Here is a 115,343-nt window from a genome sequence, read left to right as displayed (position 1 = left end):
TGGCTGAGGAAGGTGGTGGCATTGCCGGGCCCGCCGCCGGTCAGCACGAAGGGCTCGGTGTAGATCATGAAGCTGTCCATGAAGCGCAGCATCACCGCGATCAGCAGCACGTTCTTCAGCTTGGGCAACTGGATATGGCGGAACACCGCCCAACCCGAGGCGCGGTCGATGCGCGCCGCCTGGTAGTACACATCGGGGATGGCGCGCAGCCCCGAATAGCAGAGCAACGCCACCAGCGATGTCCAGTGCCACACGTCCATCACCAGCACGGTCAGCCAGGCATCGAACGGGTCGCCGGCGTAGTTGTAGCTGACCCCGAGCCTGGCCAGGGTGGCACCGAGCAGGCCGATGTCGGCCCGGCCGAAAATCTGCCAGATGGTACCGACCACGTTCCACGGGATCAGCAACGGGATGGCCATGACGATCAGGCACACCGAGGCCATGCGCCCTTTGGTCGGCATGGTCAGGGCAATGGCGATGCCCAGCGGGATCTCGATCAGCAGCACGCACGCGGAATAGATGAACTGGCGCAGCAGCGCATCGTGCAGCGCCGGGTCGCGTAGCACCTGGCGATACCAGTCGGCGCCGACGAAGTAGCGGTTGGACTGGTCGAAGATGTCCTGCACCGAGTAGTTGACCACCGTCATCATCGGCACCACCGCACTGAAAGCCACCAACAGAAACACCGGCAGCACCAGCCACCAGGCCTTGTTGTTCGGCACCTTGTTCATGGCCCGGCCTCCAGCAGCACATCGTCCAGGTACAGCATCAGCCACTGCGCCGGCAGGCTGACCCAGGCCTGGGCCACCGGCAGCGGGCGGTCCTCGCCCAGGCGCGCTTTGAGCGCGACACCGCCCAGTTCGAGGGTGACGATACGGTAGGTACCCAGGTCTTCGACATCCAGCACCTGTGCCGGGTAGGCGTCATCGAACGGGCTGTCCCACAGCTGCACGAACTCCGGGCGGATGCCCACCTGCAAGCGCCCGCCCGCGTTCGCTGCCAGGCGCTCGCGCAAGCCGTCGGGCAGTTGCAGGTGAATATCGCCGAATACCACCCCGTCCGCTTCGGCGCGCACCTCGATCAGGTTCATCCCCGGGCTGCCGATGAAGTAACCGACGAAGGTATGCCGCGGCCGCTCGAACAGTTCGCGCGGAGTACCGAACTGGACAATGCGCCCGCCGTGCATCACCGCGATCTTGTCGGCGAACGTCGAGGCCTCCAGCTGATCGTGGGTGACGTAGATCATGGTGATGTTGAACTGCTCGTGGATCTGCTTGAGCTTGCGCCGCAGTTTCCACTTCAGGTGCGGGTCGATCACCGTAAGCGGCTCGTCGAACAGGATCGCCGACACGTCATCGCGCACCAGGCCACGCCCCATGGAGACCTTCTGCTTTTCGTCGGCACTGAGGTTGCGCGCTTTCTTGCGCAGCACAGCCGACAGGTCGAGCACCTCGGCAATTTCCTCCACCCGGGCCTGCACCCGGGCTTCGTCCAGCCCTTGGTTGCGCAAGGGAAACGCCAGGTTGTCGAACACCGTCATGGTGTCGTACACCACCGGAAACTGGAACACCTGAGCGATGTTGCGTGCCTGCGGTGACAGCTGATTGACCGGTTTGCCGTCGAACAGCACCTCGCCGTGGGACGGTGTCAGCAGCCCGGAAATGATGTTGAGCAAGGTCGACTTGCCGCAGCCCGACGGCCCGAGCAAAGCGTAGGCACCGCCCTGCTCCCACACATGTTCCAGCGCGTGCAGGGCGTAGTCCGCCTCGCTGGCAGGCTGGCGGCTGTAGCTGTGCGCCAGTTGGCGCAGGCGAATTTCGGCCATCACCCTCTCCTTGCCTGGCGCAGCCCCGGGGCCTGCACCAGCGCCCCGACGCTGTCGAACACGAACAGCTTGTGGGTGGGGATGAACACGCGGATAGGCGTATCCACCTGGTATTCGTGCACCCCCGGCAGGTGCAGGATCATGCGCCAGTGTTCGTTGCGCACATGCAGGAAGGTCTCTGAGCCACTGATCTCGGCCAGTTCCACGAGCACCGACAATTCCAGGTCATCGTCGTGGGCCGGCACCAGGCTGATGTGGCTTGGCCGTACGCCAAAGCGGTAGTCGCCCTCGGCAAGCGCCTGCAAGTCGGCATTGCGGGCAAAGTGCACGGCCTGGGCCAGGCTCACATCGTTGCCACTGATATGGCCAGGCACCAGGTTGATCGGTGGTTCGGAAAACAGCTCGGCAGCCAGCACGCTGCCCGGGCGCTGGTAAACCTCGGCGGTAGGCCCGCTCTGGACGATGCGGCCCTCATGCACGAGGGTGGTAGTGCCGCCCAGTGCAAGCGCCTCGTTGGGCTCGGTGGTGGCATACACGGCAATGCAGTGGCGCGCCGCGAACAGCTCGCGCAGCTCTTGGCGCAGACCCTCGCGCAGCTTGTAGTCGAGGTTGACCAGAGGCTCGTCGAACAGGATCAGGGAGGCATCCTTGACCAGCGCACGGGCCATAGCCGTGCGTTGCTGCTGGCCACCGGACAACTCCAGCGGCAGGCGCTGCAGGTAGGCTTCGATACGCAGCATCTCGGCGGTTTCCTGCACCCTCCGGCGGATCTGCGGCTCGGCCATGCGAGCCTGGCGCAGCGGAGACGCAATATTCTCGTACACGCTGAGGGTCGGGTAATTGATGAACTGCTGATACACCATCGACACATTGCGCTGGCGCACCGGCACGCCAGTCACATCCTGGCCATCCATCAGCACCCGCCCCCGGTCCGGGCGGTCGAGCCCGGCCATCAGGCGCATCAGGCTGGTCTTGCCGGCCAGGGTACGGCCCAGCAGCACGTTGAACGAGCCGGGCTCGAAACGCAGTGAGGCATCGACGATCCAGGCCTGGTTGTCGACGCTGCGGCTGACCTGTTCCAGCACCAGAGACATGGCGTGGCCTTCTTGTGGTTATTTCTGCCAGGTAGAGCCAGTTTCGTGCCAGTTGCACCGCGAGCGTCTGGCCCGGGGCCGGCAGGCAAACTCCGGCCAATCGCAGGTTCACAAGTGAACACAAACACTGAACAACTGAACACTTGCCGGTTTGACATTGAACAACCGTGCACAACACTGAACAGCGGTCGGCTCCATGACAACAATCACACAGGACAGACCCATGGCCGCATCCGCTTCACTGCATGCCCAACTGATCCAGGCCTCCTGGGCCCGCTGCCGCGACTACGGCCTGCAACCCCAGCACGCCCCGGACTTCGACTGCCTGACCCACGCCGAGCTCAGTGCCCTGCTGGAGCGGCGCCAGGCCCTGCTGCGGCTGACCCGCGAAGCGGTGCTGCCGCAATATGCGCACCTGCTGGGCAATGCCAGCTACCTGGTGATGCTGGCCGATGCCAGCGGCTGCCTGCTCGACAGCTGGGGCTCGCGGCGTTTCATCGAGCCGCGCCAGCAGCATGGCTTCAGCGCCGGTGCCCACTGGCACGAGCGCGGCGTCGGCACCAATGCCCTTGGCACCGCGCTGGTCTGCGCCGAGGCGGTCCACGTGGGCCAGGACGAGCACTTCCTGCGCCAGAACCGCTACATGTCCAGCGCCGCCGCGCCGCTGTTCGATGCCGAGCGGCAGCTGGTCGGGGTGCTCGATGTCGCCAGCGACGGCTACCTGCCCGCCAGCCAGACCCTGGGCCTGGTACGCATGATGGGCCAGAGCCTGGAGAACCGCCTGATCCTCGCCGAGCATGCCGACAAGCACGCGCAACTGATCTTCAACAGCGCTTCCGACAACCTCGACAGCCCGTGGGCCGGCCTGCTGGTGTTCGATGAGCGCGGGCAGGTGCTGGCCGCCAATCACCGGGCCGACACCCTGCTCGGTGGCAACCCGCTGCAGCAGAACATCGCGCAACTGTTCCAGTTGCCTCTGCAACAGCTGCTCAGCCATCCGCGCCAGCAGCCCTTCGCCCTGCAAGCCATCGGGCGCAACCGCTTTCATTGCCAGTGGCAGCCACCGCGCGAGGCCCCCGGCCGCCACGCCCCCGGCAGCACCGAACCACGCCTGGAGAAAGCCTTGGCGCAAGCCGGCCTGCTGCTGGAAAAGGACATCCCGGTACTGGTACAGGGTGAAACCGGGGTCGGCAAGGAGGTATTCGTCGATACCTTGCACCGGGCCAGCAGCCGGGCCAGCCAGCCGCTGGTCGCGGTCAACTGCGCGGCGATCCCGGCCGAGCTGGTGGAATCGGAGCTGTTCGGCTACGACAAGGGCGCGTTCACCGGCGCCCACCAGAAGGGCAACCCGGGGCTGATCCGCAAGGCCCATCACGGCATCCTGTTTCTCGATGAAATCGGCGACATGCCGTTGCCCACCCAGGCCCGGCTGCTGCGCGTGCTGCAAACGCGCAGCATCCAGCCATTGGGCAGCGGCGAGCCGGTGGCGGTGGATATCCGCGTGGTGTCGGCAAGCAACCGCGACCTGGCCGAAGAGGTGCGCGCCGGGCGCTTTCGCCAGGACCTGTATTACCGCATCGCCGGGCTGGCAGTGGTGTTGCCGCCGCTGCGCGAGCGCAGCGACCGCCGGCAGCTGATCGAACAGTTGCATGCCCGCTACCGCGAACCCGGGCAGCCCGCGCGGCTGCCTGCGGCGATTATCGAGCTTTTCGATCAACACCCCTGGCCGGGTAATGTGCGCGAACTGGTGAGTGTGCTGCAGGTGGCGCTGGCCTTGGCGGGTAATGGGCCTGTCGGCCTGGAACACCTGCCTGCGGGTTTTCTCGCCGAGTCACAGGTGCCGGCGCCGGTTGCGAGCGAAGAGGCAGACCTGCAGACACTGGTGGAGCAAGCCAACGGCAACCTGTCGGCGGTGGCGCGCGGGCTGGGGATCAGCCGCACCACGCTGTACAAGCGGCTGCGTGAGCGATGATTGTCGTGGCCTGCGCTGGCCTCATCGCCGGCAAGCCAGCTCCCACCCGACCGCGCTGACCTCAAGCCATGCGCAGTACCTGTGGGAGCGGGCAAGCCCGCGAAACAGGCGACGCGGTGGATGGCACGGGCTTCGCCCGTGTTCGCGGCGGTTCGACGCCTCGACACGCCCGCTCCCACAGGTACGGCGTTGCTCTCGAGGCCTGTGATATTCCTGTGGGAGCCGGCTTGCCGGCGATAGGGCCGGTACAGGCACCCACAGCCGATTCGGCTGCCCACGCCGCGAAATCAGCCAAAGCCGCTGCTGCCACAGCCCATTACAGCCATCTTTACCTCCCCACCCGCCGCACAATGAAACCAGAGCCCACTCTGGAAGCGTCGCCGCAGGGAGACCCCCATGACCCGCTACATCGATGTGCAAGACCTGGCCCGCCTGGTGAACCGCAAAGGCCTGCCCACATGCCTGCTGGAAATGGCCGAGTACATCCGCCAGGACTACCAGCGCTGGCCCGCCTTCGAAAAATGCGCCCGGGTGGCCAACCATTCAGCGGACGGCGTAATCGAGCTGATGCCGGTCTCGGACGCCAGCCTTTACGCCTTCAAGTACGTCAACGGCCACCCGAAGAACACCAGCCATGGCCTGCCCACGGTGATGGCCTTCGGCGCCCTGGCAAGCGTCGATACCGGTGCACCGTTGCTGCTCAGCGAAATGACCCTGACCACCGCCATTCGCACCGCGGCCACCTCGGCCCTGGCCGCCTGCTACCTGGCGCGCGAACACAGCCGCAGCATGGCGTTGATCGGCAACGGCTCGCAGAGCGAGTTCCAGGCCATCGCCTTCAATGCCCTGCTGGGAATCGATGAGATCCGCCTGTACGACATCGACCCGGCCGCCTCGGCCAAGCTGGTCGCCAACCTGGCCGATCGCCCCGGTCTTAAAGTGAGCATCGCCAGCTCCGTGGCCGAAGCGGTGCGCGGGGCCGATATCGTCACCACGGTGACCGCCGACAAAGCCTACGCCACCATCCTAACCCCGGAGATGATCGAACCGGGCATGCACCTGAACGCCGTGGGCGGTGACTGCCCGGGCAAGACCGAACTGCACCGGGCGATTGTCGAGCGGGCCCGGGTGATCGTCGAGTACGAGCCGCAGAGCCGGGTGGAGGGCGAGATCCAGCAGATGCCGGCGGACTCGCCGGTGACCGAGTTCTGGCAGGTAGTTGCCGGGCAAGCCAAGGGCCGCGAGAGCGCCGAACAGGTGGACGCTGTTCGACTCGGTGGGGTTTGCCCTGGAGGATTACTCGGCCTTGCGCTATGTGCTGGATAATGCGCAGGCACTGGGTATCGGCACGGACATCGGGCTGGTGCCGGTGCTGGAGGATCCGAAGGATTTGTATGGGTTGTTGCAGCCGCGGGTGGTGGAGCTGCGGGCGGTGTCCACAGCTGGTTCCGTCTGCGCGTGACCCGGCCTATTCGCGGGCGTGCCCGCGAATGAGGCAGATGGAGATTGAGGACGCCCACTCGATAAGCGCCTAACCTGTTCGATGCCCTCACTGAAAGAAGCCCAAGCGCATGGACACCAAGGACGCCAACGCCCACCCCCTCGACCGCATCGACGAAGCGATTATCGACACCCTGCGCCACAATGGCCGCATCACCTTCGAAAAACTCTCCAGCCTCGTCCACCTCACCCCGCGCCCCTGCCTCGAGCGTGTACGCAAGCTGGAGCGCCGTGGCGTGATCCGCGGCTACGGGGCAATCATCGATCTGCAGAAGGTGGCTCCCGGGGTGTCGCTGCTGGTGCTGGTCGCCCTGTCCAACCAAAGCGGGCGTGCCGCGCAGAAAGCCTTCGAAGCCACCCTGCGCAACTGCCCGGAAGTGCACGAATGTCAGCTGATCAGCGGCCATTTCGACTACAGCCTGCGCCTGCGCTGCCGCGACATGGAACACTACCGCCTGCTCAGCGAAAGCTGGATGAACGACGCCACCTTGCACATCGACAAGCTGGTGGCGCACCCGGTGCTGGCCGAGGTCAAGCCAATGGCGCGCTGACGTGCGCTCAAGGGTCGCGCCATTGCGCCGGCTGCCGGTAGGCCTGGGTCCAGGCCTCCACTGCACTGGCCGGCATCGGCCGAGCAATGCAGTAACCCTGCGCCAGCTCGCAACCCAGGCCCATCAGCACCCGGCCGTGCTCGACGCTCTCCAGCCCTTCGGCAATCACCTCCCGGCCAAACGCACGTGCCAGGCCAATCACCGCCCTGGTCAGCGCCAGGTCGTCCTGGTCATGCAGGATGTCACGCACGAACGACTGGTCGATCTTGATCGTCTGGGTCGGCAAGCGCTTCAGGTAGCTCAGCGACGAATAGCCGGTGCCAAAGTCGTCTAGGGAGAAACGCACACCCAGCGCGCGGCAGGCATCGAGGCAGCGGCTGACATGCTGCAGGTTGTCGATGGCCACCGACTCGACAATTTCCAGGTCCAGCCGCGCCGGGTCCACCTCCGGATACGCCGCCAGCAACTGCTGCAAGCGCTCGGCAAAGTCACTGCGCTGCAAGTGCCGTGCGGCGATATTCACACTCAGTGACCACGGCTGCCCCTGGCGCTGCCAGGCCTGCAGCTGGTCCAGCGCCTGGTGGAGCACCCACTCGCCGATTTCCACGATCAGGTCGGTCTGCTCGACCCAGGGCAGGAAATCACCAGGCGGCACCAGGCCACGGCCTGGCCGCTGCCAGCGCAACAAGCCCTCGAAACCCAGCACCTGGCCGCTGCGCAGGTTGACCTTGGGCTGGTAATACAGGCACAGCTCGCCGTTGAGCAGGGCCCGGCGCACCCGCGCCACGGTCTGGTGGGTAGCCTTGAGCTCCTGCTCCTGGGACACGTCGAACAAGTAATAGCGGTTACGCCCACGCTGCTTGGCCACGTACATGGCCTGGTCGGCATGGCGCACCAGGGTGTCGGCGTCTTCGTCATCCTGCGGGTACAGGGTCACGCCGATACTGGCGCTCAGCGACAGGCGGTGCTCGCGCACCACATAGGGCGCCGCCAGTGCGCCCAGCACCCGGCGCAACGCCGCATGCAGCTGGCGGTCTTCGTCGACGTCGCGCAGGATCAGCACGAATTCGTCCCCAGACAGCCGGGCCACCGCGTCACCACCGCGCAGGATGTGCTTGAGCCGCTGCGCCACCTCGACCAGCAGCAGGTCGCCGATGGCATGCCCGTAGCCGTCGTTGACCGCCTTGAAACCATCCAGGTCGAGCATGCACACCGCCAGCGGAATGTCTTCACGGCGCGAGTAGGCCAGGGCCTGGTTCAGCAGGTCGGACAAGTAGGCGCGGTTGGGCAGGCCGGTGAGTACGTCGTGGCCCACCCGCCATTGCAAGGCATGCAGCAGCTGGCGCTTCTCGGTGACGTCGAAACGGATCGACACGTACTTGCGCACCTGGCCGGTAAGCGGGTCGACCAGCGGCACCATGGTGCTATCGACCCAGTACAGCGAGCCGTCCTTGGCGCGGTTGCAGATTTCGCCCTTCCATACCCGGCCGGCGGCCAGCGCCCGCCACATGCCAACGAAGAACTCCGGCTCGTGCAGGCCTGAGTTGAGGATGCGGTGGTTGGCGCCCAGCAGCTCCTCGCGGCTGTAGCCCGAGATGCTGCAGAACTGCTGGTTGACGTAGGTGATGGTCCCACGCAGGTCGGTTTCGGAAAAGATCGCGGCCGCGTCCACGGCCGCACGATAGATGTCATCCATAAAGCATCCTGCCTTAGCGGTTGAAGCGCTCCACAAGGGCGCGCAATCCGGCGCATACCTCTTCCAGTTCGGCGCCGCGCGAGGCGGCAGCGTTGGCGCTGTGGGCGCTGTGCTGGGCAATGCCGGCCACACCGTTGATCTGCCGTGAAACGTCTGCGGCCACTGCCGACTGCTGCTGCGAGGCCGTGGCCATCTGCTGGCTCATGTCGCTGATGCGCTGCACCGCGTCACGAATGCCATGCAGCGCCTGCCGGGTTTCCTGCACCTGGGCAACGCCCTGCTCGGCGCCGTCGATGCCCTGGCTGGCGATCGCCACGGCTTCTTCGGCACCACTGCGCAAGGCATCGATGATGGCCTGGATATGCAAGGTCGACTGGCGGGTCTTGTCGGCAAGTGCCCGCACTTCGTCGGCGACCACGGCAAAGCCGCGGCCCTGTTCACCCGCGCGGGCCGCCTCGATGGCCGCATTGAGCGCCAGCAGGTTGGTTTGCTCGGCAATGCCGCGGATCATCCCGGTGGCCTCGGCGATAGCACCGGTCTGACCAGCCAGGTGGCTGACCGCCTGGTTGATCCCGGCCACGGTGCCGGCCAGGGTGCGAATCGCCGCGCCACTGGCATCGGCCACCTGGCTGCCCTGCTCGGCCAGCAGATGCGCGGTGTGGGCCTCGGCGGCGGTAAGCTGCACATGCCTGGCCACGTCACCGATGGACGCTGCCATCTGGTTCATGGCGGTGGCGCTCAGGTCGGTTTCCGCACGCTGCTCCAGCAAGGCTACCTCGGTACTGTGTGACAACTGCCCGGCATCATGGGCGGCCACGGCCATTTGCGCCGCAAGGTCGCTCAACCGGGTCAGCGCGGTTTTCAACCGTGCCTCTTCACTGATCAGCATCATTTGCAGTTGCCCGGCGGCACCGGGCAGGTCGCTGTAGGTCAAGGCCGCGATGGGGTCGGCGAACGTGCCGGCAGCCCCTTGCACAACCTGCTGCATCTGCCGCCCGAAGGCATTGCGCGCCCACAGGCCGTAGGCCACCAACAGGCCCACGGTCAGCCCCTGCCCCACCAGGCCTGGCCACAGCTGGTTGGCGCCCAGCGCCAGCAGCCCACTCGCCAGCGGCAAGGCCAGGGCCTGCGCCAGCAACCTCAGCCGACGTGGCCACGGCAACACCGCCTGGCCATTGCGCAAGCGCGCATACAGGGCCTCGGCACGGGCCACCTGCTCGCGCGTGGGGCAGACCCGCACCGACTCATAGCCAACCACCCGCCCGGCTTCGAGGATGGGCGTGACATAGGCATTGACCCAGTAGTAGTCGCCGTTGCGGCAGCGGTTCTTGACGATGCCCATCCAGCTCTTGCCGGCTTTCAGGTAACGCCACATCAACGCGTATACCGCCGGCGGCATGTCCGGATGGCGCACCAGGTTGTGCGGGCTGCCGATCAGTTCGGCCTCGCTGTACCCGCTGATGGCGGCGAATTCAGGGTTGCAGTAGGTAATCAGGCTGGCGGTGTCGGTCGCGGAAATCAGCCGTTGATCAGGTGGGAAACGTTGCTCGACCGGGGTGACCGGAAGGTTGAGACGCACAATGAGACTCCATTCATATAAACGCCAGGAGCCTGCTTGCGGGCGATTTTCAGGATGAACACCCCACAATCTGCCCTTTAGTGACTTCCCGGTCGGGCGCGGATTCTACGAGGTCAGCCACATAATGCAAATAAACCTTACGAATCATGGCGTTATCGAAAATATCGACGTCGGCATGGCGCCTGGCAAGCGGCTTGCAGTAATCCCCACGCACTGGCCAAAGCCTGATCTGATTCATGTGTGTAGTCCCTGTGGGAGCGGCGGTTCGCCTGCGAACGGCGTTCCCAGCCCATGCACCGAACTAGAGCTCGGCAGGCCGAATTGCTCCATAACTGGTCAGACCGGTAAGGCCAAAAATCCTTGCATTGTCGATTTTTTCGCGCTTTCATGGCTTCGCGCTGAACAAACCGGTAAGACCACAATAATTAAGTCCTGCGCTCTTTCGCCCCGTGCGGCTACCGAAGCAAGGACACCGATCAGAGATCCCTCCCATGCTCAAATGGTGCTCGCGTTCGATCTTCCTGCAAGTCGTGCTCGGCCTTGCCCTCGGCATCGCCTGCGGTCTCAGCTTCCCTGACCTTTCCCTGCAACTCAAACCCCTTGGCGACGGCTTCATCAAGCTGATCAAGATGCTCATCGGCCTGATCGTGTTCTGCGTGGTGGTCAGCGGCATCTCGGGCGCCGGCGACCTGAAAAAGGTCGGGCGTATCGGCCTGAAGTCGGTGATCTACTTCGAAGTGCTGACCACCCTGGCGCTGGTGATCGGCCTGGTGTTCGCCTTCACCAGCGGTATCGGCAGCGGCGCCAACATCCACCTGGACCAACTGTCCAGCGCCGACGCCAGCAGCCTGGCCGAACGCGGCCAGCACATCCACGGCGCCACGGCGTTCTTCATGGACCTGATCCCCACTTCGGTGATCGGCGCCTTCGCCGACAACAACATCCTCCAGGTGCTGCTGTTCTCGGTACTGTTCGGCAGCGCGCTGAACCTGGTGGGCGACTCCGCAGCCGGCATCTCGCGGCTGATCAACGAACTGAGCCACGTGATTTTCCGCATCATGGGCATGATCGTGCGCCTGGCCCCCATCGGTGTGTTCGGCGCCATCGCCTTCACCACCAGCAAGTACGGCCTGGAATCGCTGCAACACCTGGGTGGGCTGGTGGCGCTGTTCTATCTGACCTGCGCCGGCTTCGTACTGATCGTGCTGGGCACGGTCATGCGCCTGTCAGGCCTGAAGCTGCTGCCACTGATCAAGTACCTGCGTGAAGAACTGACCATCGTGCTGGGCACCGCCTCGTCCGACGCCGTACTGCCACAGATCATGCGCAAGCTGGAGCACCTGGGCATCGGCAGTTCCACCGTCGGCCTGGTGATCCCCACCGGCTATTCGTTCAACCTCGATGGCTTCTCCATCTACCTGACCCTGGCCATCGTGTTCATTGCCAACGCCACCGGCACGCCATTGGCAATGACCGACCTGCTGACCATCCTGCTGGTGTCGCTGGTGACGTCCAAGGGCGCTCACGGCATCCCGGGCTCGGCGCTGGTGATCCTTGCTGCTACCCTGACCGCCGTGCCGGCGATCCCGGTGGTCGGCCTGGTATTGGTACTGGCGGTGGACTGGTTCATGGGCATCGGCCGGGCGCTGACCAACCTGATCGGCAACTGCGTGGCCACCGTGGCCATTGCCCGCTGGGAGAAGGACATCGACCTGGAACGTGCGCACAACGTGCTCGACGGCAAACCCGGCTTCGCCCCCGCGCCACGCAAGCAGCCCAACCCCCATCAACAGGAATTCTGAGCGAACGTGGCCGGCACTGGTGCCGGCCCTTCCAGGAGCGCACCGTGATCAGCTCATCGACCGTCGTCAACTCAGTGGTGGAAAAACTGCGCCAGGCCCTCGCCCGCGGCCAATGGCGTACCGGCGACATGCTGCCAGGCCAGCGCGAGCTGGCCGAACAACTGGGCATCAGCCGCCCCAGCCTGCGCGAAGCGGTGACCGTGCTGGAAACCCTGGGCCTGGTGCGCTCGCTGCCGGGCAAGGGCGTGCTGGTGCTGGATGCCGACGCTGCCGCCCAGGAACCGGGCCTGGACAGCAACACCGCCGCCAGCCTCGCCGACGTGCTGGAGCTGCGCTATACCCTTGAACCTTTCATTGTCGGCCTGGTGGCGCAGTCGGCCAACAGCCAGGACATCGGCCAGCTGCGCCTGACCCTGATGGACATGCGAGAGGCACTGGAAGCCGATGACAGCGAAGCCGGCGTCAGGGCCTACATCGCTTTCCATGAAGCACTGTTCGCCCAGACCACCAATCCGATCTTCCAGAGCGTGGTGCAACAGACCGGCAATGCCCTCAAGCAGAGCGCCGACATGCTGCGCAATTCACCAGAGCACCTGGCCGCTCGGCTGAAGGAAAACGAAGCGGTGGTGCGCGCCATACGTGAGCGCAGCAGCGCCCAGGCCAGTGCCCAGATGCGCCAGCACATCCTGGCCGAAGGGCTGCGCATGGGCATCCCGCTGAACATCCCGGACGAACACCCGCATCCATGACCCAAGGAGAGCGACCATGAACGCCGCCCCCCACCTGCCAGCCCTGCTCGCGGCCGGCGAAACCCGCCTGTCGGCCGAGCAGATCTACCCGCGGCTGTTCGATGCCATCCTCGAACAGCGCCTGCCGCCTGGCAGCCTGTTGCCCGAACAGGCGCTGGGCCAGGCCTTTGGTGTCAGCCGTACAGTGATCCGCCGTGTGCTCGGGCGCCTGTCCGACCAGCAGGTGGTGGTGCAGCGCCCCAGCCACACTGCGCATCTGGCCGCGCCCGACCCGGAGCAGGCACGCCAGGTGCTCAGCGCCCGGCGCCTGGCTGAAACAACGCTGATCACCCTGGCCGCGCAACGCGCTCGGCCGGTGCAGATTCGCCAGCTGCGGCAATTGGTGGAACGTGAGCGCCAGCACCATGAAAACGGCGAGCGTTGCGCGGCGATACGCCTGGGCGGCGAGTTTCACCTGAAACTGGCGCAGGTGGCCGCCAATGCGCCACTGGCGCGTTTTCTCAATGGCCTGGTGCCGATGACCTCGCTGATCATCGCCCGCTACGAAGCGCCATGCTGCGACCACTGCGCGTGGGAGGAACATGCAGCGATCATCGATGCCGTGGAGCATGGCGATGCCGAGGCGGCGCTGGGGCTGATGCACAAGCACCTCGACCGCCTGGAAGAGAAGCTCGACCTGGAATGACCGACTCAAGCTGACGCCCCCTTGTAGGAGCGGCCTTGTGTCGCGATGGGGCGCAAAGCGGCCCCAGGATTTCAGCTGTGCAGCAGAAATTGCCGGGGCCGCTTTGCGGCCCTTTCGCGACACAAGGCCGCTCCTACATGGATCGCGTTGGCCGGGCGATGGCCGATAGGCTGCACGGCAGCCCCCTCAACCCCACCCTATACTCCGAGAACGACCCCAGCCTCTACCAGGGAGGCGGTTGCGTGAGCACTCGAGTCCTCCTGCTGCTGTGCCTGCTGCTGGCCCTGGCCGGCTGCGCAGGCAAGCCACCACCTGTCCCGCCACCACCGGTGGTGCTCACCCCCGCCGTTTGGCAACGCATCGACCAGGAACTGATCGACGCCTCGGTCGGTGCCGCCAGCTCGGCCAATGACTATGCCAGGCGCTCCATGCGGGTGTGGAAGGAACAGGTCCAGCAGCGCACCGAAAGCGACTTCATCCCCTGGTTTACCGGCTACTGGACCCAGCAGTGGCTGACCCTCAAGGTGGCCTGGTACAAGATCGACAGCGGCGAAGGCCGGGAGCCGGCGGAAAAACGCCTGGCACTGTATCTGCAGGAGCAGTACCACAAGAGGGTGATCGAACCAGTGGCCGAGCAGATCAACCCCGAAGGCATCCGCGACCGCGCCTGCGAGCTGTACCTGCAACTGCTCGGCCAGCAACTGCCGGCCATCATCAGCCGCTACAACGCGCCCCCCGAGCAGTTCAGCCAGCGCCTCAACCGCATTCCCGCCATCGCCCTGGGGCCGCCGGATGCGCGCAATGCCAGCCTGTACCAACTGCTGCGGGCAGAGTCTCTGGCCCAGCAACCGGCCTGGCAAGCCATGCGCCAGCACCTCCACCAGCAGGCCAGCAAGGGCCCCGGGAAGACCGATGTCGGGCTGAACTCGGTGGCCAACCAGGCCAGCGAAAAACTCGGCGCCACCCTGGCCCCGCGCGGCATCGCCAGTGCCGTGGCGTCGGCGGTGGGCAAGGTGGCGGGGGCGATGATTTCGATTGCGGCGGCTGGCTACGGGATGATGACCCATGACCGCGAACACCCACAGATGGTCGAGCAGTTGCGGGTGATCCTGAACGTGGCGCTGAACCAGGAATGGCAGGAACTGATGGAGAACCGCCAGAGCGGGGCCATGTCGGGGGTCTACTACCTGTCGGGGCAGGTCGAGGACAGCTTGCTGGCCAGTGCGCCGCGGTCGACTGAACAACCGGTTGAGCAACAGGTGAAGCAACAGCAGGAGCCTTTGATCATTCGCCTGCCGCCTTAGCTAACGTCTGTGTTGGCCTCTTCGCAGCACAAGTATTTCAGGCAGCAGCCAACGCAGAAGTCGGCAAGCCAAAGATCCGGTCGAACGCCCAGTTGTAGGCAAAGGTGTAGCACGGCACCAGCACGATGAACGCCATGTCCACCAGCAACGCTTCCAGCAATGTCATGTCCAGCCACCAGGCAATCAGCGGAATCAGGTACACCACCAGGGTCAGCTGGAAGCCGATGGCATGCGCCACACGCCGCGCCACACTGCGCCCGCGCTTGGCCTGGCGGCTCTCCCACCACTCGAACAGGCTGTTGTAGATCAGGTTCCAGAGCATCGCGATGGTTGTGATCATCACAGCCAAAGGCCCGGTATGCGACGCTTGGGTGTCCGACAGGTAGGCCAGCCCGAGGGTCGACATGCACAGCCCGATCAGCTCATAGAAAGTCACGTAGACCAGTTTGCGTTTGAGTCCCTGCACCCGCGGTTACCTCCAATGACAAAAGCGATAGGGCGCGATCATGCTTCATCGCACTTGACAGCAAAAGTCAGCAGCTGTCAGATCCGCTGACAGGAGGCTGCCATGAACTTTTCCAGCGACAATATCCAGCTGTTTCTCGCCGTGCTTGACCGGGGTTCGTTTTCCGCCGCCGCACGCGCCCTGCAACGGGTGCCTTCGGCAGTGAGCATGGCCATCGGCAACCTCGAAGCCGAACTGGGCTACACCTTGTTCGAACGCGGCCCGCGCGAAGTCCGCCCGACTGCGCAGGCCAGGGCGCTGGAACCCCATGCCCGGCTGATCGCCGAGCAACTGGGGCTGCTGCAGGTGCATGCCCTGGAGCTGTCCCAGGGGCTGGAAAGCAGGCTGACCCTGGCCGTGGTGCCGGACATCGACCACCACCCGCTGCTGGCGGCGATCGCTCGCCTGGGTGAGCGCCACCCGCTGCTGGACATCGCCCTGCTCAGCGCCCCGCAGGAGGAGGCCTTGCACCTGCTGGACAGCGGCCGCGCCGACCTTTGCGTTGCCTTTGCCGGGCTGCAGGTCGATGCCCGTCGCGGCTTCCAGCACATCGGCATGGAGTCGCTGGTTGCCACCTTGTCCCCCACTCACCCGGCCTTGCGCGAAGGACGTATCCGCTACCTCGAAGACCTGACCCGAGTGCGCCAGATTCTGGTGCGCAGCCGCGACCTGCCGCTGGCCGACCCGCGCCCGCTGATAGGCGCCACGCACTGGTCCACCGACAGTTTCGACCTCGCCCAGCAGATGGTGGAAGCCGGCCTGGGCTGGGGTGACTTGCCGCTGTCGCGGGTCGCGCCATTACTGGCCAACGGGCGCCTGGTGCGCCTGGATTTTCGCAACACCCGCAACGAACTGCAGTTGCCGGTACACCTCTTGTGGCGCAAGCAACAGCCGTTGCAGCAGGCTGCCCGCCTATTGATAGAGCAGTTGTGTAGCCTGTGAATACCGTCTGTCGAAACGACTGTAAGAATTTTCTGTAAGAGCATCAATCTTTTAGCCCTTGAGCCGATATCCCGGTCGATAGGTTCCGCAATGCGTCATGAGCGCGCTGCGCCCTCCCCTCACTGGCCCAAGGTCTCGAAACATGAACCTGAAATTTCGCCACAAGATCCTGCTCAGCGCCTGCGGCGTCGTGGTCCTGGCTTTTGCCCTGTTCACGCTCTACAACGACTACCTGCAACGCAACACCATCCGCCAGAACATCGAAGCCTCGGTGCAGCAGTCGGGTGCACTGACCGCCAGCAGTGTGCAGAACTGGATGAGCGGGCGCATTCTGGTTCTGGAAAACCTGGCCCAGGACATCGCCCAGCAAGGCGCTGGCGACACCTTGGCCGGGCTGATCGAGCAGCCGTCCTACACGCGTAATTTCCTGTTCACTTACCTGGGCCAAGGCCAACGGTGCGTTCACCCAGCGCCCCAATGCGCAGATGCCCGCCGGTTACGACCCACGTCAGCGCCCGTGGTACGGTGCCGCTGCCAGCGCCGGGCAGTCCGTGCTGACTGCTCCGTACCAAGGCGCTGTCGGTGGCCTGATGGTAACCATCGCCACGCCTGTGAAAAGCAAGAGCAATGGCGAACTGATGGGTGTGGTCGGCGGTGACGTCACCCTCGACACCCTGGTCGAGATCATCAACTCGGTCGATTTCGGCGGCATCGGCCACGCCTTCCTGGCCGACAGCAATGGCCAGGTAATTGTCAGCCCCGACAAAGACCAGGTGATGAAGAACCTCAAGGACATCTACCCCGGCAGCAATCTGCAGGTCGCTGCTGGCATGCAGGATGTCACCCTCAATGGCCAGGACCGCATCATCTCCTTCGCCCCGGTGGCCGGCCTGCCTTCGGCACAGTGGTACATCGGCCTGTCGATCGACAAGGACAAAGCCTACGCCGCGCTCAGCCAGTTCCGCACCTCGGCGATCATCGCCATGCTGATTGCCGTGGCTGCGATCGCCGGCCTGCTCGGCCTGCTGATCCCGGTGCTGATGAACCCGCTGACCACCATGGGCCGCGCCATGCGCGACATCGCCGAGGGCGAAGGTGACCTTACCCGCCGCCTGACCGTACAGAACAAGGACGAGTTCGGCGAACTGGCCACATCGTTCAACCGCTTTGTCGAGCGCATTCATGCCTCGATCAGCGAAGTGTCGTCAGCCACCCGCCTGGTGCACGACCTGTCGGAGAAGGTGGTCAATGCCTCCAACGCATCGATCATCGGCTCCGAAGAGCAAAGCATGCGCACCAACAGCGTGGCCGCAGCGATCAACGAACTGGGTGCCGCCACCCAGGAAATCGCCCGCAATGCCGCCGATGCCTCGCAGCATGCCAGCGGTGCCAGCGAGCAGGCTCACGGTGGCCGTGAAGTGGTCGAAGAAGCGATCAGCGCAATGACCGCCCTGTCGCAGCGGATCAGCGAGTCCTGCGCGCAAATCGAAACGCTCAACGCCAGCACGGACGAAATCGGCAAGATCCTCGACGTGATCAAGGGCATCTCGCAGCAGACCAACCTGCTGGCGCTGAACGCCGCCATCGAAGCGGCCCGTGCCGGTGAAGCCGGCCGTGGCTTTGCCGTGGTGGCCGACGAGGTCCGCAACCTGGCGCACCGCACCCAGGAATCGGCGGAAGAAATCCACCGCATGATCACCAGCCTGCAGGTGGGCTCGCGCGAAGCGGTGCACACCATGAACACCAGCCAGGTTTCCAGCGAGCAGACCGTGCAGGTGGCCAACCAGGCCGGCGAACGCCTGGCCAGCGTGACCCAGCGCATTGGCGAGATCGATGGCATGAACCAGTCGGTGGCTACCGCTACCGAAGAGCAGACCGCCGTGGTCGAAAGCCTCAACCTGGACATCACCCAGATCAACGCCCTGAACCAGCAAGGGGTAGAGAACCTCAACGAGACCCTGCGCCATTGCGACCAACTGGCCCAGCAGGCCGGGCGCCTGAAGCAGCTGGTAGGCAGCTTCAGGATCTAAACCGGAACCCACACCCGCTGTAGGAGCGGCCTTGTGTCGCGAAAGGGTCGCGCAGCGACCCCGGATTTTCAGCTACACCGCAGAAATCGCCGGGGTCGCTGCGCGACCCTTTCGCGACACAAGGCCGCTCCTTGTATGTTGTGTCTGGCCTAGCGGGAGAGGTTATTCTCGTCGGGCTGAAGAAGCACTTCCGGGGAGGCCGATCGCTCCTGAAGGCAGGTATTGCCCCTGACCTTGTATGTAGAGAGGCCCCCGCCTCATTGCCCACTGCGAAGAGTATCGAGAAGCCGACAAGTCGGACTTCGCATTACAAGGTTGCAGCAGCATGAAGTTCGAGGTCGGGGAACCGGAGGCCATTGTTACCTAACTCGCTTGGGAGAGGGAAGGAATGAGTGTCTGGGTTGGCGTCGATATCGGCTCACGTACTTCGGTCGTTGGGGTGCGTAAAGATGGGCGTCCGGCCGGACAGTGGGATATCGCTCAAACCCCTGCAGGCCGTAAGGCTGCGGTGAAAAAGCTGCTGGCACTCAAACCCAAGTCGATCGTGATGGAGGCGACCGGAATCTATTACCTGGACTTGGCCCTTGAGCTACATGCGGCTGACCTCCCTGTATCCGTGATCAACCCCAAGAGCTTCCACAATTTCGCCAAACTGATGCTGGTGAACAGCAAGACCGATGCAATAGATGCTCAACTGCTGTCCGAGTACGGCGAGCGTATGACACCGCGCTTGTGGACACCTCCAAGCCTTGTGCAGCTTGAACTGAGGGCTCTGGGGCGACACATCAATCGTTTGGTGGGGCATCGTACAAGGGCGAAGAACGAACTGCATGCATTGCAGGCGACCGCTACAACCGTGTCGATGCTGATCGAGGATCAGGAGGAAGCGATTGCTTCACTGGATAATCGAATTGAGCGCTTTCGTAAGGCGGGCCGCGAGCTGGTCGCCCAGTGTCCGACGCTTACTCGGCAGTACAAGCAGCTGCTCGCAGGGCCTGGGATGGGAGAAGTCTCTGCACTTGCGGCATTGGCTGAACTGACCATCCTTCCTCAAATGCTCAAGTCCTCGCAGGTAGCTCGCCACGCGGGTCTCGATGTTCGACAGACCCAATCGGGAACGAGCATTGATAAGCCCGGCAGACTCGGCAAAAGTGGGAATGCTTATCTACGGGCAGCCATGTACATGCCTGCCTTGACCGCAGTGCGCTGCGACCCTTATGCGAAGGCTTTTTACGAGTCGTTGGTCAACAGGGGCAAGAAGAAAATGCAGGCTATCGCTGCTGTCATGCGCAAGTACCTGACAGGCATCTGGGCATGCATGCGCGGGGATGAGCCATTTGATACGGCCAAGCTTTTCAGCTCTGAACACCTCAGAAAAGCTTGACCGCCAACAGAGTATCTACAAGGGATACGCGCCAGCAGCAGATCAAGCAGCATTGGCTACCGTTTTAACCACTTTGCCCCGCCGGACCCAGGCCAGCAGCACCGCCGCCATCAGCACAAAGCCCAGATAGCCGAACAACGGGTACACCTCGCCCACCAGGCTGATGAACCCCACCAGGCTGCAGCCGAACGCCACAATCCCGGTCACCACCGAGCCCCAGCGAAACTTCGCCGTGCCCGCCGGCATCAGCCGAGAAAGGAACGAAAACAACGTCCCCACCGCGGTGTTGACGATCATGCCGAAGATGATCAGGCACATCACCAGCCCCAGCAGCGGTGACACTTCGTTGGCAATCGACAGCATCGGCATCGGCAGGTCAGCCACGCTGTCCAGGCGCGACAACAGCCCGGCACTCATCAACAGCATCACGCCACCCAGTGCTGCACCACCGAGCAGTCCACCCCATACTGCCGTCTTCTCGCCCTTGGCCGAGCCGCCCAGAATGGCCAGGATCGGCGCGCCGGCAACGATGTTGTACGAGACATACAGGAACGCCCCAAGCAACCAGTGACGGGTGCCCGCCTGTTGCTGGCTGGCCAGCTGGTCAAGCTGGGCGAAACTCTGCTCACGGGTGAATACTGCGTACAGCGCAATCGCCGACGCCACCAGGATCAGCAGCGGCGTGATAGCGCCAATGGCGAGGATCACCTTGCGCACGTCCAGGCACACGATGCCCACCACCACCAGCGTCACCAGCACGCTCCCGGTCAGTGCCGGGATGCCGAACTGCTGCTCCAGCAAGGCGCCACCGCCGGCCAGCATGACTACCGTGACGGCGAACATGAAAAAGGTGATCAGCCAGTCGATGAACAGGCCCAGATGGCGACCGCAGATGGCCTGGATAACATCCTTGTGCGAGGTGGCCTGCTGGCGATTGCCCAGCCCCGCCAGGGCCATGCCGAGGAAGGTGAACAAGGCCGCGCCGACCAGCGCACCGACCAGCCCCCACACCCCGAAATCGACAAAGAACAACAACAGTTCCCGCCCCGAAGCGAACCCCGCCCCCACGATCACGCCGACAAACGCGCCGGCAATCTTCAGCTGCTCTTGCATGTGAACCTCTGGATTTATTGTTGTTGTCTCACTGCCACCGCATACTTTTTTGTAGGAGCAGCCTTGCGCTGCGAAGAGGCCAGTAAAGCCCATGCATTTGCAACGGCCATACCGGCCTCTTCGCAGCGCAAGGCTGCTCCTACGAGAGCGCTCAGGCTTCGCCGACAAACGCCTGCACTTCGATCTCCACATCCACCCCCAGCGCCAATGCCGAAGCCACGGTCGATCGCACCGGCAGCGCTGCGCCGAAGAATGCCTTGTACACCTCGTTGAAGCCGGCGAAGTGGCTCATGTCCGACAGCCACACCGTGACCTTGACCACCTGGTCGAAACGCGCACCACAGGCCGCCAGGCTTTCGCCGATGCGCTCACAGGCGGCGCGGGTCTGGGTCTGGATGTCACCGCGTACCACTTCGCCGCTGGCACTCATCGGCACCTGGCCAGAGAGGAACAGGAAGCCGCCGGCTTTCACCGCACGGGAGAACGGGAACGGCAGGCTGCTGGGAAAACGCTGGATATCATTACTCATGGGACGCTCCTTTCAGGGTTGCTCGAAACGGGCCGGGGACAGGCGCTCGGGCACCACCCCCTGGCTGACAAGGCCAGGACACAGGGCCTGGCCCAGCAGCAGGTCGGCGGCCAGGCGCGAGGCGCCCGCAGCCGACTGGATGCCATAACCACCTTGTGCCGCCAGCCAGAAGAATGCTGGCGCATGCGCATCGAAACCGATCACCAGGTCGCCGTCGGCGACGAACGAGCGCAGCCCCGCCCAGGTATGGCTCGGCCGGCGGATCGCCAGGGTGGTCATGGCTTCGATGTTGTAGATGCCCAACGCCACGTCGAACTCCTCGGGTGCGGCGTCCTGGGGTTCGACCGGATCGGCATTGGCCGGCGAACCCAGCAGTTGGCCGGCGTCGGGCCTTGAAGTAGAAGCTTTCGTCAACGCCAATCACCGCCGGCCAGCGGGCGAAGTCCTGGTCTGCCGGGCCGGGGAAGGTAAAGGCACTGCGCCGGCAGGGTTGCAGGCCGATAGGCGCCACACCGCACTGTTCGGCCACGCGATCGGCCCAGGCGCCTGCGGCATTGACCAGCTGACGGGCCTGCACGCGGCTGCCATCGCCCAGCTCCACCAGCCACTGGTCATCCAGGTACCAGGCCTGGATCAACTCGGCGTTGCAGCGCAGCTCACCGCCAGCGGCGCGATAACCGCGCAGGAAGCCCTGGTGCAGGGCATGCACGTCCAGGTCCATGGCACCCGCTTCGAGCACCGCGCCAGCCAGGGTCTCGCCACGCAGGCTCGGCACCAGGGCCAGGGCGGCGTCGCGGTCAAGCAGGCTGACCTCGGTGCCATTGGCGAGGTTTTGTGCATAGGTCTGCTCAAGCAGCGCGCGCTGTTCCAGGCTGGCGACGTACAGGCAGCCGCGCGGTTCCAGCAGCGGGTGCTCGCAGAAGCCTTGCGGTGGTGCTTCGTAAAAGGCCCGGCTGGCGCGGGTCAGCGCCTGGATCTGCGGGGTGCCGTAGGCCTCCATGAACATGGCTGCCGAACGCCCGGTGGAATGGTAGCCAGGCTGTGCCTCACGCTCGAGCATCAGCACTTCCTGCTGGCCGGCCAGGCGATAGCCCAGGGATGCACCGGCAATGCCGGCGCCGATGATCAGGGTGTCGTAGATCGGGGTCATGCACGCTCCTGCCTGGCAAATTATCATTTGTGAGAATTCTAATATATGAGAATTTACGAATACGCAAGGGTCCAAGGTAAGATGCCCGACTTACGCCGCATGCCGAGATGCCCGAATGCCCGCTGCCCTACCCCTGCTGGACCGTGCCGTAGTCGGCCAGCGCCTGCGCCAGGTGCGCAAGACGCGCCAGATGACCCTCAAGCAATTGTCCGAAGCCAGCGGCGTCCCGTTGTCTACCTTGTCGAAGATGGAGCTGGCGCAGGTCTCGGTCAGCTACGAAAAACTCGCCGCCGCCGCCCGTGCGCTGAATGTTGACATTGCCCAGCTGTTGCGCGCCAGCGGCACGGTTACCGCACCTGTGCCGGTGACCGTGGTGGTCGATTCGCTGCCGGCGGCGGCAGGTTACTCGACCGGTACTTATGACTATCACCCCATCGCGGGCGACTTCCCCGAGCGGCGCATGACCCCGGCGTATGCCCGCATCATTGCCCGGGAACGCGGCCAGTTCGACGATTTTATCCGCCACCCCGGGCAAGAGTTCGCGCTGGTGCTGAGCGGGCGCGTGCGGATCGAGTTCGAAACCGGCGAAGCGGTGAGCATCGGCCCGCAGGAGACAGCGTATTTCGACAGCCAGGTGGGGCATATCTACCTGTCGGAAAGTGACGACGGCGCAGATGCGCATGTGATGGTGGTGATGACTGATCGTTGACCGGATGCAGCCTGCCAGGGCCCTATCGCCGGGGCAAGCCAGCTCCCACCCGACCGCATCAACCTCAAGGCCTGCGCAGTACCTGTGGGAGCTGGCTTGCCGGCGATAGGGCCCTGGAAGGCTGCACCCAGTTATAACCTAATAACGAACAAGTCTATTTGGCTATAAAAAAATCTATATGCTGGCTGCATCCGATAACGGGCAAAGTTGGGCAGTCGAGTAGCGTATGGATGTAGGTTCTTTCGGTTTCACCATTGCAGGCTTGATCGTGGGTTTCATCGTCGGCATGACCGGCGTTGGTGGCGGTTCGTTGATGACCCCTATCCTGTTGTGGTTCGGCATCAGCCCGGCAACGGCCGTCGGCACCGACCTGCTCTATGCCGCCATCACCAAGGCCAGTGGCGTCTGGGTGCATGCGCGCAACAAGAACGTCGACTGGAAGATCACTGGCCTGCTCAGCCTGGGCAGCGTGCCCGCGGCGGCGCTGACCCTGTGGTTCCTGAGCAGCCTGCACACCGACACCTCGGCGCTAAACGCCGTCATCAAGCAAGGCCTGGCGGTGGTGCTGATCCTGACCGCGCTGGCCATCCTGTTCAAATCTCGGCTGCAGGCTTTCGCCAGCCGCCATGCCGCTGACCACTACCACCTCAGCGACCGCAGCCTGAACACCCTCACCGTGCTCACCGGCGTGGTGCTGGGGGTGATGGTCACCCTCACCTCCATCGGCGCTGGCGCACTGGGTACCGTGGCGCTGTTCCTGCTTTACCCGTTCCTGGTCACCCGCCGCCTGGTCGGTACCGAAATCGCTCACGCCGTGCCGCTGACCCTGGTGGCGGGCCTGGGCCATGCGGGCATGGGCAACATGGACTGGTCGCTGCTGGGCTACCTGCTACTGGGCTCGCTGCCAGGCATCTACCTGGGTAGCCACCTTACCGGACGGATTTCCGACCGCGTGTTGCGTCCGTGCCTGGCAGCGATGCTGCTGCTGATCGGCTACAAGCTGGCGTTCTGACCTTCAGCCCAGGCGCAGGCGCCACTGCCCGGTAAAGCTCAGCTCCAGGCGCGATAGCGGCAACACGTCGATCCGCTGGCTGGCACTCATCGGGCAGCCAAGCACCTGCACCAGCACGGCGCGCATGACCATCGGGTGGGTAACCGCCAGCCATTCGCCCGGCCTGTCGAAAGCTGCCAGCCAGGTGGCGACGCGCTGGCAAAGTACGGCGAACGACTCGCCGCCGTGCACATCACTGGTCGGGTCCTGCAGCCATTCGGCCAATGCGTGCGGTTGCTCGGCTTGCAATTGCTTCAGCGTAAGCCCCTGCCAACGCCCCAGGTCGCAATCGGCCAACGCCGGCTCGACCTGCACCTGCTCCGCCAACCACGCTGCCGTTTCACAGGCTCGCCGCTCTGGCGCGGTCAGCAGTTGCGCACCGGCAAGATCGGCGAAAGGCTGCTGGGTCAACGGCAGGATGCCGTCGTCCGCACGGTGCAGGCGCCCGGTCTTCTGGGCCTGGGTCAGGGCGTGGCAGATCAGGGTCAGGCGGACGGCTTTCACCGGGTTTATCTCGCAGCGGACTGGGGCGCATGGTTTAGCATGTTGTGGCAAATTCTGCCGCAACAATATGGCACCGGCTGCGCCGGTGTTCGCGGGTATGCCCGCTCCCACAGGGATAGCGCATGGCTTGCCGGCGAACGGGCCGCACAGCGGCCCCGGTGTCAGAAATTGATGTTCAGCGAAGCGAACACCGCCCTGCCCGGCTGGTTATAGGTATTCGCGCCCGAAGTACTGGCGTTGCCACCACGCAGGATCTGTTTGTCGAACACGTTGTTCACCCCCACCCGCACGTCGTAGTTGGCGTTGAACTTGTACCCGGCACTCACATCCACCAGGCCGTAGGCTTCCACATCCTGTTGCGCGGCCTTGTCGTAGTCTTGCTGGGTGCGGTCGTTGAAGGTCGGCGACTTCTGCTTGCCGAAGTAGGTACCCGCCACCTGGAACGACAGCTGGTCGGTGGCGCGCCAGTCGAGGGTGGTGTTGACGGTGTATTCCGGAATCACCGACAGCGGCTCGCCGGTCTCGCGGTTGTCGTTGTCGAGCATCCAGGTCAGGTTGGTGTTCCAGTCCAGGGCTGGGGTCAACTCGATGAACAGGTTGCCTTCGATACCTTCCACCCGCGCCTTGCCGGCGTTGTCCCACTGGGTCACGCGGCTGCCGGTACCGATGGTGTACAGCACATCGGTATCGCCGATGATCTTGTTCTTGTAGTCGTTGCGAAAGTACGTGGCACTTGTGCGCCAGGTACCACGGTCGTACAACAGGCCGATTTCCTTGTTGACGCTGATCTCGGGCTTGAGGTCGGCGTTGCCCTGCAGGTAGCAGCCACCATTGTTGGTCTGCTGCACGCTGCAGCCGTTGCCGCGGCTGTAAAGCAGGTAGTTGGGGTTGGACTGGTACAGGTTCGGGGTTTTGTAGGCGCGCGCGATGCCGCCTTTGACCGACAGTGCTTCGGTCAGCTTGTGCGACAGGTTCAGGCTGGGGCTGAAGTTGTCGCCGAAGGTTTCGTGATGGTCGAAACGCACGCCCGGGGTAATGGTGGTATCGCCGACAATGATGTTGTCCTCGACGAACAATGCATAACTGCGGGCGGTCATCTTCGAGCTGCTGCGGTCGAAACCGACCAGCCCGTCATTACCGTTGGGGTCCGAGCTTTGCGGGCGCAGCGAGCCCTGGTCATTGAGCGTTTCGTACAGGTATTCGCCGCCCAGGGTCAGCACATGCTCGGTGCTGCCCATGGCGAACGGCAGGTTCACTTCACTGCTCAGGCGCGTGTTGCGCAAGCGCGACATGGCGGCGCCTTCGGCGTTGGGCGCACCTTCGGTGCGGCCTGCCAGGCCCTCGTTGAGGCGCCAGTTGCGCATGTACTCGTAGGCCAGCACGGTCTTGCTGGTACCCCAGGTGAAGTCCCCCAGGTGGGTCAGGTCGTAGGTACTGCGCTGCATCACATTGGTTTCGTGGCCGTACAGGCTGGACACGAACCCGACATCGCCACCGCCATTGCTGTTCATGGTGTCACCGGCAAAGATATTGCCCTGGCGGCTGTAGCCGGCGCTGGCCTCGAGGCGGTGTTCGTCGTTCAGCTTCCAGCTCAGCAGGCCATTGATGTCCTTGTTGCGCACCCCTTCACGGCCCGCCACCAGCGCACTGGTGGCATGCCCGGCGTTGATGTCCAGGTCGTCGGCGTCGGTCTTGGCCAGGCCGCCGTACAGCCGGAACCCGAGGTTGTCGGTCAGGCCGCCACCGAGGTTGAAGTTGGCCCGGCGGCTGGCGCCCTCGGCGCTGTCTTGCGGCAACTGGGTGTACAGGCTGACGCTGCCCTTGAGTGCGTCGGTGGGCCGCTTGGTTATGATGTTGACCACCCCGCCCATGGCACCGGAGCCGTAACGTGCGGCCGCCGGGCCACGCAGGATCTCGATGCGCTCGACCGCTTCGGCCGGCACCCAGTTGGTTTCACCGCGGGTGTCGCGGTCGCCGTTCCAGCCGTAGCGCACGGCATTGCGTGCGCTGGATGGCTTGCCGTCGATGAGGATCAGGGTGTTTTCCGGCCCCATGCCGCGCAGGTCGATCTGCCGGTTGTTGCCACGCGCGCCGCTGGCACTGTTGCCAGTCAGGTTCACCCCGGGTTCGCGGCGGATGATGTCGGACAGGTCATTGGCCGGCGGGTGGCGCTTGATGTCTTCGGCGGTAATGATCGAAGTGCCCAGCGCCTGGCGTGCCTCGCGCTCGGCGGTAACCAAGGTGTCCTCGATCACCAGCGCGTTGTCGGCGACCGGTATCTCCAGCACCTCACCCGTGCGCTGTTCTTCGGCCTGGACCACGCTGGTCACCATGACCGGTGATGCCAGCGCGACGAACGCCAGGGCCAGGCTATTGGGTGAAGTCTTGCACTGCATGGGTACATCTCCTGCGATTCATGAGCGAAACGGCACATCCCTGTCGGAAACCGGGAGCCCTCGCCCACCGGCCTCGCAAACACAGTTTGGTGGCCAACAGGGATGGTAAATATAGAGATTCGCAAATGAGTTTAAATCTTATTTACGAAGTTTACATGTTTGTAACGGAACTTTGCTGACACCATGGAGCTGCCGACGCTGCGGTGCAGCCCGACTATGCGCACTGTTGCTTTCGTACAGTTGCCCGATTTGCATCCTGCGTGAGGGCTCCTACAGTTTCGACGTAGCCCCTCTGCCGAGCCCCCTGATGCGCAGCCGCGAAGAAAGCCACGCCACGATCGCTACCAGGCCCTTGTCGAAGATCCCTCGCAGCGTCTGGGCGCTGGGCTTCGTATCGATGTTCATGGACATTTCCTCGGAAATGATTCATGCCCTGCTGCCCCTGTACATGGTCACCGTGCTTGGCACCTCGGTAGTGGCGGTGGGCTTTATCGAAGGTATCGCCGAGGCGACCGCCTCGATCACCAAGGTGTTCTCCGGCGCCCTTAGCGACCGGCTGGGCAAACGCAAGCTGCTCACGGTGCTGGGCTACGGCCTGGGGGCGTTGACCAAGCCGGTGTTCCCCATGGCCTCCGGGCTGGAGTGGCTGACCATGGCACGCTTCGTCGACCGGGTCGGCAAGGGTATTCGTGGGGCGCCGCGCGATGCACTGGTAGCCGACGTCACGCCTGCTGAACTGCGTGGTGCAGCCTTCGGCCTGCGCCAGGCGCTGGATACCGTGGGCGCCTTCCTGGGGCCGTTGCTGGCGATCTTGCTGATGTGGCTGACGGCGAGCCATTTCCAGACGGTGTTCTGGGTGGCGGTGATCCCGGCGTTCGTGGCGGTATACATCCTCATCGCCTTTGTGCGCGAACCTGAAACGCCGGCCACCACCCGGCCGGTGCGCTCACCGTTGGCGCTGCACCAGCTGGCCCGGCTGGGCCCGGCCTATTGGCGGCTGATCGGCCTGGCCACGCTGTTCACCCTCGCCCGCTTCAGCGAGGCGTTTCTGTTGCTGCGCGCCCAGGACATGGGCCTGGCGCCGCTGTGGACGCCAGCAGTGCTTGTGCTCATGGCCCTGGCCTATTCGCTGTCGGCCTACCCCGCCGGGGTGCTATCGGACCGCGTAGGCCGTCGCGGCGTGCTGATGACCGGGCTGGGCCTGCTGGTCGCCGCCGACCTGCTACTGGCCCTGCTGCCAGGCTGGAGCGGGTTGGTCATGGGGGTAGCGGCCTGGGGCCTGCACCTTGGCTTCAGCCAGGGGGTGTTTGCCGCCATGATCGCCGACAGCGCCCCTGCCGACCTGCGCGGCACCGCCTTCGGCCTGTTCAACCTGCTGACCGGCGTGGCGCTGTTGGTAGCCAGCGTGGTGGCCGGGCTGCTGTGGGATGGGGTCGGCTTCAAGGCAACATTCCTGCTTGGCGCAGCGTGTGCCGGCAGCACCCTCGTCGGAGTCGCTTTGCTCAGGTCAGGCCCGATCACCTGCAAGCCGAACTAGGCCAGCGCTGGCTGCTGCTCCAGTAGCGACCAGCCACCATGGCCATTCCACTTCCAGTCGATGGGTATGGAAACCTGCCAGCGTGCTGCGGTGCCCGACACTGACCAGCAACGCCCCTGGCATTTCCGTGCGCAACAGCGAATACAGGGCATGCTCGAGCCCTTCGTCCATGGCCGAGGTGGACTCGTCGAGGAACACCACCTGTGGCCGGTTGAACAGCACCCGGGCAAACGCCAGGCGCTGCTGCTCCCCGACCGAGAGGATATGTGACCAGTCACAGCTGACGTCCAGTCGCTCGGCCAGGTGGGCCAGGTTGACCTGGTACAAGGCCTGCTGCATCCGCGACTCATCCTCAGGCTTGCCGGCCGCCGGGTAGGCGATGACGGTGCGCAGGTCACCTAGCGGCAGGTACGGCCGCTGCGACAGGAACAGCGCCTGGTGGCCCAGCGGCCGCCTGACTTCACCCTCGGCGTACGGCCAGAGGCCCGCCAGCGCACGCAGCAGCGTGGTTTTGCCGCTGCCCGACGGCCCCTTGATCAACAGCGCCTGGCCGGCGTGCAGCTCAAGGTCCAGGTTTGCGATAAGGGCATGCCCGTCCGGGCGCTGTACCTGCAGGCGGCTTATCGCCAAGGCATGCTCCTGGTTTTCGGTGAGGACGCGCGGTAAAGCACTCGCCTGCTGATTGGCATCGAGGAAACCGGTAAGACGGTCGAGGGTAGCCCGGTACTGGGCAAACGCATCATAGGACTCGCGGAAGAACGACAACGAATCCTGCACCTGGCCAAAAGCCTGGGAAGTCTGCATCACATCGCCCAGCTTGATCGCCCCGCTGAAGAAGCGCGGTGCCTGCAGAATGAACGGGAACACCACTGCTACCTGGCTCACGCCCAGGTTGAAACCACTGAATTTCAGGTTCCGGAATACCAGCGCCCAGGCATTGACGATCAAGGCGGCAAAGCGCCCCAGCAAGGTACCCCGCTCGACCTCCGCGCCCTGGTAGAAAGCGATGTTCTCGGCGTTTTCGCGCAGGCGCATCAGCGCGTAACGGAAGTTGGCAGTGAGCTTTTCGTTGAGAAAGTTCAGGCGGATCAGCGGTCGCCCGAGACGGAAGGCGATCCAGGTGGCGACGATGACATACAGGTACACGGCAAACACCATCGCTCGGGGAATCTCCACACCGGCAACAGCCAACGGCGCCGACAGCCCCCACAGGATGCCGGTAAATGCCACCAGCGAAACCAGCGCACTGACCGCGCCCAGGGCAAGGGTCACCGAATTGCTGACAAAGGCGTTTACGTCCAGTTCGATACGTTGGTCGGGGTTGTCCACGGGCTCGGCGAGGAACTGGCCACGGTAGTAGGCATCGCCGTGCATCCAGTCGTGGGTGAGGCGCTCGGTCAGCCAGACCCTCCACTGGATGCTGAACGCCTGGCTTACATAAAAGGTGAACAGTGAGCGCAGCACATGGATAGTGGCCAATACCGCGAAGACGCCGAGCAGGTACCAGAAGGCGGCTTGGTCAAGGCCCTGCAGGGCGCTGTAGAAACCGTTGTACCAGAACGAGAACAGCACGTTCAGGCGCACCGAAAATAGCGTCAGTACCAGCAGCAGGGCGAACACCAGCAACGGCCGCCAACTGCGCCTGAAACTGAAATAGGGCCCGGCAAGCTGCCAGAACTGGCTGCCCCAGCGCGTACAACGTACGGCCAGTGTGGCGGCTGCAGTGAAGCAGACGAGGGTGATGAACGAGGCGATTGCCAGCCAGCTCAGGCTCTCTTGCAGGGCCTGGTGCCAGTTCATTTCCATAGTAGGTATCCGTGCTGAGTATTTCCGCGAGCGTAGCATTGACCTGTGATTCGTCAGGCATAAATGACGCACATTTCATGATTGTTTTGGGAGCTGCGCGGGGCCCTGTGGGAGCGGCCGTGGCCGCGAACACCGGCGTAGCCGGTGCCATGCACCGCGTCGCCTGCTTCGCGGGCTTGCCCGCTCCCACACAGGGGATTGCGTAGGGCTGGAGATTTTTGCGCCACAAAGACAAAACCCCCATACCTGCATGTGCAGATAGGGGTTTTGCGAAATGAATCTTGACGATGACCTACTCTCACATGGGGAAACCCCACACTACCATCGGCGATGCATCGTTTCACTGCTGAGTTCGGGATGGGATCAGGTGGTTCCAATGCTCTATGGTCGTCAAGAAATTCTGTTGCCAGAATGTCTTTTGAACACTCTTGGCTAATTCGGATATGTGATTTTGTGAAGTTGCGAACTTTCGGTTCTTTCGTCTTCACCACCACAATTTGGCTTTCGTGCGCAAATTGCTTGGGTGTTATATGGTCAAGCCTCACGGGCAATTAGTATTGGTTAGCTCAACGCCTCACAGCGCTTACACACCCAACCTATCAACGTCGTAGTCTTCGACGGCCCTTCAGGGGATTCAAGATCCCAGTGAGATTCTCATCTTGAGGCAAGTTTCCCGCTTAGATGCTTTCAGCGGTTATCTCTTCCGAACATAGCTACCCGGCAATGCCACTGGCGTGACAACCGGAACACCAGAGGTTCGTCCACTCCGGTCCTCTCGTACTAGGAGCAGCCCCTCTCAAATCTCAAACGTCCACGGCAGATAGGGACCGAACTGTCTCACGACGTTCTAAACCCAGCTCGCGTACCACTTTAAATGGCGAACAGCCATACCCTTGGGACCGGCTTCAGCCCCAGGATGTGATGAGCCGACATCGAGGTGCCAAACACCGCCGTCGATATGAACTCTTGGGCGGTATCAGCCTGTTATCCCCGGAGTACCTTTTATCCGTTGAGCGATGGCCCTTCCATACAGAACCACCGGATCACTAAGACCTACTTTTCGTACCTGCTCGACGTGTTTGTCTCGCAGTCAAGCGCGCTTTTGCCTTTATACTCTACGACCGATTTCCGACCGGTCTGAGCGCACCTTCGTACTCCTCCGTTACTCTTTGGGAGGAGACCGCCCCAGTCAAACTACCCACCATACACTGTCCTCGATCCGGATAACGGACCTGAGTTAGAACCTCAAAGTTGCCAGGGTGGTATTTCAAGGATGGCTCCATGAGAACTGGCGTCCCCACTTCAAAGCCTCCCACCTATCCTACACAAGCAAATTCAAAGTCCAGTGCAAAGCTATAGTAAAGGTTCACGGGGTCTTTCCGTCTAGCCGCGGATACACTGCATCTTCACAGCGATTTCAATTTCACTGAGTCTCGGGTGGAGACAGCGCCGCCATCGTTACGCCATTCGTGCAGGTCGGAACTTACCCGACAAGGAATTTCGCTACCTTAGGACCGTTATAGTTACGGCCGCCGTTTACCGGGGCTTCGATCAAGAGCTTCGCTTGCGCTAACCCCATCAATTAACCTTCCGGCACCGGGCAGGCGTCACACCCTATACGTCCACTTTCGTGTTTGCAGAGTGCTGTGTTTTTAATAAACAGTCGCAGCGGCCTGGTATCTTCGACCGGCATGGGCTTACGGAGCAAGTCCTTCACCCTCGCCGGCGCACCTTCTCCCGAAGTTACGGTGCCATTTTGCCTAGTTCCTTCACCCGAGTTCTCTCAAGCGCCTTGGTATTCTCTACCTAACCACCTGTGTCGGTTTGGGGTACGGTTCCCAGTTATCTGAAGCTTAGGAGCTTTTCTTGGAAGCATGGTATCAACCACTTCGTCGCCTAGAGGCAACTCGTCATCAGCTCTCGGCCTTGAAATCCCGGATTTGCCTAAGATTTCAGCCTACCACCTTAAACCTGGACAACCAACGCCAGGCTGGCCTAACCTTCTCCGTCCCTCCATCGCAATAACTGGAAGTACAGGAATATTAACCTGTTTTCCATCGACTACGCTTTTCAGCCTCGCCTTAGGGACCGACTAACCCTGCGTCGATTAACGTTGCGCAGGAAACCTTGGTCTTTCGGCGTGCGAGTTTTTCACTCGCATTGTCGTTACTCATGTCAGCATTCGCACTTCTGATACCTCCAGCAAGCTTCTCAACTCACCTTCACAGGCTTACAGAACGCTCCTCTACCGCGTCATCAAAGATGACACCCGTAGCTTCGGTGCATGGTTTGAGCCCCGTTACATCTTCCGCGCAGGCCGACTCGACTAGTGAGCTATTACGCTTTCTTTAAAGGGTGGCTGCTTCTAAGCCAACCTCCTAGCTGTCTAAGCCTTCCCACATCGTTTCCCACTTAACCATGACTTTGGGACCTTAGCTGACGGTCTGGGTTGTTTCCCTTTTCACGACGGACGTTAGCACCCGCCGTGTGTCTCCCATGCTCGGCACTTCCAGGTATTCGGAGTTTGCATCGGTTTGGTAAGTCGGGATGACCCCCTAGCCGAAACAGTGCTCTACCCCCTGGAGTGATACATGAGGCGCTACCTAAATAGCTTTCGAGGAGAACCAGCTATCTCCGAGCTTGATTAGCCTTTCACTCCGATCCACAGGTCATCCGCTAACTTTTCAACGGTAGTCGGTTCGGTCCTCCAGTCAGTGTTACCTAACCTTCAACCTGCCCATGGATAGATCGCCCGGTTTCGGGTCTATACCCAGCGACTAAACGCCCTATTAAGACTCGCTTTCGCTACGCCTCCCCTATTCGGTTAAGCTCGCCACTGAATATAAGTCGCTGACCCATTATACAAAAGGTACGCAGTCACCTAACAAAGTAGGCTCCCACTGCTTGTACGCATACGGTTTCAGGTTCTATTTCACTCCCCTCTCCGGGGTTCTTTTCGCCTTTCCCTCACGGTACTGGTTCACTATCGGTCAGTCAGTAGTATTTAGCCTTGGAGGATGGTCCCCCCATATTCAGACAAAGTTTCTCGTGCTCCGTCCTACTCGATTTCATTGACAAGAGATTTTCGTGTACGGGGCTATCACCCACTATGGCCGCACTTTCCAGAGCGTTCCACTAATCTCAAATCAACTTAAGGGCTGGTCCCCGTTCGCTCGCCACTACTAAGGGAATCTCGGTTGATTTCTTTTCCTCAGGGTACTTAGATGTTTCAGTTCCCCTGGTTCGCCTCTTGCACCTATGTATTCAGTACAAGATACTCAGCTTGTGCTGAGTGGGTTCCCCATTCAGAGATCTCTGGATCACAGTCTGTTTGCCGACTCCCCAAAGCTTATCGCAGGCTACCACGTCTTTCATCGCCTCTGACTGCCAAGGCATCCACCGTATGCGCTTCTTCACTTGACCATATAACCCCAAGCAATCTGGTTATACTGTGAAGACGACATTCGCCGAAAATTCGCATGTTGCGCTTTCGCGCAGAACTCACAAATTTTACCTTAGCCTGATTAACCAGCAGTGAAACTGGTCATCAGTCTATATCTATCACATATCCGAATTTTTAAAGAACGGTCTGACAAAAGCCAGAAATCAACATTCGATGCGAATGTTCATTTCCAGGTTCTGATCAGGAACAACACAAGACCTGTTCAAGGCCCTGATCGTCTTCAACCATGAATCAAGCAATTCGTGTGGGAGCTCATCAGCAGGCTGATGTCGTCGATTAAGGAGGTGATCCAGCCGCAGGTTCCCCTACGGCTACCTTGTTACGACTTCACCCCAGTCATGAATCACACCGTGGTAACCGTCCTCCCGAAGGTTAGACTAGCTACTTCTGGTGCAACCCACTCCCATGGTGTGACGGGCGGTGTGTACAAGGCCCGGGAACGTATTCACCGCGACATTCTGATTCGCGATTACTAGCGATTCCGACTTCACGCAGTCGAGTTGCAGACTGCGATCCGGACTACGATCGGTTTTGTGAGATTAGCTCCACCTCGCGGCTTGGCAACCCTCTGTACCGACCATTGTAGCACGTGTGTAGCCCAGGCCGTAAGGGCCATGATGACTTGACGTCATCCCCACCTTCCTCCGGTTTGTCACCGGCAGTCTCCTTAGAGTGCCCACCATAACGTGCTGGTAACTAAGGACAAGGGTTGCGCTCGTTACGGGACTTAACCCAACATCTCACGACACGAGCTGACGACAGCCATGCAGCACCTGTGTCAGAGTTCCCGAAGGCACCAATCCATCTCTGGAAAGTTCTCTGCATGTCAAGGCCTGGTAAGGTTCTTCGCGTTGCTTCGAATTAAACCACATGCTCCACCGCTTGTGCGGGCCCCCGTCAATTCATTTGAGTTTTAACCTTGCGGCCGTACTCCCCAGGCGGTCAACTTAATGCGTTAGCTGCGCCACTAAAATCTCAAGGATTCCAACGGCTAGTTGACATCGTTTACGGCGTGGACTACCAGGGTATCTAATCCTGTTTGCTCCCCACGCTTTCGCACCTCAGTGTCAGTATCAGTCCAGGTGGTCGCCTTCGCCACTGGTGTTCCTTCCTATATCTACGCATTTCACCGCTACACAGGAAATTCCACCACCCTCTACCGTACTCTAGCTCGCCAGTTTTGGATGCAGTTCCCAGGTTGAGCCCGGGGCTTTCACATCCAACTTAACGAACCACCTACGCGCGCTTTACGCCCAGTAATTCCGATTAACGCTTGCACCCTCTGTATTACCGCGGCTGCTGGCACAGAGTTAGCCGGTGCTTATTCTGTCGGTAACGTCAAAACAGCAAGGTATTAGCTTACTGCCCTTCCTCCCAACTTAAAGTGCTTTACAATCCGAAGACCTTCTTCACACACGCGGCATGGCTGGATCAGGCTTTCGCCCATTGTCCAATATTCCCCACTGCTGCCTCCCGTAGGAGTCTGGACCGTGTCTCAGTTCCAGTGTGACTGATCATCCTCTCAGACCAGTTACGGATCGTCGCCTTGGTGAGCCATTACCCCACCAACTAGCTAATCCGACCTAGGCTCATCTGATAGCGCAAGGCCCGAAGGTCCCCTGCTTTCTCCCGTAGGACGTATGCGGTATTAGCGTTCCTTTCGAAACGTTGTCCCCCACTACCAGGCAGATTCCTAGGCATTACTCACCCGTCCGCCGCTGAATCAAGGAGCAAGCTCCCGTCATCCGCTCGACTTGCATGTGTTAGGCCTGCCGCCAGCGTTCAATCTGAGCCATGATCAAACTCTTCAGTTCAATACTGCTTGGGTTTTTAAGAAACCCTAAACTTGGCTCAGCAATCTCAAATGACTATGTGATTTCTCGCATGGCCACTTGTGATGCTGATAATCTTTGTGACTATCAGCCCATACTCACAAGCACCCACACGAATTGCTTGATTCGATTTGTTAAAGAGCGTTTGGTTAAGAGCTTTTCGTCTCAACCGAGGCGCGCATTCTACGCTTTCCTCATTTGCTGTCAAGCGTTTATTTTGAAGTTTTTTGCGAGAAACTCGTTTAGCTTCAAACACTTGACTCAACAGGGTGGCTGGCTTTGCTTCGCTACCGCGTTGGAGTGGTGCGCATTATAGGGCGGCTTTTCAGGAGGTCAACCTTTAATTTCAATAATTTAGAATCTTTTTGAAAAAGACCGCGTCAGAGCCGCCAGGTGCTCGCCACACCACCTTCAGCGCCTATGAGATCGAGCGCCGCCCGCGCGGCGCTTCGCAGCACAAGGCTGCTCCCACATCTGTTTCGGGCCAGTAACGTCAGTGCCAGCGCACGCGACCGCCTTGTCTGCGCGGCGGGCAATCGCTAAGGGGCCGAAATAACTACGCCACGCACCTTGCCCCCTTCCCTCGTAATTGCGCACTATATTGCTCACCCCAACCCGCCAAGGATCGCCGCACGGAAATGAACACCCAGCCCCGCAGCCTGGCCGCTACCCTCTTCCCGATCGGCCTGCTGCTCATCGCCATGGCATCGATACAGTCTGGTGCTTCCCTGGCCAAAAGCATGTTCCCCCTCGTCGGCGCCCAAGGCACTACCACCCTGCGTCTGATCTTCGCCAGCATCATCATGCTGCTGATACTGCGCCCGTGGCGTGTCCGCATGACCACCAACACCCTGCGCAATGTCATCATCTATGGCATGGCGCTGGGCGGCATGAATTTCCTCTTCTATATGGCCCTGCAAACAGTGCCGATCGGCATTGCCGTGGCGCTGGAGTTCACTGGCCCGCTGGCCGTGGCGATCGTCTCCTCGCGTCGACCGATCGACTTCCTGTGGATTGCCCTGGCTATCGTCGGCCTGTTGCTATTGCTGCCGGCCGGCCATGGCGGGCAGGCCCTCGACCCGGTCGGCGCAGCCTACGCCCTGGGCGCGGGCGTATGCTGGGCGCTGTACATCCTGTTCGGGCAGCGTGCCGGGGCCGAGCATGGTATCCAGAGTGCCGCACTGGGCGTAGTGGTCGCCGCGCTGTTCGTTGCCCCCGTCGGTATCGCCCATGCCGGCAGCGCCTTGCTCACACCTTCATTGATCCCCATGGCACTGGGCGTCGCGGTACTGTCCACTGCTCTGCCTTACAGCCTGGAAATGGTTGCCCTCACGCGCATCCCGGCACGCACCTTCGGCACCCTCATGAGCATCGAGCCAGCATTCGGCGCACTGTCCGGCCTGCTGTTCCTGGGCGAGGTGCTGACGATTACCCAGTGGCTGGCTATTCTGGCAATCATTACCGCGTCGGTCGGTACCACCCTGTCGATGCGCAAGGAGCCCAGCCCGGCCGTCGCAGCAGACTGATATGAGAAATATTTTCATTTGAGACAGGATTAATGATTGTAGCGACCCTTCTCGCTGATTAAGCTGTCACAGAATCATCATCTTTACGCTATCTACTGGACCGAACACGGACGCTGGGGATATTTCAGGAAGAACCGAAGCGATAACGACGGGGCCAGACAACTGATCCGCCCTGCATTTAAGGACAGGAATGAAACGTATTTTGCTCATCCTGGCCATCTTGGCTATTGCTGGATGTGCCGCCACGGCCAAGACTGAGGTCAAAAGGGGCAAGAAGGGCCTGCATATCAACTGCTCCGGCCTTTCTTCATCGTGGGACAACTGCTACAGCAAGGCCGCGACCTCTTGCAGCACGCGCGGCTACCGGGTCATTGCCCGCTCGGGCGATACTGATGAAGAACCCGGTGACTACTTGTTCGGGATCAACCCGGCGGGTTACACCAGCCGCAGCATGATCGTCATCTGCAAGTAGAAAACAGGGCAGCTCTCAAGCTGCCCTTTTCATTGGCTCACATTTTTCCTTACAACGGCGCGGTGCGCGCTTCCAGCCAGGCCAGTGCCTCCCCCTTGAGCAAGGGCGCCAGGCGCTCGCGCACCTTGAGGTGATAACCGTTCAACCAGTCCAGCTCTTCCCTGGCCAGCAGCTCGGGCAACAGGCAACGGGTGTCGATCGGGCACAGCGTCAGGGTCTCGAAGTTCAGGAAGTCGCCGAAGGCGCTCTTGCCAGCCTCGCGGTTGACCACCAGGTTCTCGATGCGTACCCCCCACTGCCCCGGGCGATACGTACCCGGCTCGATCGAGCTGATCATGCCCACCTGCATCGCCGTCTGCGGGGCGGGCGCCGCCTGGTAGGCAATCACTTGCGGCCCTTCGTGCACATTCATGAAGTAACCTACCCCATGCCCGGTACCGTGGCCGTAATCCACCTGATCAGCCCAGATCGGTGCCCGGGCAATGGCGTCGAGCAACGGCGACAGCACACCACGCGGGAAGGTAGCGCGCGACAGGGCGATCATGCCTTTGAGCACGCGCGTGCAATCCTGCTTCTGCGCCTGGCTCGGGTTGCCCACCGGCACCATGCGGGTAATGTCAGTAGTGCCGCCAAGGTACTGGCCGCCCGAATCGATCAGCAGCAACCCGTCGCCCTCGATGACTGCATGGGACTGCTCCGTGGCACGGTAATGCGGCATCGCGCCATTGCCATTGAAGGCGGCAATGGTCGAGAAACTCAACGACACGAAGCCTGGCCGGCGAGCACGCGCGGCACTCAACTGCTCGTCGATCGTCAGTTCGGTAACCCGCTCCCGACCGAGGCTGGCCTCGAGCCAGGCGAAGAACTCGCACAAGGCCGCACCGTCCTGCTCCATTACCTGGCGGATGTGTACCAGGTCTTCGTCACCCTTGCACGACTTGCTCAGGGTGCTGGGGTTGAGTCCTTCGACCAGTTCCACCTCGGCCGGCAGGTTGTCCAGCAGGCCACAGGTCACCCGGGCCGGGTCGATCAGCAATCGGCTACCGGCCGACATCGCGGCAAGGGCCTGGCCGGCTTCGGCGTAGTCGCGCACTTCGATACCGTCGGCCGCCAGCACCTGGCGCAGATGTTCGTCGAGCTTGTCCTGCCCAACGAACAGGATGGCCTGCTGCTGGCTGATCAGGGCAAAGGCCACGAACACCGGGTTGTAGGGCACATCGCTGCCGCGCAGGTTGAACAACCAGGCAATGTCATCCAGGGTAGCGATGAAGTGCCAGTCGGCCCCCTTGGCCTGCACGCTCTGGCGCAACTGTGCCAATTTTTCCGCACGGCTCACCGTGGCCTGCGGTGGCAAATGCTGGTAGACCGGATTGCCCGGCAGTGCCGGGCGCCCCTCCCAGACCTGGCCCAGCAGGTCCTTGTCAGTCACCAGTCGCGCCCCGCGCGCTTTTCAGCCGCTCACCCAGCTGGCGCGCCGAAGCCAAGGCCATGACCGCGCCATCTACCGCCACCTTGCCATTGGGCTCGACGTGATCGCTTAGCCATTCCAGCGCGCCAGGCTTGCCCGGCAGCAACTTCATCAACTCGATGCCACTGTCTGCCAACTCGTGCTCCGCCTGTTCCCAGTAGCGGCTATCGACCCACAACCCGGCAAAGCCAGCCGTAACCACCAGCGTGCCGACCGAGCCGTGGAAACCCGACAGCCACTGGCGCCCCTGCCAGTAACCGGGCAGGTATTCGGAAAGATGGGGGTCGGCCGAGGGTACCAGCAAGGCATCGATGCCCTCTGCTGCCATGGCCTGGCGCACCTGCACGAGGCGCTGCGGCACGCTTTGCCCAACGGTGGTCTGAACGTTCATGCGCTCTCCTGCGGCTACATCACGGTTTATCCAGTGCGCCGATAATGGAACAGCCGCCGCAGCCCTGCAATCTTGGCGACCGACACACGGCATGCATTGCCCGTCACGCCCTGCGCATACCAGACATTTCCTACAGAAGGGCTAGGACCACCGATCAAGTTTCGCTGAACTTCCTCAAAGCACCGGCTTCACACTCAGTACATTCATTGCATACAGGCAAATGACCATGCCCAATGGCTGCGCCCCTAAAAGCGGCGTGGTGCTGCTCGACACCCGCGCGCACACCCCCGACCACGAGCATGCCGTACACCTCAAGCTTGCCGATGGCCTGGCCCGCCTGCTTGGCTGCCCGCACGTGCAACCCAGCCAGCCACCAAGCGCCACCGATGGCTACTACTACCTGCCCACCGAAACCCTGGTCGATCCCAAGCGCCATGCTGCCTTGGGCATATCCAGCGAGCAGGACCTGTTCGGCGGCCTGGTCGCATACCCCTACATGGCGACCAAGGCAATCTCCCATCCGCTGCCGGCAGGCGCCAGTTTCCCGCCGGGCTGGACCGACGCCTTCGCCCGGCAAGCCAGCGACGCCCTGTTGCGCGGCTATAACGTGTTCAGCAAGGCCGATGCGCGCATCGCCGCACAGCTGTTATTGACGGACGGCCCGTTGCGAATAAAGCCGGTGCTTGCCTGCGCAGGCCGTGGGCAACAGGTCATCACCACGGTGGATGAACTGGAACCACTGCTGGCCGGCATGGATGAGCAGGACCTTTCGTTATGGGGGCTGGTGCTCGAGGAAGACCTCAGTGAAGTGCAAACCTTCAGCGTCGGCCAGGTACGCGTCGCCGGCCTGACCTGTAGCTATCACGGCACCCAGCAGCTCACCCGCGACCATCAGGGCACGCAAGTGTATGGCGGCTCCGACCTGGTAGTGGTACGCGGTGACTACCAGGCACTGCTGCAACTGCCGCTGGACGAGCCGCTGCGCCTGGCGATCAACCAGGCGATGGCCTACGAGCAGGCCGCCGAGCAGCACTTCCCCGGCTTCATCGCCTCACGGCGCAACTACGACATCGCCCGCGGCGTCAACCATCAGGGCCACCTGCGCAGCGGCGTACTCGAACAATCCTGGCGCCTGGGCGGTGCCAGCAGTGCCGAGCTGCTGGCCCTGCAAGCGTTCGCCGACGACCCGGCATTGCAACGGGTGCGTGCCTCCACCCATGAAGTGTTCGGCACCCCCGAACTGCCCACTGACGCCACCCTCTTCTACCAAGGAAACGACAGTGAACTCGGACAACTCAGCAAATTTGCGCGGATTCGCGAACATGACCATTCAGAGTGAAACCGTTGAACTGCAGGTCGAGGATGACAGCATCGTCGGCACCCTGGTCAGCCCCGGCAGCAAGATGCCGGGCATCCTCTTCGTCCACGGCTGGGGTGGCAGCCAGCAACGTGACCTGGCCCGCGCCCGGCATATCACCGGGCTGGGCTGTGTGTGCATGACCTTCGACCTGCGCGGCCACGAAAAAACCGAAAGCCAACGGCTGACGGTCACCCGCGAGCAGAACCTGACAGACCTGCTGGTGGCCTATGACCGGCTGGTAAGCCACCCGGCCGTCGACAGCAGTGCCATCGCCATCATCGGCAGCAGCTATGGTGGCTACCTGGCCACCCTGCTGACCCGCGAGCGGCCGGTCAAATGGCTGGCCCTGCGGGTACCCGCCATGTACTGGGACGACGAATGGAACCTCCCCAAGCAAACCCTCGATCGGCAACGGCTGAACGCTTACCGCCAGCGCCCGCTCGGCCCGGCGGACAACCGCGCACTGGCAGCCTGTGCCGAGTTCGGCGGCGATGTGCTGCTGGTAGAGTCCGAACAGGACGACTACGTACCACACAGCACGCTGATGAGCTACCGCTCGGCATTTGTCAGCGCCCATTCGCTCACTCACCGCATCGTCGACGGTGCCGACCACGCCTTGTCCAGCGAAGAGAGCCAGAAAGCCTACAGCTCGATCCTGGCGGCATGGGTCAGCGAAATGGTCATTGGCGCCCGCCTGGACCGTTACCCGCACTACGCACCCTGGTATGCCTGAGGCCCACCTACCAGGCACTGCAGGCCGCCATCGGCGCCGCGTACCAGGCTGCGCAGGGTCTGGTATGCGGCAAAGTTGACGCTACGCGCCTGATGCTGGCCAAGCAGTTCAAGCAACGGCTCCTCGTTGAACAGCACGGCCGCGGCCGCCCACGCCTGGCGGGACTGCCATTGCAGGTACTGCAACACCCGGCTGCCATCGTCACTGGCCTGGATACTGAAACCCTGCAACCCTTCGCAGCGCGCGGCCAGTTCTTCGCTGCGTGCCACCAGCGCCTCGGCCAACGCCTGCTGGCAGCTGCCGGGCACCTCATATTCGATCATCTGGGTAAACCACAGGGGGTGGGATGTTGCCATCATGAATGGTCTCCTGCTGACGGACGCATGCAGCGCGATGCCGAGCAGGGTAAAACCTCAAGTTATATCAAGGTCAAGCGTTTTTCCGCCTTGGGAACGCCCCGTACCCTAGCCCGATACCGCGAAGCGCCGCCGGTAATCACTCGGGGTCAGACCGGTGATACGCTGAAACACCTTGCGAAACGCCCCCGGGTCCTGGTAACCGACACCCCAGGCGATCTGCTCGACATTGCGCCGGGTGAACTCCAGCAAGCGACACGCCCGTCCCACCCTCACCTGCTGGCAGTACTCGGTTGGCCGCAGCCCCGTGGCAGCGCGAAAACGCCGCAGGAAGGTGCGTTCCTCCAGCCCCGCGCAGGCAGCCATGCCGGCCAGGTCGGCATCCTGCCCTCCATTGCCCTGCAACCAGTGCTGCACTTTCAGCACCGCCTCATCGCCATGGTCCAGGCGCGGGTTGAACACGGCACCGGGCAACGGCGCCGCAACCGGATCGACCGCCAGGTAGCGGGCAGTTTCCCGCGCCACCGTCGCGCCCATGAAGCGCTCCAGCAAGCGCAAGCCCAGCTCGGTCCAGGCCATAAGCCCGGCCGAGGTGACGATGTCTCCATCGTCCAGCAACGGTTGCTGGGCCTCGATCCGCACGCGAGGAAAACGCTGGGCAAGCGAATGCACGTAGTTCCAGTGGGTACAGGCCGGACGCCCATCGAGCAGGCCACTGGCGGCGATGAAGAACACCCCGATGCAGACTGATGCCAGCACCGTGCCGCGCCCGTGCAACTGGCGCAATGACGCACGGTGGCGCTCTAGCAGTTCACCCTGCGGTGCCGACTCCAGGCTCGGCGGAATGATCAGCACCCGCAGATCGGACGCGACGGCAGGTGGGCTCTCGAGGGCAGGCTGCAACTGCCCGGCCTCGTCCGCCTGCCAGAAGCTGATACGCACCGGCGGCAACTCGCGTGCCCCCAGTTCGCCAGCCACCCGGTTGGCCACCAGGAACAGGTCGGCAAGCCCATGCACGGCAGCGCGCTGCGCACCGGGGTATAGCAGCAGGCCGATGTCCAGGCTGGCAGGGTTGTCAGTTTTTGCCCGCATAGTGTCGTTCGCGCCAATCCTCAGGTCAGTGCACACAGCCTATAACTAACGTCATCCAACGACTACTGCCACAGGAGGCAGCATGAGCAAGCAGGCGCTGATCATCATCGACATCCAGAACGATTACTTCCCGGGCGGCAAATGGACCCTCGAGGGTGCCGACCAGGCGGCCGACAATGCCGCCCGCCTGCTGGCGGCGGCGCGTCACCGGGGCGACCTGGTGGTGCATGTGCGGCATGAGTTCGACAGCGCCGATGCCCCGTTCTTCGCGCCAGGCTCGCAGGGTGCTGCCATCCACGCCAAGGTCGAGCCCAGGGCCGGTGAGCCGGTAGTGCTAAAGCACAAAGTGAACGCCTTCCTCGGGACCGATCTTGAGAATACGCTGGACCGGCATGGTGTCGAGGCCGTGACCATCGTCGGCAGCATGAGCCACATGTGCATCGACGCCGCCACCCGTGCCGCAGCCGACCTGGGTTATGACGTGACCGTGGCCCACGACGCGTGTGCCACGCTGCCACTGGAGTTCGATGGCAAACGGGTGCCGGCAGCGCAGGTGCATGATTCAGTGATGGCGGCGTTGGCGTTTGCCTATGCCAAGGTGGTCAGGACCGATGAGTTGCTGAATAGCTGATCAGGCTTGCTCAGCACCTGTGGGAGCGGGCGTGCCCGCGAATCAGGCGACGCGGAGGATGGCACCGGCGCCGCCGGTGTTCGCGGGCATGCCCGCTCCCACAGGTGGTGCAGCCCTGCGCGCCCTTAGATCACCACATTGCGCACAAACCGCACAGCCTCCACCCCGTCGTTGCGATACGCATACCGGCAATTGCTGGGAAACACATGGAACTGCCCCACCTGCAGGCGATGCTCGGCCCCTTCGATAACCAGCGTCAGTTGCCCTTGCGCCACATAGATCTGCTCGCTCCAGCCCTCGGCATCGGCCTCGCTGGAATAGCACTCGCCCGGTGCCAGGGTCCATTCCCACAGCTCCACCTCCCGCCGCGCCACACTGCTGCCCAACAGCACCGCCCGGCTCTGCGGGTGCTCGCCGGCCCAGGCCAACTCGTCGATGCGCCCGGGGTCACGCTGGTCAGGTGCCTGGATCAGGGTACTGAAAGCCACGCCCAAGGCTTCGGCAATCAGGTCGAGCGTGGTCAGGCTCACATTCTTTTCGCCCGCCTCGATCGCCACCAGCATGCGCCGGCTGACGCCGGAGCGCTCGGCCAGCGCCGTCTGGCTCATGCCGACGGCGGTGCGCAGGCTGCGTACATTGAGGCTGACATGTTGCAGCACCGAGGCCCGGTGCGAAGAATCTTTGTGCACTATATTGCTCACTGGTCGATATTGCGCAGTATACTGCCCACTTTGCGGCGATTGTGCGCCGCCCTCTCCGAGTGCGCAAGACCATGAACCAGCCCAGCAGCAAGCCGACCTCCGCCGTTACCTTTCACCTGAGCAAGGCCGAGCTGGTACTGGTGTTCATCACCATGCTGTGGGGCGGCACCTTCCTGCTGGTGCACAACGTGATGACTGTCAGCGGCCCGATGTTCTTCGTTGGCCTGCGTTTCGCTGCGGCCGCGCTGTTCGTTGGCGTGGTCTCGGCGCGGGCGCTGCCCGGGCTGACCTTTACCGAACTGAAGGCCGGCATCCTGATCGGCGTGTCGATCATGCTCGGTTACGGCCTGCAGACCATGGGCCTGCAAACCATCAGCAGCAGCCAGTCGGCGTTCATCACCGCACTGTACGTGCCATTCGTACCGCTACTGCAATGGCTGGTACTGGGCCGGCGACCCGGCCTGATGCCCAGCCTCGGCATCTGCCTGGCGTTCACCGGGCTGATGCTGCTGGCCGGGCCTGAGGGTGGCAGCCTGCACTTCAGCGAAGGAGAGCTGGTCACCCTGGTCAGCGCCGTGGCCATTGCCGGCGAAATCATCCTGATCAGCCGTTACGCCGGCCAGGTCGATGTGCGCCGGGTGACGGTGGTGCAACTGGCAACCGCCTCGCTACTGGCGTTCCTGATGATCGTGCCGACCCAGGAACGTCTGCCCGACTTCTCCTGGCTGCTGCTGGCCAGCGCCGTGGGCCTGGGCGCCATGAGCGCGGTGATCCAGGTGGCAATGAACTGGGCGCAGAAATCGGTCTCGCCCACCCGTGCCACCCTCATCTATGCCGGCGAACCGGTATGGGCCGGGATCGTCGGGCGCATCGCCGGTGAGCGCCTGCCGGGCGTGGCACTGCTCGGCGGCCTGCTGATCGTGATCGCGGTGGTGGTCAGCGAACTCAAGGTTCGCCGCCCACGCGAGGCGGCTGAAGCACGAGAAGAGCAGGAAGAAGGCGAACGCCAGACGGGGCTGTAAAGCCGCCAACTACGGCTATGCTTTGTAAAAAACTGTTATAAAAAAACAGCTTGTCACAGCCTGTTTGTATGATTCTGCGACAGCTTGCGTGTTGGTGATCAACCCCGCGGCACGTATGATTCTTTGCAAACTTCTCCAGAATAGAACGCTATGTCATTGATAGTGCTATTGCTTCTGCCGTTCGTGGGCAGTTGCCTGGCAGCCGTGCTGCCGCACAACGCACGTAACGCGGAGTCCATTCTCGCCGGGCTCGTGGCCCTGGTCGGCACGGTCCAGGTAGCACTGCTGTACCCTCAGGTTGCCCACGGTGGCGTGATTCGCGAAGAATTCCTCTGGTTGCCCAGCCTTGGGCTGAACCTGGTGTTGCGCATGGACGGCTTCGCCTGGCTGTTCTCGCTGCTGGTGCTGGGCATCGGTGCGCTGGTGTCGCTGTACGCCCGCTATTACATGTCGCCACAAGACCCGGTACCACGCTTCTTCGCTTTCTTCCTCGCCTTCATGGGCGCCATGCTCGGCCTGGTGATCTCGGGCAACCTGATCCAGCTGGTGTTCTTCTGGGAACTCACCAGCCTGTTCTCCTTCCTGCTGATCGGCTACTGGCACCATCGTGCCGACGCCCGCCGCGGTGCCTATATGGCGCTGATGGTCACGGGCGCAGGCGGCTTGTGCCTGCTGGTGGGGGCGCTGCTACTCGGCCATGTGGTTGGCAGCTACGACCTGGACAAGGTCCTGGCTGCCGGCACCACCATCCGCCAGCATGCGCTGTACCCGGTGCTGCTGCCGCTGATACTCATCGGCGCCCTGAGCAAGAGCGCACAATTCCCCTTCCAGTTCTGGCTGCCCCACGCCATGGCAGCGCCCACTCCGGTATCGGCCTATCTGCACTCGGCGACCATGGTCAAGGCCGGGGTGTTCCTGCTGGCACGCCTATGGCCGGTGCTGTCGGGTACCGAGGAGTGGTTCTGGATCGTCGGCGGTGCCGGCGCCCTCACCCTGTTGCTCGGCGCCTTCGCCGCCATGTTCCAGAACGACCTCAAGGGCCTGCTGGCCTACTCGACCATCAGCCACCTGGGCCTGATTACCCTGCTGCTGGGCCTGAACAGCCCGCTGGCCGCCGTCGCGGCGGTATTCCACATTCTCAACCACGCCACCTTCAAGGCCTCGTTGTTCATGGCTGCCGGCATCATCGACCACGAAAGCGGCACGCGTGACATCCGCCGCCTCAGCGGGCTGATCCGCCTGGTGCCATACACCGCCACCCTGGCCATGGTGGCCAGTGCCTCGATGGCCGGCGTACCGTTGATGAACGGCTTCCTGTCCAAGGAGATGTTTTTCGCCGAAACGGTGTTCATCAGCGCCACCGCCTGGGTCGAGGCCACGCTGCCAGTGATCGCCACCCTGGCTGGCACCTTCAGCGTGGCCTATGCCCTGCGCTTCACCGTCGATGTGTTCTTCGGTCCCACCGCCCAGGACCTCCCGCACACCCCGCACGAACCGCCACGCTGGATGCGTGCGCCGGTCGAACTGCTGGTGCTTGTCTGCCTGGTGGTGGGCATCTTCCCCGCCCAGTCGGTCGGCCCGCTGCTGGCTGCCGCCGCCCTGCCAGTGGTGGGCGGCACCCTGCCGGAATACAGCCTGGCCATCTGGCACGGCTGGAACGCGCCATTGGTCATGAGCCTGGTGGCGATGAGCGGCGGTATCGTGCTGTACCTGTTGCTGCGCAAGCAGCTGCGTCGGGGCCGCTTCCCCTACCCGCCGGTGATCGAGCGCTTCAACGGCAAGCGCCTGTTCGAGCACGGCCAGGTGCAGCTGATGCTGCTGGCACGGCGCCTCGAGCGCCTGCTCACCAGCCGCCGCCTGCAGTCGCAGCTGTTCATGCTGGTGTTCGCCGCCTTCCTCGCCGGCCTCACCCCCATGCTCTACAGCGGCCTGAGCTGGGGCGACCGGCCGAAGATTCCGGGTTCGGGCGTGTTCGTCGCGCTATGGCTGATTGCAATCGCCTGTGCCATCGGCGCCGCCTACCAGGCCAAGTACCACCGCCTGGCGGCATTGATCATGGTCAGTGTCTGCGGCCTGATGACCTGCATCACCTTCGTCTGGTTCTCCGCGCCCGACCTGGCCCTGACCCAGCTGGTAGTGGAAGTGGTCACCACCGTGCTGATCCTGCTCGGCCTGCGCTGGCTGCCGCGGCGGATCGAAGGCGTATCGCCGCTGCCGGGCAGCCTGGAGCGTGCGCGCATGCGGCGCCTGCGCGACCTGCTGCTGGCGGTGCTGGTCGGTGGCGGCATGGCGGTGCTGTCCTACGCCATGCTGACCCGGCCGACACCCAACGACATTTCCTCGTTCTACCTGAGCCGGGCGCTGCCCCAGGGCGGTGGCACCAACGTGGTCAATGTCATGCTGGTCGACTTCCGGGGCTTCGATACCCTGGGTGAAATCACCGTGCTGGTGGCCGTGGCACTGACCGTGTTCGCCCTGCTACGGCGCTTCCGCCCGCCGAAGGAAAGCATGCAGTTGCCGGCGCAACAGCGCCAGCTGGCACCCGACGTGGTCACCGACCTGATCAACCCGCGGCATGCCACCGACACCGCCCTGGGGTTCATGATGGTGCCCGCGGTGCTGGTGCGCCTGCTGCTTCCGATCGCCCTGTTGGTGTCGATGTACCTGTTCATGCGCGGCCATAACCAGCCCGGTGGCGGCTTTGTCGCCGGCCTGGTGATGTCGGTGGCGTTCATCCTGCAGTACATGGTGGCCGGCACCCAGTGGGTCGAGGCGCAGATGAGCCTGCGACCGCTGCGCTGGATGGGCACCGGGCTGCTGTGCGCAACCCTGACCGGTGCGGGCGCCATGCTGCTGGGCTACCCGTTCCTCACTACCCATACTGCCCACCTGCACCTGCCGTTGCTCGGCGATGTGCACGTGGCCAGCGCGCTGTTCTTCGATGTCGGCGTGTTCACCGTGGTGGTCGGCTCGACGCTGCTGATCCTCACTGCCCTGGCGCACCAGTCGGTGCGCGCCTACCGCCCGGGCAACCCGGCGAAAACCAGCCAAGCAGGAGCCGCCTGATGGAAGAAGTGATTGCAGTTGCCATCGGCGTGCTGGCCGCCTCGGGGGTGTGGCTGATCCTGCGTCCACGAACCTACCAGGTGATCATGGGCCTTTGCCTGCTGTCGTACGGGGTCAACCTGTTCATCTTCAGCATGGGCAGCCTGTTCATCGGCAAGGAGCCGATCATCAAGGACGGTGTACCCCAGGACCTGCTGCACTATACCGACCCACTGCCGCAGGCCCTGGTGCTCACCGCCATCGTCATCAGCTTTGCCATGACCGCGCTGTTTCTGGTGGTGTTGCTGGCCTCGCGTGGCCTGACCGGTACCGACCACGTGGATGGCCGGGAGCGTGACGAATGAGTGGCATGAGCCAACTGATCATCGCGCCCATCCTGTTGCCGCTGGTGACCGCAGCAGTGATGCTGCTGTTGGGCGAGAAACACCGGCAGATCAAGGCCCGGCTGAACCTGCTATCTACTTTTGCCGGCCTGGCGATCGCGGTAAGCCTGTTATTGTGGGTGCGCACTCAGGGCCAGGCGGAATCGATCGGTGTCTACCTGCCAGGCAACTGGCCAGCACCGTTCGGCATCGTGCTGGTGGTCGACCACCTGTCGGCCCTGCTGATGACCCTCACCGGCATCATCGGCTTCAGTGCCCTGCTGTTTGCCCGCGCCCGCTGGGACGCTGCCGGGGCCAGCTTCCACGCGCTGTTCCAGATCCAGTTGATGGGCCTCTACGGCGCCTTCCTGACCGCCGACCTGTTCAACCTGTTCGTGTTCTTCGAAGTGCTGCTGGCCGCGTCCTATGGCCTGCTGCTGCATGGCTCGGGTCGTGCCCGGGTGCGTGCCGGCCTGCATTACATTGCCGTCAACCTGTTCGCCTCGTCGTTGTTCCTGATCGGCGCAGCGATGCTGTATGGCGTGACCGGCACCCTGAACATGGCCGACCTGGCCCTGAAGATTCCGCTGGTGCCAGAGGCCGACCGTGGCCTGCTGCACGCCGGCGCGGCGATCCTGGCCATGGCCTTCCTGGTGAAGGCCGGCATCTGGCCGCTGAACTTCTGGCTGGTGCCGGCCTATGCCTCGGCCAGCGCGCCAGTGGCGGCGCTGTTCGCCATCATGACCAAGGTCGGCCTTTATGCCGTGCTGCGCCTGTGGACGCTACTGTTCTCCGGGCAGGCCGGGGCCTCGGCGCACTTTGGTGGTGAATGGCTGGTATATGGTGGCCTGGTCACCCTGGCGGTGGCGGCGGTGTCGATCCTGGCCGCGCAGCGCCTGGAGCGCATGGCTGCCCTCAGCATCCTGGTTTCGGCCGGTACCCTGCTCGGCGCCGTCGGTTTCGCTCAGTCGGCGCTGACCGGTGCGGCACTGTTCTACCTGGTCAACTCGACCCTGGCGCTGTGCGCGCTGTTCCTGCTCGCCGAACTGGTCGAACGTTCGCGTTCGGCCAACGAAGCGCCACTCGAGGACGAAGAAGGCGCCATGCCGCCACCGCTGGAGTCACTGCACCCGCCCAAGGGCATCAACCTCGACGATGAGCAAAAGGTGGTGATCGGCCAGATCATCCCGTGGACCATGGCCTTCCTCGGCCTCAGCTTCATCGCCTGCGCCCTGCTGATCATCGGCATGCCGCCGCTGTCAGGCTTTGTCGGCAAACTCAACCTGATCAGCGCGTTGTTCAACCCGCAGGGGCTGGGCGTGCCACCCGAGCAGCCACTGGGCACAGCAGGCTGGGGCCTGGTGGCGCTGCTGATCCTCTCTGGCATGGCCTCGCTGATCGCCTTCGGCCGCGTCGGCATACAGCGTTTCTGGAAGCCCGAGGAACGCCCGTCGCCGGTGCTGCGTCGCTATGAATGCCTACCCATCGTCATCCTGCTCGGCCTGTGCATCATCCTTAGCCTCAAGGCCGAACCGCTGCTGCGCTATACCCAGGACACCGCCGCCAGCCTGCAGGCCCCCGAAGCCTATATTGAAGCCGTGATGGCCGCCCGGCCGGTTCCTGGCCCCACCTCGCTCGACGTACAGGTGCAGCCATGAGTCGACTGTTCCCCGCACCGCTGTTATCAGTTTCGCTGTTCGGCCTGTGGCTGTTGCTCAACCTTTCGCTCAGCCCCGGCAACCTGCTACTGGCAACCGCGCTCGGCGTGCTGGCGCCGCTGCTGATGGCACCGCTGCGCCCGCAGCATGCCCATGTGCGGCGACCGCTGGCCATCGTCCGGCTGATTGGCCGGGTCGGCATCGATGTGATCATGTCCAACCTGCTGGTTGCCCGTGGCGTACTGCGTGCCGGCAAGCGGCCGCCACGCTCGGCGTTCGTGCACATCCCCCTGGCCCTGCGTGACCCGCATGGCCTGGCGGCGCTGTCGATGATTACCACAGTGGTGCCCGGCACGGTCTGGTCCGAACTGGCACTGGACCGCAGCGTATTGCTGCTGCACGTGTTCGACCTGGACGATGAGGCGGCCTTCATCCAGCACTTCAAGGACACCTACGAACGCCCGCTGATGGAGATTTTCCAATGACAGGCCTGCTCGCCAATGCTGTCCTCGCCAGCCTGTTCATCTTTGCCCTGGCCATGGCCCTGGCGCTGATCCGGCTGTTCCGCGGCCCGTCCGCCCAAGACCGGGTGCTGGCGCTGGACTACCTGTACATCCTGGCCATGCTGACCATGCTGGTGCTGGGGATCCGTTATGCCAGTGACACCTACTTCGAAGGTGCCCTGCTGATTGCGCTATTCGGTTTCGTTGGCTCGTTTGCCCTGGCCAAGTTCCTGCTGCGCGGTGAGGTGATCGAGTGACTGAAACCCTGCAACTCCCTTTCTGGCTGGAGCTGGTCACTGCCGCGCTGCTGCTGACCGGCAGCCTTTTCGCCCTGATCGGCGCCGTGGGCCTGTTGCGCCTGAAGGACTACTTCCAGCGCATGCACCCGCCGGCCCTGGCCTCGACCATTGGTGCCTGGTGCGTGGCGCTGGCCTCGATCATCTACTTTTCCTGGCTCAAGGAAGCACCGGTGCTGCACGCCTGGCTGATTCCGATTCTGCTGTCGATCACCGTACCGGTGACCACGCTGTTGCTGGCCCGGGCGGCGCTGTTCCGCAAGCGCATGGCGAAAGAGCCGGTACCTGAAGAAGTCAGCAGCGGCCGCGATACACGGTAACTGAAAGGTTGTCGCCTCACCCTTGGGCAAGGCGCTGCAACTCGCGCCGGACCATGGCCACATAAGGCGGCGGGCCGAGGCGGTATAATTCGCCTGCCACCCAGTTCAACCAGGCGCCTTGCAGTGCTTCACGCCTGGCCAGCAAACGCTCGGCCTCGGCCACGGCATCCGCCTGGTGCTGCCGATGGAACTCGGCACGCGTTGCAGGCGCGTCATCTCTGTGGGTCATTCACTGGCCTTGAAGGTGGTCAACTCACCTTTGCGCCACTTGGCCACCTTGCCGGTCACCGCCTTGAGCAGCTTGCCCAGGCCTTCCTGCACCTGTTGCTGCGCGGCGAACACCAACATTACACCGTGCCCCTCACGGAAAACGATGCCTTCGCCTTCGGGGACCGACACGAAGGCGTAGTCGCCCACGCCATATACGTTCAACTTGATTTCGCGAAAGCGCATTTCCAGTTTGCCGCCTTCCCGGCTTGGCAATACAGCGGCGCGAAAGTGGTCACCGACCTTCAGCTCCAAACGTTGCTTGTCATCGACGACCAATGCGCTTTCGGTGTCGATTTCGGCCATGTACAGGCCTTCTGGACTCTGTTCGGTGACATAGACAAAGCGGCCCTGAAACAACTGGGCCAATTTACCGCGCAGGTCGCCGAGGGCGAACAACGCATGAGTATCAAGAGTGCTGACTGCCAATGAAGTAATCCTCAACCGGTTACAACCCGCCCCCACCCAAGCTCGGTGAGACACGGTCATTTCTTGTCGATAGGTGAAAAGAGTAATAAAACGATATGCGAAATGTCTGTGCCCGCTGGCGATGCAGCGCGCAGGATTCTTTACCCTGGCTTGCCAGATATGGCCTCACTACAGGCTGTCGGCACCTTCCCGATTCAGGAAGCATAATGTCTGACAGACATATCGCCAGAAGAAGGTGCAGCAGGCAATGCCAGAGCGCACGTGAGAACGGGCCCTGTAATCCTTCAGCGCATTACTGGAGGAAGAATATGCACGAAAACACCGAAATTCGTCGAGAGGCAACGTGTATTTCTTGCAGGGGAACAGCCTGAACACCATACCGCCCCTTCACCGGTGGCACCCGCTGCGCTCAGGCGGCAAGCCCCTTCTTCAACTGCTGTTGCCAAGCCGCCTGGCACTCCAGTGCCTCCTCTCGCGTGGCGAACGCGGTACCACGACGTTCGCCATTGACCAGCACTACCCAGCAAATGCGTTTACCTAGCTCCCGCAGGGTAGCTGGCACACCCGAACCAATCATCACGGCTACATCGACCCGGCTATTCATCACTCCCTCCGGAATTTAATTAGCACCCTAACGATAAAGCCATGATACGCCTGCTCACGTCCTGGAAACAGCGCATCGCGGTACAGCAGTGTTACGTGCAGGGCAACAAAACCGGCGCCGGCAAGAAACGCAAAAAGCCCCAGGGATCGCTCCGTGGGGCTTGGCACACCGCGCGAGGTTACACCTGGCGCTGGTGGCGGTCGAGCTGCTCGTGGCGCTCCTGGGCTTCGATGCAGTACTTGGTGGTCGGGCTGATCAGCAGACGCTTCAGGCCGATCGGCTCACCGCTGTCATCGCACCAGCCGAAGCTTTCGTCGGCAATACGGTCCAGGGCCATTTCCAGCTGCGGCAGCAGGCGCTGGTCGCGGTCGATGGCATTTACCAGCCAGCTACGCTCTTCTTCGACCGAAGCCACGTCGGCAGGGTCCGACGGGGTGTCCAGGCCTTCGATGGTGGCACGGCTCAGCTCGATGCGTTCATGGGTTTCGACTTTCATCGCCTGCAGCAGGCCAGCGAAGAAAGCCAGCTGCTCAGCGTTCATGTAGTCATCGGCCGACATGGCCAGCAACTGTTCCTTGGTCATCGATTTCTCTATGAAAAAATGTGCATTTGGGCGATTCGGGTGCCGCCGACGCCTTGGCATCGGCAGCGGAATTCTTCAAGCGCCAACCGGCACTCTTTTTACAGGGGGCGGCAGTCTAAGGCGCCACGTCGCGTGGAGCAACTGCAATTGGGTGTGAATTTGCTTCCATTGCTCGGAATCCGCTGGTCGGTGCATGGAAGATGCCTGGACGGGTCCGTGGAGCATGGCGGGGAATTGGGCCAGGGCCACCAGATGCATGTCAGGAGATTGGTTAGGGCTATCAGGTGTTTGCCATGATATTTTCAGCGGCTGTGAGATCGAGCGCCGCCCGCGCGGCGCTTCGCGGGGCAAGCCCGCTCCCACATTTGTTGCAACGTGGCCATGCCTGTGAGGTCATGGTTGTCAGCCTTGTTGGCATGACCGGATTTCGAGGTGGGCATTGATGCCGCCCTGCCTGACACAAGACCTGCACAAAAAGGCAGGCAACCATGGCCTGGCAGGTTCGGCACGTTGCAACAAATGTGGGAGCGGGCTTGCCCCGCGAAGCGCCGCGCGGGCGGCGCTCGATCTCACAGGCGCCAGACCTCTCAAGGCATGCCCCCAAAAGGCCCAACGCAAATCCCCAACCAGCATCAACGATCCTTGAACTGCGCCTCGCGCTTGGCAATGAACGCAGCCATCCCCTCTTTCTGGTCTTCGGTAGCAAACGCCGCATGGAACACACGCCGCTCAAAGCGCACCCCCTCGCTAAGGGTGACTTCGAACGCACGGTTGACGCTCTCCTTGACCATCATGCTCACCGGAATCGACTTGCTGGCAATGGTCGCGGCCACCTTCAGCGCCTCTTCCACCAGCTCTGCCTGCGGCACGATACGCGCCACCAGCCCGGCACGCTCAGCTTCCTCAGCCCCCATCAGGCGGCCGGTCAGGCACAGCTCCATGGCCTTGGCCTTGCCCACCGCGCGGGTCAGGCGCTGGGTGCCGCCCATGCCCGGCAGCACACCGAGGTTGATTTCCGGCTGGCCAAACCTGGCGTTGTCCGCCGCCAGGATGAAGTCACACATCATCGCCAGCTCGCAGCCGCCGCCCAGGGCAAAACCGGACACCGCAGCGATGATCGGTTTGCGCCGGTTGGCAATGCGGTCGGCATCGCTGAACAAGTCGTCAACGTAGATTTGCGGATATTGCAGCTCAGCCATTTCCTTGATGTCGGCACCAGCGGCAAAGGCCTTTGCGGAACCGGTCAGCACCACGCAGCCGATGTTCGGATCGCGCTCGAGCTGGTCCAGGGCCTGGTTGATCTCACCGACGATCTGCGCGTTCAGCGCGTTCAGCGCCTGCGGGCGGTTGAGGGTGATCAGGCCGACCTTGCCGTGGATGTCCAACAGGATGGTTTCGAATGCCATGCAGACTGCTCCTTCAAAGATTGCGCGCAATGACCATGCGCTGAATGTCGCTGGTGCCTTCGTAGATCTGGCAAACCCGAACGTCGCGGTAGATCCGCTCCAGCGGGAAGTCACTCAGATAGCCATAACCGCCCAGGGTCTGCAAGGCATCCGAACAGACCTTTTCGGCCATTTCCGAGGCAAACAGCTTGGCCATCGATGCTTCCACCAGCGCCGGGCGCCCGGCATCGCGCAGCGCGGCGGCGTGCAGCACCATCTGCCGGGCCACGGCAATCTTCGTCGCCATGTCGGCCAGGCGGAAGGCCACCGCCTGGTGCTCGATCAGCGCCTTGCCGAAGCTCTGCCGCTCGTTGGCGTAGTCACGCGCCACTTCGAACGCCGCGCGGGCCATGCCCACTGCCTGCGAGGCGATGCCGATACGGCCGCCTTCGAGGTTGGCCAGGGCGATCTTGTAGCCTTCGCCTTCGGCACCCAGGCGGTTGGCCACCGGCACGCGTACATTGTCGAATACGATCTGGCAGGTATCGGAGGCGTGCTGGCCGAGCTTGTCCTCGACCCGCGCCACCTGGTAGCCCGGCGAATCGGTGGGCACGATGAAGGCGCTGATGCCGCGCTTGCCCGCGTCCGGGTCGGTCACGGCGAACACGATCACCACCCCGGCGTTCTGCCCGGAGGTGATGAACTGCTTGCTGCCATTGAGTACGTAGTGGTCACCCTCCAGACGTGCACGGGCCTTCAGGCTGCTGGCATCGGAGCCGGCCTGCGGTTCGGTCAGGGCGAAGGCACCGAGCATCGCGCCGCTGGCCAGCGGGGCGAGGAACTGTTCTTTCTGCTGCTCGCTGCCAAAGCGCAGGATCGGCACACAGCCCACCGAGTTGTGCACGCTCATGATGGTCGAGCAGGCGCCGTCACCGGCGGCGATTTCCTCCAGGGCCATGGCATAGGCCACGTAGCCGGTGTCGCTGCCACCCCACTGCTCCGGCACCAGCATGCCGAACAGGCCCAGTTCGGCCATCTCCTCGATGGCTTCCTTCGGGAAGCGGTGCTCCTTGTCCCATTGTTCGGCAAACGGCTTCAGGCGTTCCTGGGCAAAGGCGCGTACCGCGTCGGCGATCTGTTGTTGCTCGTCAGTTACCAGCATGGTTCACCTCAGTACAGGCATTCGACAGCCATGGCCGTGGCCTCGCCACCGCCGATGCAGATGGCCGCAACACCACGGCGCAGGTTGTTCTGGCGCAGGGCCGACAGCAAGGTCACCAGGATGCGCGCGCCCGAAGCGCCAATCGGGTGGCCGAGAGCACAGGCGCCGCCATGGATATTGACCTTGTCGTGTGGCAGGTCGAGGTGCTTCATGGCCGCCAGGGTGACCACGGCAAAGGCCTCGTTGATCTCGAACAGGTCGACCTCGGCCAGGCTCCAGCCGGTGCGCTTCATCAGCTTGTCGATGGCACCGATCGGCGCGGTCGGGAACAGCGACGGGGTGTCGGCGAAGGCGGCGTGGCCGTGGATCACCGCCAGCGGCTTGAGGCCACGCTTGTCGGCTTCGGAGCGGCGCATCAGCACCAGCGCCGCAGCGCCGTCGGAGATCGAGCTGGAGTTGGCGGCGGTTACCGTGCCGCCTTCGCGGAAGGCCGGCTTGAGCTGCGGGATCTTGTCCAGGCGCGCCTTGGGCGGCTGCTCGTCGTCCTTGATGACGCGCTTTTGCCTTCCCTTCGGTGACTTCCACCGGCACGATTTCGGCAGCAAAGCGGCCACTTGTGATCGCCTCCTGGGCACGGGTCAGCGAGGCGATGGCGAACTGGTCCTGGGCTTCGCGGCTAAAGGCGTTGGCCTGGGCGCAGTCTTCGGCGAAGGTGCCCATCAGGCGGCCTTTGTCATAGGCATCCTCCAGGCCGTCCATGAACATGTGGTCGATGACCCTGCCATGGCCCATGCGGTAGCCGCCACGGGCCTTGTCCAGCAGGTACGGCGCGTTGGTCATGCTTTCCATGCCACCGGCCACCACCACATCGGCGGTGCCGGCCAGCAGCAGGTCATGGGCCATGATCGCCGCCTGCATGCCCGAACCGCACATCTTGTTCAGGGTGGTGCAGGTGGTGTGCTTGTCCAGCCCGGCACCCAGCGCGGCCTGGCGCGCCGGCGCCTGGCCCTGGCCGGCCGGCAGCACGCAGCCGAACAGCACCTGCTCGACACTGGCAGCATCGATGCCGGCGCGCTCCACGGCGCCACGGATGGCCGCACTGCCCAGTTGCGGGGCAGTCAGGCTTTTCAGGTCGCCCTGCAGGCCACCCATGGGCGTGCGCACGGCGCTGACGATAACGATCGGATCGTTGGCGAGGGTCATGTTCGCTCTCCTTACTTGGCAGCCATGCGCAGTGCACCGTCGAGGCGGATCACCTCGCCGTTGAGCATGCTGTTCTCGATGATGTGGCGGGCCAGCGAGGCATACTCCTGCGGGCGGCCCAGGCGCGGCGGGAACGGCACGCCGGCGGCCAGCGAGGCGCGTACTTCCTCGGTCATGCCGGTCATCATCGGCGTTTCGAAGATGCCCGGGGCGATGGTCATCACACGGATGCCGAAGCGCGCCAGTTCGCGGGCGGTCGGCAGGGTCAGGCTGGCAATGGCGCCCTTGGAAGCAGCGTAGGCCGCCTGGCCTATCTGCCCGTCATAGGCAGCGATGGAGGCGGTGTTGATGATGACCCCGCGCTCGCCCCCCTCATCGGCAGGCCCTTCGGCCATGGCCGCAGCGGCCAGGCGCAGCAGGTTGAAACTGCCGATCAGGTTTACGTTGATGACCTTGGCGAAGCTGGCCAGGCCGTGCGGCCCCTGTTTGCCCAGCACTTTCTCGGCGCCAACGATGCCGGCGCAGTTGACCAGCCCGTGCAGGCTGCCAAAGGCGCTGACAGCCGCATCCACCGCCGCCTGGGCGGCCTGCTCGTCGCTGATGTCGGCCACCGCGAAGCGGGCATTGTCACCCAGTTCGCGTGCCTTGGCCTCGACGGCCTGGGCATTGAGGTCGACCAGCATGACCTTGGCGCCGGCCTCGACCAGCATCTGTGCGGTAGCAGCACCCAGCCCGGAGGCGGCGCCGCTGACGATGAAGTGTTTGTTGGCTATTTGCATGATCGGTTTCCTTTCAGGCGCTGGCAGGGGTGGCCTGTTGCGCTTGTTGTTTGGCGACTTCCTGGTTGCGCAGGATGAAGCGTTGCAGCTTGCCGCTCGGGGTCTTGGGCAGCTCGCTGACGAATTCGATTTCCCGTGGGTAAGCATGGGCATACAGGCGCTGGCGCACGTGCTGGCGCAAGGCCTCTTCAAGCTCGGCGCTGCCCTGGTAACCGCTGGCCAATATCACGAAAGCCTTGATCAGCTCGGTGCGCTCCGGGTCTGGCTTGCCGATCACCGCCGCTTCGATCACCGCCGGGTGCTCGATCAGTGCGCTCTCCACGTCGAACGGGCCGACACGGTAGCCGGAGGTGGTGATCACATCGTCGCTGCGGCCGACGAAGCTGATGCTGCCGTCCTGGTTCAGCTCGACGGTGTCGCCGCTGAGGTAATACTTGCCGACGAAGGCTTTGGTCGGCAGGCCGTGGTAGCCCTCGAACCAGCACAGCGGCGACTGCTCGCGATCGACCGCGAGGATGCCCGGCTGACCGGCGGGCAGTTCGTTGCCCTGCTCGTCCAGTACCACGATGCGGTGGCCAGGGATGGCGAAGCCGGCCGAGCCGAGGTGTACCGGATGCTGCAGGCCATGGTGGTTACACAGCACCATGCCCAGCTCGGTCTGCCCATAGTGGTCGTGAATGGTCACGCCCAGCTCATCGGCGAACCAGCGGATCACTTCCGGGTTGAGCGGTTCGCCGGCACTGCTGACCACCCGCAGGCGGCCCTTGATCGGCGCGGCGAAGTCATCCCCGGCGGCAATCAGCAGGCGGTACGCGGTAGGCGAGCCGGCCAGGTTGGTGATGCCCAGCTTGTCGATCACCCGCGCGCAGCTTTCAACGCTGAACGGGCCATCGTAGAAGGTGGTGGCATGGCCCAGCGACAACGGGCCGGTCACTGCGTAATACAGGCCATAGGCCCAACCCGGGTCGGCCAGGTTCCAGAAGTTGTCCTCGGGGCGCAGGTCGATGGCATCGCGCATGTAGCCCTGGAACGCGACGATGGCACGCAGCGGCACTTCCAGCGGTTTGGCCGGGCCGGTGGTGCCCGAGGTGAACATCAGCAGGAATGGATCGTTGCCAGCACGCATGACCGGTTCGCAGGTGCCTGTGGCAGCATCCAGGCAATGCTGGAAGTCCAGCTCGCCACTGCGGGCCCCGACCGTGATCACGGTCGGGCAACCCTGCACCTCGTCAAGCTTGGCACGGTTGTGGCGGTCGGTGACCACGACGCGGGCGCGAGATTGCTCCAGGCGATGCTCGATGGCCTTGGGGCCGAACGCGGTGAACAACGGCTGGTACACCGCGCCCAGGCGCCAGGTGGCGAGGATCGTCACCAGCAACTCGGGCGTACGTGGCATCAGCCCGGCGACCCGGTCGCCGGCCGCCACGCCTTGCGCCCTGAGCACACTGGCGAAACGGGCAGCCTGGGCCCGGAGCTGATCGAAGCTGTAGCGGGTGCTGTTGCCGTCCCGATCCACGTGGACCAGCGCCAGCTTGCCCTTGCCGGCATGGCGGTCACAGCATTCGATACAGGCATTGAGGGCATCGAGGTCGCCATGCAGCGCCGCAGCGGCGGCCTGGGCATGGTCGAACGCACGAGCGGCCTCGGCGTAATCGCGCATCGTCGGACTCCTGAATTGTTGTTGTTGGAGTTGAACCATCGTTGCGACGATGTTCGCGCCACGCCTACGTCCCGGCAATGGCCAAAGCTGTCAATCTGGATGACCGGTTTGGCCGCTTGGCTGTATCACCTCCGGCGCCTGTGATGCCTGCATGGCCTCTTTGGTCAGTTTCAGCGCCAATTCGCCAAGGGCCTTGTCACGCGCCTTGTTGAAGTCCTCAGCCTCTCGAATGTACTGAGGATTGCCCAGACCGGGTGAGGTGTCGACAGGCGCCTGCCATTGGTTTTCCAGCGCCTCCCAACGCGCTTCGTATTCGCTTTCGACTTGGGCGAATGCGTCCTTGTGCAATGCCCGCAGCGAATCGACCCAGAACTTGCGCGTGCTGACGAACATTGCCAGCTCATCAGTGGCTTCTGCGCTGATCACGGCATTGTAGGCACGGTCGATATCGGCCTCGCTGACATCGGCAATACCCGCAAACAGCATGTGCTGCGGCTGGCCAAGGAGGTTCAGCCGTTCAGCCAGACCCACACGGTAGGCCAGGCTGACCTCCACTTCTTCCTCGTCTTTCGCACCCCGCTGCCATCGCCCGTCGGCATAACGAGCCATGTAGTCTGCCTCGGCCAGCGCTCGAACTTTTTCGACCCTGAACAGGCGCAGGGCAAGTAGCAGCCGCTCGCGCGCAGTGGCGGCAGGCTCCGCATTGTGCGTGAACGTCGAGACATGCATGGCTACCTCGAGCTGGCTGAAGCACGACGCGGCACTGTCGGCGCATGTGCGCGGGTCGTTCGCCAGGTCGAACAGATCCTGGCGCGTGCCTGTGTTCTTGCTCGCCGCACCGATCACTTGCCACACGCGACGCCCTGTATCTTCACGGGCCGCACGGAAATCAGCGCTCTCTGTGTATTCGCCAAGCAGGTCGAAGAATGCATCGCTGCCCTGCTCGGCACGCAAGGCGTCCCACTGCGTTACGCCTACATCGCGATCTTCATCAGCCAGCGTGCCCAGCCATTTTTCTCTGGACTGCACGATCGGCGGATTCTCGACGATGGGGAAGCCTGCATGGTGCAGTTGCTCGCGTATCGTCTCGACCAGCGGGTTACCTGAATACACAAACGACAGCCGCTGCCGGACCGGCGCTTGCAACAGTGCCAGGGGCAAATCCGTGACCTGGTTGTTGCTGATGTCGAAATACGTGAGGTCCTCGCAGCGCTCAAGGCCTTCAGGCACGGTGCGCAGGCCCGTGCGGCGCAGGTTGAGCGACTGCAGATGGGGCAGATCCCCCATCGAAAGCACGGTCGCTTCGATCAGATTGTCGCTCAGGTCCAGGCTGCGCAGTTCGGTCAAGCCGGCAATAACTCGCGCCTGGCCACTGGTAAAACGAACGCGATTGCCACAGAGGTTCAGTTCCTCGAGGTTGTTCAGCCGCCCGAGGCCGGCCGGCAACATGCGCAGGTTGTTGTAACTCAGGTCCAGCACCCTCAGCCGCGGAAAATTTTGCAGAAAGCCTGGCGGCAACACTTCCAGTTGCAGGTTGCTCAAGGTCAGGTGAACGATGTGGGCGAAATCGGTATGGATGGGCAGCGCAGGCAACTCCCCCAAGGGCATCGGTGGCACGTGCAGCCGGGTGTTCCAGCCGGTTTCACCCGGTACGTAAACGCGCTCCCCCATCATCTGCCAGGCATGGCGGAACGTGTCGCTCACCCGCACCCGCCGCTCACGCTGCGATTCGTCGGCACGTCGGGTCCAGGCCTGCAGGCTCTCATCCAGACGGTCAAACTCCATCTCTTGCATCAACAGGCTGCTGTAGGGTGAAGAGGTGCGCTGGTACATCAGGTCCAGGTACTCCTCAACCTGCTCCTCCTGGAAAATCGGATACAGGCTGCGCACGCGCCGACGCAGCGTGCATTCTGGCGACTCCAGGCATGAGAGCACCGGGCCCAACGGGTAGCCGACGCGGCCGTCGGCGAGGCGTTGCAGGGAAGCACCCAGCGGTCGCGCCTCGCGCCAGCCGAGCGAGGCCAGCAGCCTCGTACGCTTGCGCGGTAGCCAGCCCTGCACCTGGGCACGGATCTGCCCAGGCAGGTCTTCGCCAGCCAGGCCGAGCTTCTGCAGGTAAGCAGGCGCCAGCGTGGCGGCCAGCACCTCGAACAGTCCTCGCGGCTCGGCCACTTCCAGGTCATCGGGGAGCCCGCGCTCGCCGAAGAGCTGGAAGCCGCCATCCTTCCAGACCATGTCGAGCGTCTTGCGCTGATCACCGAATGCAGGACCCAAACGATCCACAACAGGCCCACTGGAGGAGCCCTCGCGCAGCACCAGATTGACCTGGTCGCGGGCAAGCCCCTGTTCCTGCAGCAGGGCAAAGACCAGGCTGACCAGGTCAGCACTGTAACTGCCGCGCAGATACAGTGCTTCGCGCAGGCGTATCAGCCGTACATCCTGCACCAGGGTGCGTGCCCGCAGCGCCAGGACCAGCGGCACTCGGTGGTTGCTGATCATGTTCAGGCGCATCGGCGCGGAGGCGTCCTTGAGGATGTCCAGTGCGTAAGCCTTGGGCAGCGACGGGAAAGCGCGCTGCAAGACTGCCAGCGCCGGGTCATCCGGGAGGTACTGCGCGGCGAAGTGTTCCAGCATCGGTTGGCGCAGGGCAGCTGCCTGGAAGGTGATGGCCTGCAATTGCTCATCGGCGGCCAGCGTTTGCACGCCCAAATGCTCAGCGCACCAGAGCATCCGCTTGATGTAATCGGGGCCTTCAGCAGTTGGCATGAAGAAGGCTTCGTTACGCGCATGCGCGTCGAATCGCTCGAGGGTGTCACGCAACGCCACCGGCAACGGGCGACGATCGACCAGCAATTGGCGCAACGCGTTTTCATCGACATCGGCCACGTGCAGAATCTGCCCGACACGCTCGGCATCCAGCAACCTGGCCCCCGGCCACAGGCGCGTCAGCAACTGCTGCTCGCCCTGCCACTCCAATGGCCGGTCAAAGCGCAACCACCAACCCCGCTCGCCATTGCCAAGCAACGGCGGCCCGTAGGTTCCGGGGCCATTTTCGTGCAGCAGGCGCCAGGTACCGCGAGCGTCCTGGCGCACGCGAAAGAAGCTTCCATCGCTGTGCCACCATTGACCTTGCGGGCTATTGAACAGACCGTCGTCACGCTCGCTCAGGCCAGCATCAGTGGGCACCTGGCGATAACCGGACAAGTCGTTGCGCCACAGCCGTTGGCTTGCCTTTTCAGTGGTTACCGGCTCCAGCGATTCAACAAAGGCGTTGCGGGCCGTATGCACGCCCAGCGACACCGCACCCAACAGGGCGACGGAGTTCATGACCTCCAGCAGATGCCCCATGGCCTCGTGCTGATGGCCCTGTGACCAGTCGCTGACGCCTTCGTAAACTTCGCCCAGCAGTTGCCGGGTCATGTCGGCCAGCAACAAGGCGCCGACCACCGGCACGAACAAGCCCGCCAGGCTGACCACTGCCAGGCCTACGCTTTTCAGCCTGGCCAGGCGTTCGGCCGTCGCGGCGCGGTCTGCCAATGCAGTGGGGACTGCCAGAAAGCGTGCGTCATCCTTCAGCCGCTGCACGTGCCTGTCGGCCAGATCGGCGAAAATATTGCCGCTGATCGACAACCGTTTCGGCTGCAGGTCAGGCTTGGCATCACCGGCCCGGGTAGCCAGCAACGCCAGGTAGCTCGCACGCTCGCTCAAGGCGATACGGCGGGCCAAGGCTTGCTTGAATGTCGAGTCACCCAGCGCCTCGACCAGCGCCAGGTTCACTGCGCTCCAGTCGGCGAAACGGCGCAACGGTCGCGTACTGAATGCTGGGAGGTAAAGGATCACCGCTTTCAGGCTATTGGGTGGGCCAGCGGGAAAATCCGACTGCCGTCGCGGCGGCTCGCGCAGTTCGAAGGCAACGGCCCCGTCCACCCGGCAATCCAGTATCTGCAAGCCTTTACCCGCGGCCGTCCAACCTTGGGCATGTTGCGCGTGCTTGCCTTGGGCCAGCACGCGCAACAGCTTCACATCGCTATCATCCAGCTGCCCTTTCAATGCCGCCAATTCGACAGCCGAGGCGAGCTCGTGGCGCTTGTCTGCAGCCAGGGCGGTGGCGAACGCCGGATTCAAGACCTGCTCCAGGTGTGCCTGGTAAGCAGCGCCGACATCCTGCTCGCGGCTCAGCTGGGCAAGCGCGGCGACATCGTCGGTCAGCGTCTGGGCGGGCTGTTGCTCGGTCGGCGCGTCCCTGAGGACGACCGTCTCGCTGTCGAACGACTCATTGGCCTTGAAGTTCTGCAGCAGCTTTTGCAGCAACGGTTCGTCCGCGAAGCGGGTCTCGAAGTCCGGCGGCAGCAAGCCTGGAATAGGCTCGAAGGGTCTGTGCGTGATCCGCGTGCGCTGCTCGCGCCACACCGCCGTATCCAGATCAACCGACACACCCAGCTTCGCTGCGATGGCTGGCTGCAGCCGATCCTTGGCAAAGCGGTCCAGTGGCAGCAGTTGCTTGTACAACGCAGCCAGCTGCCGCTGGCTGCCAAGGTGGGCACGCAAGACCTTGACCTGCGCCTGGCTGGCTCCCTTCAGCCAGCCGGGCAGGTTCTTGACGATGAAATCGTTGGCGGGATACTGATACTGGGGGTAATTCCTGGCATGGCGCACAAGCTGCATCCTGTGATTTTGACGGGATACAAGCTTGTTCGCCCACCTACCAGGCTTGCAGACGGAAGCCTTGCCGCGCTGCCTGCTAGCGTTCAGGATCGCTGGTTCGCCCCTCTGCGTCTTCGGCCCGGGCTTGCAAAACCTCCTTGGTCAACAGCACTTTCAGGCGCGAGAACGCGGCGTTGCGAAGCTCATCCAGGGTTGTCCACCTCTCCAGGTACTGCTCGCTGGTCAGCCCCTCCTGGTCCGCCAGCACGCCGGCCCTGGCAGCGTAATCATCCGTGATGGCCTTGAACTGCGCCTTGTTCTGCTCCTGTGCTTGCAGCCACTCGCTCCAGAATACCTGTTCACTCAGGAACCAGGCCTGTGCCTCGATGGTTTGCGCGGCCTTCACATGATTGCGCGCCTCATCGAGCTTCGCTTTGCTGACCTCGCCAAGCCTGACAAACATCATCGAGCGGGGCTGCGCTGGCAGTTTCAGTTCCTTGGCCAAAGTGACCAGGTAGTAGAGGCTGGCCTCGACCTGGTCAAGTTCAGGGTCAACCAACAGCCGTGCCGCTATATCCTCTCTGATGAACGCTTTCAGCGCGTCGAGCCGAAACAGTCCCAGGCCCAGTTCGAGTAACGCAGCCTTCTGACCTGCCGGCGCACGATTCGCCTTGACCACCAGGGCGTGCACTTGCAGCTCGCTGAAGCGCTCCGCGGCGTTGTCCACGCAAGTGGTGTCTTCGCTGGCAAGTGTGTTGATCGCCTGAGCCAGCTCGGCATCATCATCCATCGCATCCAGCAGCGCCCATACACGTGTAGTCAGGTCCTCGCGATAAGCAGCATTGAGGTAATCTGCGCTGTCCTGCAGCTTTTTCAACAGGTTGAGCAAACTGGCCTGATTGTCGTCAGCAAACAACCGGTCCCATCGCGCTGCCTGCTCAGCGGTGGCCTGCGGACCCACCCATACCTGGCGGGCAGACCGCTGGATACCGGGCGCCTCTTGGTCGTGATGCAGTTCATGACGAGGGCGGGCACGCAAGCGATTCAGTTGCTCCAGGGGGATGGAATTGTGGTCCAGCTGGAGCGCCGACCGGAAGCCAAAAGGCATGCGCATGATCGTGTCGGGTATCTCGTTCAGCTGGTTCGAACGCAAGTCCACAAGTCTCAACATCCAGCAATATTCCAGGCCGACAGGCCATTCCAGCAGGCGACAATGAGCGAGGTACAGGTGCGTCAGCACCGGCGCCTGATGGAAGTGCAACGTCATTCGGCGCAGGGGATTGAAGCTGAGGTCAAGAGACGTCAGACGTGAGAGTTCAGCCAAGGTATTACGCCCTTGCTCCTCAAGACGGATACTGTTGTGGGACAGCTGCAGGGTTTCCAGCCGCGTCAAATGCTGGATCCCTTCAGGCACAGCGGTCAGGCGGTTCCTCGCCAGGTTCAGCCGACGCAGCTGCCCGAAGCAACTGAAGAATGCATTTGGCATAGACTGCAGTGGTGTGTTGATCATGACCAGGGTGGTGACATGGTTGAAGTCGATGCCGCGATGCAGCTCCGGCAGGCTAGTCACCTGATGGCCGCTGAGGTCCAGCAGCAAGCCGTGCCCCGGCTGTTGTTCGCCATCGTTCTGCAGTTGCCGGCGCCAGGCGGCGCGCATGCTGCGTGCAAATTGCCGACGCGCCGCCTGTTCATGGCCGGTCGCACCCGCGACCCACTCGCCAAGCTGGCCATTGAGCAAACGGAAATTTTGCTCCTCGAAAAGCAGCGTGTCGAACGGCCGGTCGCTCTCCATGATCCGATGCACATGTTCATCGATCTGCCTGGGAGAGTCGCCTTCGTAGAGTTCTGCAAGGCGTCGGCGTATGCGCAATACCGGCGCCCATTCACGTGAGTGGCCTCCGCCCAGTGCATAGCCCACCCTACCATCAGGCAAACGTTGCCCCGGGTTGAACCAGCCTCTGCGCGCCACCCAGCCGAACAGCCGAAGCAGTTTTTCACGATCGACCGGCAGCTTGTCGATTACCTGGCGCCGCAATGTCGCGGCCTGCCCTACGCTGCCCAAGCCCAAGCCCAGGCCAAGGCGTTGCTCGGTGCTGAGCAGGGTGGTGATGACATGGAACAGATCATCCGGTTCGGCGCTTTGCTGCTCCAACGCCACACCACGCTCATCATGGAGAATGAATTGGCCATCCTTGTGCACCAGAATCGACTGAGTCGCCTCTGGCGATTGCGGATTGAGCACAGCCAGCAAGCGGCCTGACGAAGACCGCTCACGCAGTTCCAGGCGCTCAGGGTAGGACCAATGGTCAAGGCGCGACAGTACCCCGAACACGACCTCACCGGTCACCTCGTTGTAGGCATTGCGCAGCATCAGCCCTTGCTGGGCCCGGTTGAGCCGGGCCAACTGTTGTAACGCGCGAGCCTGGGTCGACACCGACAATGGCAGACGCCGCTGAAGCTCGACCTGTTCCCGTTCGGGGAGGCTCAGCCGGGTGGCCAGTTCGCTTGCATAATCGGGCGCAAGGTCTGGAAAGTCGCGCAGGATCAGTTGCACTGCCGGGTCTGTGCCCGCGTCCGTCTGGGTGAGATAGCCGAACAACCTTTGGCGCAAGCGTGGTGCATGCTGCTCGATGGCGCTGGCCAGGTCGCTGTCCTTCACCTCGGCAAGCACCGGCTGCTGCCGGCACCAGTCATGCAGTTGCGGGTCACTGATGTCGCCCGGACTGGAACGCAGTGCTGCAAAAAAGCGATTGATGCGTGCATCGGCGGCAAATGCGCGCAGGGTACTGCGCAGGTTGACCGGCAATGCCCGGTTCTCCACCAGGATGCCGCGCAATTCATCGATGTCGCAACATGCCGCCTGCAGCACCTGCTGCCCGGTTTGCTGATCGAGCGGCTGACGTTGTGGCCACAACCGGTCGAGCATCATGGCGGCATCGTTCCACATCAGTGGCGTCTCGTCCGGCAAGCGCCAGAACCGTTCGCCATTGCATTCGACCAATGGCCCATAAGCCTCTGGCCGCTGCGGATGACGAATGCGCCATGGCCCGTTCTCAGGGGATTGGTGCACCTGGTAGAAATGCGCGTCCACACGCATCCAGCGACGTTCGCCGAGGTGATAAAGGCCATCGCCTTCAAGCTTGGCGCCCTCGGCTGACGTGCGGTACACACTGAGGTCATCGCTCCACAACCGCCCCTCGGCGCTCACCCCGGTGCTGACCGCTTCAAGGCCATCGACAAAGGTGCTGCGGGTGAAGTGCCGCAGCGCCACGCCAGCGCCAACCACCACACCGGTCGTAGCAGCAGCCGCAGCCAAGGTTTCGGCAACGTTCAGCACATGTTCCAGCGCCTCATGATCATGCCCTTTGGCCCAATCCACGGTCCCTTCGAACACCTCGGCACACACCTGCGTCAGCATCTGCGCCAACAACAAGGCGCCGACTTCCGGGATGAAGAACCCGGCCACGTTGACCAGCCCCCAGCCAAGCCCCTTCCAGGCCTCGAGACGTTCCTTGCTGGCCATGGCGTTGGCGTCTGCCATAGACACCAGCAACATCTTGGCATCGTCCTCGACGCGATTGATCTGGTCACGCACCCAGCGTTCGAACACTTGCCCCGTGCCGGTTTCACCCTCCACTTCCAGGTCTGGCACTTTGTCGCGAAGGCGATTCAGCAGCGTGTGGGTGAATGCCCTTCGGTCGCGCAGCGCGATCAATTGAATGAAAGCATTCATGTACCGCGCATCGCGCAGATCGACGACCAAAGCGGCACTCACAGTGCTTTGTTGGATGCATACCAGCGCAGCGGTTCGACCGGGTCGCCCGGGAGATAGACCACCACACCTCGATCACTGTCATCTGGCCCACGCAGCTGCACGAAAAGAGCCTCATGGATGCGCACCTTCATCACCGACATCAGTCCTGGATAGGCGGTGAGTCCCGACTCGGCCTGGCCCCCACTGATGCAGGCTTCCAGCGCAGCCTTGGTATCGGCATCGATGGTCTTCTTGAGGAACGCGATGTGCACGGCAAGCTTGAACCCTGCCTGCTTGTCCTTGACCAGCAGTGCCCGGTGCTTGCCGAAGGTATCGTGCAGCAGTGCCTGATAACGGCTACCCGCATCCAGCTCGCGGCAAGCCTTGACCAAAGCCTCCAGGTCGCCAGATATCACCTTGCTGGTACCGGGTGCAACCAGCCCACTGCCTTCCAACGGCGTGGCACCTACGCCAAAGTTCTGCATCAGCCGCAGCAGGCCGGGCTCCAGCCGGAAGTCGGTATCGACATAGGGCGGCTGGCCGCTTATCCCTCGGATCAATTGCTGTCGCCACTCCAGCGTATCCAGGCTCTGATCGGCTGGCAGCAGATCTTTCAGCGCCCGGGAAAACTGCTGCCGCGCATACTCAGGCACGGACAAGGCAGCGGCCGTGGCTTGGCGGAAGGCATCCTGGCTGGCTTTATGGGCGGCAAACAAGCTGCGCAGGATGCTGATTTCCTGCGCTGAGGCATCCTTGAGCCACTGGGGCAGCCGCTGGTGGATGAACGCATCCTGCGCGCGTCGCACGTCTTCATCCGTTGGGAAGGTCTGATTGCTCGATACAGTCGGGAAATTGCGCACGATGTGCTCCACGTCGCTGAAAAGGGCAGGCAATCTGGCAGTTGCTGCCTGCCGTTTTCAGAAGGAAGCGGGCACAGTTCAGCTGCGGCTGCCGCGCGCCTGGATCAACGTGCGGTAGTGCCCCGGGTTGCAGCCGAACCATTTACGGAAGGCCTTGTAGAACGAACTGCTGTCGGCAAAGCCCAGGCGCTCGGCGATTTCACCCATGGCTGGCTCTTCCTGGCTCAGCCAGGCAATCGCCAGTTCGCGCCGGACGCTGTCCTTGAGCCCTTGATAGGTCTGCCCTTCCTCGGCCAGGCGCCGGCGCAGGGTCGAGGGCGACAGGCACAACTGGCACGCCAGGGTATCGCCGTCGGGCCATTGCCCCGGCGCCAGCTGCAGCAGGTCGCTGCGTATTCGCCGGGCGAGGCTGGACGGATCGCGGTACTTGACCAGGATGTTGCCCGGCGCCTCGGCCAGGAAGCGCTGCAGCTCCTCGGCATTGCGCTTGAGTGGCAGGTCCAGGCAATCGGCGGCGATGATCATGCGCGTGCGTGGGCGATCAAAGTGCAGGTTGTCCGAGAACAGCACCCGGTAGTCGTCACAGAAAGGCGGCTCGGCGCAGCGCAGGTCGATGGCCAGGATCGGAATGCGCCGCCCGGCAAGCCAGCAGGCCACGCCATGCACGATCATCCAGAAGGTGAAATAAGTGAATGCCCGCCGGGGCTCGTCACGCGGTTCGTTGATGACAATCTCGGCCAGGCTTTGCTGGCGAACCAGGCTCGGCTGCAGGTCTTCGAGCGTCAGCGAGAGAAACGCCAGTGCGGTGTCCAGGCCCTCGCCCAAGGTCGGCTGAGCCATGCTCGCCCGACACATGAAGGCCAGGCTGCCGCTGCGCAGGCCGCGTGGGTCCATGGCGAAGAACTCGTCGTTGCAGCGCCGCGCCAGCAGGCGCCAGAGCCTGGCGTAGGCCTCGGCACTGACCCGTGCGGCAGGCGCCTGCAACTGCCCGGCATCAATCCCGGCCCGGGCCAGCAGCGCGGCATCGGGCTCCCCCGCCGGGCAGGATTGCAACAGGGCTTCGCGCACCAGTTGCATGGAGATCGTGTCTTTCTCGCTCATTGCCAATCCATTCGCTGATGCCGGCATATTAGGCTGGCTCAAAGTCCCGACGCCAGGCCCAGGAACGCCTGGATCAGGCGCAGTTCCCGGCGCCGTTCCAGGCAGCCGAGCATGTGCTGGTTGCGCAGGCCCTCACCTGCCAAGGGGCGCGCCACCACCCGCGGGTCGTTGGCGACCTCGGTCGACGACACCACGCCAACGCCCAGCTCCGAAGCCACCGCCTCGGTCACCGCCTCGCGGCTGTCCAGCTCCAGCAGCACCCGCGGCTGTACACCGGCAGCGCCACAGGCCTTGTCGAACGTACGGCGGGTGGTGGAACTGGGCTCGCGCAACACCATGATCTGCTGGTGCAGTTCGGCCAGTGGCAGATCCTCCTGTACCTGCGCCCAGGCGTGCCCGGCTGGGAGCAGAGCGCACAGCCGCGATTCGCAGAGGCTTTGCAGGTACAGGCCCTTGCGCGGCTCGATTTCGGTCAGCACGGCAACGTCGGCGTGCTCGCTGAGCAACGCCGCCAGGGTTTCCTGGGCATTGCCCAAGCGCAGGTTGACGGTGATGCCCGGGTAGCGCTCGCGCAGCAGCGCCAACATTGGCATGACCCGGTGCGGGCCATCGGCCGCCACCTCCAGGCGCCCGGTCAGTAACTGCCGATTGGCCTCAAGCATGGCCTGCGCCTCTTCGGCCAGGCCGAACATGGCCCGCGTGATCGCCGCCAGGCGGGTGCCCTCTTCGGTCAGTTCCACCCGCCGCGCGGTGCGCCGCAGCAAGGTGATCTGGTAGTGCTCTTCCAGGGCCTTGACGTGCCCGGTCACTGCCGGCTGGCTGATGAACAGGCGTGCGGCGGCGCGGGTGAAGCTGCCTTCACGGGCAACGGCATCGAAGGCGCGCAGTTGAAACAGGTTCATGAGTATCGGCCTGACTTATAGCTCGGATAACAACAAACAATTTGATTGATGGAAGCGCCAATTGCAACCTAGGCCCCGTAGTTTCAGCCCACCGCTTGTGAGGAATAACGGAATGAGCAACGCCCCGATTCTGCTGACCCCAGGTCCCCTGACCACATCAATCCGCACCCGCCAAGCCATGCTGGTGGACTGGGGCTCCTGGGACCGCGACTTCAACCAGTTGACTGCCAGTGTATGCGAGCAACTGCTGGCCATCATCGATGGCAGCGCCAGCCACCACTGCGTGCCCCTGCAAGGCAGCGGTACCTTCGCCGTGGAAGCGGCTATCGGTACCCTGGTGCCACGTGACGGCAAGGTCCTGGTGCTGATCAACGGCGCTTACGGCCAGCGCCTGGCAAAGATCTGCAAGGTACTGGGCCGCGCCTACAGCACCTTCGAAACCGCCGAAGACCAGCCGACCACCGCCGCCGACGTCGACCGCCTGCTGGCCGCCGACCCGGCCATCACCCATGTCGCGCTGATCCACTGCGAAACCAGCACCGGTATCCTCAACCCGCTGCCCGAGATCGCCCAAGTGGTCAAAGGCCACGGCAAGCGCCTGATCATCGACGCCATGAGCTCGTTCGGCGCGCTGCCGATCGACGCCCGCGAAATCCCCTTCGAAGCGCTGATCGCCGCCTCTGGCAAGTGCCTGGAAGGGGTACCCGGCATGGGCTTCGTATTCGCCGAGAAAACCGCCCTGGCCGCCGCCGAGGGCAACGCCCACTCGCTGGCCATGGATTTGCACGACCAGCACACCTACATGGCCAAGACCGGCCAGTGGCGCTTTACCCCGCCGACCCACGTGGTCGCTGCCCTGCACGAAGCGTTGCAGCAGTACAACGAGGAAGGTGGCCTGCCGGCACGCCACCGGCGCTATGCCGACAACTGCAAGACCCTGCTCGACGGCATGGCCGCCATCGGCCTGCGCAGCTTCCTGCCTGCCGCGATCCAGGCACCGATCATCGTCACCTTCCACGCGCCGAACGATCCCCGCTACCAGTTCAAGGACTTCTATGAGCGGGTCAAGGCCAAGGGCTTCATCCTCTACCCCGGCAAACTGACCCAGGTGGAAACCTTCCGTGTCGGTTGCATCGGCGTGGTCGGAGCCGATGGCATGCAGGCTGCCGTGAATGCCGTGGCCGAGGTGCTGCGGGAAATGGAAGTGCTGGATATCTGACCCTTTGCCCACCCAATTTCAGGAACACGCGCACATGAACTACAGCAACCCCACTCAGCTGCAAGCCGCCATCCTCGACTGGGCCGGCACCGTGGTCGACTTTGGCTCCTTCGCCCCGACCCAGATATTTGTCGAAGCCTTTGCCGAATTCGATGTGCAGGTGTCCATCGAAGAAGCCCGCGGCCCGATGGGCATGGGCAAATGGGACCACATCCGCACCCTGTGCGATGTGCCGGAAATAGCCGAGCGCTACCGCAAGGTGTTCGGCCGTACCCCGACCGACGATGATGTCACCGCCATCTACAACCGCTTCATGCCCCTGCAGATCGAGAAGATCGCGGTGCACTCGGCGCTGATCCCCGGCGCCCTGGACACCCTTACCGGGCTGCGCCAGGACGGCCTGAAGATCGGCTCGTGCTCGGGCTACCCGAAGGTGGTGATGGACAAGGTGGTAGAGCTGGCCGCGCAGAACGGCTACGTGGCCGACCATGTGGTGGCCACCGACGAAACCCCGAACGGCCGCCCATGGCCGGCCCAGGCACTGGCCAACGTGATCGCGCTGGGTATCGACGATGTGGCGGCGTGCGTGAAGGTCGACGACACCGTGCCGGGCATTCTCGAAGGCCGCCGCGCCGGCATGTGGACCGTGGCCCTGGTGTGCTCGGGCAATGCCCTGGGGCTGACCTGGGAAGGCTACCGCGCGCTGAGCGCCGAGCAGCTGCAAAGCGAGCGCCAGCGCATCCATGCCCTGTTCGCCGGCAGCCGCCCGCACTACCTGATCGACACCATCAACGAACTGCCCGAAGTGATCGCCGACATCAACCGGCGCCTGGCCAAGGGTGAGATGCCGCAAGCTTCCTGAACCGGCATTGGGGCCGCTTTGCGGCCCCTTGTTCTGGGTTGCGATCTGGCCCGGATCTGTATATTGAGTTGTCGCTGCAATTGCCAAAACATGGGCTCTCCCTGTCCGGAGATACCCAGCCCCGATGAGCACACACGCCCGCACCCGCCGCCTGACAATTCCGCAACTGGTGGCCATGAAAGGTCGGCAGAAGATCGTTTCGCTGACCGCCTACTCCAGCACCATCGCTCAAGTGATCGACCCGCTGGTCGATTTCATCCTGGTCGGCGACTCCACGGCCATGGTCGGCTACGGTCGGCCGTCCACCCTCGGCATGCGCCTGGACGAGACCATCGCCCATACCCGCGCCGTGGTCGACAGCACCCGCCTGGCCTGCGTGATCGCCGACATGCCGTTCGGCAGCTACCAGGCGTCCCACGAGCAGGCGTTTCGCAACTGCGCCCAGGTACTGGCCAGCAGCGGCTGCGATGCCGTCAAGCTGGAGGCCAACCAGGTGTTGGCGAGCACTGTCGAGTTCCTCGTCGCCCGTGGCATCCCGGTAATGGCGCACATCGGCCTGATGCCGCAATTCGTCAATGCCATGGGTGGTTACAAGGCCCAGGGGCTGAGCGAGGACAGTGCTGCGACGCTATTGGCCGACGCACAGGCCAACCTGCGCGCCGGCGCTTTCAGCCTGTTGCTCGAAGGCGTGGCCGAGCCAGTGGCCCGCGCCATCACCGAAGCCAGCGCCAAGCCGACCATTGGTATTGGCGCTTCACCCACCTGCGATGGCCAGGTGCTGGTGACCGAAGACCTGCTCGGCCTGGGCAGCGGTCATGCGCCGCGCTTCGTCAAGCAGTACGCCGACGTCGGCCAGGTAATCCGCGAGGCTTGTGGCCGCTATGCGCAGGAAGTACGCAACGGCGTGTTTCCAACCTTGCAACACTGCTACGGCGTGTGAGCTTCATCCTCGATCGCCTTGACCAGGCATTGCAGGGCCAAGGCAATATCCTTGCTCCAGTCCACGCTGCAACACAGCCGTAAGTGGCTGCGCCAAAGGCCGCACTGGCTGAAGATTTCGCCTGGGGCAATGACGATGCGCTGCGCCAGCAACCGGGCGAAGACCCGGCGCATGTCCACCGGGCGGGTCGCCTGCAACCACAGGCTGGCCCCGCCCTGCGGCGCGACGATGTGCAGGCGCCCCTGGCCGTGGGTTTGCAACAGCGCCGCCATCTGTTGCAGGCGTTCTTGCAGCATGGGCCGCAAACGCTGTAGATGCTGCTCAAGTCGGCGCGAAGTGAACAGCCTGGCGATCGCTCGCTGGCGAATGGGTGATAGGCGAAAGGCACGCTCAAGAAACAGCTGCTGCAAGCGTTCGGCATGATGCCGGCATAGCAGATAGCCAAAGGGCGCCTCCGCACCAATCAGCTTGTCGAACGTAGCGAACACCAGCAGCCGATCGGGGTCGGCGAAGTCGCGGTAGCGTGGCGCTGCCGGATGGAAACACAATTCGCCGTAAGCATCGTTTTCGAAAAGCCACACATTGTAGCTGGCCAGCCAGTGGCAGATCTGCTGCTTGTCTGCCGCCGGCATCAGCCCACCTTGCGGCACGTTGGCCGCCGACGACAGCACGGCCAGACGAACCGGATGATCACACAGCAACTGGTGAAAGTGCTGCAGGTCGAAACGCCCGTCTTCACCCAGTGGCACTTCAAGGATGGTCATGCCTGCCGCCTGCAACTGTCGCAATACCGCCCAATTGCAAGGCGACTCCACCAGCGCCACCTGGCCCTCGAAGTCCAGCGCGCGCAATGCCAGTTCAAGGACGCTGCGCAAGTCTGCACCGATGAACACCTGGTTGGCCTGCCAGTAGTGCTGCGCCGAATGGGTGTAGCGGTCGGCCAGCACGCTGCGCAGCTCCGGTTCACCGAACGGTTGGTAAAGGGGGGCCTGTGCACGTGGGTACTGGCGCGCCAGTTCGCGCTCGATCATCAGCAGTGGCTGCTCCAGCGACAGCAGCATGGCTGGCGCATCACTGCCCAGGGCGAGCATACCCGGCTGACGGGCACTGGCGAATACCGTGTCAAGCAAGCCCGGGGAATGCCCGCGCAATGCAGAGGGGCGAGTGCGGGTGAAATAGCCCAGCTTGGGCCGTGCATGCACCCGCCCTTCATCTTCGAGCAGCGCATAGGCGTACTTGGTGCTGGACACCGAAACACTCAGGCGCCGGGCCAGCTCGCGCAGCGACGGCAGGCGTTGTTCCACGTCGCATGGGGCGGCCTCGATACGTTCGAGCAGGTAGCGGTAAACCGCCTGGTAGGTGTATTCGGGGTTGTTGTTCGACCTGTTTTCCATAACCTTGTCTATGCACCGCTTTTGCAGGATCGGCCTTGTGTCGCGCCTACACTGAACCCGACACGCCCGCCGGTAAAGCCCTACTGCGGCAATTGTACCTGCGGCTTGGTGGCCGCAAAGATCGCCCAGCTCGACACGAACAGCGCCGCGATCAACGGCCCGATCACAAAGCCGTTGAGCCCGAACACCGCCAGCCCACCCAAGGTCGACACCAGGATCAGGTAGTCCGGCATGCGCGTGTCCATTGCCCACCAGGATCGGCCGCAGCAGGTTGTCCACCAGGCCGATCACCAGTACGCCGAACGCGGTCAGGATCAGCCCCGGCAGTATCGCCCCGGTCAGCAGGAAATACGCCGCCACCGGCGCCCACACGATCCCCGCCCCTACCGCCGGCAACAGCGACAGAAACGCCATCAGCACCGCCCACACCAGCGCACTGGGGATATCCAGTACCCAGAAGATGAACCCGCCCAACGCCCCCTGGGTAATGGCCACCAGCACGTTGCCTTTCACCGTCGCCCGTACCACACGGTTGAACTTCAGCTGCAAACGGCGCTTCTGCTGCTCCGGCAGCGGCACCGCCAGACGCACCTGGCGGGCGACCTCCGCGCCTTCGCGCAGGAAAAAGAACAACAGGTACAGCATGATGCCGAAGCTGACCACGAACTCGAACGTTCCCTGCCCGAAGTTGAACGCCTGGCTAGCCAGCACCTGGCTACCCTGGGTAGCCCACTTGCTGATCTTGTCGCGCAGCCCGTCAAGGTTGCCCATGCCCATGCTGTCCAGGGCCTGCTGGGCAAACGCCGGAAGCATGTCCTTGCCGCGCTCGACATAACCGGCGATATCCAGCTCCCCGTGCTCGATGCGCTGGTACAAGGCAGCGCCCTCCTGCACCAGCAGCGCGCTGGTGATGATCACCGGCAGGATCGCCACCAGCAGGCACACCAGCAAGGTGGTCGCCGCGGCCAGGTTGCGCCGGCGACCGAAACGCAACAGCAGGTGCCGCTGCAGCGGGGCGAACAGTATGCCCAGTATCACCGCCCAGAAAATCGCACCGTAGTAGGGCAACAGGATCCAGATGAAGGCGATGGTCACCAGCGCCAGCAGTACTGCCAGGGCTTTGTTCTGCAGGGCGGTCTGGTTCATCGCGGGTCCTCGAATGGCTTATGCGGTATTAGTGCACCGCGCCCGGGCAAAAGTGCCGCTGTTCCGTTGATGTAAATCAATACACGCCGTGTCTACCCGCCCTAGCATCCGCGCCTTTTGCCCCGGTGCGCACATGACCCCTATCGCCAAGCCCGAACTGCTGGCCCCCGCCGGCACCCTCAAGACCATGCGCTACGCCTTCGCCTATGGCGCCGACGCGGTCTACGCCGGCCAGCCTCGCTACAGCTTGCGGGTGCGCAACAACGAGTTCGACCATGCCAACCTGGCCCTGGGCATCCAGGAGGCGCATGCCCTGGGCAAGCGCTTCTACGTGGTGGTCAACATCGCCCCGCACAATGCCAAGCTCAAGACCTTCCTCAAGGACCTGGCGCCGGTGATAGAGATGGCGCCGGATGCGCTGATCATGTCCGACCCCGGCCTGATCATGCTGGTGCGCCAGCACTTCCCGAAGATGCCGGTGCACCTGTCGGTGCAGGCCAACACGGTCAACTGGGCCAGTGTGCAGTTCTGGCAGCAACTGGGCCTGAGCCGGGTGATCCTGTCGCGCGAACTGTCGCTCGAAGAGATCGAGGAAATCCGCCAGCAGGTGCCAGACATGGAGCTGGAGGTTTTCGTACACGGCGCCCTGTGCATGGCCTACTCCGGCCGTTGCTTGCTGTCGGGCTACCTCAACAGGCGCGATGCCAACCAGGGCACCTGCACCAACGCCTGCCGCTGGAAGTACGACGCCACCCCGGCCACCGAGAACGCCACCGGCGACATCGTGCGTGAAGTGCAGCCGACCCTGGGCCTGGGTGCGCCGACCGAACAGGTATTCCTGCTGCAGGAGAGCAACCGCCCCGGCACCGAAATGCCGGCGTTCGAAGACGAGCACGGCACCTACATCATGAATGCCAAGGACCTGCGCGCCATCCAGCACGTCGGGCGCCTGGCCGCCATGGGCGTGCACTCGCTGAAGATCGAAGGCCGCACCAAGTCGCACTTCTACTGCGCCCGCGCGGTACAGGCGTACCGCCAGGCGATTGACGACGCGGTGGCCGGGCGGCCGTTCGACCGCACGCTGATGGGCAACCTCGAATCCCTGGCCCAACGCGGCTACACCGAAGGTTTCCTGCGCCGCCATGTGCACGATGAATACCAGAACTACCTGCGCGGCAACTCGGTTTCCGAGCGCCAGCAGTTCGTCGGCGAATTGACCGGCTTGCGTGTGGACGGCCTGGCGGAGGTCAAGGTGAAGAACCGTTTCGCCGTGGGTGACCACCTGGAGCTGATGACCCCGCGCGGCAATTACCACTTCGACCTGCACCGCCTGTGCGACCGCCAGCAGCAAGCCATCGAGGTGGCACCGGGTGACGGCCACGTGGTGTACCTGCCGATCCCGGAACAGGTCGCGCTCGACTACGCCCTGCTGATGCGCGACCTCGGCACCGACGAGGCGGCCAGCTGACAATCCTGTAATGTGCGCCTCAGCTACCTGTCAGCTGCCAGCAGCGAACATCGTGCAAGCCGCTTACGCTATGCTGCTGACCTACCGCTGGAAGGAGTGCTTCACCATGCTGCGCAAACACTTGCTGACCCTGGGCCTGCTGGCCGCCACCGGCCTGGCCCAGGCTGCCGAGACCATCGACGTCTACCGCGACCCCAACTGCGGCTGCTGCAAGGCCTGGATCAGCCACCTGCGCGACAACGGCTTTACCGTGAACGACCATGTCGAGCCGAACATGAGTGCGGTCAAGCAACGCCTGGGCGTGGCGCCACGCCTGGCGTCATGCCATACCGGGGTGATCGACGGCAAGTTCGTCGAAGGCCACGTGCCGGCCGAGCAGGTGCGCCTGCTGGCCAAGCGCAACGACCTCAAGGGCCTGGCCGTGCCGGGCATGCCGATGGGCTCGCCCGGCATGGAAATGGGTGACCACAAGGATGCCTACCAGGTCATTGGCGTGACCCAGGACGGCAAGGACACCGTGGTCGCCAACTACTGATGCTCAGCCTGTGGGCGCTGTTCCTCAGCGCCTTCGGCGCCGCCACCCTGCTACCGTTGCAATCGGAGGCCGTGCTGGTCGGCCTTTTGCTGCGCCAGCCCGAGGCCTGGGCCACCCTGCTGCTGGTGGCTACCTTGGGCAATGTGCTGGGCTCGGTGGTCAACTGGGGGCTGGGGCGGGCCATCGAGCACCTGCGTGACAAGCGCTGGTTCCCGTTCAGCCCTGCCCAGCTGGAGCGCGCGCAACAGCGCTACCAGCGCTGGGGGCAATGGTCGCTGTTGCTCAGCTGGATGCCAGTGATCGGTGACCCGCTGACGCTGATCGCGGGCATCATGCGTGAGCCGTTCTGGCGCTTCTTGCTGCTGGTGACCCTGGCCAAGGCCGGCCGCTATGGGGTGCTGGCGATGATTACCATGGGCTGGTCTCACGCCTGGTAACACCTTTCACGTTCCGCGTGGTCCACTGGCTGTTACAGTCGCCCCTTCCTACATGGCCCTACACGGAGTGCCCCCATGCTGCGCGCAACCGCCCTGGCCCTGGCCTGCCTCGCCGGCAGTTCGGCCATCGCCGCCGAACCGCCTACCTACGGCCCCCAGCTGGAGGGCTTCAGTTACCCGCATCCGCTCAAGCATTTCGACTTCAAGTCCCAGGGCCAGGCCCTGCAGATGGGCTACATGGACGTGCCCGCCCAGGGCCAGGCCAACGGCCACAGCGTGGTGCTGATGCACGGCAAGAACTTCTGCGCCGCCACCTGGGAAACCACCATCGACGCCCTGAGCAAGGCTGGCTACCGGGTCATTGCCCCCGACCAGGTCGGGTTCTGCAGCTCCAGCAAACCGGCGCACTACCAGTACAGCTTCCAGCAACTGGCGAGCAACACCCATGCCCTGCTCGAGCAACTGGGCGTGAAACAAAGCATCGTGCTCGGCCACTCCACCGGTGGCATGCTCGCCACACGCTATGCGCTGATGTACCCGCGGCAGGTGGAGCGCCTGGCGATGGTCAACCCCATCGGGCTGGAAGACTGGAAAGCCCTGGGGGTGCCCTATCGCACGGTGGACCAGTGGTATGCGCGCGAGCTCGAACTGGATGCCGAAGGCGTGCGCGAGTATGAGCGCAAGACCTACTACGCCGGGCGCTGGAAGCCGGAGTACGAGCGCTGGGTGCAGATGCTGGTGGGCCTGAACAAGGGGCCGGGGCATGAAGCGGTGGCGTGGAACTCGGCGCTGATCTACGACATGATCTTCACGCAGCCGGTGTACCACGAGTTCAAGGACCTGCAGATGCCCACCCTGCTGCTGATCGGTGACCGGGACACCACGGCCATCGGCAGTGACATCGCGCCGCCGGAGGTGAAAGCGAAGCTGGGCAAGTATGCAGAGCTGGGGCCGCAGGTGGCCAAGCTGATTCCCAAGGGTGAGCTGATTACCTTCAAAGGTATGGGGCATGCGCCGCAGATCGAGGAGCCGGTGCGGTTCAACCGTACGCTGGTGGAGTGGTTAGGGCGCCAGATCTGATTAGGGGGCCGCTTTGCGGCCCATCGCCGGCAAGCCAGCTCCCACAGGTACTGCACAGGTTTCGGAAGCTGTGATTTACCTGTGGGAGCGGGCGAGCCCGCGAAGGGCTGCAAAGCAGCCCCCTATATTTTCCAGACCTGCTCCTCAGTCCAGCCCAGCTCGGCAAAGTCCGCCGCCCGCAACCCCGCCTCTTCCTCGCAGAAAAACTCATCCAGCTGCGGCGGCCTCACCGCCGTATCACTGAGCATCGCATGCACCTGCCCACGGTGATGCACCTGGTGCTCGAACAGGTGCGCCAACAGGCGCAGCCGTTGCTCGCGCTGCACCCGTTCGGGGCGCACGATGCTGACATAGCGCCCCAGTTCACTATCGCGCAGGCCCCTGCAATAGGCGATCAGCCGGTGATCGGCCTGGGCCTGCTCGGCATGCAGGTCGGTGCAGGTGGCAAACGGCTGTTCCGGGTCGAAGAAACGCTCGCCATCGGCGTCGGGCTGCTCGCCACGCTGCTCGCACTCGAGCATGTGCAGGTAGAACCAGTCCACCGTCAGCAGGTGGTTGAGGGTGGCCTTGATCGACGGGAAGAAGCTGCAGCGAGGGGCGACGAATTCGTCCTGCGTCAGTTGCAGGCAGGCCTTGTACAGGCGGTGGTTGGCCCAGCCATTGTTGTAGGCCTGGGTCAGCAGATGATGCGACAACGGCTCCATGGTTCGGCTCCTTTTCAGGCGAAGCGTTGCAGTTGCATCTCCCGTAGCCGGCTCAGGGTCCGCTGGTACGGGAACGCCAGATACCCTTGAGTGTAGAGGGCATCCAGCGGCACCTGTGCTTCCAGGTACAACGCCACCCGGCGGTCGTAGCATTCGTCGACCAGGGCAATGAAGCGGCGCACGGCGTCGTCCTTGGGCGACAGCGCCGGCAGTTCGCGATCGCCCGCCATCACCCGCGCCGCAGCATCCTCGGTGCCTCGGGCAATGCGCCCGGCCCGCTGTTCGCCGCCCAGCGCCGGAATGCCCGACACCAGGATGGCCGGGAAACGGTCGCACAGGGCCATGAACTCCATGGCCGCCAAGGGTTGCTCGCACAGGTCGGTGAAGCGGCACCAGATGGCCTGCGCGCTGCGCCGTACCACCTGGACCTGTCGGGAGCCGATGGTCAAGGGCTGATCGTGGCCTGCTTCGCCGGGGCTGAGCTGGCGGAACACCTCGCCCAGCTGGCTGGCCTGCCCCGCTTGCACCACCCAGTAACGCTGGCGCTCGGCGCCGGGGTGCAGGCGGTGGTCCTGCTCGCCGGCTACCGGCAATACCTGCATGTGCCGCTGGATGGCGGCAATGGCCGGCAGGAAACGCTCGCGGTTGAAGCCGTCGCGATAAAGCTGCCCGGGTGGCTGGTTGGAGGTGGCGACAATCACCACGCCTTGGTCGAACAGGACCTGGAACAGGCGGCCGAGGATGATCGCGTCACCGATGTCGTTGACGAACAGCTCGTCGAAGCACAGCACGCGAATCTGCCCGGCCAGTTCCTCAGCCAACGCCAGCAGCGGGTCGGCAGTGCCGTTTAGCTGGAACAGGCGCTGGTGGACCCAGGCCATGAAGTGATGGAAGTGCTGACGCCGGCTGGGTACCCGCAGGCAGCGGTGGAACTGGTCCATCAGCCAGGTCTTGCCGCGACCGACCGGGCCCCAGAGGTAGATGCCCTGGGTGGGGTGGCCTTGTTCGACGGCCTGGAAGCAGGCTTGCAAGGCCTCGACGGCGCAAGCCTGGGCGGGGTCGGCGACATAGCCCTGGGTGGCCAGGGCTTGCTGGTAGAGGGAGTGGGGATCGATAGCCATGCGGCATTCTACACGGCTGAATTCAAAAGGCTGCCGCGATCCCTGTGGGAGCGCGTACAACAGTGGTGATCAAGTGTCGCCCAGGCCTACCTTGAGCAGCGCGCCGTCCTTGTCATCGGTCAGCACATACAGGTACCCGTCCGGCCCCACCCGCACATCGCGGATACGCGCCTTCAGCTCACCCAGCAAACGCTCTTCATGCACCACCTTGTCGCCATCCAGCTGCAAGCGGATCAGCTCCTGGGTGGCCAGCGCGCCAATGAACAGGTTGTGGTCCCAGGCCTTGAACGTGGGGCTGTCGTAGAACGCCATGCCGCTGATACCCGGCGACTTCTCCCACACATGATGCGGGTCGACCATGCCCTGCACATGCTTGCCCTTGGCCTCGGGAATGGGCAGAAGCGAGTAGTTGATGCCGTGGGTCGCGACCGGCCAGCCATAGTTCTTGCCGGGCTCGGGAATGTTGATCTCGTCGCCACCACGCGGGCCATGCTCGTGGGTCCACAGCTTGCCGGTCCAGGGGTTGAGCGCGGCACCTTGCTGGTTGCGATGGCCGAACGACCAGATTTCCGGCCGCACATTGTCCTTGCCGACGAAGGGGTTGTCCGTGGGCACCTCGCCGTCCGGCAAGATACGCACGATCTTGCCTTGCAGCTTGTCCAGGTCCTGGGCAGTCGGGCGCTGGTTGTTCTCGCCGAGGGCGATGAACAGATAGCCGTCGCGGTCGAACACCAAGCGCGAGCCAAAGTGGTTGCCCTCCGACAGCTTGGGCTGCTGGCGGAAAATCACACTGAAGTTTTCCAGCCGGGCGCGGTCCTGGGACAACTGGCCACGGCCGACCGCTGTGCCGGCCTTGCCGTCACTGCCCTCTTCGGCGTAGGACAGATAGACGGTGCGGTCCTTGGCGAATTCCGGCGACAGCACCACATCCAGCAGGCCGCCCTGGCCCTCGGCCCAGACGTTGGGCACACCGCTGATCGGCGGGCCGACCTTGCCTTCGGCGTTGACCACCCGCAAGTTGCCGGCGCGCTCGGTGACCAGCATGTCCTTACCGCCCGGCAGGAACGCCAGGGCCCAAGGGTTGCGCAGGCCATCGGCCACTGTGCTGACGGTCAACGTGCCTTCTTCACTGCGAAACTGCTGTTCGGCCGCCGCCTGCGCCAGCAATGGCAGCAATGCGGCGGTGGTCAGGGTGACAAGCCAGGGTGCTCGAAGCATGCAGGATTCCTTTCGTAGGGCGCTCATGGCGCGCGCGGGTTGCCGCGGGCCGGGCGGGTAGGCTCCAGGTTCGGGGTTTGCTGCTGACGGCGCAGGTTGTCGCCGTTGCCGATGCCGCGGTTGTCCAGGGTAGGCGTGCGCTGGTACGGGTCGGTGGACGGGCCGCGCACGGGCGGTGTGGCCGGCATGCTGCCCTGGCGGCTGTTGGGGTTGGCGCGCTGGATCGGGCTGTTGTAGGGGTTGTTGTTGCCGGCGGCGAGTTGCAAGGGTAGTTCGGGGGCCGCTTGCGCAGGCAGGTACAGGGCCAGGCCGAGGGCCAGGATGGGCAATGTCGGGGTCATGCTTCACCTCCTGTACGAAAATGCCGCGCCTGGTGGGTTTGATAGCCTAAGGCGCGAAGGGTTCGCGGCAAAAGTGTGAATATGGGTGGAGATGATTCCTGATGTTTCAGTATGGGCCCTGGGGGCTGCTTTGCAGCCCATCGCGACACAAGGCCGCTCCTACAGGGAATCGCGTAACCCTGTGGGAGCAGCCTTGTGCTGCGAATGGGCCGTAAAGCGGCCCCAGGTTACAGGCCCTTGTCCACCTTGTGCCGCGCCGCATACAGGCACAGCATTTCCATCGCCAGGGTCGCCCCCGCCAGTGCGGTGATGTCGGCATGGTCATAGGCTGGCGCCACCTCCACCAGGTCCATGCCCACCAGGTTGATGCCGCGCAGCCCGCCGAGGATTTCCAGCGCCTGTACCGTGCTCAGCCCGCCGCACACCGGTGTGCCGGTACCGGGCGCATAGGCCGGGTCGAGGCAGTCGATATCGAAGGTCAGGTACACCGGCCGCTCGCCCACCCGCTGACGAATCGCCGCGATCACCGCCTCGGTGCCCTGCCGGTGCACCTGGCGGGCATCGAGGATGGCAAAGCCCTGGCTGTCGTCATTGGTGGTGCGCAGGCCGATCTGCACCGAGCTGGCCGGGTCCACCAGGCCTTCGCGGGCGGCATGCCAGAACATGGTGCCGTGGTCGATGCGCTTGCCTTCCTCGTCCGGCCAGGTGTCGCTGTGCGCATCGAAGTGAATCAGCGCCAGCGGGCCATGGCGGCGGGCATGGGCCTTGAGCAGCGGGTAACTGATGAAGTGGTCGCCACCCAGGGTGAGCATGGCGCAGCCTGCTTGCAGAATATGCGTGGCATGGGCCTCGATGCTGTCCGGTACCGCCTGTGGGGTGCCGCTGTCGAAGGCGCAATCGCCATAGTCGATCACCGCCAGGTGGTCGAACGGGTCGAACGCCCACGGCCAGTGCCGGGCCCAGGCCTGCTGTACCGAGGCAGCGCGGATCGCCCGCGGGCCGAACCGCGCACCGGGGCGGTTGCTGGTGGCCGTATCGAACGGCACACCGCTGACCACCACATCGACACCACGCAGGTCGCGGCTGTAACGGCGCCTGGAGAAACTGGTAATGCCTGCGTAGGTACTTTCCGCAGCGGTGCCATACAGGCTGTCGCGGGTCATGGCCTGGTCGTTATTTGCGGCTTGCTCCACGGTCGGGCTCCTTTGTCGCTGTGGGTTACTGGCGGCTGCGGAACGCGGTCCACAGGCGGTTGCGCTGGCGCAGGTCGGCCAGGGCCATGCTGCGGTCGGCATACAGGCGCTGGCGCACTGTGGCCGGCGGGTAGATGTCCGGGTCGTTGCGCAGTGCTTCGTCCACCAGCGGCGTGGCCGCCTGGTTGGCGTTGGCGAAGAACAGCGTGTTGGTCAGCGCGGCCACCGACTCGGGCTTGAGCATGAAGGCGATGAACGCCCGCGCGGCCTCGGGGTGCGGGGCGTCCTTGGGGATGACCAGGTTGTCCTGCCACACCAGCGTGCCTTCGCGGGGGATGCGGTAGATCAGCTCGAACGGCTTGCCGGCGCGGCGCGCCTGGTCGGCGGCCATCGCCGCATCGCCGTTGTAGGTCAGTGCCAGGCACACGCTGCCGTTGGCCAGGTCGCTGATCTGCCGGCCATTGGCGACGTAGCTGATCGACGGCTGCAGCTGGCTCAGCAGGTCCTGCGCGGCGGCCAGGTCGTCCTTGTTCTGGCTGTAAGGGTCCTTGCCCAGGTAATTCAGGGCCACGCCGATCACCTCCTGCGGCGAGTCGGGCATGGCGATGCCGCAGTCCTTCAACCGGCTGGCGTACTCAGGCTTGAACAGCAGATCGAGGCTGTCCAGCGGCACATCACCCAGGCGCTGGCGCACGGCCTCCACATTCACCCCCAGGCCCAGGGTGCCCCAAGTGTAGGGTACGGCATGGCGGTTGCCGGGGTCGGCCTCGGCCAGCTTGGCCAGCAGGTCCTTGTCGAGGTTGGCGTAGCCGGGCATGGCCTGGGGGTCGAGCGGTTGCAGGGCATTGGCCTTGAGTGCCCGGGCCAGCACGGTCGACGACGGCACCACCACGTCATAGCCGCTGCCACCGGTCAGCAGCTTGGTTTCCAGTACCTCGGTGGTATCGAAGGTGTCGTAGCGCACCTTGTAGCCAGTTTCCTGTTCGAAACGCTGGAGGGTTTGCGGGGCGACATAGTCGGCCCAGCTGTAGAGGTTGACGACCTTTTCTTCAGCCTGCAGCGGCAAGGCCAGGACCAGAGACAACAGGCATAACGATCGACGCATGGCGGACACCTCGGCAAATGGGTGGATGCCGCGAGCATGCCAGCCGGGTTACATTGCAGGAATGGCAAGTTTGCAAAGCTGACATTTATCAGGAGCAATGTAATGCTCGGACAAGTGCACGACCCCGACCTGCACCTGCTGCGGCTGTTCGTCACTGTAGTCGAGGCCGGTGGCTTCAGTGCCGCGCAAGGCGTGCTGGGGCTGAGCCAGCCCACCATCAGCCAGCGCATGGCGCAGCTGGAAGCGCGGCTGGGCTACCGCCTGTGCAGCCGCGGCAAGGGCGGTTTTCACCTGACGGAAAAAGGCACGTTGTTGCTGGACGCCGCCCGTGGGTTATTGCTGAACATCGAACAGTTTCGCCAGCAGGCCAATGGCGTTGCCGGGCGGCTACTGGGGACCGTGCGGATCGGCATGGCGGAGAACCAGGACAAGACGGTAAGCCTGAAGCTGGCAGCGGCCATTACGGCGTTTCGCAGGCGCGAGGAGGCGGTGCAGCTGGAACTGATCAGTGCGCCGCCGGCAGAGCTGGAGCGGCTATTGCTGGAGCAGCGGCTGGATTACGCCATCAGCTACTTTTCCGGCAACCAGGCAGCCTTCGATTACCAGCCGCTGTTCGAAGAGCGGCAGCGGCTGTATTGCGGCAAGGGGCATGTGCTGTTCGGTGCGGCTGGCGTCAGCCGGGAGCGGTTGCTGGCGATGGACCAGGTGCGCCATCCGTACCGGTTTCTAAAGGGCGGTGAGCCGTTCCAGAGCCAGCGCAGCATGGCGGTGGCGGAGCAGATCGAAAGCGTGCTGACGTTCATTCTGTCGGGGCGGCATATTGGCTATCTGCCGTGCCATTGCGCGCACGCCTGGGAGGCTGAGGGGCTGCTGTGGGCGCTGGACCGGGGGCTGGACTTTGTGGTGCCGTTTACCCTGGCCAGGCATCGGGCACAGGCGGTTGGCGAGGCGCAGCAGGCGTTTGCGCAGGATTTGCTGGCGACGTTCTCCTGAACCGGCCTCTTCGCGGGCTTGCCCGCTCCCACAGGGACCTCACAATGCCAGAGGGCGGCGCCGTACCTGTGGGAGCGGGCAAGCCCGCGAAGAGGCAAGTTCAGGCAACATCAATCAGTAAGCCATGCTCCAGGTCAGGGTGTAGGTACGCCCGCGCCCCTGGTAGTCATACAGGTACGCCGGCCCGTAGGTCGGCGAGTAGAACAGCGTCGCACGCTGCCCCCAGACCGTGCTGTACTGCTTGTCCAGCAGGTTCTGGATGCCGGCGCTGAAGGTACCGAAGCCGGTGTCCTGGCTGCCCAGCAGGTCGAAGGTGGTGTAGCCGTCGATCTCGTGGTCGGCATCGTCCTTCAGGCTGAAGGCATGGTTGGCCTGCAGCCGCGCACTGCGGCCATCGCCCTTCCAGCCGACGAACGCGGTAGCCTTGGACAACGAGGCATAGCGGGCATCGCGCTTGATCCAGCCACCATCGGCATCTTCTTCCTCGGAGCGGGTCAGGTGCAGGGTGCCACCGGCTTCCCAGCCGGTCTGGAAGTGGCGGGTCAGCGCGCCTTCGAAACCGAAGTCACGGCTCTTCTGATCTTCCACATTGATGGTCAGCGTCTGCGAATCGACGTTGATGATCTTGTCCGACCAGATGTAGTACAGCGCCGCCTGGGCATCCCAGTCCAGGTCGGCATAGCGCCAGCCCAGCTCCACCTGGCGGCTCTTGATGCCGGCCAGCGGGTTGTCGGCCACGCTCAGCCCGGGCTTGCCGTAGTACTTGGCCGGGTCGGGCAGGTCGAAGCCTTCGCCGTAGTTGGCCCATGCCTGGTGGCCGTTCTTGAAGTCGTAGATGGCACCGACGTTGAACAGGTTGACCTGGTAATCGTTGCTACCGCCCGGCACGCCCTTGAAGTCACTGACGTCCACATCCATCTGCTGGCGCCGGGCGCCGCCGGACAGGGTCAGGTTATCGGTGGCATGCCAGTCCAGCTGGGCGTATACCGACACGCCATCGACCCGGTAGCTGGGGTAGCGTGCGGCCTTGCTGTCCTTTTCCAGCTCCAGGCCACCCGACTCGGAGGATGTCTGGGCGTTGAAGGTGGTCTGCTCGGCGTTGAAGCGCTCACGGTCCAGGTCGACGCCATAGGTCAGCTTCAGCGTGTCCCACTGCTTGGCGAACAGGCCCTTGAGGCTGGTGACCTCGAAGTTCTGCTGCGAGGCGGCGAAGTACACACCGCGCGCGCCGGTAGGCGTGGCGCGGTTGTAGTACGGGAACGGGTAGAAGTTGTCGTCTTCCTTGCGGTACGAGGCCTGCAGGTAGAAATCCTGGCCCAGCACGTCGGTGTGGTGGTAGTTGGCATTTAGCAGCAGGCGCCGGGTGCGCGGCTCCAGGTCCGACGAGTAGCCACTGCGCAGTTCAGCGTCTTCCAGGTCGGACGGGGCGTTGTAGTTCAGGTTGGGGAAGTAGATGCCGGTGCTGCCGTGGTTGCCGGAGTCATAGTACTGGGCCAACAGGTCCAGGCTCTGCTGGTCGTTCAGTTGCATTCCCAAGGTGCCGAGTACGTCGATGGTGCGGTTGTACTGCAAGTCGGTCTGGGTATTGTCGATGAAAATCTGGTCGCCGGCGCCGTCGTAGAAGGCTTCGTTCTGCTCGCCGGAAACCCCCAGCCGGCCGTTGAACCGCTCGTTGCCGCCACTGATCGACTGGGCGAAGCGGGTGGCGAGGTCGTCGCTGTTGTTGAAGCCGCTGCTGGCACCGAGTTGGGTCTCGAAACGCGCCGGGCCGGGTTCGCCCTTCTTGGTCACGATGTTGATGATGCCGCCGGTCGCGCCGCCACCGTAAATGGCACTGGCGCCGGACAGCACTTCGACGCGCTCGACGTTGAACGGCGAAATGCTGTCGAACTGGCGCGACAGGCCGCGCGAGCTGTTCTGGCTGACCCCGTCGATCATCACCAGCACGTTGCGCCCACGCATGTTCTGGCCGTAGTTGGTGCGCCCTTCCGGCGCTAGGTCGAGGCCTGGGACCAGCTTGCCGATGGCTTCCTTCAGGCTGACGCCGCTGTCGATCTGCTCGCGCAGCTGCTGCTGGTCGACCACCCACACGGTGCCGGGGATTTCGCTGATCGCGGTGCTGGTGCGCGAGGCCACGCTGACCTCGATCGGCTTGAGGTTGACCGCCTGCGGCGCGGCGTCTGCCCTGCGCAGGGTCACCGTGCGGGCATCGCTGAAGTGCCAGCTCATGCCGCTGCCGGCCAGCAACTGCTGCAGGGCCTGCTCGATGCTGTAGTTACCCTGCAAGGCCGGGCTGCCCTGGCCGGCGACATCGCCGGTGGTGTACAGCAGGTGCAGGCCGGCCTGGTCGGCGAACGTGGTCAGGGCCTGGTCCAGCGGCTGGGCCGGCAGGTCGAGCTGGACCAGGCGGGCCTGGGTCTGGGCCTGTTCGGTGGTGGTCGAGGCCGACGCTTGCAGCGGGCCAACCAGCATGGCCAGGGCACTGCAGGACATCAGGGCATGGTGAAGTGGACCGCGGCGGCGGTGCAAAGGCTTGAGCATCAGAGGCACGAATGAGCTTCCTGACAAGTCGTAAATGAGAATTGGTTGCTGATCAGTCTCACTACGACGATCTGGCTGGCTGGAACTTGCAGTGCCAAATGGAAAATATTTTTATTTCTGTACCAGCCTCTTCGCAGCACAAGGCTGCTCCTACAGGGATCGCGCCCGTCTGAAGGCTGTGCGTTCGTTGCAGGAGCAGCCTTGCGCTGCGAAGAGGCCGGCACAGACGAATCAATGCACCACGGCCAGCCACGGCAGGTAGGTCACCTTCAGCCCATACCGCTGTTCAAGGGTCCGCAACAGGGCCTCCGGCTCATCGAGGTCGAACACCCCGCTCACCTCCATCGCCGCCAGCCTGCTATCCGACAGCACAATGCGCCCATGCCGGTAACGCTCGAGCTCCGCCAGCACCTGCCCCAGCGGCTTGCCGTTGAAGATCAGCTTGCCTCGCTGCCAGGCCATCTGCGTGCCGGCATCCGCCGCAACTGCCAGTTCATGCGCGCCAACCTTGGCTTCGCCCTGTGCCAATACCACGCGGCCATCGCGACGCACGCTGAAGGTGGCCGCACTCCCCTGCACTCGCTCACCGGCCGTATCGACCACGAAGGGCCGTGAATCGTCCGTGGTCTCGAACAAGGCTTCGCCAGACGCCAGCACCACCCGCCGCTCACGGTCGCTGAACACCACGCTCAGCGCACTGGCGCTGTTCAGCGTCACCCGTGTGCCATCGGCCAGGGTCAACACCTGCCGCTCACCCACCCCCGTGCGGTAATCCGCCAGCAGCACCGGCGCCTGCTGCCAACCCGCCACACCAACCGCCAACAGCAGTGCAGCAGCAACACCCGCCTGCTTGAGCCAGCCTCGGCAATGGCGCAGGGCCTGGCCGATGTATTTCGCCACCATGCTTTCGGAAACGCCCAAGCGTTGCGCGATCTGCGCCTGGGTCAGGCCTTCGACGCGGTTGAGCAACAGCGCCTGACGGGCATTGTCGGACAGCTGCAGCAGCGCCTGATCGAGGATCTGCAGGCGCTCCCGGGCCAGCAACACCGCCTCGGGTGCCGGCGCCGGGCAAACCACCTCAGCTGCCCGCTCACTGTCGTCGTGGCTGGCGGCAATGCGCTGCTCGCGGCGCAAGGCATCGATCGCCAAGTTGCCGGCCACGCGGAAGATGAAACTGCGCGCGTGCAACACCGGCACCGCCTGCTGGTCGATGCTCACCAGCTTCAGGTAGGTTTCCTGCGCAACGTCGGCAGCGCGCTGGCGGTCGCTCATGCGCCGGGTCAGAAACTGCAGCAGGTCGTCGTGGTGCTCCTGGAAACTCGCCAGCAGGCCCGACACGGGTGAGGTCAGCATGGGTTTGGGCATGGCCAGTAGGAAGTTTTATCGGGCGTTAATGAGAAACAGTATCTTTCATCCGGAGGGAGACTTTCAACGCCGACGCGTATTTGCCACACTGCCCATTCGCCCACTCTGGCAAGGTCGCACTCCATGGCTGCCCGTCTGCACCGCTACGCCCGCCTGCTCCTGGTCCTGCTGCTGGCCTGCGGCCTGGGGGCCTGTGCGCTGTTCCAGCCACGCGACCCGGTCAATATCAGCGTGATCGGGATAGAGCCGCTAACCGGGCAAGAGCTGGAATTGCGCATGGCGGTGAAGATGCGAGTGCAAAACCCCAACGAGGCGCCAATCGACTACAACGGCATCGCCCTGAACCTGGAAGTGAACGGCCAGCCGCTGGCGGCCGGGGTCAGCGACCAGCAGGGGCATATCGGCCGTTATGGCGAAGCGGTGGTCGTGGTACCGGTGAGCATCACGGCGTTTTCCTTCCTGCGCCAGGCCTATGGGCTGGGCCAGGCGGGCTCGTTGCAGGGCCTGCCCTATGTGCTGCGCGGCAAGCTGGCCGGCGGGCTGCTGGGGACCGTGCGTTTTACCGACGAGGGCAAGCTGGACCTGCCCAAGGGCGCCTACTGGTAGGCGCCTGGCGGGGTGTGATCAGCGGTTGGCGCTGGCTGCGGCCATCAGCTTGTTGACTTCGCTGCGCACCATGTTGGCGTATTCGGGCGGCGACATGCCATCCAGCTCGGCGCGCACCCACTCGGCCCATTTGCCTTTGCGCCGTGGTTTTTCGGCAATCAGCCGCGCCGCTTCGCCCTTGGCCTTGCCCAGGTTGTTCTGCCACAGTTCGAACAGCCGGGCCTTCTCTGCCTCGATCTGCGCCCGTTCCTCGAAGCTCATGTTGGCCAGATTGAAACTCATGAAGGTACCTGCAACTTTGAAAATGGCCGCTATCTTACACCCAGGTATTGCAACACCCAATGCCGCCGCAACTTTCCCGACGCGCCGGCATCCATTGTTCTAGCCACACCATCGACGAGGACGAGTTCATGGCCCGGAAAAACGCCGCGCTGGCCGACAGCGATCAGATCAAGGACCAGGTATTCAGCGAACTGCAGGCGCTGATCGAAGAATCGGAAAAGCTGCTGAACGAAAGCGCCGCCCTGGTGGGTGACGAAGCGGAAACCCTGCGCGCGCAGGTAAGCCTCAAGCTACGCCAGGCGCGCCAAGCCGCCAACAAGGTACGCGGCAAGGCGCAACCGGTGGTGGCGGCTACCCAGGACTACATCGGTGGCCACCCGTGGCAGACCGTGGCCATTTCCGCGGGCCTCGGGCTGGTGGTCGGCCTGCTGCTGGGACGCCGTCACTGACGCCAGGGCCGCCTGGTGCGAATCAGGCGGCCTGCGCCAGCGGGATGCCGCTGTGAAAGCGCAGCTCCTGGTCCGGTGACTGGATCAACTCCACCTCCGCCGCGCGCACCAGTTCCACCCGGCGGGCGATGTCCGCCTCATCGCCGTAGTTGTGCGCCAGCTTCAGGTAACCCTGGTAGTGGCGCGCTTCGCTCTTCAGCAGGCCGTGGTAGAAGCGGCCCAGCTCCTCGTCCAGGTGCGGTACCAGCGCGGCGAAGCGCTCGCAGCTGCGCGCCTCGATGAACGCCCCCACCACCAGCGTATCCACCAGCTTGACCGGCTCGTGAGCGCGCACCAGACGCCGCAGCCCCGACGCATAACGCCCCGCCGACACCGGGCGCAGCGGCACGCCACGGCGTTTCATCAGGCGCAGAACCTGTTCGTGGTGCACCAGTTCCTCGCGGGCCAGGCGCGACATCATGTTGATCAGGTCGAGGTGGGTGTTGTACTTGGCGATCAGGCTCAGGGCGGTGCTGGCAGCCTTGAATTCGCAGTTCTTGTGGTCGATCAGCAGGGTTTCCTGGTCGGCGAGCGCCGCTTCGATCCAGGCGTCTGGGGTCGGGCAACCAAGAAAGGCGTCGATTTCGGGGATCAGGGACATAAGCGTGCAACCACACAGAACGGGCAAGGCCGGCGATTATACCGGCGGCGGTGGGCGGCGCCAGTGACTATGCTTGATATGCATCAAGCGCCAGCGGGGGAAGCGCCGACTATAGTCAGGCATTGGTCGCCACCTTTGAAGGGAGCTAACGCCCATGCAAGCCGTCCGCAGCATCCTTGTCGTTCTCGACCCCGAGCACGCCCACAGCCGGGCACTGACCCGGGCCAAGCTGATCGCCGGCGTCACCGGCGCCCGCCTGCACCTGCTGATGTGCGACAGAAGGCATGACCACTGCGCGCTGCTGAGCCTGCTGAGCAGCCAGTTGCATGATGACGGGTATGACAATGTCACCCATGAAGAGGCCTGGCGCGACAACCTGCACGACACCATCATCTATGTGCAACAGGCCGAGGGCTGCGAGCTGGTGATCAAGGAACACCGCCCGGACAACCCGCTGAAAAAGGCCCTGCTCACTCCCAGCGACTGGAAGCTGCTGCGCCAGTGCCCGTGTGCCGTGCTGATGGTGAAGAGCGAGCGGCCGTGGACCGGCGGCAAGTTCCTGGCCGCGGTGGACGTGGGCAACCAGGACGAGGACCACCGCCGCCTGCATGCCAGCATCATCGACCATGGCTTCCAGATTGCCAAACTGGCCAAGGGCGAGTTGCACGTCATCAGCGCCCATCCTTCGCCGATGCTGTCGGCGTCGGACCCGGTGTACCAGTTGAGCGAAACCATCGAGAAGCGTTACCGCGAGGCGTGCAAGGCATTCCAGGCAGAGTACGGCATCAGCGACGACCGCCTGCATGTGGCTGAAGGGCCGGCGGATGTGCTGATCCCGCATACCGAGAAGAAGCTCGATGCGGTCGTGACGGTGATCGGCACGGTGTGCCGCACGGGGATTTCCGGGGCGTTGATTGGTAATACCTCGGAGGTGGTGCTGGATGCGCTGGAGGGGGATGTGCTGGTACTCAAGAGCGAGGAAGCCATCGCGCACCTGGCCGAGCTGGCCCGCGGCTGGAATTCAATCTGTCAGGGCCCTGTCGCCGGCAAGCCAGCTCCCACATCGACCGCATTGACCTCAAGTCATGTGCAGTACCTGTGGGAGCTGGCTTGCCGGCGATGGGCTGCGCAGCAGCCCCAATCAGTACCGATAGCTAGGCCAACGCCTCCCGCACCTTCGGGTCCAGGCCCTCCCCTGCATTGGCCTCGGCCCATTCCGCCAGCTGCCGGCGCATCGCCGGCGTCCAGAAGCTTTGCAGATGCTGCCGTACCCCTTGCACCGCCAGCGCCCGGTCTGGCTCGCTGTCGAAGTAATGGGCAATCTGGTTGGCCATCTTGACCAGGTTCTCAGCGCTCATCGGCGCACCTCGGTTTTCTCCGCAATACGGCGCTCCTTCAGCAAACGCCGTTGCTCGTCACTGAAGTCCTGGTAACGCTTCTGCCACTGCGAAGGCTGGAATACCTTCACCACCTCCACCGCCGTCACCTTGTACTCAGGGCAGTTGGTAGCCCAGTCGGAGTTGTCGGTGGTAATCACGTTGGCCCCCGATTCGGGGAAGTGGAACGTGGTGTACACCACCCCTGGCGCTACCCGCGCACTGACCTTGGCGCGCAGCACCGTCTGCCCGGCGCGGCTGCCAATGCCAACCCAGTCGCCATCCTGGATGCCACGGCTTTCAGCGTCGGTGGGGTGGATTTCCAGACGGTCGGCGTCATGCCAGGCGACGTTGCCGGTGCGCCGGGTCTGGGCGCCGACGTTGTACTGGCTGAGGATGCGCCCGGTGGTCAGCAGCAGCGGGAAGCGGTTGTTGACCTTCTCCTCGGTGGGCACGTAGCCAGTGAGCATGAAGCGCCCCTTGCCGCGCACGAACTGGTCAATGTGCATGGTTGGCGTGCCATCCGGCGCTGCGTCGTTGCACGGCCACTGCAGGCTGCCGTGGCGGTCGATCTCGGCGTAGCTGACACGGTGGAAGGTAGGCGTCAGGCGGGCGATCTCGTCCATGATCTCGGACGGATGACGGTAGTTCATCGGGTAGCCCAGGGCGTTGGCCAGGGCCATGGTCGCCTCCCAGTCGGCCTTGCCGGCCAGCGGCTCCATGACCTTGCGCACCCGCGAGATGCGTCGCTCGGCGTTGGTGAAGGTGCCGTCCTTCTCCAGGAACGAGCTGCCCGGCAGGAACACATGGGCGAACTTGGCTGTTTCATTGAGGAAGATGTCCTGCACCACCACGCACTCCATGGCCAGCAGGGCCGCGGTGACGTGCTGGGTGTTGGGGTCGCTCTGGGCAATGTCTTCGCCCTGGCAGTACAGGGCCTTGAAGCTGCCGTCCAGCGCTGCCTCGAACATGTTGGGGATGCGCAAGCCCGGGTCGGGCTGCAGGGTCACGCCCCAGGCACGCTCGAACTCGGCACGCACGCCCTCGTTGGAAATATGCCGGTAGCCGGGCAGTTCGTGAGGGAACGAGCCCATGTCGCACGAGCCCTGCACATTGTTCTGCCCGCGCAGCGGGTTCACCCCTACCCCTTCCCGGCCGATGTTGCCGGTGGCCATGGCCAGGTTGGCGATGCCCATCACCGCGGTGCTGCCCTGGCTGTGCTCGGTCACGCCCAGGCCGTAGTAGATCGCCGCGTTGCCGCCGGTGGCATACAGCCGGGCGGCGGCGCGGATCTGCTCGGCAGGCACGCCGCAGACCGGGCCAAGCACTTCGGGGGCGTTTTCCGCCAGGCTGACGAAGTCGCGCCAGCGGGCGAAATCCTCGGTTTCGCAGCGGGCATCAATGAAGCGCTGGGCCAGCAGGCCTTCGGTAACGATCACGTGGGCCAGGGCGTTGAGCATGGCCACGTTGGTGCCGGGGCGCAGTTGCAGGTGCAGCTCGGCGCGAGCGTGCGGCGAGTCGACCAGGTCGATGCGTCGCGGGTCGATCACGATCAGCCGCGCGCCCTGGCGCAGGCGGCGCTTGAGCTGCGAGCCGAATACCGGGTGGGCATCGGTGGGGTTGGCGCCGATCACCAGCACCACGTCGGCCTGCATCACCGAGTCGAAGCTTTGCGTACCGGCCGATTCACCCAGGGTCTGCTTCAGGCCGTAGCCGGTGGGCGAATGGCATACCCGTGCGCAGGTATCCACGTTGTTGTTGCCGAACGCCGTGCGCACCAGTTTCTGCACCAGGTAGGCTTCTTCGTTGGTGCAGCGGCTGGAGGTGATGCCACCGATGGAGTCGCGACCGTACTTCAGCTGGATACGGCGGAATTCGCTGGCGGCGTAGGTCACCGCCTCGTCCCAGCTGACTTCCTGCCATGGGTCTTCCAGGCGCTTGCGGATCATCGGCTTGGTGATGCGGTCCGGGTGAGTGGCGTAGCCCCAGGCGAAGCGGCCCTTGACGCAGGCGTGGCCGTGGTTGGCGCCGCCGTTCTTGTCCGGGACCATGCGCACCAGCTGGTCGCCCTTCATCTCGGCACGGAACGAGCAACCGACGCCGCAGTAGGCGCAGGTGGTGATGACCGCACGCTCGGGTTGGCCCAGCTGCACCAGGCTCTTTTCGGTCAGGGTCGCGGTCGGGCAGGCCTGCACGCAGGCGCCGCACGACACGCACTCGGAGGCGAGGAAGTTTTCACCACCCGCCGCCGCCACCCTCGATTCAAAGCCGCGCCCGGTGATGGTCAGGGCGAAGGTGCCCTGGATGTCCTCGCAGGCACGCACGCAGCGGCTGCAGACGATGCACTTGCTCGGCTCGTAGTCGAAATACGGGTTGGATACATCCTTCTTCTCGGCCAGGTGGTTGGCACCGTCATAGCCGTAGCGTACCTCGCGCAGGCCCACCTGGCCGGCCACGGTCTGCAGCTCGCAGTTGCCGTTGGCCGAACAGGTCAGGCAGTCCAGCGGGTGGTCGGAGATGTACAGCTCCATCACGTTGCGGCGCAAACCGGCCAGGCGCGGGGTTTCAGTGTGCACCACCATACCTTCGCTGACCGGGGTGGTGCAGGAGGCCGGGTAGCCACGCATGCCTTCGATTTCCACCATGCACATGCGGCACGAGCCGAAGGCTTCGAGGCTGTCGGTGGCGCACAGTTTGGGGATGCTGGTGCCGAGCATGGCCGCGGCACGCATCACCGAGGTGCCGGCGGGCACGGTGATGGCGCGGCCATCGATGCTCAGGCTGACCTGTACCTCGCTGTCACGGGCCGGGGTGCCGAGGTCGCTGCTTTTATCAGAAGCGGGGTCGAAAAAATTGATCACTGTGCGGCCTCCGTGTGGGTCAGCCCGAAATCGGCAGGGAAGTACTTGAGGGCGCTGGCCACCGGATAGGCGGTCATGCCGCCCATGGCGCACAGCGACCCGTATTGCATGGTGTCGCACAGGTCGCGCAGCAACAGGGCCTGGTCATGCCGCTCGGACAGGTCGCTGGTGGCGATCAGCCGGTCGACCACTTCCATGCCCCGGGTCGAGCCGATGCGGCACGGGGTACATTTGCCACAGGACTCTTCGGCACAGAACTGCAAGGCAAAGCGCGCCATGCTGGCCATGTTCAAGGTGTCGTCGGCCACTACCACACCACCATGGCCGAGCATCGCGCCCATGGCAGCGAAGGCTTCATAGTCCAGCGGCGTGTCGAAATGGCTGGGCGGTACCCAGGCACCGAGCGGGCCACCCACCTGCGCGGCCTTCAGCGGCCGGCCACTGGCCGTGCCGCCGCCATAGCCTTCCACCAGTTCGCGCAGGGTCAGGCCAAAGGCGCGTTCCACCAGGCCGCCCTGGCGGATGTTGCCGGCCAGCTGGAATGGCATGGTGCCCAGCGAGCGGCCCATGCCGAAGTCGCGATAGAACGCCGCGCCCTTGGCCATGATGATGGGTACCGAGGCCAGGGTGAGTACGTTGTGCACCAGCGTCGGCAGGCCGAACAGGCCCTGCAGTGCGGGCAGCGGAGGCTTGGCGCGGACGATGCCGCGCTTGCCTTCGATGGATTCGAGCAGCGCGGTTTCTTCGCCGCAGATATAGGCGCCGGCGCCGACCCGCACTTCCAGGTCGAAGGCCTGGCCGCTACCGGCCACGTCGTTGCCGAGGTATCCAGCGTCACGGGCGATGGCGAAAGCCTGGTCGAGCACGCGGATGGCGTCGGGGTATTCCGAGCGCACATAGATGTAGCCCTTGTCGGCACCCACGGCGAGGCCGGCAATGATCATGCCCTCGATCAGCAGGAACGGGTCACCTTCCATCAGCATCCGGTCGGCAAAGGTACCGGAGTCACCCTCGTCGGCGTTGCATACCACGTACTTCTGCCCGGCCCCGGCGTCACGCACGGTGCGCCACTTGATGCCGGCCGGGAACGCTGCACCGCCGCGACCGCGCAAGCCGGAATCGAGCACGGCGGCGACCACCTCGGCACCGTCCAGGGCCACGGCCGCTTCCAGGCCGGCGAAGCCGCCATGGGCGCGGTAGTCGTCCAGCGACAATGGGCGGGTAATGCCGGCGCGGGCGAACAGCAGGCGCTGCTGGGTCTTGAGGTAAGGGATGTCTTCGACGGGCCCCAGCGCCAGCGAATGGCCGCCGGGTTCACCGGGCTCAACGGTCAAGGCGTCGAGCAAGGACGGCACGTCTTCCGGGGTAACCGGGCCGAAACCCAGGCGCCCTTGCGCGCTGTCGCATTCCAGCAATGGCTCCAGCCAGTACAGCCCGCGGGAACTGGTGCGCTGGATGTCCAGCGGCAGCTGGCGGCGCTCGGCCTCGCGCAGCAAGGTAGCGGCGACCTGGTCGGCGCCCACGGCGCGGGCTACCGAGTCGCAGGGGATATACAGCTTCAGCATGCTGCGTCCTCCCGGCAGGCATTGACCAGCGCGCGCAGGCGCTCAGGGGTAAGGCGCGCGTGCACCTGGCCGTCGAGTTCCAGCGCTGGCGAGCAGGCACAGGCGCCCAGGCAGTACACCGGGCGCAGGCTGATGGCGCCGTCGGCGCTGGTGCCGTGGTCGTCCAGCGCCAGCTGTTCGCGCAGTTGCGCGGCCAGCGCCTCGGAGCCCCGGCTCTGGCAGGACTCGGCGCGGCACAGGCGCAGGGTATGGCGCGCCGGTGGCGTGGTGCGGAAATCATGGTAGAAACTGATCACCCCGCGCACCTCGGCAAGGCTGAGGTTCAGGGCGTGGGCAATTTCGGCGACAGCGGCATCGGGAATGTAGCCAACGTCGTGTTGAATGGCATGCAGGATCGGCAACAGGGCGCCGGGGGTATCCTTGTCGCGGGCCAGGATGCGGTGGATCACAGGCAAGTGGAGCAATTCATCAGGCATTCAGCGGACCTCGGCATCACGGACCCTGCCTGAATTGTTGTGAGGGCAGGTATCCGGCGTGTTCTGCTGCGGCGCGCCGGCCACGTCACGGTTGCGTGCTGCCAGCGGCCTCCTTGCCCACGGCCGCACGTCTGTGCGCGCTGGTCCGAAGGCATCCTGCAAGCATGGCATTTGTGGCGTCGAGGGGTTGCGTGCGAACGACCAGGCGCATCCTGAAACCGACGCGGGTTTCGCGTATTGGGCCGAGTTCGCAAGTGGTCCGCGTCCCATGTGGGAGCGAGCGTGACCGCGAAGCAGGCGGCGCAATAGATGGCACCGGCTACGCCGGTGTTCGCGGGCCTGCCCGCTCCCACAATGGCCCTGCTGATTCAATGAATTATGTGCCGTTCCATGAGAACAGGCCTGCGCAAGGCTTGAAAGCTGCCCGGCTTTGCCGATCAGTGCTTGCCTTCCACCGCCTCGGCCGTCTCGATCAGCTTGTCGAACTTGCGGTTCAGCTGGGCAAAGCGTTCATCACTCTTGGCTCGCGCCTTGATGTTCTGTTCCGAGCTGGCCTTGTCGGCGATGGTCACCACGATCCAGTCCCGGTCTTTGGACACCCAGTAGACCAGCTCGCCGTCCGCGGAAAACGCCTCGAGCCGGCCACCGCTATTCGGTACAGGCCTGGCCTGCCTGGTCATCGGCAACAGTTGCTGGACCCGCGCCTCGTCGGTGCTGGCCAGCCGCACCTCCACCTGGCGAAGTTGGTCGGCCTCATTGAACGACGCCTTCACTTGCGTGATGGCAATACCGCCGAGGCTGTAATTACCCTTGGGGTTGCGCCCCTGAAAGAACTCGGTGGGCACCTGGTAGTGATAGCCGGTGAACTGCTTCACCTCGCCGAACTGCTGCTGCAGAATGGCCATGGTCTGGGGCTTGGGCATGCCCAGGGTGAACTGGCCGACTTCCAGCGCCGACCAGGCTTGCAGGGGGAAAAACGCGCAGGCGAACAGCAGCGGTAAGGTCCGTTTCATGGGGTAATCTTCCTTGAAGAGAGCCCGTCAACCTAACCCCTACAGGAAAACCAGACAATACTGGCAGGGTGCCAAGCGCACCCTGCCCCGTCCACGGTTATCGGTTCTTGCGCATGCCCATATGGGCGTCATCCATCAACGCCTTGGCCATGTCGCAGAGAAAGTGCGAAGCCCAGACCAGCACCGGTTCGTTGTCCATTACCCCGATGAACGACGCTCGCCGTGAGCAGTCCATCAAGACCGACGCTTGTTCGATGGCATGGTCGCAGCAGTTTCCCGGTTCTACGCGGAACAGTTTCTTGCCGTCCAGTACACCGTCCAGGAACGTCGCCGAACCTACGGTCAGGCCCAGTGTGCCGGTGTCGTCATCCATATCCTTGTCCATCTGAAACCCTCTTGTGAATCCGCCAGCCAGTGCGATTTCCCTCAGGAGGTAGAATCTGGGGCTACCCCCTATTCTGTGGGAGCGGGTTCACCGCGAACACGGGCGCAGCCCGTGCCATCCCCCACAACATTGATCCCGCATCGCTGCCTTGGCAGGGAAATCACACCACCCAGCCTGGCAAAAATTGATAGTCAGCCAGTCAATGCAACGTATGCATCTGTGGCCTGCCCCTGAGCTGCACCTGCGCAATCGCCGACTCCAGCAGCGTGCGCACAGCCTCCATTTCATGCACGACCACCAGGGTCATGATCGTGGCGGGAGATCTGGGGAGCAAGGCAATGGCGTGATGGCCTACGGACAAGGCGCAGAGCACGTATTCCGTGGCCTGGGTCAGGGTGTCTTCCAGGTGATGGGATGGGTCAGAAAAAATGGGTGGATCCGGGACTATTTTGAGCATGGTCACATCTCGATTTCGTGAGAGAAAACCACACCCCATCCCTTGCAGAGAATGGGTGGCGGCTGCGTACGGGCCTGCAAGACCGGGGAAGATCGAGAAAAACCCGGCTGACCCGAAGGTCACCCGTACGCAGCCACCATTAAGCACAACCGTTGGCACACACCAACGGCTCGATGATGAGCACGCTTTCGATACTTCCCCAGGCTTGCAGACCCGGTCGTTGAATTTGCAACGACAGGGCGAGACTAGGGGGCTCAGGTTTCCATCGCAATGGTGAAACGGCTTGAAAAGGATGATTCAGAAATGGACTACGAGGAAGGGGAAAAATCTGATTAGTTCTTGTAGGAACAGGTACGAGTTTCTTCAAAAAGACTCAAGATCCGAATGTGAAGCACAGCGCTTGGCGGTACGCTGTGCTTCTTTCAAATGCTCACTACAACGCCAACCGCGCCAGTCGCTGCAAGACTCGAATCACCTCCTGATCCCGATTCTCCAGCACATCCGCCTGAATACGCGCGATCACAGCCTTCAGCAATTCGGTCTGGTTCATCTCTGTATGCTGCTGAAGCGCAAGCATGTCCTCTGCCATGTATGGATTGACCTTCATCGACAAGCGCCGGGTTGCATTGGAACGCGCAAGCCCGCGCTCCTCTCGCTGTTCCTCCAGCGCCTGAAGGAACGTTTGATGCGCCGTATGCAATTGCCCACACTGCTGCGCCTGCACCAACTGTTGGAAATAGTGGGCAAGGAACAACTTGCGCAAATTTGCTCCCGCCTCATTACTGACCGCATGCATGGCCGCATCGAGTACATCCAGATAGACCGCCGGCAAACGCGCCTCGATCGACTTGAGCTGCTGCTTGCGCGCCTCCCGGATGGCCGGCGTGGATTGCGATGGAATGGCGACCACACCATCACAACGGGCGCACACCCCCACCAGAATGTCCTTGGCCACCCCTTGGCCATCGCTAAACGGCACATCCCGGCGAGCATAGTGCGTGGGCACCACGGCCTGGCAATGCTCGCAAAGCGCTTTTCCTCTGTCGCCTTCAAAAAAGATCTTCATGATCTGGGTACTCACTGGTGAACGCTGATGAACCAGGTGTCTGGCTCGATGAAAAAGAACTTTATGTACCAACCCTCCCGTTGGAGCACATGCACCTCGATGGCTGCAACGGCATGGTTAGGGGTGCTGACGTGATGGATACCCCGACATGAGCGAACGACTTCGGAAACCTCGCCGGCTGACACTTCTCCTGTAGCCAGCAGGTTCTTTACGTCGATATCCCTGCGTGAAACGTGTTGATACTCCCCTGACTCAAGCGCCGCTATCACCGCTCGCTGGGCCTCCCTGAAGCCGAATTTCATAGCTCATCCCTGCCAATTACGAAAATCATCGTACAAAACCCGAATCAAATCTACCGTTTGCCGAGCCCGGGCGACCAGCGGCACCTCGAGCAGCTCACGGCAGTGATACGGAACACGCATGAACTATGGTCCGATTGACCGCAGGACGGCGTAGAGCAATGTAACCAACGCTTTCATGGCCTTTTCCGACTGACCATTCGAGGGCAAAACCTGCTCTCATCGCCACATTACCGAGGCGTCATTCAGGTAAGCTCAGCCCAGCGCAATGCAACCACCAAGGACGGTACCCATGCATTCACTGACGAACGAACAGGTGCTGGCAATCATCCGCGAGAACCCGATAAACCGGGCATTGCTGGCGACCCTGCCAAAGCTGGATATCCCACACTGCATGTTGACGGCAGGCGCGCTGTTCCAGACGTTCTGGAACCACCGCGCCGGGCTACCTGCCGAATGGGGTATCAAGGACTATGACATCGCCTATTTCGACGCCGACTTGTCCTGGGAGGCAGAAGACCGTGTCATCGCCCGGGTTCATCAAGCGTGTGCGCACTTGGGCATCAACGTTGAGGTGCGCAATCAGGCCCGTGTTCACTTGTGGTACGAGGCGAAGTTCGGCGGCACCTATTCGCCCTTGAACAAGGCCACGGACGGCATCGACCGGTATCTGATCCGGTCGACCTGCCTGGGGGTCGATGTGGGCACTGGCGAACTTTACAGCACGCATGGTCTGGACGACCTGCAGAACGACCTGCTCAGGATGAACGAGCTGAACCCACGGCAAGGCTTGTTCAGGGAGAAAGCTGCCAGCTATCAGGCACGTTGGCCGTGGCTGGCCTTGGTTGAGTGAGCGTCCGCTTTTGACCTGTAAAGGCCGTGCTGGAACGGGGCTGCCATGCAGCCCATCGCAGGCAAGCCAGCCCACATTGTCAGCACCGACTTTCAGGCATGCACAGGCTGCTCCTACAGGCAATGAGGCAACCTGATGGAGCAAGACTGTTGCTCCCACCCGACCGCGCTGACCTCAAGCCATGCGCAGTATCTGTGGGAGCGGGCAAGCCCGCGAAACAGGCGACGCGGTGGATGGCACGGGCTTCGCCCGTGTTCGCGGCGGTTCGACGCCTCGACACGCCCGCTCCCACAGGGATCGCGCCAGCTTTTTAGAAATTGAGCAAGACTGTTGCTCTCACCTCGATTGCGGTGGCCTCAAGCCAGGTGCATTACCTCTGGGAGCGGGCTTGCGCTGAGTCCGGCCATTCCGCCATGGAAGTCCACGTCACCCCGCTTCTCGCCTCACCACCTCCGGCAACTGCACGATCGATGCCTCAGGCCTGAGCCATCAGATGGTCATGTGCCTTTGAGCAGGGGGCAGCGTCGCACACCGTGCTGAAGGTGTTCGCCCAGAGCATGATGGCAACCGTTGAACCCGCCTACCCTGCCACCCTGCCAAAGGCGTAATCCTTGAAAACCGACCACCCGATCCCATGGGAGCACTGTACTTGCCTATCGCCTTCAGACCCGCTCAAGCCTCGGACGCGCACGATATTGCGCGCTTCTTTCAACTGACATCGGAGGGCATGGCCGATTACATATGGAGCAAGCTTGCCGCACCTGGACAAGCATTGCTGAGTGTCGGTGCGTCTCGCTATGCCAGGGAACAGGGCGACTTTTCCTACAAGAATTGCCTGATGGCCACTTTCGAAGGGCGCGTCATCGGCATGATGCATAGCTATGCCTTGCGCGAGACACCTGACAGGCCTGTCGAGACAGACCCGGTGCTCGCGCCATATTCCGACATGGAAATACCCGACACCCTGTACATCTCCAGCCTGGCCCTGGATGAGGCCTGGCGCAGCCAGGGGCTGGGCGTCCAGTTTCTTCGCCACGCCCAGCAGCGCGCCGAGGACTACGGCCTGAATGGGCTATGCCTGATCGATTATGCAGAAAACCACGGTGCACGCCGCTTCTATGAACGTCACGGTTTTCAGATTGTTAAAACCTGCCAGATCGTTCCGCACCCGATGCTGGGCGTAACCGGTGAAGCCTATTTGATGTATCGCCCTACCCACAACGTGCTCGAGAAAACACCATGAACAAGAAACTGACCGTGTTCCGCGAACTGGATATCCAACCGGTGCGCGACCTTCCCTTTTTTGAAGAGGTCGTGGAAGGCACCCCTCATACGCTGACGTCCAAGTACTATCACGATGAACAGCAAGGTCGCATTTCCGGAGAATGGGAAGCCAGCACCGGGGCGTGGCGCATCGACTACAAAGTGTGGGAGTTCTGCCATGTACTGAGTGGATGCTGCGTCATCGAGCTTCAGGGGTGCGCCCCCGTCACCCTGGCCGCTGGCGACACGTTCATTATCGAACCGGGCGCCAAGGGCAAATGGACCGTACTGGAAGACATGAAAAAGAACTTCGTGATCCTCTTGCCCGCGAACTAGGCACGGGGGGAAACATAAGTAAGCGAACTGCTATGAATGACGTCTGGATCTGAGTTGACGTTGCAGGCAACGAGGCCGGTACTGCCCTATAGCCGACGCTGAAAAATTGATTTCGTTAGTGCGACGCGCACTTTGTGGGAGCGGGCGGGCCCGCGAACACCGGCGCAGCCGGTGCCAGGCTCCGCATTGGATTCTTCGCGGGCGCGCCCGCTCCCACAGCGGTACGCGAAGCACCCGGCACCTGCGCCCTGCACAATATTGCTGTTCGGCTCACCGGCAGCTTTGGGTCCCCTTGCAGACGTTCGATGTGTCATGGAACCAGCGACATTCGAATAGCCATACCGGCGCAGCCAATGCCATGCACCGAGCTGGATGCTTCGCGGCTAAAGCCCACAGGGTACGCGGACCGCTTGCGAATTCAGTGTTCTACGCGAAAGCACAGCCACTCACCCCCCGACCAGGCTTGTTCAGGGAAAAAGCTGCCAGCTACCAGGCATGTTGGCCGTGGCTGGCCTTGGTTGAGTGAGCGTGCGCTCGACCTATTGGACCGACTCGGGCTCCAATGACGCAGGCTTGAAGCCCAGGCTTCGCATCAGATCACGTGCAGCTTCGAAGAACATGAGCTTGAGGCTTTCGGCATATTCCTCCGTCAAACGGCTCGCAGGCCCTGAAATTACAAGGGCTCCCATCAGTTCCTGTTGCGCACCGTAGATGGGCAGTGCCATTGAAGCCGCATGCGGGTCGGTGGCTCCCTTCGAGTAGAACGGTTTCTGCAATGCAATGCCGACTTGATAAGGCGCGCGCAAGGCCTGTGCCCCTGCCGCTTCATCCATCGGACGCATGTCTCCGGGTTGAAGATTGAGGCGAAGTCGATGGGAAGAGTTAACACGGTACTGACACATCCGATATGCACCGTGACGCACATAGAAGGAGGCGGTCTCACCTGACTTTTCAGCCAAATCATGCAAACGTGGCATCACATGCCTTTCGAGGTCCAGCGCCTCTTGATAGACCGTGTTCAACCGCATGACTTCGCTGGCTAGCTGATAACGCCCGTCAGCCATGCGCGTGATGAAGCCATGGTTTTCCAGAGACACCATCAAGCGCATGATCGTGCTTTTGATGAGGCCGGTACGTTCTACCAGCTGAACCAGGCTCAGCGCAGAGTCGCCTATCTGAAACGCGGTCAGCACGGTCAAAACACGGTCTGCCGATGCCACACCATTTACCGCTGGACGCGGCCGCGCTTTCACCATTTGCAAAACCTCACAGGATCGAAGCCCTCAATCTGTACGCAAGGGCGGAAAAACCTCATTATCCGACAACGGCCGGCCCCCGCCAACGTAGCATGCGCTGTGTGTGCCAGGAAAAAAAAGCCAGCAGGGCAATATATGTGCGCCTGCTGGCTAGAGGTTGATCGCAATCGTATGGGCAAATATCCACTGACCTGGCAATCAGCGAACTTTACAGCCGATGCGGCCCGTTCGCTGTACTGGCCGATGCTCAGAACAGCGGCAGGGTGTAGTTGATGATCAGGCGGTTCTGGTCACCATTGCGCGCTGCCTCGCTGTGCGATTTGCCGTTGCGCCAGGCCACGCCAAGCCCTTTGAGCGTGCCGCCCTGTATCACGTAGTCCAGCGAAAAGTCCCGCTCCCACTCCGACTGTTCGGCGCCTGCGGCTGCCTGGATGTGGTCGCCTTTCAAATAGATCACCGAAGCCTTCAGCCCAGGTATGCCGCTGGCAGCAAAGTCATAGCCGTACTGGGCAAACCCGGTACGCTCACCCGCGCGCGTGAAGCTGAGCAGCATCTTGTCGGTCCACAGATACAGGCTGCTGCCTCCAGCCCCCTTGTCGATCGAACCCTGGTTGATCTGTACGAAGTTGCTATCGTCGGAAACACTCTGGTAACCCAGGGTCAGCGAGTGGCCCCGCAAACGATAGGTGAACGCCGCACTCCACAGGTCATTGTCGATTTCCCCGTCGCTACCGTTGGTGTATCCACCAACGGTATAGCCCTGGCTACGCCCTGAGCTACTGCCGTTGGCACCGTCCGCACGGGTGCGGAAATAGCGCAGGTCAGTGGTCAACGAGCTGTCATCGGTCAACGCCAGGGTGTGATTGAGGCCGGTGAACTGTTGCAGGTAGTAGTCTTCGAGTTGCCCGGCGTAATACTGCAGCAGCAGCGTATGGGTGGCGCGGTAATCGGCACCGACAAAGTTGAAACGGTCACTCTCCTGAGTGCCGCCGCTTACGGCCATGCCGGTGAGGTCGGTCGAAGCCCGGCCCCTGGCGCGGTTCAGCGCCCCGCCGATGAGCGTGAGGTTATTGATGTCTTTGCTCTGCAATTGCACGCCCTGGAAGGTCTGCGGCAGCAATCGGCCATCAGAGGTCACCAGTACCGGCAACCTGGGCATCAGTTGCCCCACGCGCAGCTCGGTCTGGCTCATCTTCATCTTGGCGGTGGCACCGGCGCTGCTCCAGCGGTCGGCTGCGCCTTCGCCATCGGAAGGAATCATGCTACCGCCCTGATGCCGCCCTCTGCCGCTGTCCAGCGTAAGGCCCAGCATGGCCGTGGCGTCCACGCCGAAACCAACCACACCGTCGGTATAACCGGAGCGCAGGTCGAGTAGAAAGCCTTGCGCCCACTCCTCGGTTCTGGAGGGCTGCGCCGTGCCGTCGCGGTTATCGCTGTTGAAGTAGAAATTGCGCATCGACAGGTTCGCGTGGCTGTCACCGATCAGGTCGGCCTGGGCAGACAAGCCTATGACGCTGCCGCCTGCTGCCAAGGCAATGCGGCAGAGGGAAGGTAGGGATTTCAAGCAAGAGACTCCAAAGGATCGTTGTTATTATTTTGAAACGACATTTCTTTATATGGAGGCAGATTATCGCAACCTCGTCAACAGGCAGCGCGAAACACGCCTGAAAATCTAAATTTGCCGCAAAAACAGCTTCACCCTTCGCCCGGTTTTGTTTTATTTTGCAACGTCGTTGCATTAAATACATCAAACAACAATCGGACGCCCAAGCGTCCCCGGCCCTACAGGAGCGCCCATGAGCTTCTTTGCTGCCCCGCCGACCGTGGAGACCACGGTATTCACCCGCCTGCCCGACCGCTTCCGCGACCCGCGCCCGACCGCCTGGGCCAATGCCAACCGCCAGGGCCGTGCCATCGACTCGTTCCTCGAAGGCCCATCATTCGATCGTCAAGGCCGCCTTTACGTGACCGACATCCCCAACGGGCGAATTTTCCGCATCTCGCCGCAGGGCGATTGGGAACTGGTGTGTCAGTACGATGGCTGGCCGAACGGCCTGAAGATTCACCAGGATGGACGCATCTTCATTACCGACTACAAGCGCGGGATCATGGTGCTCGACCCAGATACCGGTGCTCTCGAAGCGCTGCTGGACTCGGCTGGTTCGGAAGGTTTCAAAGGCGTCAACGACCTGGTGTTCGCACCTAACGGTGACCTGTATTTCACAGACCAAGGCCAGACCGGGCTGCAAGATGCCAGCGGCCGCGTGTACAAGCTCGACGCCAGCGGCAACCTGACCTGTCTGCTTGGCACCATCCCCAGCCCCAATGGCATCGTCTACGACCCGCACCTCAATCACCTGCTGGTGGCCGTGACACGCGCGCAACAGATCTGGCGCATCCCGTTGGGCAACGGCTCGATCGTCGGCAAGGTGGGCGTTTTCGCCCAGCTGCATGGTGGGCTGGGCGGCCCCGACGGCCTGGCCCTCGATGCACAGAGCAACCTGTATATCGCCCATACCGGTTTCGGCTCGGTATGGAAGCTGTCGAAAGTCGCTGAGCCGTTGCAGCGCATCGTCTCCTGCGCAGGCATCAGCAACACCAACCTGGCCTTCGGCGGCAATGACGGGCAGACCCTGTACATCACCGAATCCGAAACCGGCAGCATTCTGCAGGTGCGCACCACTGCGCCTGGGCTGTCAATGTATTCCCACAGCTGAACCAGCCCCCTGTCAGGGCACACAACAACTACAAAAGAGTGACGACATGACCCACGAAACCCCCGCTGCCCAGGCGCCGCTCAGCGACGCCGAGGGCGAACGCCTGATGCGCCGCGTGCTGTGGCGCCTGGTGCCGTTCATCTTCATCTGCTACGTAATCAGCTACCTCGACCGCACCAATGTCGGCTTCGCCGCCATCAGCATGAACCAGGACCTGGGCCTTACCGCGACGATGTTCGGCTGGGCAGCCGGCCTGTTCTTCTTCGGCTACTTCATGTTCGAGATCCCCAGCAACCTGCTGATGCAGCGCTTCGGCGCACGGGTGTGGATTGCGCGAATCATGATCACCTGGGGGCTGATCTCCATGGCCACCGCGTTCGCCACCGGACCAATCAGTTTCAGCATTGCGCGCTTTTTGCTGGGGCTTGCCGAAGCAGGCTTCACGCCCGGCGTATACCTGTACTTCACCTACTGGTTCCCCGGCAAATGGCGGGCGAAAGCTACTGCCGCCTTCCTGCTGGGCATTCCTGCGGCCAACATCGTCGGCTCGCCCCTGTCCGGCTGGCTGATGGAACAGCATGGTGTTTTGGGCCTGAAGAACTGGCAGCTGCTGCTGGTCACCGAGTCGATGCCGGCCGTGCTGCTTGGCATCGCTTGCCTCTTCGTACTGGTCGATACCCCGTCCAAGGCAAAATGGCTCAACCCGCGAGAGAAAGCATGGCTTGACCAGCGCCTGTCCCAAGAACAACAGGCCATCGGTGCATCTCATGGCAATACGCTACGCGCAGCCTTGACCAACCCCAAGGTGTTCACCCTGGCGGCCATCAACTTTTGCTGCATCGTCGGCTCGATTGGCATAGGCATGTGGCTGCCGCAGATCATCAAAGGTCTGGGCATCGATAGCGGCGCGGTCGGCCTGGTGGTCGCCCTGCCCTACCTGCTCGGGGCACTGGCAATGACGATGTGGGCACGGCTGGCCAACCGTAGCCATCACCGCCTGCCCTATGTGGTCAGTGCATTGGCATTGGCCGCCGTGGCCCTGGTGGCCGCCGCCCTGCTTGACCAGCCGGTGTTGAAGATCGCCAGCCTGTGCGTGGCGGTGGCGAGCATCCTGTCATTCCAGGCCACGTTCTGGGCGATACCTTCGACCTTCCTGACCGGTCGCGCCGCCGCTGGCGGCCTGGCGATGATCGTCTCGATCGGCAACCTGGGCGGCTTCACAGGCCCGTTCCTGATCGGCCTGATCAAGGACGCCACTCATAGCTTCAGCATGCCGTTCTTTGCTGTTGCATCGATCCTGCTGGTCGGCACCTGCCTGATGCTCTGGCTGGGCGACCCTGCCAAGCAGCAGGCGCCTCACGGCCAAGGCCAGACAATCTGACCGCTCAGCGGCGGCGACGCATGCCGTATTGACCCAACAGCCCGATCACCAGAAACCCTCCGGCGACCCCCAAGGTCGCCGGCGCTCCCCAGCGGGCCGCGACCAGCCCCGCCGCCATGCCGCCCAAAGCTTCGAAGCCGAAGCGCATGGCAATATAGAAAGCGATCACCCGGCCACGCAAATGGCTGGGTGCGCCACTTTGCAACTGCATGTTCGTACTGACATTGCTCAGGGTGATGCCGAAACCCAGAACGCCCAGCGCCAGCAAAGCCAGTGGCAGCGCACCCGCCATGCACAAACCGATCAGCGCAACCGCGCATAGCAGTGCCCCAGCATCGGTGAACTGGCGCAGGCGAGGCAATGCGCCGCCAACCGCCAGCACCAGCGTGGCCACGAACGCGCCCGCGCCTGCCGCCCCCCACAACCAGCCAAGCACCCGCGCATCGCCAGCGAACACGGCCCTGGCCAGGATCGGCAGCAGTGCCGCGTAGCAGGATGCCAACAAGTTGACCATGATCACGTTGACTAGCAGCTGGCGAACGTAGCGCGTTTGCCACAGGTACAACAGCCCTTCGCGAAACACTTGCGCGGTTGAGCCACTGGCCTTCGGGCCGGCAATGCCGCGCACTTTCAGCAAGCCACCCAGCAAGGCCATGAAAGCCACGGCAGTAAGGGCGAAGCAGGCCGCCTCGCCGGCCAGGGCAATGAGCCCACCGGCCAATGGCGGGCCGACGAACCGTGCGGCATTGATCAACATCGCATTGAGCACCAGCGCGTTCGGCAGGTCGGCCGGGTCGTCGACAAAACTGCCAATCAGCGCTTGGCGCAGAGGGGTTTCCAAGGCATTGAGCAAGCCAAGCAACAATGCCATGGCAGCAATGAACGGGCCATCGACCCAGTTACGCCAGGTTGCAATCGCCAGCACGAGCGACTGCGCGATCAGGATAAGTTGCACGATGATCAGCAACCGGCGTTTGTCATGCCGATCGATCCAGGCTCCCGCCAACGGGCCGATGAGCAATTGCGGCGCGAGCGAAAGGAAGGTGATCAGCCCCAGCAGTACGGCAGAGCCGGTCAGATGATAGGCCAGCCAGGCCAGTGCAACCTGCTGAACCCACTTGCCCAGGGTGGAAACTCCCTGGCCGGCGAAATAGATCTGAAAGTTGCGATGAGCGAGCGCCCGCACGGCGGCGGGCCAACGTTTGCGATGCGGTGACGATGTATCGGACAAGTCTGCGAATCCTCAATAGAACCCGCGACCGACACCAACCCGACAGCCGCTGCACACCCCATCGCAAGGTGCGCAGCGCATGCTGGATCAGCCTGGCAGCAGGCAGCCTTTCTTCTTCAAGGACTCCAGGACCCAGGAACGGTCGTTGGTGCCTTGGGCAATGTGTTCCATCTGTGCGGTTTCGGCAGTGTGCTTGGCGGTGGCGCGAGCATAGACCTCAGCGACGTGGTCGTAAGGCACGCACAGCAGGCCATCGTCATCACCGATCACCAGGTCGCCCGGCTCGATCACCATACCATCAATGGCAATCGGCACGTTGATCTCGCCCGGGCCGTCCTTGTATGGGCCACGGTGCGAAACGCCAGCAGCGAACAACGGGAAGTCACCCGCGCCGATGTTGGCCGCATCGCGAATGGCGCCGTTAATGACGATACCGGCCAAACCACGCTTGACCGCGTAAGCCACCATCATTTCACCGATCAGGGCGTTGGTCAGATCACCACCGGCATCGACCACGATCACATCGCCCGGCTGAGCGATATCGATCGCGTAATGCAGCATGAGGTTGTCACCTGGGCGCGCCTTGACTGTCAAGGCCGGGCCGCACAGCACACCTTCGCGATGCATGGGGCGCAGGCGGGCACCGCCTGCAGTCATCCGGTTCATCGAATCGCTGACGTTGGCAACCGGAACCTCACGATAACGTGCAACCCATTCATCACCGACTTTGCGTGTGCGCTCAAGCACCTGGAAGCCAATGCTCATGTGACATACCTCTCTTGGTTTTATTCGATGTCGCCGGCAGCTGCCGAATCCATTTTTAGAATGTCATTTCATTAAACACATGGCAATTGGTTTTTAACGCCTTTTTTCGGGGCACAATGACACCGACTTTAATTTTCTTGCAACAGCGTTTCATTATGATAGGGTTTATTCCAGTGCCGCAAATGAGCGGCAGACTGCGCCGAACCGCCCCCTGACAAGAACAAGGTATCCACGATGTCCCGTACCATTCTGCTGACCGGCCCTGAGCTTGCTGCCGAGGCCATGAACCTTGCCGCCGAACAGGGCGTCAGGATCGTCCCCACCACGCCCTACCTGCCCGCCGAAGAACTGGAAGCCATCATTCGCGCCGAACAGCCCGATGCCATCGTGGTCCGCCAGGGCAAACTGACCCGCGCCATGATCGATGCTTCAGCCAACCTGAAAGTGATCGCCAAGCACGGCGTGGGCTACAACACCATCGATCTCCAGGCCGCCGCCGACCGCAGCATCCCGGTATCGATCGCCCTGGGCGCCAATGCCCAGTCGGTGGCCGAGCTGGCTTTCGCCCTGATGTTCAGCGTGGCACGTCAAACCGCACTGCTGGATGCGCGCATGCGTGACGGGCATTGGGACAAATCCTCGGCCAACGGCATGGAGTTGTCGGGCAAAACCCTGGGGCTTATCGGTCTGGGCTCGATCGGCAGCATCCTCATGGACCTGGTGGCCCCACTGCGGATGAAGGTCAAGGTATTCGACCCCTACCTCAAGCAACTGCCGGAGCGCCCGCACGTCGAGCGTGAAGAGGATTTCGATCGCCTGCTGGCTGAAAGCGATATCATCAGCCTGCACTGCCCGCTGACCGAGACCAACCACAACCTGATTGGCGCTGCCCAGCTCGAGCGCATGCGCCCTGGCGCCATCCTGATCAACACGGCCCGTGGTGAGCTGATCGACACCAACGCCCTGGTAAAAGCGCTCAGCGAACGCCGCATCGCCGGTGCCGGCCTGGATACCTTCAGCCCCGAGCCGCCGCCTGCCGACAGCCCGCTGTGGGGTCTGCCGACACTGGTCGCCACGCCGCATGTCGGTGCCAACACCACCGAGGCCCGCGAACGGGTAGGCCTGGTAGCGCTGAAGCAGGTTCTCGATGTGTGGGCGGGCAATGCTCTGGACCCGCGTTGCGTGGTCAACCGCCACCTCTTCGCCAGCTGATCGCACCCCTCGCGTGCCTCTTCGTGAGCGGGGGCACGTCCACACGCGTCACTCCAGAAAAAAAACAATTGGAGAGCACCATGACTTCAGCAACATCGCTGCCGGATGAACTCGAACGCAGCACCATGCGCCGTATCGCCTGGCGACTGCTGCCCTTTCTGATCGTCTGCTACCTGATCGCGATCATCGACCGCGGCAACATCGGCATGGCTTCCCTGCAGATGAACGAGGACCTGCAGCTCACGGCCAAGGTGTTCGGCTTCGCCAGCAGCCTGTTCTTCTTTGCCTACTTCCTGGTCGAAGTACCCAGCAACCTGGCCATGCAGCGATACGGGGCACGTATCTGGATAGCCCGCATCATGATCACCTGGGGCCTGATCTCTGCAGGCACGGCATTCGTTCAGGGTGCAAACTCTCTGTACGTGATGCGCTTTCTGCTGGGCGCTGCCGAAGCCGGTTTCTTCCCGGGCGTGCTGCTGTACCTCACCTACTGGCTGCCGTCTGCCTACCGAGCACGCATGGTGGCGCTGTTCATGGTGGCGATCCCTGCCGCCAACTTCATCGGCTCGCCACTGTCGGGTCTGCTACTGAACCTGGACGGCTGGATGGGCATGCGTGGCTGGCACTGGCTGTTCATTCTCGAAGGCATTCCTGCCGTACTGTTGGGCATCGCCTGCCTGTTCGTGCTTACCGACCGCCCCGAGCAGGCCAGGTGGCTGAGTGACGAGCAACGCGGCTGGCTCACCAAGCGCCTGGCTGATGAAGCCTCGAAAAAGACCGCCATCGGCCATATTTCGCTGTGGAAGCTGCTGCGCCACAAAGACATCTGGGTGCTGGCACTGATCTACTCGGGCGCTTCTGCCGCCGGCAGCACAATGAGCGTGTGGGCCCCGCAGTTGCTGAAAACCTTTGGTCTCAGCGCCATGGAAATCGGCCTCGTGAATGCCATCCCTTACGGCATCGCCTCGGTGCTCATGATCATCTGGGGCCGCAGCTCCGACCGTAGCGGCGAGCGTCGCTGGCACACGGCCATGACCATGCTGCTGATCGCAGCGGGCCTGCTGATGACCTTGTTTACCTCGTCCCTGCCGGCGACGGTAGTGATGCTGACCATGGTCCTGGTGGGGGCGTACTCGATGAAAGGCCCGTTCTGGGCACTGGTGTCGGGCTGGCTGTCTTCGTCGACCGCTGCTGCGGGGCTGGCAGCCGTGGGCGCCATGGCCAACCTGATCGGCGGGGGCATCATGGTCAACGCCTACGGCGCCATCCACGATGCCACCGGCAGCTACTCCCTGGCACTGATGCCATTGGCCGCACTATGCACCGTGGCCGGTATCGCTGTACTGGTGATCGGCCGCAAGCGCCAGCGCGAGCAAGCTGAGACAGCCGGCGCCGTCAGCGCGAAATAAGCCGCGCAAGCCGTACTTCGATGCCCACTTTCCTGCCTCAGGAACGTGGGCATCGTCATTTCACAACAACAAGATACGAGGAATATCCATGACGCTGTCTCGTCGTCAATTCTTGCAGGCCACCGGTGCACTGGGTGCTGCCGCCTCCATGGGCGCCATGGCCGACGTGCCCTTCAGCAAGGGCGATGCGCACCCGCGCCTGACGCCGCCCGCAGGCAGCATCGACTGCCACATGCACCTCTATGACAGCCGCATCCCGGCCGCACCCGGCGCTACCCTGCTGCCGGCGGATGCCTCGCTGGAGGATTACCGCAAGTTGCAGCAGCGCCTGGGCACCCGCCGCATGGTCATCGTCACGCCATCGACCTACGGCACTGATAACCGGGTGATGCTCGATGGCTTGTTGCGCAGCCGAGGCGATGCCCGGGGTGTGGCGGTTGTGTCCAATGCGATTACCGACGCAGAACTTGCCGAACTGCATCAGGCAGGAGTGCGTGGTATCCGCTTCAACCTGAGCGTCGGCAGCCAGGCGCTCGATGGGCTGGAAAGCTTGGCCGCGCGGGTCGGCGAACTGGGCTGGAACGTACAGGTCGCTCCCGGGCCGCTGCTGCCCGAAGTTGCCCCGCGCTTGCTGGCCTTGCCAGGCAAGATCGTTATCGACCACATGGGCCATGTACCACAGCCAGAAGCGCTGAAGTCGCCGGCTTTCGCCGCACTGGTGCAGCTGCTGGACACCGACCGGGCATGGATCAAGCTGTCGGCACCTTATCTTCGCTCGAAAACCG

The 115,343-nt window shown here is 63.1% G+C and carries 91 protein-coding genes, 3 rRNA genes and 8 pseudogenes (2 of these 102 cut by a window edge); 44 read left to right on the top strand and 58 right to left on the bottom strand.

The genetic code is table 11. The features are described from left to right. The 3 genes in view from QIY50_19925 to QIY50_19915 are tightly spaced (each overlapping or abutting the next) and all read right to left on the bottom strand, a layout consistent with a single transcriptional unit that may run on beyond the window. A protein-coding gene (locus QIY50_19925; GenBank protein WGV19592.1) for a sugar ABC transporter permease crosses the window boundary here: on the bottom strand, window positions 1-731 show its 5' portion. 133 nt of this gene lie to the left of the window's left edge; only the first 731 of its 864 coding nucleotides appear in the window; it begins with the start codon at window positions 729-731; the stop codon falls past the left edge of the window. Beyond that, window positions 728-1,825, bottom strand: coding sequence for an ABC transporter ATP-binding protein (locus tag QIY50_19920; GenBank protein ID WGV19591.1), 1,098 nt, complete (start codon window positions 1,823-1,825; stop codon window positions 728-730). Before QIY50_19920 ends, QIY50_19925 begins: the two co-directional genes overlap by 4 nt. Beyond that, window positions 1,825-2,919, bottom strand: coding sequence for an ABC transporter ATP-binding protein (locus tag QIY50_19915; GenBank protein ID WGV19590.1), 1,095 nt, complete (start codon window positions 2,917-2,919; stop codon window positions 1,825-1,827). The genes QIY50_19920 and QIY50_19915 overlap by 1 nt, the downstream gene beginning before the upstream one ends. 223 nt (window positions 2,920-3,142) lie before the next feature. Here QIY50_19915 and QIY50_19910 point away from each other — a divergent pair, with 223 nt between their 5' ends. From QIY50_19910 to QIY50_19900, 3 genes and pseudogenes are all read left to right on the top strand, one after another. After that, a complete protein-coding gene (locus QIY50_19910; protein ID WGV19589.1) occupies window positions 3,143-4,891 on the top strand; it encodes a sigma-54-dependent Fis family transcriptional regulator in 1,749 nt (582 codons plus the stop codon). 396 nt (window positions 4,892-5,287) lie between these two features. After that, window positions 5,288-6,353, top strand: a pseudogene (locus QIY50_19905) (ornithine cyclodeaminase). A 109-nt stretch (window positions 6,354-6,462) separates the two neighbouring features. Then, window positions 6,463-6,942 carry an Lrp/AsnC family transcriptional regulator gene (locus tag QIY50_19900; protein ID WGV19588.1) on the top strand — a complete coding sequence of 160 codons (480 nt, stop codon included), beginning with the start codon at window positions 6,463-6,465 and terminating at the stop codon, window positions 6,940-6,942. A gap of 7 nt (window positions 6,943-6,949) precedes the next feature. Here QIY50_19900 and QIY50_19895 read toward each other — a convergent pair whose 3' ends face one another. Then, complete coding sequence (locus QIY50_19895) at window positions 6,950-8,638, bottom strand: EAL domain-containing protein (protein ID WGV19587.1); 1,689 nt, start codon at window positions 8,636-8,638, stop codon at window positions 6,950-6,952. A gap of 13 nt (window positions 8,639-8,651) precedes the next feature. Continuing rightward, window positions 8,652-10,217, bottom strand: a complete 1,566-nt coding sequence (locus QIY50_19890; protein WGV19586.1) for a PAS domain-containing methyl-accepting chemotaxis protein — start codon at window positions 10,215-10,217, stop codon at window positions 8,652-8,654. Window positions 10,218-10,708: 491 nt separating this feature from the next. On the opposite strand from QIY50_19890, the gene QIY50_19885 reads away from it, so the two are divergent. The 4 genes from QIY50_19885 (at window position 10,709) to QIY50_19870 (ending at window position 14,757) form a co-directional block, all read left to right on the top strand. Continuing rightward, window positions 10,709-12,019 carry a C4-dicarboxylate transporter DctA gene (locus tag QIY50_19885; GenBank protein WGV19585.1) on the top strand — a complete coding sequence of 437 codons (1,311 nt, stop codon included), beginning with the start codon at window positions 10,709-10,711 and terminating at the stop codon, window positions 12,017-12,019. 44 nt (window positions 12,020-12,063) lie between these two features. Continuing rightward, window positions 12,064-12,768, top strand: a complete 705-nt coding sequence (locus QIY50_19880) for an FCD domain-containing protein (protein ID WGV19584.1) — start codon at window positions 12,064-12,066, stop codon at window positions 12,766-12,768. Window positions 12,769-12,784: 16 nt separating this feature from the next. Further along, window positions 12,785-13,453: a GntR family transcriptional regulator gene (locus tag QIY50_19875; protein WGV19583.1), complete on the top strand. Its 669-nt coding sequence runs from the start codon at window positions 12,785-12,787 to the stop codon at window positions 13,451-13,453. Between the two features lie 242 nt (window positions 13,454-13,695). Beyond that, on the top strand, window positions 13,696-14,757 hold the full coding sequence (locus tag QIY50_19870) for a hypothetical protein (protein ID WGV19582.1): 1,062 nt from the start codon (window positions 13,696-13,698) through the stop codon (window positions 14,755-14,757). 37 nt (window positions 14,758-14,794) lie between these two features. On the opposite strand, the gene QIY50_19865 is transcribed toward QIY50_19870, so the two are convergent. Next, the gene (locus QIY50_19865; protein ID WGV19581.1) at window positions 14,795-15,223 is read right to left on the bottom strand and encodes a PACE efflux transporter; all 429 of its coding nucleotides are present in this window, start codon (window positions 15,221-15,223) and stop codon (window positions 14,795-14,797) included. Window positions 15,224-15,325: 102 nt separating this feature from the next. Between QIY50_19865 and QIY50_19860 the strand changes: the two genes are divergently transcribed. The 3 genes and pseudogenes from QIY50_19860 (at window position 15,326) to QIY50_19850 (ending at window position 19,618) form a co-directional block, all read left to right on the top strand. Continuing rightward, window positions 15,326-16,204, top strand: coding sequence for a LysR family transcriptional regulator (locus QIY50_19860; protein ID WGV19580.1), 879 nt, complete (start codon window positions 15,326-15,328; stop codon window positions 16,202-16,204). Window positions 16,205-16,346: 142 nt separating this feature from the next. After that, window positions 16,347-18,234, top strand: a pseudogene (gene mcpA, locus QIY50_19855) (methyl-accepting chemotaxis protein McpA). A 388-nt stretch (window positions 18,235-18,622) separates the two neighbouring features. Further along, window positions 18,623-19,618 (top strand): IS110 family transposase, encoded by a 996-nt coding sequence (locus QIY50_19850; protein ID WGV19579.1) that lies wholly within the window; start codon window positions 18,623-18,625, stop codon window positions 19,616-19,618. A 42-nt stretch (window positions 19,619-19,660) separates the two neighbouring features. Here QIY50_19850 and QIY50_19845 read toward each other — a convergent pair whose 3' ends face one another. The 3 genes and pseudogenes from QIY50_19845 to QIY50_19835 form a co-directional block, all read right to left on the bottom strand. Then, complete coding sequence (locus QIY50_19845) at window positions 19,661-20,731, bottom strand: hypothetical protein (protein WGV19578.1); 1,071 nt, start codon at window positions 20,729-20,731, stop codon at window positions 19,661-19,663. A gap of 151 nt (window positions 20,732-20,882) precedes the next feature. Continuing rightward, window positions 20,883-21,260 carry a RidA family protein gene (locus tag QIY50_19840; protein WGV19577.1) on the bottom strand — a complete coding sequence of 126 codons (378 nt, stop codon included), beginning with the start codon at window positions 21,258-21,260 and terminating at the stop codon, window positions 20,883-20,885. A gap of 12 nt (window positions 21,261-21,272) precedes the next feature. Continuing rightward, window positions 21,273-22,410, bottom strand: a pseudogene (locus QIY50_19835) (FAD-dependent oxidoreductase). Between the two features lie 115 nt (window positions 22,411-22,525). Here QIY50_19835 and QIY50_19830 point away from each other — a divergent pair. Both QIY50_19830 and QIY50_19825 read left to right on the top strand, forming a co-directional pair. Further along, complete coding sequence (locus QIY50_19830) at window positions 22,526-23,119, top strand: XRE family transcriptional regulator (protein ID WGV19576.1); 594 nt, start codon at window positions 22,526-22,528, stop codon at window positions 23,117-23,119. A 226-nt stretch (window positions 23,120-23,345) separates the two neighbouring features. Next, a complete protein-coding gene (locus tag QIY50_19825; GenBank protein ID WGV19575.1) occupies window positions 23,346-24,131 on the top strand; it encodes a sulfite exporter TauE/SafE family protein in 786 nt (261 codons plus the stop codon). A 3-nt stretch (window positions 24,132-24,134) separates the two neighbouring features. Here QIY50_19825 and QIY50_19820 read toward each other — a convergent pair whose 3' ends face one another. Next, on the bottom strand, window positions 24,135-24,674 hold the full coding sequence (locus QIY50_19820; GenBank protein ID WGV19574.1) for a histidine phosphatase family protein: 540 nt from the start codon (window positions 24,672-24,674) through the stop codon (window positions 24,135-24,137). Between the two features lie 161 nt (window positions 24,675-24,835). After that, a complete protein-coding gene (locus QIY50_19815) occupies window positions 24,836-27,070 on the bottom strand; it encodes a TonB-dependent siderophore receptor (protein WGV19573.1) in 2,235 nt (744 codons plus the stop codon). 307 nt (window positions 27,071-27,377) lie between these two features. Here QIY50_19815 and QIY50_19810 point away from each other — a divergent pair, with 307 nt between their 5' ends. Continuing rightward, window positions 27,378-28,607: an MFS transporter gene (locus QIY50_19810; GenBank protein WGV19572.1), complete on the top strand. Its 1,230-nt coding sequence runs from the start codon at window positions 27,378-27,380 to the stop codon at window positions 28,605-28,607. On the opposite strand, the pseudogene QIY50_19805 reads toward QIY50_19810, so the two are convergent. From QIY50_19805 to QIY50_19790, 4 genes and pseudogenes are all read right to left on the bottom strand, one after another. Next, window positions 28,604-30,413, bottom strand: a pseudogene (locus tag QIY50_19805) (ABC transporter ATP-binding protein/permease). The gene QIY50_19810 and the pseudogene QIY50_19805 overlap by 4 nt on opposite strands. Window positions 30,414-30,692: 279 nt before the next feature. Beyond that, window positions 30,693-30,808, bottom strand: a 5S ribosomal RNA gene (rrf, locus tag QIY50_19800). A 135-nt stretch (window positions 30,809-30,943) separates the two neighbouring features. After that, window positions 30,944-33,836: ribosomal RNA gene (locus tag QIY50_19795) — 23S ribosomal RNA — on the bottom strand. 317 nt (window positions 33,837-34,153) lie between these two features. Continuing rightward, window positions 34,154-35,690, bottom strand: a 16S ribosomal RNA gene (locus tag QIY50_19790). Together the 16S, 23S and 5S rRNA genes form the textbook arrangement of a ribosomal RNA operon. A 656-nt stretch (window positions 35,691-36,346) precedes the next feature. Between QIY50_19790 and rhtA the strand changes: the two genes are divergently transcribed. Continuing rightward, a complete protein-coding gene (rhtA, locus tag QIY50_19785; protein WGV19571.1) occupies window positions 36,347-37,234 on the top strand; it encodes a threonine/homoserine exporter RhtA in 888 nt (295 codons plus the stop codon). A gap of 190 nt (window positions 37,235-37,424) precedes the next feature. Next, window positions 37,425-37,706 (top strand): hypothetical protein, encoded by a 282-nt coding sequence (locus tag QIY50_19780; GenBank protein WGV19570.1) that lies wholly within the window; start codon window positions 37,425-37,427, stop codon window positions 37,704-37,706. Between the two features lie 49 nt (window positions 37,707-37,755). Here QIY50_19780 and QIY50_19775 read toward each other — a convergent pair. Then, window positions 37,756-39,565: pseudogene (locus QIY50_19775) on the bottom strand (aminopeptidase P family protein). A gap of 220 nt (window positions 39,566-39,785) precedes the next feature. On the opposite strand from QIY50_19775, the gene QIY50_19770 reads away from it, so the two are divergent. Both QIY50_19770 and QIY50_19765 read left to right on the top strand, forming a co-directional pair. Beyond that, on the top strand, window positions 39,786-40,904 hold the full coding sequence (locus QIY50_19770; GenBank protein ID WGV19569.1) for a DUF3182 family protein: 1,119 nt from the start codon (window positions 39,786-39,788) through the stop codon (window positions 40,902-40,904). Beyond that, window positions 40,888-41,658 carry an alpha/beta fold hydrolase gene (locus QIY50_19765; GenBank protein WGV19568.1) on the top strand — a complete coding sequence of 257 codons (771 nt, stop codon included), beginning with the start codon at window positions 40,888-40,890 and terminating at the stop codon, window positions 41,656-41,658. The genes QIY50_19770 and QIY50_19765 overlap by 17 nt, the downstream gene beginning before the upstream one ends. Here the strand turns inward: QIY50_19765 and QIY50_19760 are convergent. Together QIY50_19760 and QIY50_19755 are read right to left on the bottom strand one after the other, a co-directional pair. Beyond that, window positions 41,637-42,017, bottom strand: a complete 381-nt coding sequence (locus QIY50_19760; protein ID WGV19567.1) for an antibiotic biosynthesis monooxygenase — start codon at window positions 42,015-42,017, stop codon at window positions 41,637-41,639. The two genes, QIY50_19765 and QIY50_19760, sit on opposite strands and share 22 nt — an antisense overlap. Before the next feature lie 105 nt (window positions 42,018-42,122). Continuing rightward, the gene (locus QIY50_19755) at window positions 42,123-43,106 is read right to left on the bottom strand and encodes a helix-turn-helix domain-containing protein (protein ID WGV19566.1); all 984 of its coding nucleotides are present in this window, start codon (window positions 43,104-43,106) and stop codon (window positions 42,123-42,125) included. Between the two features lie 82 nt (window positions 43,107-43,188). Between QIY50_19755 and QIY50_19750 the strand changes: the two genes are divergently transcribed. Next, complete coding sequence (locus QIY50_19750; protein WGV19565.1) at window positions 43,189-43,737, top strand: cysteine hydrolase family protein; 549 nt, start codon at window positions 43,189-43,191, stop codon at window positions 43,735-43,737. Window positions 43,738-43,862: 125 nt separating this feature from the next. On the opposite strand, the gene QIY50_19745 is transcribed toward QIY50_19750, so the two are convergent. After that, on the bottom strand, window positions 43,863-44,426 hold the full coding sequence (locus tag QIY50_19745; GenBank protein WGV19564.1) for an XRE family transcriptional regulator: 564 nt from the start codon (window positions 44,424-44,426) through the stop codon (window positions 43,863-43,865). An 83-nt stretch (window positions 44,427-44,509) separates the two neighbouring features. On the opposite strand from QIY50_19745, the gene QIY50_19740 reads away from it, so the two are divergent. The 7 genes from QIY50_19740 (at window position 44,510) to QIY50_19710 (ending at window position 51,665) form a co-directional block, all read left to right on the top strand. Next, complete coding sequence (locus tag QIY50_19740) at window positions 44,510-45,460, top strand: DMT family transporter (GenBank protein ID WGV19563.1); 951 nt, start codon at window positions 44,510-44,512, stop codon at window positions 45,458-45,460. Window positions 45,461-45,610: 150 nt separating this feature from the next. Beyond that, entirely contained in the window at window positions 45,611-48,526 is a 2,916-nt protein-coding gene (locus tag QIY50_19735) for a monovalent cation/H+ antiporter subunit A (GenBank protein WGV19562.1), read from the top strand. Continuing rightward, window positions 48,526-48,870 carry a Na+/H+ antiporter subunit C gene (locus QIY50_19730; GenBank protein ID WGV19561.1) on the top strand — a complete coding sequence of 115 codons (345 nt, stop codon included), beginning with the start codon at window positions 48,526-48,528 and terminating at the stop codon, window positions 48,868-48,870. Before QIY50_19735 ends, QIY50_19730 begins: the two co-directional genes overlap by 1 nt. After that, the gene (locus QIY50_19725) at window positions 48,867-50,546 is read left to right on the top strand and encodes a monovalent cation/H+ antiporter subunit D (protein WGV19560.1); all 1,680 of its coding nucleotides are present in this window, start codon (window positions 48,867-48,869) and stop codon (window positions 50,544-50,546) included. The genes QIY50_19730 and QIY50_19725 overlap by 4 nt, the downstream gene beginning before the upstream one ends. Further along, complete coding sequence (locus QIY50_19720) at window positions 50,543-51,031, top strand: Na+/H+ antiporter subunit E (protein WGV19559.1); 489 nt, start codon at window positions 50,543-50,545, stop codon at window positions 51,029-51,031. The genes QIY50_19725 and QIY50_19720 overlap by 4 nt, the downstream gene beginning before the upstream one ends. Beyond that, window positions 51,028-51,306, top strand: a complete 279-nt coding sequence (locus QIY50_19715) for a K+/H+ antiporter subunit F (protein ID WGV19558.1) — start codon at window positions 51,028-51,030, stop codon at window positions 51,304-51,306. The genes QIY50_19720 and QIY50_19715 overlap by 4 nt, the downstream gene beginning before the upstream one ends. Beyond that, entirely contained in the window at window positions 51,303-51,665 is a 363-nt protein-coding gene (locus QIY50_19710) for a Na+/H+ antiporter subunit G (GenBank protein WGV19557.1), read from the top strand. The genes QIY50_19715 and QIY50_19710 overlap by 4 nt, the downstream gene beginning before the upstream one ends. 16 nt (window positions 51,666-51,681) lie before the next feature. Here the strand turns inward: QIY50_19710 and QIY50_19705 are convergent, their stop codons facing one another. From QIY50_19705 to QIY50_19640, 14 genes and pseudogenes are all read right to left on the bottom strand, one after another. Further along, window positions 51,682-51,894 (bottom strand): hypothetical protein, encoded by a 213-nt coding sequence (locus QIY50_19705; GenBank protein ID WGV19556.1) that lies wholly within the window; start codon window positions 51,892-51,894, stop codon window positions 51,682-51,684. Then, entirely contained in the window at window positions 51,891-52,361 is a 471-nt protein-coding gene (locus tag QIY50_19700) for a hypothetical protein (GenBank protein WGV19555.1), read from the bottom strand. Before QIY50_19700 ends, QIY50_19705 begins: the two co-directional genes overlap by 4 nt. Before the next feature lie 409 nt (window positions 52,362-52,770). Continuing rightward, window positions 52,771-52,965, bottom strand: a complete 195-nt coding sequence (locus tag QIY50_19695; GenBank protein ID WGV19554.1) for a hypothetical protein — start codon at window positions 52,963-52,965, stop codon at window positions 52,771-52,773. Between the two features lie 178 nt (window positions 52,966-53,143). Next, window positions 53,144-53,548, bottom strand: a complete 405-nt coding sequence (locus QIY50_19690) for a TraR/DksA C4-type zinc finger protein (GenBank protein WGV19553.1) — start codon at window positions 53,546-53,548, stop codon at window positions 53,144-53,146. A gap of 632 nt (window positions 53,549-54,180) precedes the next feature. Then, window positions 54,181-54,954: an enoyl-CoA hydratase gene (locus tag QIY50_19685; protein WGV19552.1), complete on the bottom strand. Its 774-nt coding sequence runs from the start codon at window positions 54,952-54,954 to the stop codon at window positions 54,181-54,183. A 13-nt stretch (window positions 54,955-54,967) separates the two neighbouring features. After that, window positions 54,968-56,095 (bottom strand): acyl-CoA dehydrogenase, encoded by a 1,128-nt coding sequence (locus QIY50_19680; GenBank protein ID WGV19551.1) that lies wholly within the window; start codon window positions 56,093-56,095, stop codon window positions 54,968-54,970. Between the two features lie 8 nt (window positions 56,096-56,103). Next, a pseudogene (locus tag QIY50_19675) lies at window positions 56,104-57,298 on the bottom strand (acetyl-CoA C-acyltransferase). Window positions 57,299-57,309: 11 nt separating this feature from the next. Next, window positions 57,310-58,077 carry an SDR family NAD(P)-dependent oxidoreductase gene (locus tag QIY50_19670; protein WGV19550.1) on the bottom strand — a complete coding sequence of 256 codons (768 nt, stop codon included), beginning with the start codon at window positions 58,075-58,077 and terminating at the stop codon, window positions 57,310-57,312. 13 nt (window positions 58,078-58,090) lie between these two features. Then, the gene (locus QIY50_19665) at window positions 58,091-59,737 is read right to left on the bottom strand and encodes an acyl-CoA synthetase (GenBank protein WGV19549.1); all 1,647 of its coding nucleotides are present in this window, start codon (window positions 59,735-59,737) and stop codon (window positions 58,091-58,093) included. A 90-nt stretch (window positions 59,738-59,827) separates the two neighbouring features. Continuing rightward, window positions 59,828-64,393: an NEL-type E3 ubiquitin ligase domain-containing protein gene (locus tag QIY50_19660; GenBank protein ID WGV19548.1), complete on the bottom strand. Its 4,566-nt coding sequence runs from the start codon at window positions 64,391-64,393 to the stop codon at window positions 59,828-59,830. Window positions 64,394-64,478: 85 nt separating this feature from the next. Continuing rightward, entirely contained in the window at window positions 64,479-68,114 is a 3,636-nt protein-coding gene (locus tag QIY50_19655; protein WGV19547.1) for an NEL-type E3 ubiquitin ligase domain-containing protein, read from the bottom strand. A 38-nt stretch (window positions 68,115-68,152) separates the two neighbouring features. After that, a complete protein-coding gene (locus tag QIY50_19650; GenBank protein WGV19546.1) occupies window positions 68,153-68,995 on the bottom strand; it encodes a hypothetical protein in 843 nt (280 codons plus the stop codon). A 78-nt stretch (window positions 68,996-69,073) separates the two neighbouring features. Next, window positions 69,074-70,096 (bottom strand): AraC family transcriptional regulator, encoded by a 1,023-nt coding sequence (locus QIY50_19645; GenBank protein ID WGV19545.1) that lies wholly within the window; start codon window positions 70,094-70,096, stop codon window positions 69,074-69,076. Window positions 70,097-70,134: 38 nt separating this feature from the next. Continuing rightward, the gene (locus QIY50_19640; protein ID WGV19544.1) at window positions 70,135-70,998 is read right to left on the bottom strand and encodes a LysR substrate-binding domain-containing protein; all 864 of its coding nucleotides are present in this window, start codon (window positions 70,996-70,998) and stop codon (window positions 70,135-70,137) included. Between the two features lie 112 nt (window positions 70,999-71,110). Between QIY50_19640 and QIY50_19635 the strand changes: the two genes are divergently transcribed. From QIY50_19635 to panB, 3 genes are all read left to right on the top strand, one after another. Beyond that, window positions 71,111-72,217: a 2-aminoethylphosphonate--pyruvate transaminase gene (locus QIY50_19635; protein WGV19543.1), complete on the top strand. Its 1,107-nt coding sequence runs from the start codon at window positions 71,111-71,113 to the stop codon at window positions 72,215-72,217. Between the two features lie 34 nt (window positions 72,218-72,251). Then, the gene (locus QIY50_19630) at window positions 72,252-73,079 is read left to right on the top strand and encodes a phosphonoacetaldehyde hydrolase (protein ID WGV19542.1); all 828 of its coding nucleotides are present in this window, start codon (window positions 72,252-72,254) and stop codon (window positions 73,077-73,079) included. Window positions 73,080-73,203: 124 nt separating this feature from the next. After that, the gene (gene panB, locus QIY50_19625; protein ID WGV19541.1) at window positions 73,204-74,019 is read left to right on the top strand and encodes a 3-methyl-2-oxobutanoate hydroxymethyltransferase; all 816 of its coding nucleotides are present in this window, start codon (window positions 73,204-73,206) and stop codon (window positions 74,017-74,019) included. Here the strand turns inward: panB and QIY50_19620 are convergent. Then, entirely contained in the window at window positions 74,007-75,413 is a 1,407-nt protein-coding gene (locus tag QIY50_19620; GenBank protein ID WGV19540.1) for a PLP-dependent aminotransferase family protein, read from the bottom strand. The genes panB and QIY50_19620 overlap by 13 nt on opposite strands. Before the next feature lie 80 nt (window positions 75,414-75,493). Next, a pseudogene (locus tag QIY50_19615) lies at window positions 75,494-76,559 on the bottom strand (AI-2E family transporter). Window positions 76,560-76,692: 133 nt separating this feature from the next. Between QIY50_19615 and yegQ the strand changes: the two are divergent. The 4 genes from yegQ to QIY50_19595 all read left to right on the top strand — a co-directional run bounded on the left by yegQ (window position 76,693) and on the right by QIY50_19595 (window position 80,079). Further along, entirely contained in the window at window positions 76,693-78,027 is a 1,335-nt protein-coding gene (yegQ, locus tag QIY50_19610) for a tRNA 5-hydroxyuridine modification protein YegQ (protein WGV19539.1), read from the top strand. Window positions 78,028-78,133: 106 nt separating this feature from the next. Beyond that, the gene (locus QIY50_19605) at window positions 78,134-78,562 is read left to right on the top strand and encodes a DUF411 domain-containing protein (GenBank protein ID WGV23098.1); all 429 of its coding nucleotides are present in this window, start codon (window positions 78,134-78,136) and stop codon (window positions 78,560-78,562) included. After that, the gene (locus tag QIY50_19600; protein WGV19538.1) at window positions 78,562-78,999 is read left to right on the top strand and encodes a YqaA family protein; all 438 of its coding nucleotides are present in this window, start codon (window positions 78,562-78,564) and stop codon (window positions 78,997-78,999) included. Before QIY50_19605 ends, QIY50_19600 begins: the two co-directional genes overlap by 1 nt. Window positions 79,000-79,074: 75 nt before the next feature. Continuing rightward, on the top strand, window positions 79,075-80,079 hold the full coding sequence (locus QIY50_19595; protein WGV19537.1) for an alpha/beta hydrolase: 1,005 nt from the start codon (window positions 79,075-79,077) through the stop codon (window positions 80,077-80,079). A gap of 122 nt (window positions 80,080-80,201) precedes the next feature. On the opposite strand, the gene QIY50_19590 is transcribed toward QIY50_19595, so the two are convergent. The 6 genes from QIY50_19590 to QIY50_19565 all read right to left on the bottom strand — a co-directional run bounded on the left by QIY50_19590 (window position 80,202) and on the right by QIY50_19565 (window position 85,761). Further along, complete coding sequence (locus QIY50_19590; protein WGV19536.1) at window positions 80,202-80,783, bottom strand: DinB family protein; 582 nt, start codon at window positions 80,781-80,783, stop codon at window positions 80,202-80,204. A gap of 14 nt (window positions 80,784-80,797) precedes the next feature. Further along, the gene (gene zapE, locus QIY50_19585; protein ID WGV19535.1) at window positions 80,798-81,904 is read right to left on the bottom strand and encodes a cell division protein ZapE; all 1,107 of its coding nucleotides are present in this window, start codon (window positions 81,902-81,904) and stop codon (window positions 80,798-80,800) included. A 69-nt stretch (window positions 81,905-81,973) separates the two neighbouring features. Then, the gene (locus tag QIY50_19580) at window positions 81,974-83,122 is read right to left on the bottom strand and encodes a PQQ-dependent sugar dehydrogenase (GenBank protein WGV19534.1); all 1,149 of its coding nucleotides are present in this window, start codon (window positions 83,120-83,122) and stop codon (window positions 81,974-81,976) included. A 23-nt stretch (window positions 83,123-83,145) separates the two neighbouring features. Next, a complete protein-coding gene (locus QIY50_19575; GenBank protein WGV19533.1) occupies window positions 83,146-83,463 on the bottom strand; it encodes a hypothetical protein in 318 nt (105 codons plus the stop codon). Window positions 83,464-83,690: 227 nt separating this feature from the next. Beyond that, window positions 83,691-84,656 (bottom strand): agmatinase, encoded by a 966-nt coding sequence (gene speB / locus QIY50_19570; GenBank protein ID WGV19532.1) that lies wholly within the window; start codon window positions 84,654-84,656, stop codon window positions 83,691-83,693. 25 nt (window positions 84,657-84,681) lie between these two features. Continuing rightward, entirely contained in the window at window positions 84,682-85,761 is a 1,080-nt protein-coding gene (locus QIY50_19565) for a polyamine ABC transporter substrate-binding protein (GenBank protein WGV19531.1), read from the bottom strand. 102 nt (window positions 85,762-85,863) lie between these two features. Here QIY50_19565 and QIY50_19560 point away from each other — a divergent pair, with 102 nt between their 5' ends. Continuing rightward, window positions 85,864-86,754, top strand: a complete 891-nt coding sequence (locus QIY50_19560) for a LysR family transcriptional regulator (protein ID WGV19530.1) — start codon at window positions 85,864-85,866, stop codon at window positions 86,752-86,754. A gap of 114 nt (window positions 86,755-86,868) precedes the next feature. Here the strand turns inward: QIY50_19560 and QIY50_19555 are convergent, their stop codons facing one another. Together QIY50_19555 and QIY50_19550 are read right to left on the bottom strand one after the other, a co-directional pair. Beyond that, complete coding sequence (locus tag QIY50_19555; protein ID WGV23097.1) at window positions 86,869-89,295, bottom strand: TonB-dependent receptor; 2,427 nt, start codon at window positions 89,293-89,295, stop codon at window positions 86,869-86,871. A gap of 231 nt (window positions 89,296-89,526) precedes the next feature. Next, the gene (locus QIY50_19550; GenBank protein ID WGV19529.1) at window positions 89,527-90,648 is read right to left on the bottom strand and encodes a sigma-70 family RNA polymerase sigma factor; all 1,122 of its coding nucleotides are present in this window, start codon (window positions 90,646-90,648) and stop codon (window positions 89,527-89,529) included. Between the two features lie 135 nt (window positions 90,649-90,783). Here QIY50_19550 and QIY50_19545 point away from each other — a divergent pair, with 135 nt between their 5' ends. Next, window positions 90,784-91,266: an LEA type 2 family protein gene (locus QIY50_19545; protein ID WGV19528.1), complete on the top strand. Its 483-nt coding sequence runs from the start codon at window positions 90,784-90,786 to the stop codon at window positions 91,264-91,266. An 18-nt stretch (window positions 91,267-91,284) separates the two neighbouring features. Here QIY50_19545 and QIY50_19540 read toward each other — a convergent pair whose 3' ends face one another. Continuing rightward, window positions 91,285-91,548, bottom strand: coding sequence for a hypothetical protein (locus tag QIY50_19540; protein WGV19527.1), 264 nt, complete (start codon window positions 91,546-91,548; stop codon window positions 91,285-91,287). Window positions 91,549-91,676: 128 nt separating this feature from the next. Here QIY50_19540 and QIY50_19535 point away from each other — a divergent pair, with 128 nt between their 5' ends. Further along, a complete protein-coding gene (locus QIY50_19535; GenBank protein ID WGV19526.1) occupies window positions 91,677-91,997 on the top strand; it encodes a DUF883 family protein in 321 nt (106 codons plus the stop codon). A 22-nt stretch (window positions 91,998-92,019) separates the two neighbouring features. Here the strand turns inward: QIY50_19535 and miaE are convergent, their stop codons facing one another. After that, complete coding sequence (gene miaE, locus QIY50_19530; protein WGV19525.1) at window positions 92,020-92,637, bottom strand: tRNA isopentenyl-2-thiomethyl-A-37 hydroxylase MiaE; 618 nt, start codon at window positions 92,635-92,637, stop codon at window positions 92,020-92,022. Between the two features lie 154 nt (window positions 92,638-92,791). Between miaE and QIY50_19525 the strand changes: the two are divergent. After that, window positions 92,792-93,652: pseudogene (locus QIY50_19525) on the top strand (universal stress protein). A gap of 139 nt (window positions 93,653-93,791) precedes the next feature. Here QIY50_19525 and QIY50_19520 read toward each other — a convergent pair. From QIY50_19520 to QIY50_19480, 9 genes are all read right to left on the bottom strand, one after another. After that, a complete protein-coding gene (locus QIY50_19520; GenBank protein ID WGV19524.1) occupies window positions 93,792-93,995 on the bottom strand; it encodes a formate dehydrogenase subunit delta in 204 nt (67 codons plus the stop codon). Next, the gene (gene fdhF / locus QIY50_19515; GenBank protein WGV19523.1) at window positions 93,992-96,874 is read right to left on the bottom strand and encodes a formate dehydrogenase subunit alpha; all 2,883 of its coding nucleotides are present in this window, start codon (window positions 96,872-96,874) and stop codon (window positions 93,992-93,994) included. Before fdhF ends, QIY50_19520 begins: the two co-directional genes overlap by 4 nt. Then, a complete protein-coding gene (locus QIY50_19510; protein WGV19522.1) occupies window positions 96,871-98,439 on the bottom strand; it encodes an NADH-ubiquinone oxidoreductase-F iron-sulfur binding region domain-containing protein in 1,569 nt (522 codons plus the stop codon). Before QIY50_19510 ends, fdhF begins: the two co-directional genes overlap by 4 nt. Beyond that, window positions 98,433-98,915, bottom strand: coding sequence for a formate dehydrogenase subunit gamma (locus tag QIY50_19505; protein WGV19521.1), 483 nt, complete (start codon window positions 98,913-98,915; stop codon window positions 98,433-98,435). Before QIY50_19505 ends, QIY50_19510 begins: the two co-directional genes overlap by 7 nt. A 437-nt stretch (window positions 98,916-99,352) precedes the next feature. Next, on the bottom strand, window positions 99,353-99,928 hold the full coding sequence (locus QIY50_19500; protein ID WGV19520.1) for a hypothetical protein: 576 nt from the start codon (window positions 99,926-99,928) through the stop codon (window positions 99,353-99,355). Window positions 99,929-100,025: 97 nt separating this feature from the next. Further along, on the bottom strand, window positions 100,026-100,313 hold the full coding sequence (locus QIY50_19495) for a DUF3077 domain-containing protein (protein ID WGV19519.1): 288 nt from the start codon (window positions 100,311-100,313) through the stop codon (window positions 100,026-100,028). Between the two features lie 199 nt (window positions 100,314-100,512). Beyond that, window positions 100,513-100,770 carry a hypothetical protein gene (locus QIY50_19490; protein WGV19518.1) on the bottom strand — a complete coding sequence of 86 codons (258 nt, stop codon included), beginning with the start codon at window positions 100,768-100,770 and terminating at the stop codon, window positions 100,513-100,515. A gap of 433 nt (window positions 100,771-101,203) precedes the next feature. Next, window positions 101,204-101,836, bottom strand: coding sequence for a hypothetical protein (locus QIY50_19485; GenBank protein WGV19517.1), 633 nt, complete (start codon window positions 101,834-101,836; stop codon window positions 101,204-101,206). A gap of 11 nt (window positions 101,837-101,847) precedes the next feature. After that, on the bottom strand, window positions 101,848-102,138 hold the full coding sequence (locus tag QIY50_19480; GenBank protein ID WGV19516.1) for a hypothetical protein: 291 nt from the start codon (window positions 102,136-102,138) through the stop codon (window positions 101,848-101,850). 289 nt (window positions 102,139-102,427) lie between these two features. Here QIY50_19480 and QIY50_19475 point away from each other — a divergent pair, with 289 nt between their 5' ends. From QIY50_19475 to QIY50_19465, 3 genes are all read left to right on the top strand, one after another. Then, entirely contained in the window at window positions 102,428-102,988 is a 561-nt protein-coding gene (locus tag QIY50_19475) for a nucleotidyltransferase family protein (GenBank protein WGV19515.1), read from the top strand. Between the two features lie 634 nt (window positions 102,989-103,622). Further along, window positions 103,623-104,231 carry an N-acetyltransferase gene (locus QIY50_19470; protein ID WGV19514.1) on the top strand — a complete coding sequence of 203 codons (609 nt, stop codon included), beginning with the start codon at window positions 103,623-103,625 and terminating at the stop codon, window positions 104,229-104,231. After that, window positions 104,228-104,587 carry a cupin domain-containing protein gene (locus QIY50_19465; GenBank protein WGV19513.1) on the top strand — a complete coding sequence of 120 codons (360 nt, stop codon included), beginning with the start codon at window positions 104,228-104,230 and terminating at the stop codon, window positions 104,585-104,587. Before QIY50_19470 ends, QIY50_19465 begins: the two co-directional genes overlap by 4 nt. A 539-nt stretch (window positions 104,588-105,126) precedes the next feature. Here the strand turns inward: QIY50_19465 and QIY50_19460 are convergent. Continuing rightward, window positions 105,127-105,843: a helix-turn-helix domain-containing protein gene (locus QIY50_19460; protein ID WGV19512.1), complete on the bottom strand. Its 717-nt coding sequence runs from the start codon at window positions 105,841-105,843 to the stop codon at window positions 105,127-105,129. Between the two features lie 247 nt (window positions 105,844-106,090). Next, complete coding sequence (locus QIY50_19455) at window positions 106,091-107,407, bottom strand: OprD family porin (GenBank protein ID WGV19511.1); 1,317 nt, start codon at window positions 107,405-107,407, stop codon at window positions 106,091-106,093. 232 nt (window positions 107,408-107,639) lie between these two features. Between QIY50_19455 and QIY50_19450 the strand changes: the two genes are divergently transcribed. Further along, window positions 107,640-108,560: an SMP-30/gluconolactonase/LRE family protein gene (locus QIY50_19450; GenBank protein ID WGV19510.1), complete on the top strand. Its 921-nt coding sequence runs from the start codon at window positions 107,640-107,642 to the stop codon at window positions 108,558-108,560. A 46-nt stretch (window positions 108,561-108,606) separates the two neighbouring features. After that, the gene (locus QIY50_19445) at window positions 108,607-109,941 is read left to right on the top strand and encodes an MFS transporter (protein ID WGV19509.1); all 1,335 of its coding nucleotides are present in this window, start codon (window positions 108,607-108,609) and stop codon (window positions 109,939-109,941) included. 4 nt (window positions 109,942-109,945) lie between these two features. Here QIY50_19445 and QIY50_19440 read toward each other — a convergent pair whose 3' ends face one another. After that, window positions 109,946-111,127 (bottom strand): MFS transporter, encoded by a 1,182-nt coding sequence (locus QIY50_19440; protein ID WGV23096.1) that lies wholly within the window; start codon window positions 111,125-111,127, stop codon window positions 109,946-109,948. A gap of 132 nt (window positions 111,128-111,259) precedes the next feature. Beyond that, the gene (locus QIY50_19435; protein WGV19508.1) at window positions 111,260-111,937 is read right to left on the bottom strand and encodes an RraA family protein; all 678 of its coding nucleotides are present in this window, start codon (window positions 111,935-111,937) and stop codon (window positions 111,260-111,262) included. A gap of 234 nt (window positions 111,938-112,171) precedes the next feature. On the opposite strand from QIY50_19435, the gene QIY50_19430 reads away from it, so the two are divergent. The 3 genes from QIY50_19430 to QIY50_19420 all read left to right on the top strand — a co-directional run. Continuing rightward, entirely contained in the window at window positions 112,172-113,149 is a 978-nt protein-coding gene (locus tag QIY50_19430; GenBank protein WGV19507.1) for a hydroxyacid dehydrogenase, read from the top strand. Between the two features lie 80 nt (window positions 113,150-113,229). Next, window positions 113,230-114,558 carry an MFS transporter gene (locus QIY50_19425; GenBank protein WGV19506.1) on the top strand — a complete coding sequence of 443 codons (1,329 nt, stop codon included), beginning with the start codon at window positions 113,230-113,232 and terminating at the stop codon, window positions 114,556-114,558. 88 nt (window positions 114,559-114,646) lie between these two features. Next, a protein-coding gene (locus QIY50_19420; GenBank protein WGV19505.1) for an amidohydrolase family protein crosses the window boundary here: on the top strand, window positions 114,647-115,343 show its 5' portion. Its footprint extends 221 nt past the window's final position; the window shows 697 of its 918 coding nt (coding positions 1-697); it begins with the start codon at window positions 114,647-114,649; its stop codon lies beyond the right edge, outside the window.

The organism is Pseudomonas putida, assembly GCA_029953615.1.
Classification (GTDB): Bacteria; Pseudomonadota; Gammaproteobacteria; order Pseudomonadales; family Pseudomonadaceae; genus Aquipseudomonas.
This window is presented reverse-complemented; position numbering and strand designations above follow the sequence as displayed.

What these genes read in the sequence shown, in the direction of transcription:
- QIY50_19920 (WGV19591.1), bottom strand. Translation starts at nt 1,825, where the DNA reads ATGGCCGAAATTCGCCTGCGCCAACTGGCGCACAGCTACAGCCGCCAG.
- QIY50_19915 (WGV19590.1), bottom strand. Translation starts at nt 2,919, where the DNA reads ATGTCTCTGGTGCTGGAACAGGTCAGCCGCAGCGTCGACAACCAGGCC.
- QIY50_19910 (WGV19589.1), top strand. Translation starts at nt 3,143, where the DNA reads ATGGCCGCATCCGCTTCACTGCATGCCCAACTGATCCAGGCCTCCTGG.
- QIY50_19900 (WGV19588.1), top strand. Translation starts at nt 6,463, where the DNA reads ATGGACACCAAGGACGCCAACGCCCACCCCCTCGACCGCATCGACGAA.
- QIY50_19895 (WGV19587.1), bottom strand. Translation starts at nt 8,638, where the DNA reads ATGGATGACATCTATCGTGCGGCCGTGGACGCGGCCGCGATCTTTTCC.
- QIY50_19885 (WGV19585.1), top strand. Translation starts at nt 10,709, where the DNA reads ATGCTCAAATGGTGCTCGCGTTCGATCTTCCTGCAAGTCGTGCTCGGC.
- QIY50_19875 (WGV19583.1), top strand. Translation starts at nt 12,785, where the DNA reads ATGAACGCCGCCCCCCACCTGCCAGCCCTGCTCGCGGCCGGCGAAACC.
- QIY50_19860 (WGV19580.1), top strand. Translation starts at nt 15,326, where the DNA reads ATGAACTTTTCCAGCGACAATATCCAGCTGTTTCTCGCCGTGCTTGAC.
- QIY50_19850 (WGV19579.1), top strand. Translation starts at nt 18,623, where the DNA reads ATGAGTGTCTGGGTTGGCGTCGATATCGGCTCACGTACTTCGGTCGTT.
- QIY50_19845 (WGV19578.1), bottom strand. Translation starts at nt 20,731, where the DNA reads ATGCAAGAGCAGCTGAAGATTGCCGGCGCGTTTGTCGGCGTGATCGTG.
- QIY50_19840 (WGV19577.1), bottom strand. Translation starts at nt 21,260, where the DNA reads ATGAGTAATGATATCCAGCGTTTTCCCAGCAGCCTGCCGTTCCCGTTC.
- QIY50_19830 (WGV19576.1), top strand. Translation starts at nt 22,526, where the DNA reads ATGCCCGCTGCCCTACCCCTGCTGGACCGTGCCGTAGTCGGCCAGCGC.
- QIY50_19825 (WGV19575.1), top strand. Translation starts at nt 23,346, where the DNA reads ATGGATGTAGGTTCTTTCGGTTTCACCATTGCAGGCTTGATCGTGGGT.
- QIY50_19815 (WGV19573.1), bottom strand. Translation starts at nt 27,070, where the DNA reads ATGCAGTGCAAGACTTCACCCAATAGCCTGGCCCTGGCGTTCGTCGCG.
- QIY50_19810 (WGV19572.1), top strand. Translation starts at nt 27,378, where the DNA reads ATGCGCAGCCGCGAAGAAAGCCACGCCACGATCGCTACCAGGCCCTTG.
- rhtA (WGV19571.1), top strand. Translation starts at nt 36,347, where the DNA reads ATGAACACCCAGCCCCGCAGCCTGGCCGCTACCCTCTTCCCGATCGGC.
- QIY50_19780 (WGV19570.1), top strand. Translation starts at nt 37,425, where the DNA reads ATGAAACGTATTTTGCTCATCCTGGCCATCTTGGCTATTGCTGGATGT.
- QIY50_19770 (WGV19569.1), top strand. Translation starts at nt 39,786, where the DNA reads ATGACCATGCCCAATGGCTGCGCCCCTAAAAGCGGCGTGGTGCTGCTC.
- QIY50_19765 (WGV19568.1), top strand. Translation starts at nt 40,888, where the DNA reads ATGACCATTCAGAGTGAAACCGTTGAACTGCAGGTCGAGGATGACAGC.
- QIY50_19760 (WGV19567.1), bottom strand. Translation starts at nt 42,017, where the DNA reads ATGATGGCAACATCCCACCCCCTGTGGTTTACCCAGATGATCGAATAT.
- QIY50_19755 (WGV19566.1), bottom strand. Translation starts at nt 43,106, where the DNA reads ATGCGGGCAAAAACTGACAACCCTGCCAGCCTGGACATCGGCCTGCTG.
- QIY50_19750 (WGV19565.1), top strand. Translation starts at nt 43,189, where the DNA reads ATGAGCAAGCAGGCGCTGATCATCATCGACATCCAGAACGATTACTTC.
- QIY50_19740 (WGV19563.1), top strand. Translation starts at nt 44,510, where the DNA reads ATGAACCAGCCCAGCAGCAAGCCGACCTCCGCCGTTACCTTTCACCTG.
- QIY50_19735 (WGV19562.1), top strand. Translation starts at nt 45,611, where the DNA reads ATGTCATTGATAGTGCTATTGCTTCTGCCGTTCGTGGGCAGTTGCCTG.
- QIY50_19730 (WGV19561.1), top strand. Translation starts at nt 48,526, where the DNA reads ATGGAAGAAGTGATTGCAGTTGCCATCGGCGTGCTGGCCGCCTCGGGG.
- QIY50_19725 (WGV19560.1), top strand. Translation starts at nt 48,867, where the DNA reads ATGAGTGGCATGAGCCAACTGATCATCGCGCCCATCCTGTTGCCGCTG.
- QIY50_19720 (WGV19559.1), top strand. Translation starts at nt 50,543, where the DNA reads ATGAGTCGACTGTTCCCCGCACCGCTGTTATCAGTTTCGCTGTTCGGC.
- QIY50_19715 (WGV19558.1), top strand. Translation starts at nt 51,028, where the DNA reads ATGACAGGCCTGCTCGCCAATGCTGTCCTCGCCAGCCTGTTCATCTTT.
- QIY50_19705 (WGV19556.1), bottom strand. Translation starts at nt 51,894, where the DNA reads ATGACCCACAGAGATGACGCGCCTGCAACGCGTGCCGAGTTCCATCGG.
- QIY50_19695 (WGV19554.1), bottom strand. Translation starts at nt 52,965, where the DNA reads ATGAATAGCCGGGTCGATGTAGCCGTGATGATTGGTTCGGGTGTGCCA.
- QIY50_19690 (WGV19553.1), bottom strand. Translation starts at nt 53,548, where the DNA reads ATGACCAAGGAACAGTTGCTGGCCATGTCGGCCGATGACTACATGAAC.
- QIY50_19685 (WGV19552.1), bottom strand. Translation starts at nt 54,954, where the DNA reads ATGGCATTCGAAACCATCCTGTTGGACATCCACGGCAAGGTCGGCCTG.
- QIY50_19680 (WGV19551.1), bottom strand. Translation starts at nt 56,095, where the DNA reads ATGCTGGTAACTGACGAGCAACAACAGATCGCCGACGCGGTACGCGCC.
- QIY50_19670 (WGV19550.1), bottom strand. Translation starts at nt 58,077, where the DNA reads ATGCAAATAGCCAACAAACACTTCATCGTCAGCGGCGCCGCCTCCGGG.
- QIY50_19665 (WGV19549.1), bottom strand. Translation starts at nt 59,737, where the DNA reads ATGCGCGATTACGCCGAGGCCGCTCGTGCGTTCGACCATGCCCAGGCC.
- QIY50_19655 (WGV19547.1), bottom strand. Translation starts at nt 68,114, where the DNA reads ATGAATGCTTTCATTCAATTGATCGCGCTGCGCGACCGAAGGGCATTC.
- QIY50_19645 (WGV19545.1), bottom strand. Translation starts at nt 70,096, where the DNA reads ATGAGCGAGAAAGACACGATCTCCATGCAACTGGTGCGCGAAGCCCTG.
- QIY50_19640 (WGV19544.1), bottom strand. Translation starts at nt 70,998, where the DNA reads ATGAACCTGTTTCAACTGCGCGCCTTCGATGCCGTTGCCCGTGAAGGC.
- QIY50_19635 (WGV19543.1), top strand. Translation starts at nt 71,111, where the DNA reads ATGAGCAACGCCCCGATTCTGCTGACCCCAGGTCCCCTGACCACATCA.
- QIY50_19630 (WGV19542.1), top strand. Translation starts at nt 72,252, where the DNA reads ATGAACTACAGCAACCCCACTCAGCTGCAAGCCGCCATCCTCGACTGG.
- panB (WGV19541.1), top strand. Translation starts at nt 73,204, where the DNA reads ATGAGCACACACGCCCGCACCCGCCGCCTGACAATTCCGCAACTGGTG.
- QIY50_19620 (WGV19540.1), bottom strand. Translation starts at nt 75,413, where the DNA reads ATGGAAAACAGGTCGAACAACAACCCCGAATACACCTACCAGGCGGTT.
- yegQ (WGV19539.1), top strand. Translation starts at nt 76,693, where the DNA reads ATGACCCCTATCGCCAAGCCCGAACTGCTGGCCCCCGCCGGCACCCTC.
- QIY50_19605 (WGV23098.1), top strand. Translation starts at nt 78,134, where the DNA reads ATGCTGCGCAAACACTTGCTGACCCTGGGCCTGCTGGCCGCCACCGGC.
- QIY50_19600 (WGV19538.1), top strand. Translation starts at nt 78,562, where the DNA reads ATGCTCAGCCTGTGGGCGCTGTTCCTCAGCGCCTTCGGCGCCGCCACC.
- QIY50_19595 (WGV19537.1), top strand. Translation starts at nt 79,075, where the DNA reads ATGCTGCGCGCAACCGCCCTGGCCCTGGCCTGCCTCGCCGGCAGTTCG.
- QIY50_19590 (WGV19536.1), bottom strand. Translation starts at nt 80,783, where the DNA reads ATGGAGCCGTTGTCGCATCATCTGCTGACCCAGGCCTACAACAATGGC.
- zapE (WGV19535.1), bottom strand. Translation starts at nt 81,904, where the DNA reads ATGGCTATCGATCCCCACTCCCTCTACCAGCAAGCCCTGGCCACCCAG.
- QIY50_19580 (WGV19534.1), bottom strand. Translation starts at nt 83,122, where the DNA reads ATGCTTCGAGCACCCTGGCTTGTCACCCTGACCACCGCCGCATTGCTG.
- QIY50_19575 (WGV19533.1), bottom strand. Translation starts at nt 83,463, where the DNA reads ATGACCCCGACATTGCCCATCCTGGCCCTCGGCCTGGCCCTGTACCTG.
- QIY50_19565 (WGV19531.1), bottom strand. Translation starts at nt 85,761, where the DNA reads ATGCGTCGATCGTTATGCCTGTTGTCTCTGGTCCTGGCCTTGCCGCTG.
- QIY50_19560 (WGV19530.1), top strand. Translation starts at nt 85,864, where the DNA reads ATGCTCGGACAAGTGCACGACCCCGACCTGCACCTGCTGCGGCTGTTC.
- QIY50_19555 (WGV23097.1), bottom strand. Translation starts at nt 89,295, where the DNA reads ATGCTCAAGCCTTTGCACCGCCGCCGCGGTCCACTTCACCATGCCCTG.
- QIY50_19550 (WGV19529.1), bottom strand. Translation starts at nt 90,648, where the DNA reads ATGCTGACCTCACCCGTGTCGGGCCTGCTGGCGAGTTTCCAGGAGCAC.
- QIY50_19545 (WGV19528.1), top strand. Translation starts at nt 90,784, where the DNA reads ATGGCTGCCCGTCTGCACCGCTACGCCCGCCTGCTCCTGGTCCTGCTG.
- QIY50_19540 (WGV19527.1), bottom strand. Translation starts at nt 91,548, where the DNA reads ATGAGTTTCAATCTGGCCAACATGAGCTTCGAGGAACGGGCGCAGATC.
- QIY50_19535 (WGV19526.1), top strand. Translation starts at nt 91,677, where the DNA reads ATGGCCCGGAAAAACGCCGCGCTGGCCGACAGCGATCAGATCAAGGAC.
- miaE (WGV19525.1), bottom strand. Translation starts at nt 92,637, where the DNA reads ATGTCCCTGATCCCCGAAATCGACGCCTTTCTTGGTTGCCCGACCCCA.
- QIY50_19520 (WGV19524.1), bottom strand. Translation starts at nt 93,995, where the DNA reads ATGAGCGCTGAGAACCTGGTCAAGATGGCCAACCAGATTGCCCATTAC.
- QIY50_19510 (WGV19522.1), bottom strand. Translation starts at nt 98,439, where the DNA reads ATGCTGAAGCTGTATATCCCCTGCGACTCGGTAGCCCGCGCCGTGGGC.
- QIY50_19505 (WGV19521.1), bottom strand. Translation starts at nt 98,915, where the DNA reads ATGCCTGATGAATTGCTCCACTTGCCTGTGATCCACCGCATCCTGGCC.
- QIY50_19500 (WGV19520.1), bottom strand. Translation starts at nt 99,928, where the DNA reads ATGAAACGGACCTTACCGCTGCTGTTCGCCTGCGCGTTTTTCCCCCTG.
- QIY50_19495 (WGV19519.1), bottom strand. Translation starts at nt 100,313, where the DNA reads ATGGACAAGGATATGGATGACGACACCGGCACACTGGGCCTGACCGTA.
- QIY50_19490 (WGV19518.1), bottom strand. Translation starts at nt 100,770, where the DNA reads ATGCTCAAAATAGTCCCGGATCCACCCATTTTTTCTGACCCATCCCAT.
- QIY50_19485 (WGV19517.1), bottom strand. Translation starts at nt 101,836, where the DNA reads ATGAAGATCTTTTTTGAAGGCGACAGAGGAAAAGCGCTTTGCGAGCAT.
- QIY50_19480 (WGV19516.1), bottom strand. Translation starts at nt 102,138, where the DNA reads ATGAAATTCGGCTTCAGGGAGGCCCAGCGAGCGGTGATAGCGGCGCTT.
- QIY50_19475 (WGV19515.1), top strand. Translation starts at nt 102,428, where the DNA reads ATGCATTCACTGACGAACGAACAGGTGCTGGCAATCATCCGCGAGAAC.
- QIY50_19470 (WGV19514.1), top strand. Translation starts at nt 103,623, where the DNA reads ATGGGAGCACTGTACTTGCCTATCGCCTTCAGACCCGCTCAAGCCTCG.
- QIY50_19465 (WGV19513.1), top strand. Translation starts at nt 104,228, where the DNA reads ATGAACAAGAAACTGACCGTGTTCCGCGAACTGGATATCCAACCGGTG.
- QIY50_19460 (WGV19512.1), bottom strand. Translation starts at nt 105,843, where the DNA reads ATGGTGAAAGCGCGGCCGCGTCCAGCGGTAAATGGTGTGGCATCGGCA.
- QIY50_19450 (WGV19510.1), top strand. Translation starts at nt 107,640, where the DNA reads ATGAGCTTCTTTGCTGCCCCGCCGACCGTGGAGACCACGGTATTCACC.
- QIY50_19445 (WGV19509.1), top strand. Translation starts at nt 108,607, where the DNA reads ATGACCCACGAAACCCCCGCTGCCCAGGCGCCGCTCAGCGACGCCGAG.
- QIY50_19435 (WGV19508.1), bottom strand. Translation starts at nt 111,937, where the DNA reads ATGAGCATTGGCTTCCAGGTGCTTGAGCGCACACGCAAAGTCGGTGAT.
- QIY50_19430 (WGV19507.1), top strand. Translation starts at nt 112,172, where the DNA reads ATGTCCCGTACCATTCTGCTGACCGGCCCTGAGCTTGCTGCCGAGGCC.
- QIY50_19425 (WGV19506.1), top strand. Translation starts at nt 113,230, where the DNA reads ATGACTTCAGCAACATCGCTGCCGGATGAACTCGAACGCAGCACCATG.